The sequence below is a fragment of the Nitrospira sp. BLG_1 genome (assembly GCF_047338595.1).
Taxonomy (GTDB): domain Bacteria; phylum Nitrospirota; class Nitrospiria; order Nitrospirales; family Nitrospiraceae; genus Nitrospira_D.
Map to the genome: position 1 here is coordinate 1 of NZ_JBLFBO010000001.1, position 115,343 is coordinate 115,343.

At 55.9% G+C, this 115,343-nt stretch carries 105 protein-coding genes; 44 read left to right on the forward strand and 61 right to left on the reverse strand.

The window, feature by feature from the left end; genetic code table 11:
• Positions 1–119: 119 nt before the first annotated feature.
• A complete protein-coding gene (gltX, locus tag ACMTNU_RS00005) occupies positions 120–1,535 on the reverse strand; it encodes a glutamate--tRNA ligase (protein WP_413933144.1) in 1,416 nt (471 codons plus the stop codon).
• Positions 1,536–1,664: 129 nt separating this feature from the next.
• Between gltX and ACMTNU_RS00010 the strand changes: the two genes are divergently transcribed.
• Positions 1,665–2,369, forward strand: coding sequence for a ferredoxin--NADP reductase (locus tag ACMTNU_RS00010; RefSeq protein WP_413933145.1), 705 nt, complete (start codon positions 1,665–1,667; stop codon positions 2,367–2,369).
• Positions 2,370–2,452: 83 nt separating this feature from the next.
• On the opposite strand, the gene ACMTNU_RS00015 is transcribed toward ACMTNU_RS00010, so the two are convergent.
• Complete coding sequence (locus tag ACMTNU_RS00015; protein WP_413933146.1) at positions 2,453–2,869, reverse strand: 2Fe-2S iron-sulfur cluster-binding protein; 417 nt, start codon at positions 2,867–2,869, stop codon at positions 2,453–2,455.
• Between the two features lie 133 nt (positions 2,870–3,002).
• Here ACMTNU_RS00015 and ACMTNU_RS00020 point away from each other — a divergent pair, with 133 nt between their 5' ends.
• The 7 genes from ACMTNU_RS00020 to iscX all read left to right on the forward strand — a co-directional run bounded on the left by ACMTNU_RS00020 (position 3,003) and on the right by iscX (position 8,601).
• Positions 3,003–3,476: an RrF2 family transcriptional regulator gene (locus ACMTNU_RS00020; protein WP_413933147.1), complete on the forward strand. Its 474-nt coding sequence runs from the start codon at positions 3,003–3,005 to the stop codon at positions 3,474–3,476.
• Positions 3,473–4,690: an IscS subfamily cysteine desulfurase gene (locus ACMTNU_RS00025; RefSeq protein WP_413933148.1), complete on the forward strand. Its 1,218-nt coding sequence runs from the start codon at positions 3,473–3,475 to the stop codon at positions 4,688–4,690. The genes ACMTNU_RS00020 and ACMTNU_RS00025 overlap by 4 nt, the downstream gene beginning before the upstream one ends.
• Positions 4,691–4,772: 82 nt before the next feature.
• Positions 4,773–5,171 carry a Fe-S cluster assembly scaffold IscU gene (iscU, locus tag ACMTNU_RS00030; RefSeq protein WP_413933149.1) on the forward strand — a complete coding sequence of 133 codons (399 nt, stop codon included), beginning with the start codon at positions 4,773–4,775 and terminating at the stop codon, positions 5,169–5,171.
• 27 nt (positions 5,172–5,198) lie between these two features.
• A complete protein-coding gene (locus tag ACMTNU_RS00035; protein ID WP_413933150.1) occupies positions 5,199–5,555 on the forward strand; it encodes a HesB/IscA family protein in 357 nt (118 codons plus the stop codon).
• A gap of 54 nt (positions 5,556–5,609) precedes the next feature.
• Positions 5,610–6,326 (forward strand): Fe-S protein assembly co-chaperone HscB, encoded by a 717-nt coding sequence (hscB, locus tag ACMTNU_RS00040; protein ID WP_413933151.1) that lies wholly within the window; start codon positions 5,610–5,612, stop codon positions 6,324–6,326.
• A 155-nt stretch (positions 6,327–6,481) separates the two neighbouring features.
• Complete coding sequence (dnaK, locus tag ACMTNU_RS00045; protein WP_413933152.1) at positions 6,482–8,302, forward strand: molecular chaperone DnaK; 1,821 nt, start codon at positions 6,482–6,484, stop codon at positions 8,300–8,302.
• An 86-nt stretch (positions 8,303–8,388) separates the two neighbouring features.
• Positions 8,389–8,601: a Fe-S cluster assembly protein IscX gene (iscX, locus tag ACMTNU_RS00050; protein WP_413933153.1), complete on the forward strand. Its 213-nt coding sequence runs from the start codon at positions 8,389–8,391 to the stop codon at positions 8,599–8,601.
• 69 nt (positions 8,602–8,670) lie between these two features.
• Here iscX and ACMTNU_RS00055 read toward each other — a convergent pair whose 3' ends face one another.
• Positions 8,671–11,076: a penicillin-binding protein 1A gene (locus tag ACMTNU_RS00055; RefSeq protein ID WP_413933154.1), complete on the reverse strand. Its 2,406-nt coding sequence runs from the start codon at positions 11,074–11,076 to the stop codon at positions 8,671–8,673.
• 327 nt (positions 11,077–11,403) lie between these two features.
• Between ACMTNU_RS00055 and ACMTNU_RS00060 the strand changes: the two genes are divergently transcribed.
• The 7 genes from ACMTNU_RS00060 to ACMTNU_RS00090 all read left to right on the forward strand — a co-directional run bounded on the left by ACMTNU_RS00060 (position 11,404) and on the right by ACMTNU_RS00090 (position 16,986).
• Entirely contained in the window at positions 11,404–11,805 is a 402-nt protein-coding gene (locus ACMTNU_RS00060) for a response regulator (protein ID WP_413933155.1), read from the forward strand.
• Positions 11,806–12,058: 253 nt separating this feature from the next.
• Positions 12,059–13,915, forward strand: coding sequence for a translational GTPase TypA (gene typA / locus ACMTNU_RS00065; protein WP_413933156.1), 1,857 nt, complete (start codon positions 12,059–12,061; stop codon positions 13,913–13,915).
• A gap of 127 nt (positions 13,916–14,042) precedes the next feature.
• Complete coding sequence (locus ACMTNU_RS00070; protein ID WP_413933157.1) at positions 14,043–14,795, forward strand: hypothetical protein; 753 nt, start codon at positions 14,043–14,045, stop codon at positions 14,793–14,795.
• Between the two features lie 327 nt (positions 14,796–15,122).
• Positions 15,123–15,593, forward strand: a complete 471-nt coding sequence (locus ACMTNU_RS00075; protein WP_413933158.1) for a redoxin domain-containing protein — start codon at positions 15,123–15,125, stop codon at positions 15,591–15,593.
• Positions 15,594–15,667: 74 nt separating this feature from the next.
• Positions 15,668–16,000, forward strand: a complete 333-nt coding sequence (locus tag ACMTNU_RS00080) for a thioredoxin family protein (protein ID WP_413933159.1) — start codon at positions 15,668–15,670, stop codon at positions 15,998–16,000.
• A gap of 34 nt (positions 16,001–16,034) precedes the next feature.
• Positions 16,035–16,514 (forward strand): hypothetical protein, encoded by a 480-nt coding sequence (locus ACMTNU_RS00085; protein WP_413933160.1) that lies wholly within the window; start codon positions 16,035–16,037, stop codon positions 16,512–16,514.
• A 55-nt stretch (positions 16,515–16,569) separates the two neighbouring features.
• Positions 16,570–16,986, forward strand: a complete 417-nt coding sequence (locus tag ACMTNU_RS00090; protein WP_413933161.1) for a hypothetical protein — start codon at positions 16,570–16,572, stop codon at positions 16,984–16,986.
• A gap of 499 nt (positions 16,987–17,485) precedes the next feature.
• On the opposite strand, the gene ACMTNU_RS00095 is transcribed toward ACMTNU_RS00090, so the two are convergent.
• The 7 genes from ACMTNU_RS00095 to ACMTNU_RS00125 are packed head-to-tail and all read right to left on the reverse strand — an operon-like array spanning position 17,486 to position 24,547.
• Positions 17,486–17,728 carry a DUF2283 domain-containing protein gene (locus tag ACMTNU_RS00095; RefSeq protein WP_413933162.1) on the reverse strand — a complete coding sequence of 81 codons (243 nt, stop codon included), beginning with the start codon at positions 17,726–17,728 and terminating at the stop codon, positions 17,486–17,488.
• Positions 17,719–18,021, reverse strand: a complete 303-nt coding sequence (locus tag ACMTNU_RS00100; RefSeq protein ID WP_413933163.1) for a hypothetical protein — start codon at positions 18,019–18,021, stop codon at positions 17,719–17,721. The genes ACMTNU_RS00095 and ACMTNU_RS00100 overlap by 10 nt, the downstream gene beginning before the upstream one ends.
• A 36-nt stretch (positions 18,022–18,057) precedes the next feature.
• Positions 18,058–20,376, reverse strand: coding sequence for an EcoAI/FtnUII family type I restriction enzme subunit R (gene hsdR / locus ACMTNU_RS00105; protein WP_413933164.1), 2,319 nt, complete (start codon positions 20,374–20,376; stop codon positions 18,058–18,060).
• Complete coding sequence (locus ACMTNU_RS00110) at positions 20,373–20,822, reverse strand: type II toxin-antitoxin system death-on-curing family toxin (RefSeq protein WP_413933165.1); 450 nt, start codon at positions 20,820–20,822, stop codon at positions 20,373–20,375. The genes hsdR and ACMTNU_RS00110 overlap by 4 nt, the downstream gene beginning before the upstream one ends.
• On the reverse strand, positions 20,822–21,847 hold the full coding sequence (locus ACMTNU_RS00115; protein WP_413933166.1) for a DNA-binding protein: 1,026 nt from the start codon (positions 21,845–21,847) through the stop codon (positions 20,822–20,824). The genes ACMTNU_RS00110 and ACMTNU_RS00115 overlap by 1 nt, the downstream gene beginning before the upstream one ends.
• 10 nt (positions 21,848–21,857) lie before the next feature.
• On the reverse strand, positions 21,858–23,072 hold the full coding sequence (locus ACMTNU_RS00120; protein WP_413933167.1) for a restriction endonuclease subunit S: 1,215 nt from the start codon (positions 23,070–23,072) through the stop codon (positions 21,858–21,860).
• The gene (locus ACMTNU_RS00125; protein ID WP_413933168.1) at positions 23,069–24,547 is read right to left on the reverse strand and encodes a type I restriction-modification system subunit M; all 1,479 of its coding nucleotides are present in this window, start codon (positions 24,545–24,547) and stop codon (positions 23,069–23,071) included. The genes ACMTNU_RS00120 and ACMTNU_RS00125 overlap by 4 nt, the downstream gene beginning before the upstream one ends.
• A 190-nt stretch (positions 24,548–24,737) precedes the next feature.
• Here ACMTNU_RS00125 and ACMTNU_RS00130 point away from each other — a divergent pair, with 190 nt between their 5' ends.
• Together ACMTNU_RS00130 and ACMTNU_RS00135 are read left to right on the forward strand one after the other, a co-directional pair.
• On the forward strand, positions 24,738–24,968 hold the full coding sequence (locus ACMTNU_RS00130) for a ribbon-helix-helix protein, CopG family (protein ID WP_413933169.1): 231 nt from the start codon (positions 24,738–24,740) through the stop codon (positions 24,966–24,968).
• Positions 24,952–25,215 carry a type II toxin-antitoxin system RelE family toxin gene (locus ACMTNU_RS00135; RefSeq protein ID WP_413933170.1) on the forward strand — a complete coding sequence of 88 codons (264 nt, stop codon included), beginning with the start codon at positions 24,952–24,954 and terminating at the stop codon, positions 25,213–25,215. Before ACMTNU_RS00130 ends, ACMTNU_RS00135 begins: the two co-directional genes overlap by 17 nt.
• A 59-nt stretch (positions 25,216–25,274) precedes the next feature.
• Here the strand turns inward: ACMTNU_RS00135 and ACMTNU_RS00140 are convergent, their stop codons facing one another.
• The 4 genes from ACMTNU_RS00140 to ACMTNU_RS00155 form a co-directional block, all read right to left on the reverse strand.
• Entirely contained in the window at positions 25,275–26,027 is a 753-nt protein-coding gene (locus tag ACMTNU_RS00140; RefSeq protein ID WP_413933171.1) for a 6-carboxytetrahydropterin synthase, read from the reverse strand.
• 81 nt (positions 26,028–26,108) lie between these two features.
• A complete protein-coding gene (locus ACMTNU_RS00145) occupies positions 26,109–26,690 on the reverse strand; it encodes a DUF3501 family protein (protein ID WP_413933172.1) in 582 nt (193 codons plus the stop codon).
• Positions 26,691–26,729: 39 nt separating this feature from the next.
• Positions 26,730–28,010 (reverse strand): heterodisulfide reductase-related iron-sulfur binding cluster, encoded by a 1,281-nt coding sequence (locus tag ACMTNU_RS00150; protein ID WP_413933173.1) that lies wholly within the window; start codon positions 28,008–28,010, stop codon positions 26,730–26,732.
• Positions 28,011–28,109: 99 nt separating this feature from the next.
• Positions 28,110–28,535 carry a rubrerythrin family protein gene (locus ACMTNU_RS00155; RefSeq protein WP_413933174.1) on the reverse strand — a complete coding sequence of 142 codons (426 nt, stop codon included), beginning with the start codon at positions 28,533–28,535 and terminating at the stop codon, positions 28,110–28,112.
• Between the two features lie 242 nt (positions 28,536–28,777).
• Here ACMTNU_RS00155 and ACMTNU_RS00160 point away from each other — a divergent pair, with 242 nt between their 5' ends.
• A complete protein-coding gene (locus tag ACMTNU_RS00160; protein ID WP_413933175.1) occupies positions 28,778–29,269 on the forward strand; it encodes a hypothetical protein in 492 nt (163 codons plus the stop codon).
• Between the two features lie 140 nt (positions 29,270–29,409).
• A complete protein-coding gene (locus tag ACMTNU_RS00165) occupies positions 29,410–29,880 on the forward strand; it encodes a hypothetical protein (protein ID WP_413933176.1) in 471 nt (156 codons plus the stop codon).
• Between the two features lies 1 nt (position 29,881).
• Here ACMTNU_RS00165 and ACMTNU_RS00170 read toward each other — a convergent pair whose 3' ends face one another.
• The 8 genes from ACMTNU_RS00170 to ACMTNU_RS00205 all read right to left on the reverse strand — a co-directional run bounded on the left by ACMTNU_RS00170 (position 29,882) and on the right by ACMTNU_RS00205 (position 36,581).
• The gene (locus tag ACMTNU_RS00170) at positions 29,882–30,562 is read right to left on the reverse strand and encodes a MarR family transcriptional regulator (protein WP_413933177.1); all 681 of its coding nucleotides are present in this window, start codon (positions 30,560–30,562) and stop codon (positions 29,882–29,884) included.
• 136 nt (positions 30,563–30,698) lie between these two features.
• Positions 30,699–31,556, reverse strand: a complete 858-nt coding sequence (locus ACMTNU_RS00175; RefSeq protein WP_413933178.1) for a universal stress protein — start codon at positions 31,554–31,556, stop codon at positions 30,699–30,701.
• A gap of 40 nt (positions 31,557–31,596) precedes the next feature.
• Positions 31,597–32,844 (reverse strand): diphosphate--fructose-6-phosphate 1-phosphotransferase, encoded by a 1,248-nt coding sequence (gene pfp / locus ACMTNU_RS00180; RefSeq protein WP_413933179.1) that lies wholly within the window; start codon positions 32,842–32,844, stop codon positions 31,597–31,599.
• 186 nt (positions 32,845–33,030) lie between these two features.
• Positions 33,031–34,410 (reverse strand): hypothetical protein, encoded by a 1,380-nt coding sequence (locus ACMTNU_RS00185; RefSeq protein WP_413933180.1) that lies wholly within the window; start codon positions 34,408–34,410, stop codon positions 33,031–33,033.
• Positions 34,394–34,636, reverse strand: a complete 243-nt coding sequence (locus ACMTNU_RS00190; protein WP_413933181.1) for a DUF2934 domain-containing protein — start codon at positions 34,634–34,636, stop codon at positions 34,394–34,396. Before ACMTNU_RS00190 ends, ACMTNU_RS00185 begins: the two co-directional genes overlap by 17 nt.
• 14 nt (positions 34,637–34,650) lie before the next feature.
• Positions 34,651–35,622 carry a universal stress protein gene (locus ACMTNU_RS00195; RefSeq protein WP_413933182.1) on the reverse strand — a complete coding sequence of 324 codons (972 nt, stop codon included), beginning with the start codon at positions 35,620–35,622 and terminating at the stop codon, positions 34,651–34,653.
• Positions 35,619–36,050: a hypothetical protein gene (locus ACMTNU_RS00200; RefSeq protein WP_413933183.1), complete on the reverse strand. Its 432-nt coding sequence runs from the start codon at positions 36,048–36,050 to the stop codon at positions 35,619–35,621. The genes ACMTNU_RS00195 and ACMTNU_RS00200 overlap by 4 nt, the downstream gene beginning before the upstream one ends.
• 27 nt (positions 36,051–36,077) lie before the next feature.
• On the reverse strand, positions 36,078–36,581 hold the full coding sequence (locus tag ACMTNU_RS00205; protein ID WP_413933184.1) for a universal stress protein: 504 nt from the start codon (positions 36,579–36,581) through the stop codon (positions 36,078–36,080).
• 453 nt (positions 36,582–37,034) lie between these two features.
• Between ACMTNU_RS00205 and ACMTNU_RS00210 the strand changes: the two genes are divergently transcribed.
• From ACMTNU_RS00210 to ACMTNU_RS00235, 6 genes are all read left to right on the forward strand, one after another.
• Positions 37,035–37,991, forward strand: a complete 957-nt coding sequence (locus ACMTNU_RS00210; protein ID WP_413933185.1) for a magnesium transporter — start codon at positions 37,035–37,037, stop codon at positions 37,989–37,991.
• A 46-nt stretch (positions 37,992–38,037) separates the two neighbouring features.
• The gene (locus ACMTNU_RS00215) at positions 38,038–38,901 is read left to right on the forward strand and encodes a universal stress protein (protein ID WP_413933186.1); all 864 of its coding nucleotides are present in this window, start codon (positions 38,038–38,040) and stop codon (positions 38,899–38,901) included.
• 19 nt (positions 38,902–38,920) lie between these two features.
• Positions 38,921–39,085: an FmdB family zinc ribbon protein gene (locus ACMTNU_RS00220; protein ID WP_413933187.1), complete on the forward strand. Its 165-nt coding sequence runs from the start codon at positions 38,921–38,923 to the stop codon at positions 39,083–39,085.
• 4 nt (positions 39,086–39,089) lie between these two features.
• Positions 39,090–39,473 carry a c-type cytochrome gene (locus ACMTNU_RS00225; RefSeq protein ID WP_413933188.1) on the forward strand — a complete coding sequence of 128 codons (384 nt, stop codon included), beginning with the start codon at positions 39,090–39,092 and terminating at the stop codon, positions 39,471–39,473.
• A gap of 355 nt (positions 39,474–39,828) precedes the next feature.
• Complete coding sequence (locus ACMTNU_RS00230) at positions 39,829–41,256, forward strand: pentapeptide repeat-containing protein (RefSeq protein ID WP_413933189.1); 1,428 nt, start codon at positions 39,829–39,831, stop codon at positions 41,254–41,256.
• Positions 41,253–41,894: a dienelactone hydrolase family protein gene (locus ACMTNU_RS00235; protein WP_413933190.1), complete on the forward strand. Its 642-nt coding sequence runs from the start codon at positions 41,253–41,255 to the stop codon at positions 41,892–41,894. Before ACMTNU_RS00230 ends, ACMTNU_RS00235 begins: the two co-directional genes overlap by 4 nt.
• A gap of 16 nt (positions 41,895–41,910) precedes the next feature.
• On the opposite strand, the gene ACMTNU_RS00240 is transcribed toward ACMTNU_RS00235, so the two are convergent.
• The 5 genes from ACMTNU_RS00240 to ACMTNU_RS00260 all read right to left on the reverse strand — a co-directional run bounded on the left by ACMTNU_RS00240 (position 41,911) and on the right by ACMTNU_RS00260 (position 48,521).
• Complete coding sequence (locus tag ACMTNU_RS00240) at positions 41,911–42,207, reverse strand: type II toxin-antitoxin system RelE family toxin (RefSeq protein WP_413933191.1); 297 nt, start codon at positions 42,205–42,207, stop codon at positions 41,911–41,913.
• A complete protein-coding gene (locus ACMTNU_RS00245) occupies positions 42,204–42,482 on the reverse strand; it encodes a type II toxin-antitoxin system Phd/YefM family antitoxin (RefSeq protein ID WP_413933192.1) in 279 nt (92 codons plus the stop codon). The genes ACMTNU_RS00240 and ACMTNU_RS00245 overlap by 4 nt, the downstream gene beginning before the upstream one ends.
• A 330-nt stretch (positions 42,483–42,812) precedes the next feature.
• Entirely contained in the window at positions 42,813–46,421 is a 3,609-nt protein-coding gene (locus ACMTNU_RS00250) for an SNF2-related protein (protein ID WP_413933193.1), read from the reverse strand.
• 331 nt (positions 46,422–46,752) lie between these two features.
• Positions 46,753–47,295, reverse strand: a complete 543-nt coding sequence (locus ACMTNU_RS00255) for an adenylyl-sulfate kinase (RefSeq protein WP_413933194.1) — start codon at positions 47,293–47,295, stop codon at positions 46,753–46,755.
• 107 nt (positions 47,296–47,402) lie between these two features.
• Positions 47,403–48,521: a phosphotransferase family protein gene (locus ACMTNU_RS00260; RefSeq protein ID WP_413933195.1), complete on the reverse strand. Its 1,119-nt coding sequence runs from the start codon at positions 48,519–48,521 to the stop codon at positions 47,403–47,405.
• A gap of 255 nt (positions 48,522–48,776) precedes the next feature.
• Between ACMTNU_RS00260 and ACMTNU_RS00265 the strand changes: the two genes are divergently transcribed.
• Both ACMTNU_RS00265 and ACMTNU_RS00270 read left to right on the forward strand, forming a co-directional pair.
• Positions 48,777–49,331, forward strand: a complete 555-nt coding sequence (locus ACMTNU_RS00265) for a cold shock domain-containing protein (protein WP_413933196.1) — start codon at positions 48,777–48,779, stop codon at positions 49,329–49,331.
• A 1-nt stretch (position 49,332) separates the two neighbouring features.
• Complete coding sequence (locus ACMTNU_RS00270; RefSeq protein WP_413933197.1) at positions 49,333–51,756, forward strand: Lon protease family protein; 2,424 nt, start codon at positions 49,333–49,335, stop codon at positions 51,754–51,756.
• A gap of 204 nt (positions 51,757–51,960) precedes the next feature.
• On the opposite strand, the gene ACMTNU_RS00275 is transcribed toward ACMTNU_RS00270, so the two are convergent.
• The 3 genes from ACMTNU_RS00275 to ACMTNU_RS00285 form a co-directional block, all read right to left on the reverse strand.
• Positions 51,961–53,205: a vanadium-dependent haloperoxidase gene (locus ACMTNU_RS00275; protein WP_413933198.1), complete on the reverse strand. Its 1,245-nt coding sequence runs from the start codon at positions 53,203–53,205 to the stop codon at positions 51,961–51,963.
• A gap of 723 nt (positions 53,206–53,928) precedes the next feature.
• On the reverse strand, positions 53,929–54,558 hold the full coding sequence (locus tag ACMTNU_RS00280; protein WP_413933199.1) for a hypothetical protein: 630 nt from the start codon (positions 54,556–54,558) through the stop codon (positions 53,929–53,931).
• Between the two features lie 1,076 nt (positions 54,559–55,634).
• Positions 55,635–56,054, reverse strand: a complete 420-nt coding sequence (locus ACMTNU_RS00285; RefSeq protein WP_413933200.1) for a hypothetical protein — start codon at positions 56,052–56,054, stop codon at positions 55,635–55,637.
• 283 nt (positions 56,055–56,337) lie between these two features.
• Between ACMTNU_RS00285 and ACMTNU_RS00290 the strand changes: the two genes are divergently transcribed.
• From ACMTNU_RS00290 to ACMTNU_RS00300, 3 genes are all read left to right on the forward strand, one after another.
• A complete protein-coding gene (locus tag ACMTNU_RS00290; protein WP_413933201.1) occupies positions 56,338–57,603 on the forward strand; it encodes a hypothetical protein in 1,266 nt (421 codons plus the stop codon).
• Between the two features lie 45 nt (positions 57,604–57,648).
• Entirely contained in the window at positions 57,649–57,951 is a 303-nt protein-coding gene (locus ACMTNU_RS00295) for a hypothetical protein (RefSeq protein WP_413933202.1), read from the forward strand.
• Positions 57,952–58,117: 166 nt separating this feature from the next.
• Positions 58,118–58,807 carry a VIT family protein gene (locus tag ACMTNU_RS00300; RefSeq protein ID WP_413933203.1) on the forward strand — a complete coding sequence of 230 codons (690 nt, stop codon included), beginning with the start codon at positions 58,118–58,120 and terminating at the stop codon, positions 58,805–58,807.
• Between the two features lie 686 nt (positions 58,808–59,493).
• Here ACMTNU_RS00300 and ACMTNU_RS00305 read toward each other — a convergent pair.
• Complete coding sequence (locus tag ACMTNU_RS00305; protein ID WP_413933204.1) at positions 59,494–59,796, reverse strand: putative quinol monooxygenase; 303 nt, start codon at positions 59,794–59,796, stop codon at positions 59,494–59,496.
• 106 nt (positions 59,797–59,902) lie between these two features.
• On the opposite strand from ACMTNU_RS00305, the gene ACMTNU_RS00310 reads away from it, so the two are divergent.
• Positions 59,903–60,865 carry a GlxA family transcriptional regulator gene (locus ACMTNU_RS00310; RefSeq protein WP_413933205.1) on the forward strand — a complete coding sequence of 321 codons (963 nt, stop codon included), beginning with the start codon at positions 59,903–59,905 and terminating at the stop codon, positions 60,863–60,865.
• A 387-nt stretch (positions 60,866–61,252) separates the two neighbouring features.
• On the opposite strand, the gene ACMTNU_RS00315 is transcribed toward ACMTNU_RS00310, so the two are convergent.
• From ACMTNU_RS00315 to ACMTNU_RS00330, 4 genes are all read right to left on the reverse strand, one after another.
• Entirely contained in the window at positions 61,253–62,269 is a 1,017-nt protein-coding gene (locus ACMTNU_RS00315; protein ID WP_413933206.1) for an alcohol dehydrogenase, read from the reverse strand.
• Positions 62,270–62,341: 72 nt separating this feature from the next.
• Positions 62,342–63,283: a L,D-transpeptidase gene (locus tag ACMTNU_RS00320; RefSeq protein ID WP_413933207.1), complete on the reverse strand. Its 942-nt coding sequence runs from the start codon at positions 63,281–63,283 to the stop codon at positions 62,342–62,344.
• A gap of 7 nt (positions 63,284–63,290) precedes the next feature.
• Positions 63,291–63,725: a cyclic nucleotide-binding/CBS domain-containing protein gene (locus ACMTNU_RS00325; protein ID WP_413933208.1), complete on the reverse strand. Its 435-nt coding sequence runs from the start codon at positions 63,723–63,725 to the stop codon at positions 63,291–63,293.
• 7 nt (positions 63,726–63,732) lie between these two features.
• Positions 63,733–64,179, reverse strand: coding sequence for an HPP family protein (locus ACMTNU_RS00330; protein WP_413933209.1), 447 nt, complete (start codon positions 64,177–64,179; stop codon positions 63,733–63,735).
• Between the two features lie 270 nt (positions 64,180–64,449).
• On the opposite strand from ACMTNU_RS00330, the gene ACMTNU_RS00335 reads away from it, so the two are divergent.
• From ACMTNU_RS00335 to mgtA, 5 genes are all read left to right on the forward strand, one after another.
• Positions 64,450–65,355 carry a universal stress protein gene (locus ACMTNU_RS00335; RefSeq protein ID WP_413933210.1) on the forward strand — a complete coding sequence of 302 codons (906 nt, stop codon included), beginning with the start codon at positions 64,450–64,452 and terminating at the stop codon, positions 65,353–65,355.
• 176 nt (positions 65,356–65,531) lie between these two features.
• Positions 65,532–68,351: a cation-translocating P-type ATPase gene (locus tag ACMTNU_RS00340; protein ID WP_413933211.1), complete on the forward strand. Its 2,820-nt coding sequence runs from the start codon at positions 65,532–65,534 to the stop codon at positions 68,349–68,351.
• A complete protein-coding gene (locus ACMTNU_RS00345; protein WP_413933212.1) occupies positions 68,348–69,679 on the forward strand; it encodes an efflux RND transporter periplasmic adaptor subunit in 1,332 nt (443 codons plus the stop codon). Before ACMTNU_RS00340 ends, ACMTNU_RS00345 begins: the two co-directional genes overlap by 4 nt.
• Before the next feature lie 86 nt (positions 69,680–69,765).
• Complete coding sequence (locus ACMTNU_RS00350) at positions 69,766–70,998, forward strand: ABC transporter permease (protein ID WP_413933213.1); 1,233 nt, start codon at positions 69,766–69,768, stop codon at positions 70,996–70,998.
• The gene (mgtA, locus tag ACMTNU_RS00355) at positions 70,991–73,546 is read left to right on the forward strand and encodes a magnesium-translocating P-type ATPase (RefSeq protein ID WP_413933214.1); all 2,556 of its coding nucleotides are present in this window, start codon (positions 70,991–70,993) and stop codon (positions 73,544–73,546) included. Before ACMTNU_RS00350 ends, mgtA begins: the two co-directional genes overlap by 8 nt.
• 7 nt (positions 73,547–73,553) lie before the next feature.
• Here mgtA and ACMTNU_RS00360 read toward each other — a convergent pair whose 3' ends face one another.
• The 14 genes from ACMTNU_RS00360 to ACMTNU_RS00425 all read right to left on the reverse strand — a co-directional run bounded on the left by ACMTNU_RS00360 (position 73,554) and on the right by ACMTNU_RS00425 (position 93,355).
• Complete coding sequence (locus tag ACMTNU_RS00360; protein ID WP_413933215.1) at positions 73,554–75,722, reverse strand: glycogen debranching N-terminal domain-containing protein; 2,169 nt, start codon at positions 75,720–75,722, stop codon at positions 73,554–73,556.
• Positions 75,719–77,023, reverse strand: a complete 1,305-nt coding sequence (locus ACMTNU_RS00365) for an MFS transporter (RefSeq protein ID WP_413933216.1) — start codon at positions 77,021–77,023, stop codon at positions 75,719–75,721. The genes ACMTNU_RS00360 and ACMTNU_RS00365 overlap by 4 nt, the downstream gene beginning before the upstream one ends.
• The gene (locus ACMTNU_RS00370) at positions 77,023–78,231 is read right to left on the reverse strand and encodes a BON domain-containing protein (protein ID WP_413933217.1); all 1,209 of its coding nucleotides are present in this window, start codon (positions 78,229–78,231) and stop codon (positions 77,023–77,025) included. Before ACMTNU_RS00370 ends, ACMTNU_RS00365 begins: the two co-directional genes overlap by 1 nt.
• A 200-nt stretch (positions 78,232–78,431) precedes the next feature.
• On the reverse strand, positions 78,432–79,751 hold the full coding sequence (locus ACMTNU_RS00375) for an MFS transporter (protein ID WP_413933218.1): 1,320 nt from the start codon (positions 79,749–79,751) through the stop codon (positions 78,432–78,434).
• The gene (locus ACMTNU_RS00380) at positions 79,744–80,820 is read right to left on the reverse strand and encodes a glycosyltransferase family 4 protein (RefSeq protein WP_413933219.1); all 1,077 of its coding nucleotides are present in this window, start codon (positions 80,818–80,820) and stop codon (positions 79,744–79,746) included. Before ACMTNU_RS00380 ends, ACMTNU_RS00375 begins: the two co-directional genes overlap by 8 nt.
• A gap of 319 nt (positions 80,821–81,139) precedes the next feature.
• Positions 81,140–82,417: a hypothetical protein gene (locus ACMTNU_RS00385; RefSeq protein ID WP_413933220.1), complete on the reverse strand. Its 1,278-nt coding sequence runs from the start codon at positions 82,415–82,417 to the stop codon at positions 81,140–81,142.
• Between the two features lie 78 nt (positions 82,418–82,495).
• Positions 82,496–83,368, reverse strand: coding sequence for a hypothetical protein (locus tag ACMTNU_RS00390; RefSeq protein ID WP_413933221.1), 873 nt, complete (start codon positions 83,366–83,368; stop codon positions 82,496–82,498).
• Positions 83,369–84,152: 784 nt separating this feature from the next.
• Positions 84,153–84,305, reverse strand: a complete 153-nt coding sequence (locus ACMTNU_RS00395) for a DUF5989 family protein (RefSeq protein ID WP_413933222.1) — start codon at positions 84,303–84,305, stop codon at positions 84,153–84,155.
• A 24-nt stretch (positions 84,306–84,329) separates the two neighbouring features.
• Positions 84,330–84,734 (reverse strand): SxtJ family membrane protein, encoded by a 405-nt coding sequence (locus tag ACMTNU_RS00400; protein WP_413933223.1) that lies wholly within the window; start codon positions 84,732–84,734, stop codon positions 84,330–84,332.
• An 11-nt stretch (positions 84,735–84,745) separates the two neighbouring features.
• Entirely contained in the window at positions 84,746–86,590 is a 1,845-nt protein-coding gene (locus ACMTNU_RS00405; RefSeq protein WP_413933224.1) for a carbamoyltransferase, read from the reverse strand.
• A gap of 145 nt (positions 86,591–86,735) precedes the next feature.
• Positions 86,736–88,148: an SGNH/GDSL hydrolase family protein gene (locus ACMTNU_RS00410; protein ID WP_413933225.1), complete on the reverse strand. Its 1,413-nt coding sequence runs from the start codon at positions 88,146–88,148 to the stop codon at positions 86,736–86,738.
• A gap of 621 nt (positions 88,149–88,769) precedes the next feature.
• Positions 88,770–91,529 (reverse strand): cation-translocating P-type ATPase, encoded by a 2,760-nt coding sequence (locus ACMTNU_RS00415; RefSeq protein ID WP_413933226.1) that lies wholly within the window; start codon positions 91,527–91,529, stop codon positions 88,770–88,772.
• A 401-nt stretch (positions 91,530–91,930) separates the two neighbouring features.
• Positions 91,931–92,953 (reverse strand): sodium:calcium antiporter, encoded by a 1,023-nt coding sequence (locus tag ACMTNU_RS00420; protein ID WP_413933227.1) that lies wholly within the window; start codon positions 92,951–92,953, stop codon positions 91,931–91,933.
• A 108-nt stretch (positions 92,954–93,061) separates the two neighbouring features.
• Positions 93,062–93,355 carry a hypothetical protein gene (locus tag ACMTNU_RS00425; protein ID WP_086426428.1) on the reverse strand — a complete coding sequence of 98 codons (294 nt, stop codon included), beginning with the start codon at positions 93,353–93,355 and terminating at the stop codon, positions 93,062–93,064.
• A gap of 181 nt (positions 93,356–93,536) precedes the next feature.
• Between ACMTNU_RS00425 and ACMTNU_RS00430 the strand changes: the two genes are divergently transcribed.
• Positions 93,537–93,689: a hypothetical protein gene (locus ACMTNU_RS00430; protein WP_413933228.1), complete on the forward strand. Its 153-nt coding sequence runs from the start codon at positions 93,537–93,539 to the stop codon at positions 93,687–93,689.
• A gap of 110 nt (positions 93,690–93,799) precedes the next feature.
• A complete protein-coding gene (locus tag ACMTNU_RS00435) occupies positions 93,800–95,077 on the forward strand; it encodes a lipoprotein-releasing ABC transporter permease subunit (protein WP_413933229.1) in 1,278 nt (425 codons plus the stop codon).
• A gap of 178 nt (positions 95,078–95,255) precedes the next feature.
• On the opposite strand, the gene ACMTNU_RS00440 is transcribed toward ACMTNU_RS00435, so the two are convergent.
• Both ACMTNU_RS00440 and ACMTNU_RS00445 read right to left on the reverse strand, forming a co-directional pair.
• A complete protein-coding gene (locus tag ACMTNU_RS00440; RefSeq protein WP_413933230.1) occupies positions 95,256–95,834 on the reverse strand; it encodes a GNAT family N-acetyltransferase in 579 nt (192 codons plus the stop codon).
• 78 nt (positions 95,835–95,912) lie between these two features.
• Positions 95,913–96,506 (reverse strand): class I SAM-dependent methyltransferase, encoded by a 594-nt coding sequence (locus ACMTNU_RS00445; RefSeq protein WP_413933231.1) that lies wholly within the window; start codon positions 96,504–96,506, stop codon positions 95,913–95,915.
• A gap of 846 nt (positions 96,507–97,352) precedes the next feature.
• Between ACMTNU_RS00445 and ACMTNU_RS00450 the strand changes: the two genes are divergently transcribed.
• Together ACMTNU_RS00450 and ACMTNU_RS00455 are read left to right on the forward strand one after the other, a co-directional pair.
• Positions 97,353–97,823, forward strand: coding sequence for an N-acetyltransferase family protein (locus ACMTNU_RS00450; RefSeq protein ID WP_413933232.1), 471 nt, complete (start codon positions 97,353–97,355; stop codon positions 97,821–97,823).
• A gap of 100 nt (positions 97,824–97,923) precedes the next feature.
• On the forward strand, positions 97,924–98,319 hold the full coding sequence (locus ACMTNU_RS00455) for a hypothetical protein (RefSeq protein ID WP_413933233.1): 396 nt from the start codon (positions 97,924–97,926) through the stop codon (positions 98,317–98,319).
• A 173-nt stretch (positions 98,320–98,492) separates the two neighbouring features.
• On the opposite strand, the gene ACMTNU_RS00460 is transcribed toward ACMTNU_RS00455, so the two are convergent.
• Complete coding sequence (locus ACMTNU_RS00460) at positions 98,493–99,074, reverse strand: hypothetical protein (protein WP_413933234.1); 582 nt, start codon at positions 99,072–99,074, stop codon at positions 98,493–98,495.
• A gap of 94 nt (positions 99,075–99,168) precedes the next feature.
• Positions 99,169–99,450, reverse strand: coding sequence for a hypothetical protein (locus ACMTNU_RS00465; protein WP_413933235.1), 282 nt, complete (start codon positions 99,448–99,450; stop codon positions 99,169–99,171).
• 205 nt (positions 99,451–99,655) lie between these two features.
• Here ACMTNU_RS00465 and ACMTNU_RS00470 point away from each other — a divergent pair, with 205 nt between their 5' ends.
• Positions 99,656–100,570 carry an AEC family transporter gene (locus ACMTNU_RS00470; protein ID WP_413933236.1) on the forward strand — a complete coding sequence of 305 codons (915 nt, stop codon included), beginning with the start codon at positions 99,656–99,658 and terminating at the stop codon, positions 100,568–100,570.
• 11 nt (positions 100,571–100,581) lie between these two features.
• On the opposite strand, the gene ACMTNU_RS00475 is transcribed toward ACMTNU_RS00470, so the two are convergent.
• The gene (locus ACMTNU_RS00475) at positions 100,582–101,421 is read right to left on the reverse strand and encodes a cyclic nucleotide-binding/CBS domain-containing protein (protein WP_413933237.1); all 840 of its coding nucleotides are present in this window, start codon (positions 101,419–101,421) and stop codon (positions 100,582–100,584) included.
• Between the two features lie 519 nt (positions 101,422–101,940).
• Between ACMTNU_RS00475 and ACMTNU_RS00480 the strand changes: the two genes are divergently transcribed.
• Entirely contained in the window at positions 101,941–102,258 is a 318-nt protein-coding gene (locus ACMTNU_RS00480; protein WP_413933238.1) for a hypothetical protein, read from the forward strand.
• Positions 102,259–102,513: 255 nt separating this feature from the next.
• On the opposite strand, the gene ACMTNU_RS00485 is transcribed toward ACMTNU_RS00480, so the two are convergent.
• From ACMTNU_RS00485 to ACMTNU_RS00495, 3 genes are all read right to left on the reverse strand, one after another.
• Entirely contained in the window at positions 102,514–104,139 is a 1,626-nt protein-coding gene (locus ACMTNU_RS00485) for a GNAT family N-acetyltransferase (protein ID WP_413933239.1), read from the reverse strand.
• A gap of 20 nt (positions 104,140–104,159) precedes the next feature.
• The gene (locus ACMTNU_RS00490) at positions 104,160–105,341 is read right to left on the reverse strand and encodes a M20 metallopeptidase family protein (RefSeq protein ID WP_413933240.1); all 1,182 of its coding nucleotides are present in this window, start codon (positions 105,339–105,341) and stop codon (positions 104,160–104,162) included.
• Between the two features lie 61 nt (positions 105,342–105,402).
• A complete protein-coding gene (locus ACMTNU_RS00495; protein ID WP_413933241.1) occupies positions 105,403–105,888 on the reverse strand; it encodes a macro domain-containing protein in 486 nt (161 codons plus the stop codon).
• A 155-nt stretch (positions 105,889–106,043) separates the two neighbouring features.
• Here ACMTNU_RS00495 and ACMTNU_RS00500 point away from each other — a divergent pair, with 155 nt between their 5' ends.
• Positions 106,044–106,496, forward strand: coding sequence for a GNAT family N-acetyltransferase (locus ACMTNU_RS00500; protein ID WP_413933242.1), 453 nt, complete (start codon positions 106,044–106,046; stop codon positions 106,494–106,496).
• 50 nt (positions 106,497–106,546) lie between these two features.
• Here the strand turns inward: ACMTNU_RS00500 and ACMTNU_RS00505 are convergent, their stop codons facing one another.
• The 3 genes from ACMTNU_RS00505 to ACMTNU_RS00515 all read right to left on the reverse strand — a co-directional run bounded on the left by ACMTNU_RS00505 (position 106,547) and on the right by ACMTNU_RS00515 (position 112,592).
• The gene (locus ACMTNU_RS00505) at positions 106,547–107,791 is read right to left on the reverse strand and encodes an SUMF1/EgtB/PvdO family nonheme iron enzyme (RefSeq protein WP_413933243.1); all 1,245 of its coding nucleotides are present in this window, start codon (positions 107,789–107,791) and stop codon (positions 106,547–106,549) included.
• Between the two features lie 416 nt (positions 107,792–108,207).
• On the reverse strand, positions 108,208–111,381 hold the full coding sequence (locus ACMTNU_RS00510; RefSeq protein WP_413933244.1) for an efflux RND transporter permease subunit: 3,174 nt from the start codon (positions 111,379–111,381) through the stop codon (positions 108,208–108,210).
• Complete coding sequence (locus tag ACMTNU_RS00515) at positions 111,378–112,592, reverse strand: efflux RND transporter periplasmic adaptor subunit (protein ID WP_413933245.1); 1,215 nt, start codon at positions 112,590–112,592, stop codon at positions 111,378–111,380. Before ACMTNU_RS00515 ends, ACMTNU_RS00510 begins: the two co-directional genes overlap by 4 nt.
• 208 nt (positions 112,593–112,800) lie before the next feature.
• Between ACMTNU_RS00515 and ACMTNU_RS00520 the strand changes: the two genes are divergently transcribed.
• Complete coding sequence (locus tag ACMTNU_RS00520) at positions 112,801–113,748, forward strand: glutathione S-transferase family protein (RefSeq protein ID WP_413933246.1); 948 nt, start codon at positions 112,801–112,803, stop codon at positions 113,746–113,748.
• 621 nt (positions 113,749–114,369) lie between these two features.
• Here ACMTNU_RS00520 and ACMTNU_RS00525 read toward each other — a convergent pair.
• On the reverse strand, positions 114,370–115,221 hold the full coding sequence (locus tag ACMTNU_RS00525; RefSeq protein ID WP_413933247.1) for a universal stress protein: 852 nt from the start codon (positions 115,219–115,221) through the stop codon (positions 114,370–114,372).
• Positions 115,222–115,343: the final 122 nt, after the last annotated feature.

The following is a 115,343-nucleotide window of genomic DNA, read 5'->3' on the forward strand; positions in this document are numbered from 1 at the left end:
AGGTAGTCAGATCCAGAGACTGACGTCCTACCGCTAGACGATCCCCCAACCGACGTTCACAGTAATATATCGATCGCAATTTCGTCAAGATCGACGCAGGTTTGGCAGGGAGGAAATCATCAGCCTATCAAGGCACGCTCGACTCCTTTTCTCAGACGAAACAGCGTCCGCTCCCGTCCCAGCACTTCCATCACCTCAAAGAGGCCAGGGCTTGCCGTCCGTCCGGTCAATGCGACGCGAACCGGTTGGGCTAAAGCGCCCATTTTGACACCTTCTTCTTCGACTAGCTTCTTGAAGCTTTCTTCCCAGGTTTGTTTGGAAAAGCTGGGGAACGCCTCAAAGCGTGTCACCAGCTTCTGCAGCAACGGCGCCACCGCCGGCGTGAGAAATTTCTTGGCTGCCTCTTCCTCGAACGGAGCGACTTGCCCGAAATAAGGTTTCACCCATTCCACCATGTCGACCAACGTCTTCGCCCGTTCCTTGACCAACACCACCAGCTGTGCGAGCCATTCCTCCGATACCGCTTCGACCTCATGCTTCAACCCTGCTTGTTCCAACAACGGCACGAGCGCCTGAGCCACCGAGCTCGGTGGACTCGTTTTGATGTACTCGGCATTGATCCACACCAACTTGTCCGGATTGAATACCGCCGCCGACTTCTGGACGTGATCCCAGGAGAACTTTTCGATGAGTTCCTGCCGAGTAAAGAGCTCTTGATCGCCGTGAGACCACCCCAGTCGAACCAGGTAATTCACCATGGCATCGGGCAAGTACCCCATGTCCCTATAGGCCATAATCGACGTCGCCCCATGGCGTTTTGAGAGCCGCGTCTTGTCGGATCCCAGAATCATCGGGAGATGGCCGAAGCGCGGAACAGCAAACCCCAGCGCTTCAAAAATCGGAATCTGTCGCGGCGTGTTGGTCAGATGGTCATCCCCCCGCACGACGTGTGTGATGCGCATCAATGCATCGTCGACGACGACCGAAAAATTGTAGGTCGGATAGCCGTTGGACCGGAGAATAATCAGGTCGTCGGCCGCACTATTATCGAAGGTGATTGCGCCTTTGATGAGATCATCCACGATGATGTGCCCTTCCTGCGGCGCCTTGAAGCGAAGCGCGGCGTCGGCAGGCGGATTGGTGATCTGTAATCGGCGGCAGCGGCCGTCGTAGCGAGGCGATAAGCCTTTTACCTCGGCCTCCTTTCGCCGAGCCTCCAGCTCTTCCGCCTTGCACACACACCAGTACGCATGCCCCATCTCAAGTAATTTCATAGCATGGGCGCGATACAGATCCATCCGTTCCGTTTGGCGGAATGGCCCTTCATCCCAATCGAGCCCGACCCATTCCATCCCCTCAATAATGGCCTGAATGGACTCATCGGTCGACCGACTTTGATCGGTATCCTCGATCCGAAGAATGAACGTCCCCTGCTGTTGACGCGCAAACAGCCAATTGAATAGGGCCGTGCGCACTCCACCGATATGCAAAAAACCCGTCGGACTGGGAGCGAACCGGACACGAACCTCAGTCATGACAGCATTGTCCCTTCCTCATACCTACGAAACCGCCCATCTATACCACGCTGAGAAAATCCTTGTACACCGCCGAAACACTTCCATCTCACTACGGCTTCTGCTATGAGGATGCCGGAGGAGGTGGGAATGGCAGAACAGAGGCAACCTGCCACAGTACTGTCCGCAACAGATCTCACACCGCACGTGCGCCAGTTGGTGATCAAGCCCAAAGCTGCCAAGATTGCCTTCCAACCTGGACAATGGGTCTCTCTTCACCTCCCCGTAGGGCCCAAGCCGCCGCTCAATCGAGCCTACTCCATGGCCGATCCTTCCTCGCCCTATGGAGAGTTGACGCTGGTATTTGATCTCGTTCCCGATGGACTCGGTTCTCCTTACCTCTATCAGCTGAAATCAGGCGATGAACTGACCTTGTCCGGACCCTACGGGCGTTTCATTCTTCCTCAGGCGCTTGATCGGGAACTTATCCTGATCGGACGCTACACAGGCCTGGTTCCGATGCGATGCCTGTTGAAGCAGATGTTTTTTAAAAAAATTCATACTCCGGTCCTGTTGATCGCGGTGGCCCCCAGCGAAGAGGAGGTTCTGTTCCATCAGGAATGGCTCACGATGGCCGTACAGCAGCCATCCTTCCGTTATCTTCCGATTGTGGCCGAACAGAGCGAGTCCCAAGCCGTAGAGAAAACCCTGGCGATGCTGGGACCGCTGCTCACTGGTCAACCGAAAGTGATTCCCATGCTCTGCGGGACCAAAGCCTTCGTCCGTCCTATACGGGCCTATTTTATGGATCAAGGATACGACCGAAAGGAGATCAAGGCGGAGACCTATGACTAGGAGAATCTTCGGACTTCATCAGCATTGTCGGATTCAACCGAACTGATCGACCGATGAGTCCTAAAGAGCGTAGTCGCGCTTCTTCAGTGGCCCTCTCGCACGAGATTTTTATTCACAGCGGGAATTTCTACGACGATATCCGCCTTCCCATTCGGGACACATTGACAACCCAGTCGAGACTGAAGCGTCGTCATGGGAGCTTCATCCAGTTGATCATATTCGTCATCGGTACCTTCGTTACAGGTTTCCAAACCCTGCTTCACAATGACGTGACAGGTCGAACAGGCGCAAACCCCACCACAGACATGCTCCAAATCTATCCCCTGGCCCATGGCGATATCCAAAATGCTCCCTGGTAATCCTGTGACCCCGTAAGGAATCTTTTCTGGATCCACAGTAACTGTGGTCGATGTTCCGCTTGGTTGGATAAATGTGACGGAATAGGAAACCTTAGGAAGTTCGCAATCGGCTTTCTCAATGTAGGGGTTCGTCCCACCCATGTGCCTGTTCCTTTCTGAGCCGGATTAGATTGTTGTCACGTATTGACACGATTCAAATCTGCATGATAGCTTTAGTGCGACCATATTGATCGGAGATCATTATAGTCTCCGATCTTCCTGATCGGCAATAGACATGTTGAAGATTTCAAAAAAAGCTGACTACGCACTGATGGCCCTCCAGCACATTGCCTCTGTCCAGTTCGGCGATGTCACGCCCGGTCGCGTGGTGAATACGAAAGAGATCGCCGAGGAATATAACATTCCACTGGAACTGCTTGCGAAGGTCCTCCAGGTTCTCTCAAAAAACGGCCTGATCGAGAGTCACAACGGCCCGAAGGGTGGCTATCTCCTGGCACGGAGCGCTAGACAGATCACCATTGCACAGATTCTTGAAAGCATCGAGGGCCCGCTGGCCATTACCGACTGTTCACACGAAAAAGATGGCGACTACTGCATGCAGCGCGAACACTGCAACATCCGCACGCCGCTCTTGAAAATTCAAGACAGTATCTACCAGTTACTGAACAATATGACGTTGGGAGACATGATGGGGGGGACACCCTTGATTACCATTCAATCTCCCTCGGTACAAGGAGTCGAACGATGAAGCTTCCTATTTTCCTCGATAACCATTCCACCACTCCCATGGATCCACGAGTATTGGAGGCCATGCTGCCCTACTTCGTCGAAAAGTTCGGCAACGCGGCCAGTCGCAACCATGCGTTTGGCTGGGCGGCTGAAGAAGCCGTGGAAGAGGCTCGGAAACGGATCGCGAAACTGATCAAGGCTGATGCCAAGGAAATCGTCTTTACCAGCGGCGCCACCGAATCGGACAACCTCGCTCTAAAGGGCGTCCTGGAGATGTACAAGGAAAAAGGCACCCACATCATCACCTCGTCCACGGAACATCGGGCCGTACTCGATACAGCCAAGTCGCTTGAAGCTAAGGGCCTCGCGACCGTGACCTACTTGCCGGTGGATAAATACGGCATGGTGAATCCGCAAGACGTGCAGAGCGCCATCACCGACAAGACGATCCTAATCTCGGTCATGCTGGCGAATAACGAAATCGGCACGATTAATCCCATCGCGGAGATCGGCAAGATCGCCAAAGCAAAAGGCATCCTGTTTCATTGCGATGCCACGCAAGGAGTCGGGAAAATTCCCGTTGATGTTCAGGCCATGGGAATCGATCTCATGTCCTTCTCGGCCCATAAGATTTATGGCCCGAAGGGGATCGGGGCCCTCTACGTGAGAAAACGAAACCCGCGTGTGCGGATCGCACCTCAGATGGACGGCGGCGGGCATGAACGCGGCATGAGGTCCGGCACCTTACCGGTTCCGCTGATCGTCGGATTCGGGAAAGCCTGCGAACTTTGCGAACAGGAGATGACGGCAGAAACGGCTCGGCTGACCAAGATGCGCGACCGGCTGCAGACCGAGATCATGGCGGCCCTGGAGGAAAGCTATCTCAACGGCCATCCGACGAACCGGCTGCCTGGCAATCTCAACATTTCCTTCGCGTACGTCGAAGGCGAGTCCTTACTCATGGGCATGAAAGACATTGCGCTCTCATCCGGATCGGCCTGCACTTCGGCCACGCTGGAACCTTCCTACGTCTTGCGTGCGCTCGGGGTGGGAACCGAGCTCGCTCATTCGTCGATCCGTTTCGGCTTGGGCCGTTTCAACACCGATGACGAGATTGACTATACGATCAAGAAGGTTATTGAGATCGTCACGAAGTTGAGGGAGATGTCCCCGCTCTACGAGATGGCAAAGGAAGGCGTCGATCTGAAATCCGTTCAATGGGCCGCACATTAGCGACGTAACATGCACCTCGTGAAGCGTATCTCACAAACAACGAACACCGCTTCACGAACGATGAGATACCAGGGAGGTTCTTATGGCATACAGCGATAAAGTCGTCGATCATTTCAACAACCCTCGGAACATGGGTAGCTTCAAAAAGGATGAAGAAGGTGTAGGCACCGGCATGGTAGGGGCGCCGGAGTGCGGCGATGTGATGAAGCTGCAGATCAAGGTGCAGAACGATACGATCGTCGATGCCAAGTTCAAGACGTTCGGCTGCGGATCAGCCATCGCCAGCTCCAGCTTGGCCACCGAATGGCTGAAGGGCAAAACGATTGAAGAAGCGCAACAGATCAAGAACACGGACATCGTCCAGGAGCTCAATCTGCCGCCGGTCAAGATTCACTGTTCGGTTCTCGCGGAAGATGCGATCAAAGCCGCGTTAGCCGACTATCAGAAGAAATCCGACGGAGACGCGTCCGGCACCAAGTAACGGAGACATCTACGAAGGGAGTGCCCCATGGATACAACGAATGTCGAGACTCAGGCTCCGGTCATCACACTCACCGATGCTGCCGTGACTGAGGTCAAGCGATTGATCAACGTACAGGGGATCGAGGAAGGCGGCCTTCGTCTCGGCGTGAAGGGCGGCGGTTGCTCGGGCCTGAGCTACACGATCAATTTCGACGACAAGATCGGGCAGTATGACCAAGTGTATGACTTCAACGGAGTGAAGGTCATCATCGACGCCAAGAGCGCCATCTATCTCCAAGGCACCCAATTGGATTATCAAAAAGACCTGATGGGGGGAAACTTCAAGTTTCTCAACCCCAATGCCAATAAAACCTGTGGCTGCGGAGAGTCGTTCTCAGCCTGATTCTCAATGAGTTTTTGAACTGATTGGTACGGCGCACACCACGCCGAATTCCCCATGGATCAACATACACCGGAATCGCCACGACCGCGCGGCCTGCAGATGGCCCGGAGCATGTGCTGGCACTGCCAGTCTGCGGTGACAGGAGAGTACTTCTGCGAACGATGCGTCAAAGTCCAGCCGGTTTCAAAAGAGACCGACTATTTCACCTGTCTTGGGTTTCCTCGACGTCTCACACTGGACCCAAAGAAGCTTGAGGCCAAGTTCTACGAGTTGAGCCGGACATTCCATCCGGACTTTTATCAGACGAAAAGTCCGGCGGAACAAACGATCAGCCTCGGCAATGCCGCGGTCCTGAATACGGCCTATCGTACTCTCCGTGACCCTATTCAACGCGCGGAATACCTGTTGGGCCTCGAAGCCGGCTCCGTGAAAGACATCCGAACGTCTCCCCCAGCCGACCTGTTTGAAGAGATCTTGGAACTCCAAGATACGCTTGAAGAATACCGATCATCGGAACGTGATTCGCAAGACAGTCATAAGCTCCGTACTGCCCTTGAGGCCGAACAGCGAACACTGGAGCAACGCAAGCAGGAGATGGAAGCGCAACTGCAGCAGCTGTTTACGGAGTGGGACCAGTTGCAAGACCGTGGGGAAGCGACAAGCCAGACGCGTGTGGAACGGGACCGGCTCCTGAAACAGATACGTGACCTCCTCTCCAACCGAACGTACATCACCAGTATCGTCAACGATTTGGCCGCCACCATCGCCTGAGTAAACCATGTTGTCCATTCACGCCCTGCACAAAATGCTCAAAAAGGTTTCCAGCGAGGCCGCAGGGAGCGAGGGGCCCGAGGCGTACAGAGTGGGTACGTTGAGGGGCCAGAGCGACCGAGAACAAAGCTGGGGACCTTTTTCAGCATTTTGATATGGCACGGATCGTCGGCATCGACCTCGGCACAACTAATTCGCTGGTCGCCTACATGAAAGACGGCCAGCCCTGCGTCGTCCCTGACCGCAACGGCCGAACGATGGTGCCATCGGTTGTCGCCTTGACGGACAATGGATTGATTGTCGGCGATTCAGCCAAAGAACACTTGACGCGAAATCCCGAGCGGACGGTCTATTCCGTCAAACGTTTCATGGGCAAGGGTCTCGCCGATGTGCAAAGCGAACTAGCCTATTTCCCCTACACACTCACGGAGACCGGCGGCGTCATCCGGATTCAGCTCGGCGAAAAGCGTTATTCCCCCCCACAGATCTCCGCCATGATCCTCAAGGAATTGAAACGACGCGCGGAGGCCTCTCTGGGAGAAAGTATCGGCAAAGCGGTCATCACCGTTCCTGCCTACTTCAACGACAGCCAACGGCAGGCGACCAAGGATGCCGGGCTCATTGCTGGGCTGGAGGTCTTGCGCATCATCAACGAACCGACGGCCGCCTCACTGGCGTACGGACTTCAGAAGCGCACACAGGGCACCATTGCGGTCTATGACTTCGGCGGCGGCACGTTCGACATTTCAATCTTGAAACTGAAGGATGGGATCTTTGAGGTTTTGGCGACGAACGGCGATACGCATCTGGGAGGGGATGATCTCGACCGGCTGCTTGTCGACCTGTTTATCGGACAAATCCAAGAACGGCATGGGATCAACCTGAGCGAATACTCCGATCATATGCAGGCCGTTCGCCTGGAAGCAGAGCGAGCCAAAGTTCGCCTTTCTGATGATCTCAAAACCACGATCACCATTGAACTACCTGACGACAAAGGACACTTCACCAGAGAGCTGACACGCGATCAGCTTGAGTCACTGACGATACCTGTGATTGAACGGACGCTGGCTCCCTGCCGCATGGCCTTAAAGGACGCCGGACTCACCTCAAAGGATATCGACGAGGTGGTCTTGGTGGGTGGCTCCACCCGCATGCCGCTGGTCCGCCAACGCGTCGAGGCGCTATTTGGGAAGGCGCCGCATTGTCATTTGAATCCGGATGAAGTCGTCGCACTCGGCGCCGCCGTACAAGCCGATATTCTAAGCGGTGGGACGACGGACATGTTGCTGTTAGATGTGACGCCTCTGTCGCTCGGCATTGAAACGATGGGCGGGGTCATGAGCAGCTTGATCCGCCGAAACACGACCATTCCAGCAAGTGCCAAGGAACTGTTCACGACCTACGTCGACGGGCAAACCGGCGTCGATATTCATATCCTGCAAGGCGAGCGCGAGCTCGTCAAGGATAACCGGAGCCTGGCACGATTCCGGCTGAAAGTACCGCCACTTCCGGCCGGCGTCCCGCGCATCGAGGTGACCTTTCTGATCGATGCCAACGGCATCTTGAACGTCACGGCGACGGACATGCGAACCGGCCAGAGCCAGTCGATCGAAGTCAAACCTTCCTATGGGCTCGCGGATGCGGAGGTCGAGCGGATGATCGAAGACTCGTTTAAGTTTGCGGCCGACGATGTCAACGCTCGGAAGTTGATTGAAGCCCGGCTGGATGCCGAGGCCCTGCTGAAGACAACCAAGAAGTCGCTGGCGGAAGCGCGAGACCTGATCACGGCGGATGAAGCCGAGGGTATTCGGAACGCACTGTCTCAGCTGGCAACAGCGAAGGATGGCACGGATCCCCGTATCATCCGTGCGCGGATGGCAGAACTCGAACAGGCAGCAAAACAATTGAACGTGGTGATGCTGAACGATTCGCTCAAGAAAAGTCTGCAAGGGAAGAAAGTCACGGAAGTCACGTAAAAAGAACATATGGCGTATAGCTAATGGCTTATGGTTGGAACCACCCGGCTATAGACCATACGCCTTATGCGCGTAAGGAGTGCGCAATGGATCTGAAATGGCAGGACGCCGAGGACATCGCCATCCGGTTGGTGGAAGAACACCCTGAGACGGATCCGCTGACCCTACGTTTCACGGATATGCATGCCTGGATCGTGGCATTGCCTGATTTTAAGGATGACCCTAAGAAATCAAATGAAAAGATTTTAGAAACGATCCAGATGGCATGGCACGAGGAGTATCAAGACTCGAAATCGTAACACGACGAGACCGAACCGCTCTCCGAGATCCGCCTCTCTTTCATCACCTCCACCGTACACCTCTCAGTCCTACTGCTCGACGTCACCGGTCGGTTGTCCTTCAGGGATCTGATCCAGCTTATAGAAATCCGTTGGGTCGAGTCTGCGCTGGACCGCCTGAGTCGGTTCACTCCCCTTCGCGAAGAGTTCCACGGTTCCCTGTTGGCCTTCGCCATCCTGGTCGGCCTCCAAGAGGCCGGTCGAAGCGTCAACTTTGACAAAGGTGACCCCATCAGGGATCTCAAAGGGGACGACAGGAAGCTGCTTGAGGGCCTCTCTCATAAAGGCCATCCAAATCGGCAGGGCCGACCGAGCTCCGGTTTCGCTCTCTCCGAGCGACCGCCGGTCGTCGAATCCCACATACACACCGGTCACGAGGTTCGGGGTGCCACCGATAAACCACGCGTTGATGTAATCGTTCGTCGTACCGGTTTTCCCCGCGATCGGACGACCCAGCGTTTTGGCAGCTTGTCCGGTTCCTTTCTGGATAACGTCTTCCATCATATTCGTAATCAGGTAGGCCGTTTCTTTCGAGATGACCTCGTGCGGCTCGGGCTCGGTGGATTCAAGCGTTTGGCCCGTATTATCCTTGACGGTCTTAATCGCAAACGGTTCCACGCGGCTGCCCTGATTCAAGAACACGCCATACACCGACGTCAGCTCCATCAAGCTCAGGGACGACGTCCCAAGCCCCAGCGAGAGATCAGCCGGAAGCGAGCTCGTGACGCCGACGGCACGGGAGAACTCAATGACGTTTTTCACACCGACCTTATCCAATAACCGAACCGTCGCCAAATTATGCGACTGCGCCAAGGCCTCCCGGAGACTCACCATGCCGTGGAATTTTCGTCCATAGTTCTCGGGCTTCCAGGTCTTGGCCTCCTCTTCCTGCTCATAGACCACGGGCGCATCGAGGATCTGAGTGGCTGGGCTCAAACCCTGGCTCATGGCAGTGGCGTAAATGAGGGGTTTGAAGGCGGATCCTGGTTGCCGGTGTGCCTGTACGGCACGATTGTATTCGCTCCGGGCAAAGTCGTAGCCACCGACCATCGCGCGAATCGTCCCCGATTTTGGATCGATGGCGATCAACCCGCCTTCCACTATCGGGGTCTGCTCAAGTGTCAGCAGCACCCCCTCCTTCGTCAGGCGCTTCACTCCGACTTCAATGACGTCACCGGGCTTCAAGAGCTGCTTCACATTGGGATTCACAACAAAATCGACCGTCGGGTCAGGCCCTTTGAGCATCCGCTTCGCCCACGCCATATCGTCAAAGGCCAGCTTCCCGGTGAACGGCCCGACCTGAACGAGGTAATAATCCTTGGTAATCTTTAAGACGACCCCTTCCCCCACATACCCGGGTTTGAGCAACGGCTCTCCGGAGCCAAGATCTGAGGGTCGAAACGTGTCGAGATCCACCGTGCGTCGAGGCCCTCGCCATCCTTCCCGCTTATCGAGTTCTCGAACGCCGCTCAAGAACGCCGCTTCAGCCGCTCGCTGCATCTCCAAGTTCAAGGTGGTATGGATTTGAAGACCACCCTTGTACACCATCGACTCTCCGTACTTTGCCACGAGCAATTGCCGGACATATTCGACGAAGTACGGAGCAAGATGTTCGCTCACCGGTTGATGGAAATTCAGTGTGTCACGAACAGCAGCGTCCCGTTCCGCCGACGTGATAAACCCGACTTCCTCCATCCGTGCGAGCACATGCTCCTGCCGCTTTTTTGCCATATCGTACGCGGCAAACGGCGAAAACTTGCTCGGCTTCTGCGGGAGTCCTGCCAAGAAGGCCGATTCGGCCAGCGTCAGTGTTCTAATGTCCTTGTCGAAATAGGAGCGTGCCGCCGATCCGACGCCATAGGCCCCTTGCCCGAAGTAGATTTGATTCAGGTAGGTTTCAAGAATCTGCTCTTTACCCGACACCACCTCCATCTTGTAGGCCAGAATGACTTCGCGGATTTTGCGGCCATACGACCGTTCAGAGGAGAGAAAGAGCGACCGAGCCAATTGCTGCGTGATCGTACTGGCACCTTCGACCTTCTTTCCGCCATGCCGAATATTCGTCCAAGCCGCCCGCAACATGCCGATAAGGTCCAATCCCGGATGCTCGAAAAACCGGGCATCTTCCGTTGCGATCACAGCCTGCGTCAATGTTTTAGGAATTTCAGGAAGCGGGGTCAGAATGCGGCGCTCAATGAAAAACTGGCCGATCGGCTGACGGTCATCCGAATAGACGGTCGTGACCAAACTCGGTTGATAGTTTTGAAGAAGATCGAGCGAGGGAAGATCTTGGGCGAAATGCCAAATGACGCCCACTACCGTCGTGACGCCGACGATCATGGCAGCCACCAGGCCAAGCACGATCACTTGCCATCGGCGCAGGCGACGACGCGGCTGTTCCTGATTTCTTCCCATCAATCGACTGTCGTTCGGCATCGAGTCTGGAATCCTGTCGACGTGCGTCTGCGGTACGTCAGAACTTACAATGTGCCATGTGAAAACTCAAGCAAGACACAGATTGGTCGCCATCCACTCAAACCCTTGCGCCTGTTGATCTCGGCGGAAAAGAACATTTCGTTTCTGAAATGATTCGCTCCATAGTAGAAACATGCAATGCCCCCACGGAGGGAATGGGACTCGGTCCAGCCGCCGGCTCTATAGCCGCATGCGTCAAAACCAATTAAAAAAACGGCCCTGATTCGGCTGATCGTTCAGTATGCCAACACCTCAGAAAGCCGGATCGCTTAGGAACAGGCTCTTCCCATGATCGAACAGCCCGACATCAATCAGCCGATCCTCGTCGTCGAAGATGAAACGGATACCGCAGATCTCGTGAAGCTGATCCTGCAGGAAAAGGGCTATCAAGTCGTGCATGCCGCCGACGGTCAGGACGCGCTGAACAAGATCGCTTCGATGCCGCCTCCTTCGCTCGTGCTGTTGGATATCCAATTACCTCTTGTCGACGGCATCACTATTCTGGAAACGATCCGAGCGACCCCCGACTGGCAACACCTCCCGGTGGTCCTCCTGACGGCTGTCGTCGATCCGCGCTGTATCCGTCAGGCGGTGGCTATCAAGGTCCAGGATTACATCCTCAAACCATTTACGCGCGACGATCTGGTGAGATGTGTTGAGCGGACCCTGACACCACTGGCACGCCCATAACAAGGCCGTCTTCCTCCATCCCCATACAGCAGCATTCGGAATTCTTCTCACGCACGTCGGATCTACGCCGACTCCATATCGCTGCGCACTGAGAGATACACTCGTCCCCCCGGCCGGCTGATCCGGACTTGACCCCATCTGACACGTTCTTATCGACCGCTTGCTTGTATCGGAGTATCGTCTTCGAGTATACTGCCGAGTTTGCGCCTCACTACCGGGGCGTCATTTTTGTCATTAAGGAAGCACCGTCATCATGTCCACCGTACGCGCCCCTCAGGACCGTCGAAGCGATATCCGCAATATCGCCATCATCGCTCACGTCGATCACGGCAAAACAACCCTGGTCGACGCAGTGCTGCGCCAAACGCATGTCCATCGCAAGATCGATGATATGGGCGAACGCATTATGGATTCGATGGACCAGGAACGGGAGCGTGGAATTACGATCCGGGCCAAGAACGCCAGCGTCATCTACAACGGGGTGAAAATCAATATTGTCGATACGCCGGGCCATGCCGATTTCGGCGGGGAAGTGGAACGCACGCTCCGGATGGTGGACGGTGTGTTGATTTTGGTCGATGCCAAAGAAGGTCCCATGCCGCAAACGACCTTCGTGCTGAGGAAAGCGTTGGCGTTGGGGCACAAAGCCATTGTCGTCATCAACAAAATCGATCGGCCGGACGCAGTCATCGACGACGTGGTCAACCGCACCTTCGACCTGTTCGTCCATCTCGGGGCCACCGACGAGCAACTCGACTTTCCGATCGTCTACACATCGGCCATTAAAGGAATCGCCACGCTCGATGTCAACAAACCGGGAACGGATATCGTCCCATTGCTCGATACCGTACTGGAGAAAATCCCTGCCCCGGCGATTACCGTTGATGCCCCGCTCCAAATTCTTGTGCTGGCCCTTGTGCAAGATCCCTACAAAGGCAAGATGGGAATCGGCAAGATCCAGTCCGGTTCGATTGCCAGGCGACAGAATGTCATGGTGCTCGGCAAAAACGGCGCACAGATTCCAGGTAAGGTATCCGACCTCGCCGTCTATTCTGGCCTTGACCGGGCCGACACCGAACAGGCAGCGGCCGGCGAAATCGTTGCCGTCGCCGGGCTGGATGACGTGAGCATCGGCGACACCATTGCCGATGCCGACAAGCCGGTTGCCCTCCCGCGCGTCTCGATTGATGAGCCAACCGTACAAATGACCTTCTCCGTCAACAACAGTCCATTCGCCGGACGCGAAGGCAAGTTTCTCACCTCGCGCCACCTGCGCGAGCGCCTGTTCAAGGAACTGGAGACCAATGTCTCGCTCCGCGTCAATGAGACCGACAGCGCCGATCGCTTTCTTGTGGCAGGACGAGGCGAACTGCATCTCTCCGTCTTGATCGAACAGATGCGACGGGAAGGGTACGAACTGCAAGTTTCCCAACCGGAGGTCATTGTCCATCGCGAAGGCGACAAGGTCATGGAGCCGTACGAGGAACTGACCATCCAGGTGCCGGAGACCTACCAGGGAACCGTGATCGAAGAGCTCGGAAAACGCCGAGGCGAACTGCGGCATATGCGGCTCATTCACTCTGACGTCGGGACCAGTGAGATGCATTTGGAGTACCACATTCCGACCCGCGGTATCATGGGACTTAAAAACATCCTGTTGGCCAAGACCCGCGGGACCGTCATTCTGCACCATGTCTTCTCGGCCTACGAACCGGCGGAAGAGCGAGACCTTCTCGTGACCCCGCATGGCTCGCTCGTCGCGTACGAAGACGGGGCAAGTACAGGCTATGCCATCTTCATGACCCAGGAACGGGGTGCCATGTTCATCGGCCCCGGAGTCGAGGTGTACCGAGGGATGGTCGTCGGCCAAAACAGTCGCGACGAGGATCTGGATGTGAACGTGTGCAAGGAAAAGCATCTCTCCAACATGCGAGCCTCCGGGTCTGATGAAGCCTTGGTGCTGACCCCTCCGCGTGAGATGACTCTTGAGTTCGCATTGGAATATATTGGATCGGATGAACTGGTGGAGATCACGCCGCAAAACCTCCGCCTGCGTAAACGATTACTGAATCCGGACGACCGCCGAAAAGCGAAGAAGGCGGGGAAATAGTCCCGCCAAAGAGCTTATGGCCGATGGCGAATCGCTTATTGCTCAGGGCTTGAGGGATTAATTTTCTGCCATACGCTATATGCCATTTGCTATTTGCTCTTATTCGTAATGAGTTACGGATGCTGACATGAGAATTCGAAAGAAATCGCCCAAGCCCTCGGCTAAACGACCACCGCTCTACTTTATCGGATATCGAGGCACCGCTCCTGGTACCGATGAGGTCAAGGCACTCTATGACCGAGAGTACGGTGGACCGCTGGTGATTCAGCACGAAGCGGGATCGCCCGAGTCCTGGCAGGCCACTCACGGCCCATGGTCGGCCCATGTCGTCATGCCGCTTCCGACGGACCAGGTTGCCGCCGTGATGAAACAATTGACCTGGGAGCATGACCTCATGGGAGCGATTGCCCCATCCATTACCTCTCCTCGTGACATGCCGGATACCGTGCTCCTGGCGACGCGACTGGCTCGCTGCTTGACTCTGTTGTCACAAGGCACGGCCTATGATGTCATCACACAGGCTTATGTGAATCCCTCAGATTGGCAGCAACGCGTGCTCTCGGCCTTTCAGCTGGATGACCACGTCTCCATCGTGCATGACGACAACGCTCATCCCGACCGGGTCTGGTCCTATTCACTAGGGCTCAGCAAGTTCGGGATGGACGAGATCGAAATGTTTTCAGCGAAGGGACTCCCTGACAGTTCCACCAAGGACATTTTGTCCGCGTCGGGCAACGAATTGTTGCGCCTAGGCCAGCCGATGAAAGTAGGGGCCACACTCGATCTTCCTCTGCTCGGACGTACGGTTCGCGTTCGAAACTACCGGACGGCTGCACCGGCCGGCCGGATGTTGGGATTCCGAGAACTGCACACCTCGTAAGTTTGCCGATCACTCCACACGTTGCGAGTCCTCGTATGACGACCAGCCGACTGCGGGTCGTTAAAAGTTCAGACTTCCCACCCGCCCAACCCCGTTCCTCGTGCCAGGTCACAGCTCCCTGAGAGTCTTTCCCACCGCTTTATCCTGCGCGTCACGCTTCACGAGAGACGTGACACATATGTCATCACAACGCCCCATAGGCCTATCGGCCCGTTGACATCCCTTCAAAACACAGGTTACAAAGTTTATGGTCCGAGTGGGGTCCTACCTATCCGAGACCTCAGTACAGCTATCATCCATACAGATGTTCTAATAAGGAGGTTTGCGATGAGTGACGTGGCACCAGAAATCAAAGTGGGCGATACAGCACCGGATTTCAATCTGAAGGATCAAGACCAGAAGGACGTAAAGCTGAGCGACTATAAGGGCAAGAAGAACGTCGTTTTGTGCTTCTATCCGCTGGATTGGAGCCCGGTTTGCCAGGGCGAAAACAAGTGTCTGACCGACGATTTCCCGAAGTTCCAGTCCGCCAACGCCGAATTGTTCGGCATCAGCTGCGACAGCTTCTTCTCTCACAAAGCCTGGGCGGATTCACTGGATCTGAAGCACCGGCTGTTGTCGGACGTGCACCGGACAACCGCCAAGTCCTATGGTCTGTATTTTGAGCCGTTGAACTGCTCCAAGCGTGCGACTGTGATCGTGGATAAAAACGGTAAGGTTGCCTACGCGAAGGTGCAGGAAATCAAGACCGCGCGCGAAGATAAGGAAATTCTGGACGCGCTGGCGAAACTAAACTAACCATACAGGACTGAGTCACGAGGACTGAGCGGCTCCGAAGCTCAGTCCTCAGCACTCAAACCTCAACACTCGCTATGAGCGGAATCGTTGAAGACGTCAGCGACGCGAATTACAAAGAATTCACCGAGAGCGCCGGTGCAGTGGTGGCCTATGGTCTCGCCACCTGTGAGCCCTGCAAGGCCTACGATCCGATCCTGGAAGCGACCGCAGCAAAGTTCCCGACCATCAAGATCGGCAAGGCCAAGATGCATGTCCCAGGGCGCTGTCGAGAGATCAAAAAAACCCACACCTTTGAAACCTATCCCACCACCCATCTCTTTGCGCATGGTAAATTACTGCTGACGCGCGAAGGAGTCGTCGAGCCGGCCGAACTCGCCGCACTCATTTCTGACTACTTACTCAAGTAGCCCCGTGGCTGACCCGTGAGGAGGCGAGCAACGTATGAAGACCATGATGCTTGGTGTGCTGTCCGTCGTGATCCTAGCCCTTACGCTGTCGGCTGAGGCCCATACCGACGAGTATTTTGAATCCGTTCAGGCCCCGCACGGTGGGCAGTTACGGATGACTGGGCCGTATCATATGGAACTGCTGGCCAAGGATGGGGAACTGACAGTCTATGTCACGGACCATGCGGACAACGTTATCGGCGTCGATGGCGGGTTGGCGAAAGCGACGGTGGAAACGGGCCCGAATAGGACACAGGTGCATCTCCACCCGGTCGGAGGCAACATCCTCAAAGGAACCGGGACCTTTTCACTCACGCCGAGCACCGTGGTCATCGTGTTCATGAAACTGCCGAACCAGGACGGCTACGCCGCTCGGTTCATGCCCTTGAAACCCAAGGGTGAACAGGGCGAGAAGGCCCCATCCCATGCGGATGATGCAGGTCCACACCATCATCACCACTCACCAAAACATTGAGGGTGGACAAGGCTCAATGAATGGAGATCAGGCTGAGTTGTAAGGAGAACTGATCGTGAGACAGCTGCTTGTGAGCTTCTTCATACTGTGCGTCACGCTGCTGGGGGCGGTTCAAGTCGGTGCCCACTCAGCCAAACACGCCGAACCGGTAAAGTCTTTTCATGGTGGGCAATCGTTGGCTGCAGGGCCGTATCATCTCGAATTGGTCGCTAAAGACGGGGAACTCCTCCTGTATGTGACCGATCATTCGGACAAGCCCATTCCCACCGAGGGCGCGAAGGCAAAGGCTACGATTCAGCAAGGATTTGAGAAAACCAACAAGCAGGTAGAGCTCATACCAGCCGGTGAGAACACCCTAAAGGGCACCGGAACATTTGCACTCAGCCCGGAGACGGGAATCATCGTCTTCCTGAAATTGCCCCAACGGGACGCCCACGCCGCCCGCTTTACGCCGCTCAAGACAAAGAGCTGAGCCACAGGGTCCCCCAGTCTCAGCCATTTTCTGCTTTTGCTCGTTGAAACAGCCAGGTGTATAGGCTGCCTCATCCCTTGACCATACCGACGCCCCATTTGCGTTCATGATCTCCGCCTGATTGTGGTGAACGGTCACCACTTGAGCGAGGAGTGAGAGGAGAAGAGTTGACCTTCTGGTCACGCTAGACCCACTGGCAGTCAAAGCTTTTTAAACCAAGCAAGAAAATGAAAGTGAGCATATCCTATTGATACTATTACATCTCTCGTCCTAATAAATCTTATTTCCTGCATCAATGGAAAATAACACCTCCCAAGCAGCCACCACTGTTCGATGTTCAAATTATGATCCGCTTCCACTTCTCGTGCTCATGCAACGATAACTTCCTCCCGGACATGGTTAAGACGGACGATCTTTGGGCCATATCTTCTTCAAGTGGAGCTCTACTATAAGAAGGTGGTCTCGACTCACAATAAAAACAGTTAGGTAGTCACGAAGATTAGGCGGTTTTTTTGAGTCGCTGGCCTGCATGCAACACGGTAAACCCGATGACCTCATCACCCTCATAGCGAATGATCACATCGTCATCGGTCAGTTCACTATCCGTAGCATGACCAGGCTTCTTGTAATTGACGTACAGCGTATCGGCTTCGGCATCGTATGTCAGCCATACGGCATGCTGCGGCGCCCGATTAACGGCAGGAATGAGTTTTAAATACTCTTGAATATCGGCTATGGCCATAACTGCCTCCTCTTTTCCAGAGACCGGAGACGCCGAGTGAGAAATGCGGTAATAATAAAGCCATCCTCGGTGTGTTCACGATACACCACCACGAGATATTTTCCATTTTCCACTTCACGAACGGCTAACAATTCTCCTTCCCCTCCAAGCAGGATCCTCTGGGGATGTGACACGGTCTCCACGACCATAGAACGCAACGAGGCCAGCTCACAATGCTCTTCCTCGATGTGGGCCCATCGTTCATCCGTGAGCCGAATGGGAATACCGTTCTTAGAAACAGCGCAGTCGATCATACCACCCCAGTATCGTATTCGCTAATTGGCGACTCCTTACGGACCAACCGGTGGCTGATACAGATATCTCTGGAACCCAACGAAAACCTTTCCAATCTCTTCTGGCTGGCCTAGGTCGGCCACCGCATCGGCAATGGCGCCATGATACTTGAGTCGCAAGAGCGGCGAAAGCTTGTCCTGAGACAGCTCCTCCACCCCCACTCTGACGTATTGTGCGAGCACGAAGTCGAGAAACGCCTGCTGCTTGCTGTTGAAGTGCGTACTGATCTCCACCTTGGCTCTCGCAGCCCGTTCTTCTCGGGTGAGCGGGGCCATCGCATAGGCTACATGGGCGAGCACGTCGAACAGGTCGCTGTTCTCCGCATCGATGATGCGTTGCATCTCCGTCATCTGCTCGGCGCCGAATCCCTTCTCAGCCAAACCCTGTAGCAGCTTGGCTCGCGTCTCCGGCACGCTCCAGATGGTGCGGAGTTCCGCCTCATTGCGGAAAAACTCAGGCAGTTTGCCGAAGAGCAGTTCGAGGAACTGCTGTGCCGACATCGGCGTGCCGTCAGGATGCCAGAAGGTCGTCACCATCATGTGCTGAATGGTCCGGGCCTTGCCATCAGCCAGCTTCACCTTAATTCGCGTCCGCTTCACATACTCAGCAGTCTCTTCGCGGACACGATCGACCAACGGTGGTGATGGGACGACCGACTTCCGTTCCGCCTTAGGCTCCGGCTCAATCGGCTCGCCGTCCCACTCGGGATCGCTGAAGTGATGATGGGCCTTCACGAAATCATAGATCGTAAAGTAGTCCTTCCCGTCATAAAGCCGCGTCCCTCGCCCGATGATTTGTTTGAACTCGATCATGGAGTTGATCGGGCGCATGAGGACGATATTACGAATGTTGCGAGCATCCACACCGGTCGAGAGCTTTTGGGAGGTGGTCAGGATCGTCGGGATGGTCTTTTCGTTGTCCTGAAAGTCCCGAAGATATTGTTCCCCCAGTTCACCGTCGTTGGCCGTCACCCGCTGGCAATAGTTGGGGTCCGTGCTCGTCTTCATCTGGTTGATGAGGTCGCGCACAGCCAGGGCGTGATCCTGCGTGGCGCAGAAGACCAGCGTCTTCTCCTGCTGATTGATCTGGCTCATGAAGATCTCGACACGCTTCTTCTCGCGTTCCTTGATCTCGATAATCTTATTGAAGTCGCCCTCCTGGTAGCGCTTCTTCGCCTCGATCTCGCCTTCGATAAGCTGATCATCCGGTGTATAGACATACTCGTCGAGCGTTGTGGAGATCTGCTTGACCTTGAACGGCGTCAGGAAGCCGTCGTTGATGCCGTCCTTGAGGGAATAGACATAGACCGGCTCGCCGAAATAGGCGTAGGTGTCCACGTTGTCTTTGCGCTTGGGTGTGGCTGTCAGCCCGAGCTGCACGGCGGGAGCGAAGTAGTTGAGGATATCCCGCCAGTTGCTCTCATCATTAGCTCCGCCTCGATGGCACTCATCGATGACGATGAAGTCGAAGAAGTCCGGCGGATACTCCCCGAAATAGGGTGTCTCTCCTGGACCGCTCATGAAAGTCTGAAAAATGGTGAAGAACAGACTGCCGTTCTTTGGCACTTTGCCCTTCTTCCGAATATCATCCGGCTCAATCCGCACCAGCGCGTCCTCCAGAAAGGCGGAGAAGGCGTTGTAGGCCTGATTCGCCAGAATATTCCGGTCGGCCAGGAATAGAATACGTGGACGCCGTGTGGGCTCGCGACTCAAGTTCCAGCGGCTGTGAAAGAGCTTCCAGGCAATCTGAAAGGCGATGAAGGTCTTGCCAGTACCAGTGGCGAGAGTGAGCAGGATGCGCGGCTTATCCTCGGCCATAGCCTGCATCACGCGCTCAACCGCAATGTCCTGATAGTAGCGGCTGGGGTGTGACCCGCCCTTGTCCTCGAAGGGGACAGCGGAAAAGCGGTCTCGCCAGGCATCCTGTTTAGCAAAGGTCCGTTTCCAGAGGTCATCCGGACTGGGGTACTGTGGCCACTCGCCTTCCTGTCCCGTCTCCATGTCGATGCCGTAGAGCCCTTGCCCGTTGGTGGAATAGGTGAAGCGGACGGCAAGCTTCCCGGCATACTGTTTCGCCTGGGCGACACCTTCCGTCAGTTCCTCGTCCCAAGCCTTGGCTTCAATGACGGCGAGCTTGGTGTTGCGATAGACAAGTACATAATCGGCGATGAGCGGCTTCGCGCGCCGTCCCAAGCCCTCTATGCGACCGAGTGTGATGGGATATTCGCGGAGAATGCGGCTGCCCTCGACAACACCCCAACCAGCCGCCTTGAGAGCGGGATCGATGTGCTCGGCTCTGGTTTCGGCCTCGTTCATAGCGTGTCGTTCCCACCACTAATGGCGTGGAAAATTTTCAACTTCAACGCTTCATTGTCTTCATTGCCGCTGAGTACAGCATCCATCCATTCTCCAAGCAATTCCTTGGAGATGTTGCCGGCAGCCACGTGGTAGCTGATATTTTCGGACTCACGAATGAAGGCGTTGACGCTGCGCAGATACCCGTTCAAGAGGAGCATCTGGGCGCATAAAGTAATGGCGATACGTTTATTGCCATCCTCAAAACAATGAAACTTGCAGGCACAGAAAAACAAATGTGTGAGCTTGGCATCGAACGTAGGATAGTAGTCATCATTCTGGATATGCTGAAGCACCGCATCGAGCTTACCAATATCCAGTTGACCTAACGATCCGCCGCCGCTGACCTCCACGGTTTTTCCGTGAATCTCAATCGCTTGTTCGACAGTCACATACACCCAGGCCATTATTCTCGTTCTTTAAGACGCTTCATCACGTCCTTCGCCTCTTCCAGACGCTCGGCTAGCTCTTTGCTCTTCTCACCAAGAAACCGCTCAAACTCATCACGCTGGAGCGGAGTGACATACTCCTGAAGCTGCAGGTGCAAGGCGTCGCGGAATGCCAGATCGCGGCTAGCCATTTTATTCCGTACCTTTTCAATCAATGGCCTCCAGTGCGCTTGCTTTTCAAAAGTGGCGAAGAGGTCATCCACCTCCCAGGAGGTAAGTGTGCGCCCTTTAGTTTTGCAATTCTGAACGAGCACATCGGCAAAACCAGCTTCGTACGATGCAATGACATCCAGCACCTCCGAATAAAACGTGTCACGGACATTGGCGCGTTTATCCAGACGCAGCACTCGGCGATAAACCTGCGCTTTCTCACGAAAGATGCTCACGTAGATCTTGTCCGTGTAGAGGGCATACTTGAAATTCCCCATGTCAACGCAATCCTTCAGCGCATCCGTGAACTGCTTACGATAGTTCTCCTCAATGAACGCTGATTGGATAAAATCTTCATCACGCTGATTGATGTACTTCGTCCCGCCACCGGTACGCCGGTTGATCGTGTCGATGACGATGTCCAGAATGGCCTTGCGCAACAATCCTGCCCGCTCGGATTCCGTCATGAGCATGGCGAGATTGAGGAAGGCTCGAAAATCAAGCACTCCCAGCCGGACCGTCTTTGTGGTGATCCCGAAATGTGTTTCGGGATCACCTACCTCTTGAATCGATATCTTCAATGATTTCAGTCTGTTACCCGTCACCACCTCATACCCGTTTCTGGCCAGTTCTTCGGCATTCTGCTCCAAGTAATTTTCCACTGTGCGGAGCGTCACCTCGAAAAACGCCGCCACCTGCTCCTTGAGGACGACCGTCTTGCCCTCGAACGGGATACCACGGAGGCCCGCCGCCTTCTCAATTTCTGCGAGGGCATAGGGATTGTTCAGGATATTCTGTCGATCCACCGCCGAATTGGTTAGGTCTTTGCTCATAGGATGATTCCTACAATTCTCCGCTAAACGCCTGGTGCAGCAGCGACTTCCTCAACTCGCCCAGCGCAGCGAGCTTTTGCTGGTAGATGGATTCGAGGCGTTGGGTTTCTGCGGCAAGGGCGTCAATTGCTTCGACAGCAGCTTTCTGTCGCTCGATTGGTGGCAAATAGAAACGCAATTCGCCCAAATCAGTATTGCTCAAATTTGGCATCACCGCCCCACCTGCAAGTTTCTCCAGCCTCTGCTTGCAACCATTAGATCGAAGAAATCTGACGAGGTAGCGAGGATCGCATCGACTGGAAGGCTTGATAAAAAAACTCCCAGTTCCACATAACCAACCATCCTCAGCGTCGGTTACCAATGCACAACGTCCCATTTCACCTCGGCGCCCAATCACAATATCTCCCGTACGCATGATGTAGTTTGAAAGCTGCCGAGCAGTTGTTTTGGACACCGTTTTACGAGGATCGGGTTCAATTCCAGTCTCTGTGATGTGGGCTGGATTCACCAGCGGAATTCCATCTTCGACATAATCACTCTTATGGAGCAAAGAACCGAACGGACCAGTCAAGACTCCGCCTGTCGCTTCGCTTAGCGTTGTCTCCACCCACCCTTTCCCCCGCTGAGTGAAGACTGATTGCAGGTGGCTTTCAAAGAGGGCGCGGGCGTTGCGGAGGTTCTGTTCGGCGTTGGCCGTGGCGGTAGCGAGGGCGTCAAACGCTTCGTCGAGGATGCCGACGATGCGGCGCTGTTCGGGAAGCGCCGTTGGGTAACTGACTAAAAACCTATCAGCCAAGACCGAACGCGCAAGTTCAGTTTGACCTCCGCACCCCTCGCCAGCCTCTTTAATCGCATCTTCGATGACAACGAGCATGTAGCCAAAAAAGTCTATGTGAAACATCCCCGGCTTTGGACGGACGATGGTCACGTGAGAATCGACCGTGGTCGGCTCATCTGGCTCTTCACGGACCTGAGCAACACGACCAAGTGTGCCTGTGCCAGTTGAATTCACCAGCACGTCGCCAACACGAACAAATCGTTCCTTACTAACAATCTTGGCTTTGGCATCGTGCCGCCTCGATGGCTCGTAATTCACCGTGTGATCGCGGACACATTTCTGATTAAGGACGCAAACACCACCATCATTGAGATATTTTGGCGAGATGCCTCGGTTGAGGAAGTCGCAGACATCACCAAGCTTTTGTTGTTTCCAGCCTGTCCTCACAGAAGCCCTCTGATCGTTTTCAACACCTCCGCGCTCTCGGCGTCCAGCGCGGCGATCTCATCCATGATCTCCTGCGGGCTCCGGTGCGTGACGACTTCTCCACCGTTGGGATTCTTCACGGAGAGATCGAACGTCGTTTGGTCTATGGTCTTCGCATCCACGGTCCAAGACTTGGGCGAGTCGGCGAAGGTCTTTTGGAGTTTGATGAATTCTTTCAGATCATCATCGTTGAGCGGGTTGGTCTTGCCGAGGTTGCGGCCCGGGTCGAGCTGGTAGTACCAGATCTTTCCGGCCTGCCCTGAGCCTGGTCGAAGGGTGGGCGCACCCTTCTCGAAAAACAGCACCACCGTCTTCACGCCCGCGCCCTGGAAGGTGCCGCCGGGACAATCGAGCACGGTGTGTAGATTGCAGCTTTCCAGCAGCAACTTACGGAGACTCACGGAGGCGTTGTCGGTGTTGGAGAGAAACGTATTCTTAATGACGACGCCGCCGCGCCCGCCCGCCTTGAGGCTCTTGATGAAGTGCTGAAGAAAGAGAAACGCCGTCTCGCCGGTGCGAATAGGAAAGTTCTGCTGCACTTCCTTCCGCTCCTTGCCACCGAACGGCGGATTGGCCAGGACGACCTCATACCGGTCTTTCTCCTGAATGTCAGCCAGGTTTTCCGTGAGTGTGTTGGTGTGGATGATGTTCGGCGCCTCGATGCCGTGCAGGATCATATTCATGATCGCAATGACATAGGCGAGGGACTTCTTTTCCTTCCCGAAGAACGTCCTCTCTTGCAGCGTCTTGAGATCCTTCGTCGACAGATCGCCCTTGGCGGTCAGATAGTCGAATGCTTCGCACAAAAACCCTGCCGAGCCACAGGCGCCGTCATAGATGCGGTCGCCGATCCTTGGCTTCACCACCTGCACCATGGCTCGAATGAGCGGGCGCGGGGTGTAATACTCGCCGCCGTTGCGGCCGGCGTTGCCCATGTTCTTGATCTTCGCTTCATAGAGATGCGAGAGTTCGTGTTTCTCCTTCTGCGAGCGGAAGCGCAGCTCGTCGATGTGGTCGATGATCTCGCGCAGGTTGTAGCCGCTCGAAATCTTATTTTTAATCTCGCCAAAGATTTCGCCGATCTTGTACTCGATGGTGTTCGGCCCGCTGGCCTTCTGCTTGAAGCTATGCAGGTAGGGAAACAGCTTCAGATTAACGAACTCGGTGAGGTCACTGCCTGTGAGGGCGACATTGTGATCCAGCTGGCCATCCTTGCCCTTCGGCGCGGCCCAGCTTTCCCAGCGGTAGGGCTTATCGAGGATGAAGCTGTAGCGTTTCCCCTCCAGTCTGGCTTCGTCGGCCTTGTCCTGCTCCAGCGCGTCGAGATATTTCAGGAACAAGAGCCAGGAGGTCTGCTCGGTATAGTCCAGCTCCGTCGTGCAGCCAGCTTCCTTCCGGAGCACGTCATCGATGTTTCTAAAGGCTTGTTCGAACATGCGGGCATCTCCAGGCAACTGTAGAGAAATCAGCGAGAAAGCTTACTCGTTTTTCTTCAAAGAAACTATGCCCCTATTGGAACCCAGTGCTGCCCTTCGCCAGTTTCGAGATGAGAAGGGCAGGGAGGAGACCTGTAGCATTTTAACGTTATAATGTTACAATGTTTAATCGTCATACGGGAGGAGCGTCATGCCATCGGACACGCGCACAACAATCTATCTAAAGCCGAAAGTCTATCGAGCCCTCAAGGTCAAAGCCGCCACTACAGACCGGTCCGTCTCGGACTTGGTCAATGCCGCCGTGCTAGAGTCTCTACGAGAGGATGCCCTGGACCTGGAGGCGTTTGAACGCCGGGCAAAAGAACCGTCGCGTCCATTCGAGAAGCTGCTCGAGGAGTTGAAACGTGACGGGACCTTATAGCCTCGTCATCAAGCGATCCGCCGAAAAAGAGCTAAAGGCCGTCCCCTCAGGTGACCTCAAACGGGTGGTCGATCGCATTCAAAGCTTGGCCCAACAGCCTCGACCGTCGGGATGTGAAAAACTCTCAGGCGAGTCCGAACGCTATCGCATTCGGCAAGGTGACTATCGCATTGTCTACGGCATTGACGATACTGCCCATCGTGTCGAGATCGTGAAGGTCGGCCATCGACGCGAGGTCTACCGATAGATCTTCGAATCTATTCGTGGTTGCTGGTGTATTGAGACCCACATCGAAAGACTATCCGATCACCCGGCGTAGTCGTAAGCCAGGTCGCGGGAGGGAACCAATCGAATGTTGGTCAGAGTGCCTTGGGTGATGCGTGGAGCGAGTTCCTTCCAGATGTCTTGGCCTAGGTCTTCACCGGTCACGGACTTGCGCTGCAGGGCCACCGACAGGTCCTTATGATCGAATTTCGCGATTACTCTGTCCTTGACCAGCTGATCTAATGCCCCGATGTCGGTGACCATACCGGTCATCGGATCAATCGTGCCTCTCACCGTCACAAAACAATCCCACTCGCGCCCTTCATGCCCTGGTTGGACGGCATTAAAGGAGTAGCGCTTCGTAATCGTCGCCTTGTTCGGACGATCTCCGGTCGTCACCTCGGCATAGAGATCTTCATCCTCACAGAGCCGAAGGGTATGGAGAGCCCCGATATCTCGTTGAACCGCAAACTTGTCCCACAGCACATGTGCGAAATTTTCCGAGGTGGGAATGCGATCGTTGAAATAGGCCATATCGAGATTGAGATTCTTGTGGTCGAATTCCTCAATCACATCCAACATCACCCGCTTGAGGTCGAACAGATTGACGACCATGCCGTTCGTAGGGTCGATGTCACCAGAAACGCTCAGTTCAATCATGTAGTTATGCCCATGAGCCGGCGGATTGTAGCAACGGCCGAAGGCCGCTCGGTTCTTCGCCTCGTCCCATTCCGGTCGGATGTAGCGGTGGGCCGCGGCGAACTCGATCCGTTTGGTCAGTAACACAGGGGGCATAGTGTTTGAGTGCTGAGTTGTGAGCGCTGAGTCCTGAGACAACTAGATGACATCTGCCAAGGATTCAGCCGTCCGCTCGCCCTATTTGAGATCTGAAAGCCATTCTTCTCGCATGCTACCTGATACCGGCACTTCTTCACGATAGGCGCCGTGGCTGACTCGAATGCTAACAGACTTGGTGAGATTCGCGAAAGCGGCCTGCATCGAGACTGTCGGACGAAATCGGACGAAATGCACCGCGCTGATTTTCGTCTCGTGACTATGGCCCCCCTCGAACTCACCGAAAGCTTCTTCCCCATCGGCCACGATGGCCACCTTCTTCCCGCGATCCAGCCCCATAAATTCATCGAGTCGTTCTTTGATGTTTGCTTCGTCGGTAATTTCGATCAAGAGCGTCGCGCTCAATTCACCTGGTGCCGGGAGGATCGCATTGTACACGTCCAGCTCGTCCTGGACCTTCGCCGGGTCGAAAATCCGTTCGACACGGACCATTTCCTGAATCTGAAACTGGAGCGTGGCTCGATTCTCGAACACCAAGGTCACCCACGGGCCGACTGAGATCCGCCGCCGCTGCTTCAGCGCAATGATCTTTGCGCGAAAGGCTTCGCGCTGTTTCTCGTACTCTTCGTAGGGAATCAGGTCCGCTGATGTCAGTGTCTGCACGAATAAACTCTCTCTTCCTCAACTATTCTCGATGACCATTCACCCCTGAGAGGAAATCCCATAGGCATCCCGCACAATCTGGATCGGATGTCGCACGGTCTTCGCCGGCCTCTGCGCAGTGGCCCCGGCCTGTTCCAATTGTAAACCAGCTAATGGACAGTCGGAGGCGACGAGATCCGCGCTCGTCTGTTCGATGGCCCGCACGGCCTTGCCCGCGATCTTCATCGAAAGGGGGAAAAACTCCACCTTTGCCGACCAGGACCCGTCATGTCCTGAACACTGTTCGATGACTTCCACTTTCGCCCCGGCGCACTCCATCAGTTCTTTTGATTTGAATCCGATATTCTGATCCCGCAAATGGCAGGGCATCTGATAGGCAACCTTCCCCGGCTTCATTGTGAAGTCGGTCGCGAGCTGCCCCTCCTTTTTCATCTTCATGAGGTACTCACAGATATCAAATGTCTTCTCGGCCACCTGTTTGGTCTGCTCATCAGGCTGAAGTTCCGGATATTCCCGCTTTAACATCAAGCTACAACTCGCCGTGGGCACCACCACATCGTATCCCTTGAGCACCCATGGGTACAATGAGGCGACATTACTGCGCGCGGCCTGTTGAATGGCTTGGGTGTCTCCGATATCGAAGTTCGGCATCCCACAACAGCGTTGCTCCGGAACCACTACCTGAACCCCGTTTTTTTCGAGCACTTGCACCGTAGCCTTCCCGACATCCGTCACCTGCGCATTCACCAGGCAACTGGCAAACAGCGCCACTTTTCGAGTGGGCGGATCAGGCAAGACGGGCTTGGTTCGACGCCCGAACCAGCGCGAAAACGTCTCCGACGAGAAGTGCAGAACCTGGCGGTCTTGATGGATTCCGACGATCTGCTGCAACACACGACGGACCACATTGTTGCGCAATAAACCATTTGTGATCGAGGCCGTCGCGCTGCCCAGCTTCCCGATGGCATCCGTCATGATCAGCAAACGATCCCGCCAGCGAACTCCTCGCTCCGCCGCCAACCGCTTCTTCCACGCGACCATCAAATGTGGGAAGTCGATTTGGTAGTGATGCGGCGGCGTATAGGGACAATGGTTGAAACAGAGCTTGCAGTAGTAGCATTCATCGACTACTTGGTGATGGTCGTCCGGACTGAGCTTTGCAACATCGCCTTCGTACCGGTCGATGCGATCCAGCAATGTGTTGAAGGACGGACAGAGGTTAAAGCAGCGCCGGCAACCGTCACAGATCTCATAGATCCGCAACGTCTCTTTCTCCAGCTGCTTGGCGTCGATGGGCGAAATCAGGCTGATGCCCTTCATGATTCGTCTCTCGGAAAGCAATCAGCGGTCAGCTCCCGCCGACGGACTTTCGCCACATCGCCGAAAACTGACCGCTGAACGTGAGCTGACACTCAGGTATTAGCTTTTCAAACTATCCAGTCCCTTTTGGAATCGATTGGCATGAGACCGTTCAGCTTTCGCCAAGGTCTCAAACCATTCGGCCAACTCGGGGAACCCTTCGTCCCGTGCGGTCTTGGCCATTCCCGGATACATTTGCGTATATTCGTAGGTTTCGCCCTCGATGGCGGACTTGAGGTTCGCATCCGTGTTGCCGATCGGCACCCCCGTCGCCGGGTCTCCGACCTCCTTCAAGAAGTCCAGATGGCCGAAGGCATGGCCGGTTTCCGCCTCTGAGGTGTCCCGGAAGAGTCCGCCGACGTCCGGATAGCCCTCGATATCCGCCCGGCGAGCGAAGTAGAGATAGCGGCGATTGGCTTGCGACTCGCCGGCAAACGCATGCTTCAGATTGTCGTGACTCTTTGTCCCTTTTAAGCTCTTGCCCATATCATCCTCCTCGTTGTTCGAAGGCCCACCCTTCCCCCGCGAAGATTATCGTCGCTTGGAAACTGCCCGGTAAGATAGCGCAGCCATCCTCAGAGGTTCAAGAGGCTTTCCATCCTTCGCCGGCCGGCACCGCAGGCACCGGACAGACCTCTTCGCCGATCGAGTGAGTATTTACGCGGCTGAGTGGTATAATACGTCGTCATTGTCCCGGCGTATCACTCATCTTCCATGTGAGGCTCTTCGTGAAGATCCTTCTTCCTTACGGCTTCTCCCACGCGGTCGGTGCGTTGTCGCTGTTTGTCTTCTTGCTCTCCGGTTGTGCGCAAGACCAGTATCAACGGAGGGCGGATGTGATGAAAGATCACGTCGAAAACTTCTACAGCCACTTGAAGGCTAATCGGGTTGGGTCGGCTGTTCATGAAAACGAACAGATTGAACTCATGGCCGACCAGATGGCGGACACGGTCAAGAAGCGTGGTCGGATGGGAGGACTCGGGCAAGTCGAACGCGAGTTTGCGCTGATGAAAACGGCTCGAGAAACAAGCGCTCAAAATTGGATTGCGCTAGGACAATACTTCACGCTGAAGCAACAACCGGACAGAGCCCGCGCGTCCTATCAACGGGTCATCGATACCTATACCAACCCGACCGAACAGGCCTACCGAGAGCAGGCGGCTCGAGCGTTGAAAGATCTGGATATCGTCTCGGCGCCTTCACCCGATCCAACTCACTGATCACGCAGACAGGAACTGTGGCCGGAGAGCGCTTCTTGCCTGATCCCTCAGCCATGAGACTATCGACGCGACGTCGTGTATTCCTACTGGCTCTCTGCCTGGTATCAACAGGATGCGTTCATCGCATTCATGTAGCGCCAGTGCCGACAAGCGCGCCGTCCAACACCATCCCCCGAAGCCTCCAGGTCACGCTGAGCCCGCTCGCACTGGAAGGCCCGGACCACCGACCGGGCATCACGTTCCTGGACTGGCCCCACCAAGATCTGACGCAGGGAATCCTCGGCTACCTTCGGCAACGAGGCACCTTTTCATCAGTCTCGCAGGAATCAGGCGACCTTTCGCTCCATGTCGCCGCCAAGCTGGCGCTGAATTCTCGGCGAGGCCGCTATCACTACCGGGTAATCCTGGAAGCAGATATGCGTGACGCGTCACAGCTGATCAAGTCCTACCTCACGGAACAGACAGCCGTCGGATCATCAATCCGGTGGGTGACGGCTTCTGATCGTCGCCCGATTGAAGCCGCGTTGCAGTTGGCCTTGGAAGATTTGATGGGAAAGATTGAGACCGACCGGTTGCTTTACCTCAACCACGTGACGCAACCGCCATCCTAAGTCACACCACCTGGGCCGATTGGACCGGCTGTTCCACTTGACCAACATCCGGGCGCTGATCGCGACCGTCCTTGGAAGCCTCAACATATTCATGGCAATCGAGACGGAACGCCTGGTCTCCGAATGCGACGTTGTAAAAGCTACAATGGTGGGGCAGATCGGATTCTTTATCGGTGTTCGGCTGAAAATGTTCGCAGGACACACACATGCGCGCGATGGGGATTTCCCCTTGCAATTGAAGCGCCCGAATCAGTTTCACCAGCGTTCCGAGAAGTGACACCTGCTCCTGGGGCGAGAGATTCTCGGTAGCGGATGCCAGAATTTCCGGCCATCGGTTTTCCACATGGCCCGCTTTGGCTCCAAGGGCCGTTAAGTGCACCGTCACGACGCGATTGTCGACTTCCCTGCGTCGCCGACGAACGAACCGTTTCTGTTCCAGTGTTCTGATCACTTCGGAGGCGGTGGGTAACTTGACCGAGAGCTCTCGCGCAATCGTTGAGACGGTCGCCGAATGGTTCGGTCGAGACCGCAGAAACGTCAGCACCTGAATCTGTAAGGGACCAATCCCTTGTCGCCCCTTCCGTCTCCAGGTTCGGCTCTTCATCGCCAGACCGATTTTTGAAAGCCCCGTCACCAAACGATCAGGGAGCGAGTCCTGGTCGATCGTTGTTATCGCTGTCATAACTACCCCTCCTCTCCCTACTAGTTCGGCAATCGGCACTATTCGTTCGGCAATCAGCCGGAGGGTAGTCTATTGTCCTGCCTTCCTCCCCGTCAAGCATGTTTCACGCACCAGAGGCCATCCCCTACTTTTGTTTTTAGCGGACGACGAGCACACCACAGTGAGCATGTTGCACCACACGAGTGGATACGCTGCCGAGCAGGACACGACCGATCGCGCCCAAACCTTTTGCGCCGGTCACGATCAGGTCCGCCTTGTTTTTCTTGGCCACCGTCAGAATCTCATCAGCCGGCTTCCCCAGCCTCACGGCTTCACGTATCTGGAAGCCTGATTTCGCGAGTTTATCACCGGAGCGCTGTACCAACCCCTTCCCAACCTCTTTGACCTCCGGATACTTTAAAAAGGGCATGGCGTGCACGAGCGTGACGAGAACCGGCTCGCGGTCAGGACCATCGGGTGTCGGATTAATCGTACGCATCACAAACTTGACCGCCTTATCCGACGCAGCCGATCCATCGACCGCCAAGACCAGATGCCGGACAGGCCTCGGGGGCTCTTTCACCACCAGGACCGAACAAGGCGCATGGTGGATGGCATGATTCGAGATGCTGCCCAACATGAATCGATCCAAGGCATCCAACCCTCGGGACCCGATCGACAAGAGCCCAACGCCACGCTGCGCGTGCTTCATGATCGTGGCTGCCACTGCGCCGTGGTCGGTCGTCACCGTCCCGCTCAGGCCCAGCGTCGACAACAAGCTCTCCGACTCCTTTTTCGTCGCCTTCGCCGCTGTCTCCATCCTCTTGACTTCAGACTGAATATACCGTTCCGTCCCGACGATCACCGGTTGGATCATGAAGGGAGCCCGAAGACTCGCCGCATCGACGATATGCAGGACCCGAACGACCGGCTGCACCGCAAACGGGATTTCCGCCAACCATTCCATCGCCCATCGGCCATACTTCGATCCGTCAGTTGCCGCGAGAATCTTCATGGTAGATATCCTTTTCTTCAATCCAAACACATGCTGTTTGCTAGAGGGCTGCTTTGAACCGATCTCGAAACGCATCGATCGGCAGGTTCGCCAATGTGGCGTACCGACCCACAGCATCCTGGCTCCTCAGGTCATCTTCATTGAGTCGTATCATGTATTGTCTGGCGATGTGATAAGACTGGGACTCAATCTCGACCATCCGGACTCTGGTCCGTCCAGTGGACGGATCCACCATTTGCTTGAATGGGATGGGGATGAACCGCCCGTTCTGAATCGAGACCATGGCCGCTGTCCCACCGTCAAGCAGATATTGAGCCGCGCAATACCCCAAGTCCCGAGTGTATTCGATATCGTAGGGAATCGGATCGGCGCAACGGAGTTCATACCCGACATTCTTCGATACCACGGTGGTCGAGAGTCCCAGTGTACGAAGTTCCCTCCTCAGCTCCCGCCGTAAGACATCGCCGATATCGACCTCGGTCATCCGTAAATGGCCGTGCTCATCATGTTCCACATGTTCCAGACCGCCAAGTTCATGCGGATCAAGAATTTCGATCAGCCCTTCCGCCACCACCGCAACTCCATCAGTCCGCCCCTGTCCAAAGCGCTTGATCATGGCCCCGATCAACAGGTCGACCACTCGCTTCAGCTTCACCGGCCGCTCACGAAACTCTTCCGGAATAACCGTCACGGTGGCGCCTGCAGCCTTTCCAATCCCCAATGCCAGATGGCCGGCCTTACGTCCCATGGTCACGACCAGGTACCAGCGAGCGGTCGTACGGGCGTCCACCATGAGATTCTTCACGATCTCAACCCCGATGTGACGAGCCGTTTGAAAGCCAAACGTCGGGACACCATAGGGAAGATCCAAATCATTGTCGATCGTCTTCGGAACATGGACGACTTGCAGTCGCCCACCGGCTCGCTCCTCCAGCTTCATGGCGGAAAATGCGGTGTCATCCCCACCGATCGTAACCAGCCGCGTGATGCCGAGCCGAGTCAGGGAGGACAACACATTGTCGAGTTGCTCCGAACTTTTCGTCGGGTTTGCGCGAGCTGTACCCAGATACGACCCGCCTCGAAAGTGGATCCGACTGACCTCCTCGATCGAGAGCGGCCGGATCTGTCCGGTCCCGCCTTCCATGAGCCATTTGAATCCATCGATGATTCCCAACACGTCCGCCCCCCCAAGAATACTGCGGATCGTCGCTGCGCTGATCACACTGTTGATTCCTGGAGCAGGCCCGCCTCCGACAAGAATCCCCACTGTTGGGTGCTGCGTCGTCATCTGTTCCTCCCGACCGCTGTTTCTATGATCCCACCGAATCTCTTCAAGAGCCGCGGCATGGTTGTATACTCCATCCACTCGAGATGGCAAGCGCTGAGACCCCTGTCCCCACTGAACAATCCCAATGGATGAGTGCTTGAATAGAACGGGACAAGACGAAAAGGCCTCGCTAAGTAGTACGGCGGGTCAGTCTGTCTTTTCCTCAAACCCGACGTGAGCGCGCAGGCGGTTGTAGTCGAAAGCCGTCGTACCAAGACGCCGGCGGCCCGGATCATGCCGCTCCATGTCGTCGATCAACTCCCCCACCTTCCCCGTCATCAAGGGAGTCAAGGCAGCGTGCCGAGGCGTCTGCCCACCCAGCGCGACATGAGGCTGATCCGACCATTCCAAATAGGTTTTTTCTAGGAACTGATTGAGCATCGTCCTCTCTTCCTCAGCAGTCACCACCAGCCTCGGCCTTGTATCCGACATGAGCTCGGCCACCGAAAGCTGCCGAACCGGCGGCATCACGGTTTCACCCCGAAAATGCAACGAGAATCCCAGCGCAGCCGCGAGCCGATGTTTGAGAAGATCCAGCCGCTGCGGACTATCGCATTCCACGAGAAGTTGATACGCCGTCAGTGTCAGCCTGGCCACGAGTCTCCCACTTTCCCGTTGGCCCCACTGCTGGACAACTGGCCGCTTCACCGTAGCACCTTGTCGGTCGGCGGGATCGGGCTTTTCCGGAGACAAGTCGGTCATCCCGGACAGCACGTCTGTGAACGTTCGATGCTCGTGGTGATCATAGAGGGCAATCGCGTACAGATAGGACTGATCGTCAGCCGTGCGATATTCGACATGAACGGCGGCATCTATCAGGGCTGCAAGGCGCTGTTCGGCAAACGCCCAGAGGACCATGTAGCCGAATCGCTTGGTGAATTCTTTCCATTCCCCCAACGCAAAGGATCCGGTGCTCATCTCCATTTCGCGCCGCCAATCGGACGTCATGTCGAGCAACGCCTTGGCATCAGTGTGTGACATCGTGACCCCACAGCCGGCCCATACAGCCTGATCTGACTCCAGGGGAGCGTTCGGATCATGAATGATCCTGGTGAGCAACGGACGATCCATCGTGAGATCCTTGGTCCATTCACCGCCCGGCAGGACCACCTTTGTCCCATCAGCAAGCGATTGCAACGAAAGATCCTGGCCAGCTACCGGCGGAGAAGTCAATTGCAGGACATCGAGATAGGAATGTTTCAAGGGATCAAGCCACTGTCGCTCCTCTTCGGGGATATGTTCGGTGATCACGTCTCGCAACTGTTCGATGAGGGTCAGCTGTCCGTCTTCGGGATAGTAGTCGCAAAAGAGATAGAGGCTCGCCAGCTCTATTTCCTGCTCCAGCGGCGCGACAAGCCGTCCTGCGTCTCCCTCAACATATGGCTTCAGGACGCGCGCCAGCGCTCCCTCTCGCTGCACACGAAACTCCGGCCTGAGAGAGAGGCGATCGAGCCGGGTGAGAATCGCATCCAGCGTGTGCGGGCGCGGTACCCACAACCCCATTCCCTGGTCACTCACGCGATTCATGAATTTCTTCCATGACGATTTCTTCTGCCTCGAGCCAGTCTTGGAGAGCATTCCCATCCTGGCGGCCGCGCTGTTCCCAGAGCTCGTACGCTTTCCGCGAGATCCGCTCCCACATTCCCTCCGGCAATTCGATAGGGTTTTCCGTTCGCCTTATGGCAGGGGCTGGTCGGGCCTTCATTTTGGCGCTTGTTGTCTTTTTCCTGGTTGTCGTCTTGCGCGTTGGCATGACTCGCTCCTCAGCTATACGTTGTTTGGCATGGATGGCCTACCAAGGACAGGGCGATGACCTGGGTGAAACTTCGGGCTCCGGACCGTCAGGACCGGGCACGAGGCTTTCCGAAGAACGAACTCCGCGACGCTGCCGAATAACGCGTGGGACAAACCACGTCGACCATGAGTCCCCATCACGATCAAACCCACATCGGGGGCCACAGCCGCATTGAGGATCGAATCAGCCGGCAGCCCGCCGGAGATGACAAAGTCAGACGCCAGCCCGGACGAAGTCAGCGCTGCAGTGAGATCAGACAGCCGCCGGGTGATCGCTGTCCGATCCGCGTCACGCTTCGCCGGATGAGGCAAGGTGAAATCCAATCCGTACGAAACCGGCTCCAGGACATGGAGAATTCTGATGGAGGCCTTGGATCGTTGTGCAATCAGCGCCGCATACTCCAACGCGTCGAGCGAACAGTCGGAAAAATCAATCGGGACCAGGATCCGCTGAATGTCCGAGGGATTGTGCCGGGCTCCACCCGCTCTCTTTTCTACATACCGCTCGGCACGCACAGCCAGAACGGGGCAGGGTGCCGCCCGGATGATTCGTTCCGCCGTGCTTCCCAAAAGGACATGTGCCAATCCGGTTTTGCCTCTCGTGCCCACGACAATCAGATCCGGCTCTTCGCCCGTTGCGGCCGCAAGAACTTCTTCACTCGGGATGCCTGTCGCTATCTTCGTCTCAGCCGAAATCCCTCGATCGGCTGCCCGGGCTTTCAATTCGACTAACTCTTGCGTCGCCTGCTTCATCAGTTCGGCCAAGTATAGTCGATTGACAGGATTCTCCGGATCGAGCCCAGAGGGAAACTCCAACACATGCAGAACACTCAGCGAGGCACTCCACGATCGCGCGAGCGCAAACGCATAGGCCTCCGCAGTCGATGACCCCTGCGATCCGTCGGTCGCAAGGAGAATGCTCGATCTTCCCGCAGACAGGCTCACACAGCCTCCGCACTCAATAGCAGTAACTCTCCGCTCATCGTCGGGTGAATAGAGCAGCGGAAGACGTGCCGGCCTGGTCGCGTCATGTCAAATCGAATCGTCGCGCTCTGTTTCGGATCGAGATACACCCCTCCCACGCCACGGCCATAGACAATCACCCCGTCCTTCTCAACCTGTGTGGGAATGCCCTCAAACATGGTCGAGCTGAAATCGTGTCGCTCCGCGTCCTCATTCCGTACGGTGATCGCGGTAGGAAATCCCAAGCGCAAGGGACTCTGCTTCGTCACAAACCGAAAATCCTTGATCGTCACGTCCACCACCTGTTCGGATTGCGCCACCAGGGCTGTACCATACATCCAGGCCAGAGAGGCCATGGTGAGAACCATCCCCAATCGTCTCCACTGCATCCCGGTCTTTCCAAGGATCATACCCCCCTCCATCTCGTTACGTCGTTGCTATCGTGACGACCGTCGTTGCGAAGCAGAAACCGGAAGCGGTACCGTCAAGACGGGGCAACCTGCCGTACGAACGACCTTCTCCGCCGTACTGCCGAAGAAAATCTTATCCACATTCCCGACCCGTCCGCCGTAGCTTCCGATCACGACCAGATCAACATTCCCTGTCCGCGCAACTTTGGCGATTTCGGCAAACGGCACACCCTCTACAATCTGACGTTCGATCTTGACGTCCGCGGCTACCTTCGACTCCAACAATTGCCTGACGTTTAAACGAGCATGATGGCGCAGCCGGCGGCGCTGTGGAGCGGCATCGGACGGAACCGCCAGTAACCCCAGGCGATGAAATGCGGCAAGCGTACTTGTGTCGATCACGTGCAGCACGAGTACCGCCGCACCACATAACCTCGCCATCTGACAGGCCACCCGAAAAGCTTCCTCGGAACAGGGGGAAAAATCCACTGGAACCAGGATGGTCTTAAAGAGATCCGTCTCCTGCCGCATGAACGATCCTCCTGGTGTGGAAAGTTGAGCAAGGGCGATGCCACATCAGTACGCCGACAGCTCACGGCTGACAGCTTGGGAAAACCGTGTGTTTGCTTTTCATGTCCCTGCGATTGGCTATCAGCCATCTTCGCTACATCCAGGAACAGGGGCTCTCTGCCACAGTGGTCATTCACTCTCTGTAGCAGAAGGGGGCAACACAGGTGAAAGGTTAGAAGTAAAAGGTAATAGCGACGCAGTCTGAACAATACTTTTCACCTTTCACATTTCACTTCTCACTGTTCTCAATGGCATCGGACTTGCTGAACACCTTAGTACGTGGGGAGGGACCAGACATGACGCGCACGCAGTGGCTCCTGCTTGGAGCGGTCGGCTTAGGCCTCGCGATCGTGATGTATTTCGTTTTTTTCTGCCCGGCGGATTGTCAGTAACGATCGACTCGGAGGCAGTGGGATGGCAACGGCTGCAGACCTGATGACCCCGGACATTCCTCGGAGCGACAGGCATCGCACCGTCGGCGAAACTATTGCGGGGCTTCGGGGCCACACATGGGACGAAGTGGGCCATGTTTATCTGGTCGACGATCAAGCCGTCCTCACGGGTCAAGTCCCGATCGAACGATTGCTTCAGGCCAAGGAACAGGCCACGCTGGCCGAACTGGAAGGATTGCCGCCGATCGAGGTGCTCCCGGGAGATGGAGCTGAGACGGTGGCGCTGCGCGCGGTTCAACGTCATGACGCCGATGTCGCTGTCATCGACGCTCGACGGCGGCTGCTCGGCGCCATTCCGATCGGACGGCTCTTGGCCTTGCTGCATGAGGAGCATGTGGACAACTTTCTGCGCATGGGCGGTATCAGTAGAATGGACCATCTCCATCTGTCCCTGACCGCCCAGCAGACGCTGACCCAGGTGCGCGCACGTCTACCCTGGTTGATGCTCGGCCTCGCAGGAGGATTCTTAGCCAGCGGCGTGGCCTCGGCGTTTGAAACCTCACTGAAAAACGAAGTGGCGCTCGCATTCTTTCTGCCCCTCGTCGTGTACATGGCGGATGCCGTCGGAACTCAAACCGAAACCGTCCTGGTTCGTCGATTGGCCTATGGAGAGGTTGAGCTGTGGGCGCAATTGGTCAAAGAAACGTTCATCGGCGTATCCATCGGAACGATCGTCGCAGTTGTCGCTGCCGCCGGACTGTGGATCTGGAACGGACATCCGACGTTGGCAATGGTTGTCGGTGCCTCATTAGGGGTGACGGCCGTCGTGGCCACTGTCATGGCCAGTCTTCTTCCGCTGGGGCTGGTGCGTCTCGGAGCAGATCCGGCTTTGGCCAGCGGACCGGTAGCAACGGTCGTACAAGATATTCTGAGCGTGGGGATCTATCTGATGATCGCGACGGCCTTACTGCCACGGTGATGCATGCTGAAACGAAGCGGTACATCCATAGTTGGAAGGTGGTGCTATGAAGATATTACTCGCAGTCGACGGGTCTGACCATTCGTATGAGGCAGTCCGATCTCTCAAGTACCTGACTCGGGCTGAGGAGCTGCATCTTGTACATGTCCTCGACGTCCCAAGTCCGGCCTATCCCATGATGATGCCGGAAGTGGCACAGGAACTGTACGAGACGGTCGAGCGAAACATGCGCGACGACGGAACTCGTCTGTTGGATCGCACCGCGTCCTTGCTCCCGTTGGATGTCGGGCCGGTCACCAAGCATTTGGTCGTCGGATCGCCGGCGGAGCAACTCGTAGCCTTGGCTGAACAATTCAAGGTGGGACTGATTCTCTTGGGTACTCGGGGCCTTGGACCGATCAAGGAACGCCTTGTCGGAAGCGTTTCCCATCGAGTCCTGACGTTCGCGCCGGGCGCGAAACTGATTCTTCCCGGTCCCTTGAAAAAGCTGCATCACATGTTATTGCCCTTACAAGGAACCTATGACGCAGACCAGGCCCTCTCCTTCCTTCAACAGAAACCATTTCGTGAGTTGCCTACGGTGACCCTCTTCACCGTCCTGCCCCATACCAGGCCCCCCTGGCCGGTCGATGCGGTTTCGGCTGAGCACATGGAAACCCATTCTCTCCGCAAGGCGAAGGATTTTCTCGACGAGACGGCAGACAAACTCCGCCTCTCAGGCTATCAAACCCGCGTGGTGACGACGTTGGGCACTCCAGTGGATGGAATTCTTCAGGAGGCCAAGGCCTTGAATCCGGACCTGATTCTCGTGGGATCCCGAGGCCGCCGCGGCGTGACCCGCATGGTCCTTGGCAGCGTGTCCCACGCACTGTTACACCAGGGCACCTATCCACTGATGATTTTTGGCTGAAGATCACAAGAGGTGTACGATGCCGATGTACGACTATAAGTGCCTCGATTGCGGGAAAGAATCGTTGATCGTGGTAACATTGAAAGAACATGCAGCCGGAGGGATTGTCTGTCCGGCTTGCGGGAGCAAGAAACTGCAGCAACTCTTTAGCCCGTTCATTGCTCACACAACAAAGAAAAGCTAAAACTATGCCCACGACTCGACGGCAGATTCTATGGCACCGATTCTTTTCCGCAGGGCTCGTGAGCCTCTGTATTCTGAACAGTCTGGCTATACCCTCCTCCTACGCGCAAGACTATCCTCCCGACCGTGAGCGTGGAAAAGCCGTGTTTGAACACTATTGTCAGAACTGTCACGGCAAGACCGGCCGGGGTGATGGCCCAGGGGCCGTTGCGCTGAAAGTCCCACCGGCAAATTTTCAGCGGTTCCAGTCGTTCCTGAAATCCGATGAAGAACTACTGCGGACTATCGAGCATGGCGTCGTCTTCAGCCCGATGCATTCGTGGCGAGGCCAGCTCACCGACGGGGAAATGCAGGACGTCGTGGCGTACATCCGTGTGTTGTCGCAATAGGGACCATGTCATCATCAATACGGAGAGCGGATTCGTTTCGAGTTGAACGTTGCTGGTTTCGTGTTTCACGTCTCGAGTGTAGAGAGACTGATACTGGAAACTTGAAACACGGAACTCAACACTCCTGAGAACACAGCAAACCTTCTCGTCAGTCATATCCGCTGCTTTGAGGGGTATGGTCGTCTCATTTTCCTGACCTTTGATTGGTACCCACCAGACCATTGCTCAACCCGTAAGCAGGATGGGGCATGGGCAGTCCGTTGTGTGACGAGCAACTCGGGTGTGCTGACTCTGTCAAGGGTGCCTGGATGCGAGAGACCGTGGACCGTATACCAAACACATGAAGGAGACACGAATGAAGAGACCCTCCGTGCCACTCACGATCGTGAGAATGATCCTCCTCATCGGACTCACCACCACAGAGGTCTGGGCCGCTGACCCACCGGCCCCCAATACGGCGGCACCGGCAGGTCCGCTCTGCAACAGCCCGTACAAGAAAAAGCCCATCTCGGCAAAAGCGTTGCAAGAGCTCGTGCGATCGCATGAGCGATGGGTGGAATATCGTGGCAACCCGAATGCCAAGCGGATGGAACTCTGCCAAGCAGATCTCAGCCGGGCCGCACTCACGGGGACGAATCTTGAACGGGCCGATCTGGAAGGCACCGTCTTGCGGCAGGCAAATCTGACTCAGGCCACCCTGGCTCAAGCCAGTCTGGCTGGAACTGACCTCACCAAAGCCATCCTCAAAGACAGTAACCTCTCCGGAGCCGATCTGCGTCGTGCCCGACTCACGGGCGCCAATCTCTCTCGTGCCGTAGGGGACGAGGCTGCCCTGTTTGACGCCGTCCTCGTCGGCGCCAAATTGAATGAGGCTGCCTTTGAACGGGCTCAATTTGAGGGTGCCGACCTCAACTCTTCCGACATGACCGACGGCAATTTCGCCGAAGCGTATTTTTATGGAGCGACACTGAAAGGTGCGGCTCTCGTGAATGCTGATCTGACAAGCACCGACCTCCGCCGCACCATCCTCTCCAACGCAAACCTCCATCGTGCAAACCTTCAAGGTGCGCTGCTGGATCGTGCGCAACTGGACCAGGCGAAACTGGTCGAAGCAGATTTGGAAAGCGCGTACCTGGACGAGGCAAATTTGCGTGGAGCGAATCTGAAAGCCGCGATTCTGCGGGGTGCAGATCTACGGTACGCGAACCTATTGGGTGCTGGCCTTCCGGAAGCCGATCTGGAAGGGGCCAACCTCGAGGAAGCCACTCTCACCAAGGCAAATTTGAACTTGGCCAAACTCAGGATGGCGATTCTCTATCACGCGACACTCGATGAGGCTAATTGCCTGGACGCCACCCTCACCCGCGCGGTCCTGATCGGAGCCAAGGGCTGGCACACCAACTTCATGAACGGCGACCTCAGCGAAATCTACGCGCCGAAATCCTCCTTCCGGCAGGGTCAGTTCAACCGGACCAATCTGGAATCGGCTAATTTCGTCGGCGCGGATCTTCGAGAGTCGAATTTCAACCACTCCAACTTGACCCAAGCCAATCTACAGGACACGAATCTCCAAGACGCCACGTTCGTCTCAGCCAATTTGACGGGTGCTCGGCTCGATTCAGCCGATTTGCGCCGCGCAATCTTCAAAGGGGCCACACTCTCGTCGGTCATCGGTCTCACACAAGCCCAACTCAATGGTGCCTGTGTCGACGACCAAACCAAATTGCCCCCTGGCCTGAATCGTCCTGCGCCCTGCAGTGCGCTTAAGAAAGAGGGGCGATGACGGCACAGCATGACCACAACGTCAGAATCAAAGAAGGGAAAGTCGCCTTAGATGGTGTCTTCGGACTCCCGGCTGATCCTCGCGGCGTGGTTGTCTTTGCACATGGAAGCGGCAGCGGGCGATTGAGTCCTCGTAACACCTTCGTCGCCCGCCATCTCCAGCAAGCAGGGCTTGCCACAGTATTGCCGGACCTCTTGACCGAGGAGGAAGCGGATGACCGGCGCAAGGTGTTCGATATCGATCTCCTGGCGGATCGGCTCCTGCTTGCGAAATGCTGGGTGGAGACAGAGGCGCGAACGAGAGGTCTACCGATTGGCTATTTCGGAGCCAGCACCGGGGCCGGAGCCGCGCTTCAAGCTGCCGCGCGAGAACCGTCGAACCTCAAGGCTATCGTGTCACGAGGCGGGCGACCGGATCTGGCGGAACCCTATCTTCCGTCGGTCACTGCTCCAACATTGCTGATCGTTGGAGGCTACGATGAACCGGTGATTGAGATGAATCAGGCGGCGTACGACCTACTGATCTGTGAGAAAAAGTTGATCATCGTTCCCGGCGCGACACACCTCTTTGAAGAACCAGGCACATTGGAACAGGTGGCGGAACAGGCAGCAAGATGGTTCGCACGATATCTGTCATGACGCGGAGGAGGGGATTTTAATTCCTTCCAGGCTCTGACAGAAGAAGTGTTCTCAGTTCTTCGTACACGTTCCGCCGTGGCCCCACAAATACGACGTCGATGCAGGACTCGTCATCGTTGAGTCGATAGATAATTCTGTACGTCCGAATACGATAGGCCCGCAACCCCGCTAATTCGAACTGAAGCGCATGTCCGGCAAGTGGGGATACGAGAAGTTCCTTGATACCCTGTTTAATCTCACCTTTGACTTGAGGATGAAATTTTCGGATTCGCTCAGCTGCTTCCTTAGAATAGCGTACCCGGTACCCTTTCATGGAGTGTCACGGCCAAACACCGCCTCGTGAGAAACCCACTGGCCTTTCTCCGCTTGCCTCAACGACCGGCGAAGTCCTCGCATCGCCTTCTGATCGCTTAAAATCTCAATGGTCTCCATCAACCCCTCGAATTGGTCCATGCTCAGCAGTACCGCTGAAGGAACGCCGTCGCGCGTGATCGCAACGATCTCCTGCTTGTGCTTCATGCGGCGGATTAAATCCAACAGCTTATTCTTGGCTTCACTGACAGAGACAAACTCATCGACCTGCGGCATACTATCCTCCTATGGGCTACATTAATGGCTATTATAATGGCTTGCCTAAATACTGACAAGTGAGCTTGGAGATAAGTCGGGGACAAATGGTTTGCTAATCTCCTCGAAGAGCCTGGCACACGGGAACAGGTGTCGGAACATACGGGGAAATGGCTTGGGCAGTATCTGATTTGAGGACTAAGTAGGGAGCGGTAACTTTATCATATCGATCCTCATTTTTTGATCCGCCAACACCTTGGGGGTTAGCTGCACCGGAACCGTGGCCAGTACCTTAGACTGGATGTGACATGGTCACGAACGCTTTGACCCGCACAGCCATAGTTCTCGGAATCAGGCACTCGGCGAGAGCAGGAAATCGATATCGGCCTTTGTCAGTACGCCCTGCCCCGAGCCTCGCACCGCGCCGGCCATCACGGCGTTGTACAACTCGAGCTTCCGTTGCTTCAGGGCCATCATCTTCTCCTCGATGCTATGTCGCATGAGAATTCGCTCGATCGTGACGGTCCGCAGTTGCCCGATACGATGCGCACGATCGGAGGCCTGCCGCTCCACCGCAGGATTCCACCAAGGGTCCAGATGAAACACATACGTTGCACGGGTCAGATTCAACCCTTGCCCTCCCGCTTTCAGGCTCAAGAGAAAGACATCGGGCTGGTCACCGGTCTGAAAGGCCTTCACACGGGCTTTGCGCGCAGCCGGTGCCGTGGAACCGTCCAATCGGTGATACGGCAATCCATGCTCCACACAGGCTTCCTGCACCAGATCCAGAAAGCTAGTGAACTGTGAAAACACCAGCGCACTGTGCCCCTCTTCCCGCAACACGTGTAATCGTTCCACGAGAAAGCTCAGCTTGGGGGAGCGCTCTTCCGGCTGTTTTGTGAGGAGTCGTGGCGACAGGCAGATTTGCCGAAGCTTGAGGATGGCCGTGAGGGCGATGAACTGCGCCTGCCCGGAGGTCTTGCTGCGATAGGCCTCATCGATCGTGGAGCGCACTTGTTCGACCGTCTGTTGATAGAGCGCCTTTTGGCGCTCGGTCAACTCCAGAAACACCTCATGCTCGATTTTTGGAGGTAAATCCTGAAGAATCTCCGCCTTGGTCCTCCGCAGAACAAAGGGCCTCGTCCGGCGCAACACCCGGTCAAGCGCGGGACCTGAGAGCCGTTTCATATCCGTCTTGAATCGATCACTCTCGCCCAAGAGCCCCGGCACACAGAGGTCGATGACCGAGAAATACTCGCCGAGATGGTTTTCCAGTGGGGTGCCGGTCAGCGCGACTTTGAAGCGGCCCTGGAGTCGTCGGACTGCGCCGGTCGTATCCGCCTGGATATTCTTTACCGCCTGGGCCTCATCAAAGACGATCACATGGAACGGGATCTGCTCCAGGGCATCGATGTCCCGACGGACCAGCCCATAAGTCGTGAGCACGATCTCACCGTCCCCGGCCTCGAATGTCCGCTCACTCCCGCTATACACATGGACGGTAAACTCGGGCGCGAACCGGGCCAGTTCTTGCTCCCAATTGAAGAGAAGGCTCGTCGGCACCACGACCAGGTGAGGGCCTTTCACCCCGCGCGCGGCCTTGAGGCGTCCTTCCCTGATCGCAGCCAAGAGACAGATGGTTTGGATGGTCTTGCCCAGCCCCATATCGTCCGCCAAACAGGCGCCGAATCGATGGGCATAGAGGAACGCCAACCAGGCATACCCGTCTTGCTGGTAGGGACGCAGCATTGCGTGAAGCCCCTTCGGCAACGGCGGCTTCTCAATCCGCACAAAACCCAGCAAGCCCGCCAGCACTGCCTCATCTTCGGCCGGTAACGACACGTGGATTCCCTGCTCGCGCAGCGCGAGCCAATCGAGGATCTGCAACCGAGGCACCCGTACGACCTGCGCCGATTCTCGATTCGCCTGAGCATCCCCGGTCAAGTCGAGGATGGCTCGTAGCCGTTCCATGCTAGGGCCGTCCAAAACTCGTAGCCCCCCCTCACTCGCAATGAGTCCGCCACGCTGCAGAACTGTCCTCCATTCCTGCTCGTCAATGGCCCTCCCATCACAACGGATCTCCGGCCTGATCTCGAACCAGTCGATTCCGGTCTCCTGTCGATCCTGATGCCTGACGTGAACGGAGCAGTCCCACCGGATGGATCTGAGCGGTTTCTCCTCGTACAACAGTGTGATCCCGACCGTTGTCAGCTTTTCCAAGAGAACCGGCAATCGTGGGAACAGGACACGCGAATCGATCACCATCGCATCATACGAGGACATGCCGCGAAACGCTTCCGGACCGAAGATCTCGAACGGCACCTGATAGAGCCATCCCTCACGAGACTTGTCGATGGTCTGCAAACCCCACCGCCCTGCCTCGATCTGCAACCGTACATCCGGCCTGGCATAGACAGCCAAGTGCTGTTTCAGCCATCGTGCGGCCTCCAGCCGAATACTCCGCACCCAATCGGTCTGATCCAACGCCGCCTTGATACGCCGGTCTCGTTCCTTCACCTCACCGACCGTCAGCAAGCTGAAGAACAATTCGTAGAGCACGGCCTTGCGTTTCTGTGTTCGCAACGGCGTTGACACGGCGCGCCCCTGTTCCAACGCCCGGATGAAGGAAAAGGTCGCCGCACTTGGAGAGCACCACCTCTCACCTTGCCGGCATTGTGCCTGGAGCATCCATGCAGTCGTTGGGGCACCAGCCTCATCAAGCAACGGCCTGAGCGTTAACGCGTAGTCCCGTTCCTCGCCTCCTGATCCGGCAACAGACAAGCGAACCGGCGTTTCATGCCCATCTACCCGAAAGAGCATATCGTGGAGGGTATTGTCGGCCTGCTTGCGGCTCAGATCGATCTGTGAGGAGTGGAACTCCTCTCGTGAAAGAGTGAATTCCAGCGCATGGGGCTGCCCATGCCATCGCCGATGGTCTTCGCTAGCCGGTAGAGTGATCGCACAGGGCGCTTCATCCAGTCCGCTACGATCATATGGAAAATCGAACCGCCGGAAACCGTTGCGCAGTGACAGAAAGGGGGCCCACCCACCTTCTTCCTCCAAAAGAAGCAAGCGCTGGCCGTTTACGTCCACGACGAAACGACGAAACCGGACAATCCGGTCGAGCACGGTGCCGTCCGCCATACACACCGCGCGAATCCTCACGCCTTCATCGGAAAGAGCCAGCTCCGTCCTACTTTGGCACGCGACCGTCGGAGCCCATTGAAGGATAAGCGAGTCCCGGCCGAATTTGAGCACAATAGGGAACCGCCGCTTGGCTAAGCCAAGGTAGCGCAACAGAGGATCATCTCCGTAGGTCGAAAACCAGGACGAATGAAGCAACGGGCGCAGTTCGGGCGGTACATCAGGAGCCCACCCCGCAGGCAGTCTCACACCATTGCGGTAGATGGAGAGCTGCGGGGAGAGCTGGCTTGCATCGATCACGATTTCATAGCCCGACTCCACCGCGTTGCCCTTGCTCGGGAAGCCCGCCTTGGTGGGTTCCCCGAACAAGTCGGTTCGGAGTGCGGCCAGATGGGCCTGTTCTCGATCGGACAATTGGAACGTCTCGGGCACAAGGAGATGCTTGGTGGTGAAACAGGCGCACAGGACATGTTTGCACGGACAATCGAACTCCCAGGCGGGGCAGTCACAAAAGGCAGAGAGAAACCCGTCGTCCAGGGAAAACACGACTTCGTACAAGATGGTGCCCTGCACATGGGCCGTGAGTGTCGCGCCATCCTTGCTCCAGACATAACACTGAAGTCGTTGCTGCCGGTAGTAGTCATACCCTCGCACCACCGACGCTTTCGGGGCCATCGTATACACCTCATTGACGGCAAGAGTCCGAAATGCGGCAAGCAGAGCCGTCGCGGCAGGGGCCTGGGCAATGGAGCTCCCCGTTTCTTGAGCAGGAGGACTCTGTGTTTTCCTAAAACGGGATGCAGGCTTCTTTTGCATGGGGCGTCACTATAACGGGCGGGAAAGATCCCCATCAAGTCACAAACCCACGCCATTTATGACGGTTTGCGACCCATCAACCGGCCTGCGCTGAGCTTGCCGAAGCGCTCAGGGTCCCGAGCACCTCGTGAAACGTCTCGGCTAACGGTTTCAAGTTTCATATTTCACGTCTCAGGGTTTTGGCTTCTGCACAACTTGAAACGTTGAACATGAAACCTGGAACTCAGAATCGAAGAGCGAGCGGCGAGCATTGTCGTAGCGGCCGGTCAGCGGTTGCAGGAGAAGCGTTCATGAATCATGTCGTCCAGGGCGGAGCGCATGGGAGTAGCGGTCAGCGAGGCACCTCCTCTTTGAATTGCTTATTCACAACTTCCAACAGGGTTCTCACTGCGGCTGTCGCTGAGAGTTGCGTCGTATCGATCCTGGCTTCCGGATGAAGCGGCGCTTCATAGGGGTCTTGGAGCCCTGGAACGGTCGATGATTCACCTCGCTGACCTCGCTGATAGGTCCCCTTGTAGTCACGTTGCATCGCGAGTCCTAACGGACACTCTACTGCCACCTCGATGAATCGAGGGATGAGGCTTCGAGCGAAATCACGGTACGCACGCTTACTTGCCGTGGCGTCGAAGATGACCGTGACGCCATGTGCCACCAATCTCGCTCCCATGAGGGCCAGGGCGCGGTAGAAGAGATCCCGCTCCGCCAGCGAATAGGTCGCGGTCGGCGTGAGGATGCGTCTGACTGCATCGGACTCGAGGACTTCGACGGACAACTTCAACTGTTCAAGCTGAGGTCGAAGCGCTGCGGCAATGGTGCTCTTGCCCGACGCAGGCAAACCCGTAAGCCAGATAGCAAACGCTTGTGGACGAGTCATAAATCGTGCTGAGCTTCCAGCAAACAGCTATCAGCGTTCAGCATGTGCGAGGATCACATTCTCTCTGAATTCCCTCTCCCAACTGTACGCTGAGAGCTGACAGCGTATCAAACACCGCAATACTCATTCACCCGCTCCGGCTCAAAGCGCGGCACGTCGAGCACGTTTTCAATGAAACGAAAGAGACTCCGCCTGGTGTCGATCGACAGGTTTGGATACCAGAGCGGGCTGGCCACGACCAAGCCGCGAAAGGCAAAGAACGGTGCGGCTGTTTCTGTCACTTCCTTGTCGCCGCTCGCTTCCAGATAGGTCTCCCAAAACAAACGGAACAGGACTTCGAACGACCCGTACAGCTTCCCGCGCCGGATCAGGGAGTTGAGCAGATAGTTGATCGTCATGGCCGTGATGTCGTCGGCCGGCTCGCCCCATTCTCCTCGCGACCGGTCCAACACCGCAAAATCCGTCCCGCGACGGAACAAGACATTGTACGGATGGAAGTCTCCGTGCACCTGTGCAAGCCGGTTGGCCTTGTCACGGAGACGCCACCGCCACCGGTTGCACGCTTCCTCCACCGTTCGTAGCAGATCAGCGGTGATAAAGCCAAAGCGTGTGGGATAGCTGTCGGTCAACCCCATGATGCATTCGCCATGACCGATCAATTCACGCAGCCGACGCTTATAGAGATCCGCGTCTCGACGCTTTTTGGCATGGATCTGTGCCAGGTACCGCGCCAGCGCGACCACGCGTTGTCGATCCAGCTTACGGAGCCCCCCACCATTCGCCAATCGCTCAAGATCCGCATGATAGCTTGCGCCATCAGTCCATTCGTTCAGCACGAAGAATTCTTGGGCTTCGGCAAGAGAACAAAGCTCCTGCTTGGCATTGAACGCACCAACATCCAGCGCCTTGACATGTCGTGGAAGCCGTCCATAGGAGTCATAGTCCCAGAGCATCGCCTGGGCGCGATCCGCCATATGCTCATGCCCGAATGGACCGGGCTTCATCGTTTCAAGCACAGCTGACTGAACCCGTCGTCCGATTTGGAAGGTCAATTTGACCGGCGTGCCATACCCATACCGCTTCTGGGATCCCTTGGAACTCTCCTTGCCGATGATTCCATAGGACAAGAGTCGCGTCTCCGAACCAAAACGGGTCTGTAGGTAGCGTTCCATGGTTTGCTTGCGCAACGCAGACATGCATCCACTCTCACGCAAATCGCGTTCCATGGGCACATCTCCCATTATCGCCTACGCCTCACTCTTTACCCTTCACCCATTTCAAAGAACTGTTGCATTGCGCAACACCGGCCAGAGTGGTCCTGTGGACAAATACCCCAATACAAGTCAGCTGGGCCGACTCGGATCATAAAACATCCACACATTGCTGATTGACCGACACTCTCGAGTCATTGCTCCCTCGGCATATCGTTTGCGACCTCCGGTCGGTAAGAGGAACTGAACTGTTACGATGTGGAGGCACGAATGGAACTAGAAATTCACAGCCGCAATGTCGCGATGACCCCTCGCTGGAAGACCGAGATCGAGTCCCGCATGGAAGATCTCCAACGCGGGCACGACGATGTGATTCACGGTCGAGTCACCTTGACCAAGAATCGGCACCACAAAAAACTTGTGAACGTGGCGGAAGCGCTCATTGTAGTCACATTGCCCGGTCGTCACACCCTGACGGCTCGCAAGGAAGACAAGACCTTCGAGGAAGCCATCAGATCTGCCTTTCAGGCTGCCAACATTGAACTCCACAAGTATCGAGAAAAACGCGCGAAGACCGAAATACGCCTGCCTCCCGCGCCGTCTCATCAGGGCGTCGTGTCGAAGCTGTTCTCCAATGAGCGCTACGGCTTCATCCTCCAGGAAGGAGGCGGTGAGGTCTACTTCCACGCAAATGCCTTACAGGGACTCACCTTTGAGCAACTGGAAGATGGAGCCGACGTGGTATTCGGCCTCGAGGAGGGCTTCAAAGGTCCGCAAGCCACGGTCGTCGCGCTTCCGCAACCGATCGCGGCCAAGGTGTCCTAGGATGAACATCGAAAAATTCAAAGTCCCTGTCTCCATGCTGGCCCCAACGATCGATCCCGGGCAGCTCGGATTCGAGGATACGGGCGAGCTTGAACCGCTGACGGAGATCATTGGACAGGAGCGGGCCGTGGAGGCGTTGGAATTCGGGCTCAATATGAAGAGTCCCGGATTCAATCTCTACGTCTCCGGCCCTGTCGGGACAGGAAAAGCCACCGTCATTCGGCAGATGGTCAAGACCATGGCACGGACCGCTCCCGCTCCTGCTGACTGGTGTTATGTCAACAACTTCCAAGATTCCTCTCGACCAACCTGTCTTGCGCTGCCCGCCGGCCAGGGCGCGTCATTCAAACGAGAGATGTCCGGATTCATCGAGGGACTGCGACGTGACATCCCCTTGGCATTCGAGAGCAAGAAATATCTCGATGCCAAGGCCAAGCTGCATGATGACATCGATACCAAGAAAAAGGCCCTCTTCCACGAATTAACGGAACACAGCCGAACACAAGGATTCGGCTTTGAGGAAACTTCGGTCGGTTTCGGGATTGCGCCGCTTAAGGACGGCCATTCCATGACGGATGCCGACATGGAGGCGATGACCGAGGAAGAGCAGCGAGACTTGACCGAACGGCGCAAGACGCTTGAAGGGGAAATCCGCGAATTCCATATCCGCATCCATGGTCTTGAGAAGGAAGCCGAGCACCAACAACGCCATCTGGACCGCCAACTGGCCACGAATGTCCTGGAAGGCCGTTATGAAACCATGCGGCGGGCGTACCAAGATATTGCGCCCATCACAACATTCTTGGAACATGTTCGAGACGACATCGTACATCACTACAAGGACTTCCTGCCGCGGGAAGGGCCCGCCATTGCCATCCCCGGTTTGGAATTCAAGCGACCCGACATGTCGCGTTTCCTTGTCAATCTGATCGTCCAACGCGACCCAAGGGAAGGGGCTCCCGTCATCGACGAAGCACACCCGACCTACACCAATCTCATCGGCAAGATCGAGCGGCGGGCCCATATGGGCGTCATGTACACCGACTTCACGGAAATTCGTGCAGGAGCTGTGCTGCAAGCCAACGGCGGCTACCTGATCGTGAACGCCGTGGACATGCTGCGCCAGCCGTTTTCGTGGGACGCGCTCAAGCGGGTGATCAAGACCAATGAGGTGAAGATCGAGGATCCCGGTGAATTCTACGGGTTCTCCACGGCGGGACTGAGACCGGAGCCGATCCCCGTGAATGTGAAAGTCATCATGGTTGGGCCGCCCATGCTGTACCACCTGCTGCAAACCTACGAAGAAGACTTCGAGAAGCTGTTCAAAGTGAAGGCGGATTTCGACACTGAAGTCGTGAGAAGCGAACGGGAGGACCGACAATATGCCCGATTCATTGCGAGGCTCTGTCGAGAAGAAGGACTGCCACACTTCGGAGCGGATGCCGTCGCTGAAATCCTGCGGCAAGGCCTTCGCTTTGCCGATCGTCGCGATCGACTCTCGCTCCGGCTCAGTCTCGTCAGCGACCTCATCCGTGAAGCGGGGTATTGGGCGAAGAAAGAAGGCCATGCGTTTGTGACGCGAGCAGATGTCGATGCCGCCGTCACCCATAAACGTCATCGCTCGAACTTGGCGGAACATTGGATCCAAGATGAAATTAAAGAAGGCACACTGATGATCGATCTCGACGGTGACGTGGTCGGTCAGGTCAACGGGCTGTCGGTTCATGAGTTCGGCGACTACGCGTTCGGCCGCCCGACGAGGATCACCGCTCGTACCTACGTCGGCACCAAAGGCGTGATCGATATTCAGCGGGAGGCGGAACTGGCGGGAATGATCCATAGCAAGGGGGTCCTGACGCTGGCCGGATATCTCGCCGGTAAATTTTCAGGGGCCCATCCCTTTGCCTTGAGCGCTTCGTTGACGTTTGAACAGACCTACTCTGAAGTGGAAGGTGACAGCGCCGCCGTAGCCGAGCTCATCGCCATTCTCTCCAGCCTCGCCGATCTACCGATCCATCAGTGGCTGGCCGTCACCGGCTCCGTCAATCAATTAGGTGAAATACAGCCGATCGGCGGGGTGAACGAAAAGATCGAGGGGTTCTTCGAATCCTGTTCACGCAAAGGGTTGACCGGCACGCAAGGTGTCATCATCCCCGCTCGCAACACCAAGCATTTGGCCCTTCGCCGCGATGTAGTGGAAGCCGTCGAGTCCGGTCACTTTGCCGTGTATGCCGTGAACACCATTGAAGAAGCACTGGAGTTACTCACCGGCATCGCTGCCGGTGAGCGGGGACTCGATGGGGCCTACCCACCCGACAGTGTGTTTGGCCGAGCCGCGCTGCGATTAGAAGAGATGGCACAGGCTGTGGCGGAGTGGGGCGAAGGGGAAGAAAAGCCGAGCGGGCACATCATCACAGAGCCGTAGCAGTCTGCAGAAAAACTCGGTTTCTGCTTCGCGCACCGTTGCAGGATGAGAGAAAAGACTGTGGCATGCTACACCTCAGAATGCTCAAAACGGCTTCCAGCAAGGCCGCAGCGAGCGAAGGGGTGAGGCGTACGCTCCGGTACGTTGAGCTTCTGAGTGATGCGAGAACGCGGCTGGAGGACTTTTTCAGCATTCTGCTAGGCGCTATTTGTATGTCAGTCGGTACTTTTCAATCGCCAGCTGAGCAATCCGCCTCCCCATATCAGTTCCGACCGTGCCGGAATTCCGATAATGAACGCCATCGTAGATCCGTGCATTCGCCACTTCCTGCATGAACTCGTCCACATTCGTCCAGCTGCGGATCGCATCACCCGCTGCATGGCTGCTCGTGGTGAGCATCGGTGTTGGCTCCTGACCGATCTCTGCCTTTAACACCGTCCCTACGGCACCGGAGGTGATGCAGTGTGCACAGGGATATTCCGGATGCATGGGAGTCTCAATGAACGGCACCCAGGACTCATCCCGTTCGGTCGTATCGTTCCCATCGATGTCGCCGTTACGAATGGCTGTGAGGGGGCGCCAGAAACCGTAGTGATATTTGGCATCAAACACCGCAATCAAGCCGTCATCCGACGCTTGCGTCACTGCGGCAAACAAGCGTGCATTCCGCGTGATGTCTCTTCCTGGAGTATTCGCAACTGAACGCACGATGGCATGATAGATTGGCGGCATGACCTCTTCCCAGAAACGGGCAATTTCTGTCTGCTCCGCAGTCCGCTGTTGACTCCGCTTTCCACCCAGCGCTTTCACCTCATTATAGTCACGCGCCCATACTTCACTGCCCAAGTCCGGAGGTGGCCCCGGACGAAATTGCGACGGGTTCGTCATCAACCAGGGTGTGCGATGCCTCCACTGTGGCGCTTCCGGTATCACCGTAGGCACATAGGTTCCTGCGCTCGTATGTGGACGATAGGACTCCCCTGCCGCAGCCCCATCATTCGCACGCCTCGCCAGAACGGCCGCGACTGCCTTTTCAGCGACAGCGACACCATTGGACTTGGCTGGACCATCGGCGATTGTAGTCAGAACAGCCTGATAGGCGTGATCGATGATTGCCTGTTGAGACGGAATCAGTTTCGCCAACATGGCACGATTCGCCGCTGCGACCGCTGCTTCCAATGATGCCCCAGGAGTCGGCTCCAGTTTCACATCACTGACGGGATACCGCCGTGTGATGGCATTCACCGCTTCATAGACCGAGGCTTGGACCATTGCTAATACGCGCTCCGCAGGCAACGGTCCCAAACCAGCCTTCACCACGATCTCACCGGCCCTCTCGTTCCATTCAGTGACGGCATCCGCTCTCGCATCCGACAGTGCCGATGCCGTGAGGAGTAGTGCGATGAGACTTACTCGCAATCTCTGTGAACAGACGATTGTTAGCTGCATAGTTCTTCCCTCTTGAATGATGACTTGTTCCCTCATCAAGCATGTGTTGATCGCGGCGTATCACCGTAATTGAGCAACTATCGTGCTTAGACTGCCGAAATTATCCGCCTGACGATTCTCTACATCCGCGGTTCTTGGCAATGACCAGGACCACTGATCGAAGATGTGGGGAGAATATCCTCAGAGCCGTCTGTCCAGATAGACAATTTGGACGAGCTATGAAGGACCTACCGTAGTGACACAGCAGTCAGGCTATCGTGAAGACCACGGAATTGCTATTTCGTACCAGAAACGAAGGTTCGAGAGAATCTGCGCCTTTGATTCTCTCCCTCCGTACTGGATGTAACGATCGAAAAAGATGCCGTAGGGCTTGCGAAAGGAGGGAAAGGGGAAAAGAATCAACGCAGCCATCTCCTGACAGAAGCCTCCAAAATCCCGGATCGGATGTCTATTCACTCATACCATCTTGGTCTGAGAAGGGTGTTTGCCCCCTTCTCAGACCATTTCCTCTCCTTGAGCACTACTCGCCAGGTTGTTGACGCTGTCCGATCCACGAGCAGAAATCTACCGTGTGAGGACGTGAAAGGAGGTGTCATGGTCCATAGCATGACCAAGTCAGCTCCACGGCAACCCTGCAGCATGAGGAGAGGCAAGCGAGTTTGTGCATCGCTTTATCGATGCACAAACTACCTATTTGATCCTGCAGGCTCATGATTTGCCGATCTATTTTGATATTTTCAATCCTGCTTGTTTCATCGCATAGGCCAGCGCGCCGGTGGCTGGAGAATCCGAGTCACCCTTCCCATAGGCTCCGACCAACAATGCCGCGGCATGTGCGGCATGCTCTTGTGTCTGCTTGATACCGGTCCCATGTACTGATTCATGGGCGTGTCCCTCTACCATTGATGCATGCATGATCGCATATTCTACGGCTTCCTGAACTGCTACCGGCGCATTGCCGGCTTTCAACGCCTCGTAGGCTTCTTCCATGTAGAGCAACGCACCATGCCCGTCCCCAGGATTTCCAACCTTTTCGTTGAAATGCGGTTGGAGTTTTTCGGCATACTCGGATGAGTCGGCATACTCAGGGGACTCTTTCCCTCCGAGCACATTGAGTACCCGCTGCATATGAACCCGAATCGATCCGCTGCTTTTGCGAGCCGGTCCCAAGGCTTTTTCAGTCTGGTCAATCGCCAGTTTCAGTTGGTCATGTGCTTTCTGCAGGCTCGCTTTTGCCTTTTCGTTGATGCCTTCCGTCGACGCAACGGCCGGACCCACCATCCACCCGAGAGCCAGCATAGCCACCGTCCCCACTATCACTCCACGCGTTTCTCGTCCAATCAATACAATCATCACACTGTTCCCTTCGACCTGCTCTTAGTGAATAGAGTGCTTCCGATATGCAGGTCTTTTATCAGAACCTCCCTCATTCCCAACTTGACGTTCACGATCGCTGTCCTTCCATAACCTGCCCGCTTTTGAAACTCGAACCGGCAGGTCGGCGCATACCGCAGAGCACCTCACATGCGTGCGCCAACCAAGTGACCCCACTGACCGGGCTACACAATTGCCATCAGCAATCCGGCAGCTTGGTGAAGGCTCCTGGCATCTCCACTATTCCGCACCAAACGCGTTATACATGACCCCAAACAAGGTGCTTACCGCGAGCATAGATAGAATGATGATGGTCATAACCGTATTCCTACCTTTCCTTTTCTTTGAACGAATCGTTTCGCATACCATGTTTCCCAGACACGAAGACACGATCAGACAGGATGGAGAGCTTTCCAAAAGTCTTTCGCCTCTGACGTGTTTGTGAAGCCGCTGGAACAGCACTGTCAGGATATCTCCTCAACTCGGCAACAATACGGGAAGCCCTGGTAGCCTTATCTCTTCTATGCTTGAAGGTGTCGTCAAAATGATTGTGTGGGACACTCTCCGCCCCCTGTGTTCCTCTACATTCTCAACTTTCCTTACCTTCACCTGTGTACCCGCTATAACCACCTGGCCTACTCCCATGACGACGTACGGAAAGCAGACCATCGAAAGATCCAGTATGTTGTGCACGTGTGACACCTTCCTTTGTTTGTTAGTATTGCATAACCAAATATAACGCCCCCGAATGAAGAGACCATGAATGCCATGTGAAGATCTCTTCATCTATATCTTTGGACACACGAGCATCTGATCCGGTGATTGCACAGGCCGAAATCCGGGACAACGCTGTCCGAAAAATGTGTGAGTGATTGGAAGTCAGAAGTTGGAGCGGTATAGAGCTGCGAGAAATAGCTACATTGATAGCTTTGAGTTGGCGATACCAGACCCAGGTCTGAGGACGGGCAGAGTGCCCCCCTCAGTACCTAAGACCATGGAGAGGTGGAGCCAGCCTGAAGGTCCAAGTCTGAATCCTGGTTGCGATCGCCCTCTATTCAGTGATGCATAAACTGATCACGCTTACAACTTTCTTCCGCCAACAGTCGCTGACCTGCCGTTGCGTCGGTGGGGATACGTGTCATACAGGCGTCCAGCGAATCACCTTGCGTACCGGCGGATGCACGATTACCACTTTTCGCCACGGCAACCCCGACCACAGCTTGGTGAAGCTTTTCATTGTCCTGACAGCTTTGCTCGGCCACCATCTGGGCCCCTTCGCTGGCATCATTCGCAATTCGGGCCAAGCACGCCTTCACAAAATCCGATGGCCCAGCGGGGGCTACGTCAGGAGGAGCCGATGAGATCAATGGCCCTGTTGCGGTTGGTTCCACGACGACCTGTTCAGACGCACAGCCTCCGATGACCAACAGGCAAACAATCCCGCGAAGCAACGTTTCCGTCGGCATCCCATGCATAATTAGTGTTCCTCCCTTAACTAAGTTGGACCAGCCCTGTATAGCGAAGTCGCCTGCTTGGAGCAAGTCATATTCTGGCCCTATGGCGAGACTTGTTGCCCTGAGTTCCCTGTCACCACGTTTCCTTGATCCATTCGTACAAGGCTGGAGAGAGACACGAGTTGAGAGAGTGGGAAGCCGTCCAGTATGATGACTGCTATCTCTCCGCAACAGATCAATCAGAGTATATAGTGGCGCACACGTTGAGACACTCAACACGAGAGCGGGTCGAACGGAGCCATCAATGCAGTGGGTGAAGAGAACCTTGATCGGACTCGTCGTGCTAGGCGGCCTCACGTACCTGTACTATACCGAAGTAAAACCCGTCGTCATCTTCGGCTTGCGTGAAGATTATGCCCATGCCATCCCCCATCAAAAAGTTCCCGACGGTCTCGTGAGCTTGAAGGCGGAGGCCTGCGGAGTCTGCCATGTCGACATCTACAACGAATGGAAAACCAGCATCCATGCTCAGGCCTATACGGATCCCTTTTTCCAAGCCTATTGGACGAAGGATAAACACATCTGGGTCTGCCTGAACTGTCACACCCCGCTGGAAAACCAGCAACCGACCCTGATCAAGGACATTCCGCGAGATCGAGTCGAACGTGCCGTCCAAGAGCCCAATCCGCACTACGACAACCTGTACCAACAGGAAGGCGTGACCTGCGCGGCCTGTCATGTACGGGATGGGGTCATCATGGGGCCGTACGAAGACGCCAAGGCCCCCCATCCGACAAAACATGACCCGATGTTTCGTACCGCACAACTCTGTCAGCGCTGTCACAGCGTCGTGGGAGGACCGGCACAGTTTTATAACGGCGGGCCTTGCGGTACCTATCCCGAATATGAAGATGGACACTGGAAGAAAGAACGCGGGTTCATCTGCCAGAGCTGCCATATGCCGGAAATCGAACGACCAGTGGCAATAGGCGGCCCCGTTCGCCAAGGCCGTCAGCATCTCTGGCGTGGCGGACATGATCCCGCCATGGTGAAGCGGGCGATCGACGTGAAGATCATGGCTGACCCGGCCGAACCGAAGCCCGGCGACAAGGTGCGAGTAATTCTAACCCTGGTCAACGCAGGTGCAGGGCACAAACTCCCGACGGGGGACCCTGATCGCCACTTCACGGTCGAATTTGCAGTGGAGGATCAGAACGGCAAGGTGTTGGAGCAACAGTCGGACACGATGGGACGCTGGATCCTCTGGCAACCAGCCATCGTTGAGTTGCACGACAATCGGCTCATGCCGCTGGCCGGTCGAGACTATATATTTGAGTATCGAGTGCCGAAGGAAAGTTCCGGACTCAAGTTAATCACGAAAGTTCGGTACCACATCCAAACCGAGGGGCAGCATCAGATGCTCATCGACAAGTACGGCCTTACGGCGAAGGACCCGTATAACTTTCTTGTCTATGAACGAGCAGCATCTTTGACCGGCAATCTCACAGAAGCCTTCAATCGGACTCCAGACCAGACACGCCTTGCCTGCGCAGCACCCAGTCGTGGTTGAAGACATCCTGTCCAGAAAAGTCGTTCGCTCAAGAGAGGCTGAATCATGACAAACCGTGCTCGATTCATCGCAATTCTATTCATGACCGCCAACATCATTTCTATGACACCAGCCTATTCTGGTCCAGAAATTAGCGGCATTCCAAGAGCACCGGTGGACAAAGCCAAGATGGAACAGGCGAGACTCTCTGCCCAACTCTGTGGCCCAGGATGGACCCTGTCCGACGACCGTGAACATACGCCGGCGAGTTTCCTGTGCGTTCCTGTCAAGCCGAGAGTACAATGCCCGCCGAATACACAGTTGTATGAAACAGACTGCTCAATCGGCTGCACTCCAAAGTCAGACTAACCACGCATGTGTATGAGTCCACCGACTGTTGGTCGTGTTCCCCTGAAGTCGGACCACCGTGGCAGTATGAAGGCATCCGACTCCTCCCTAGGACCGGCTCCACTCATGAGGCGACTGAGCCAAATTTCTGAGGTTGGGTCAACTGACTAACTCCGGACTACTTGCGATGTCCCACTTTGAAACACACACTGTGCGCCGTATTGGATGGCTCCGTGCCTCTGTGCTAGGCGCAAATGACGGTATTGTGTCCTCGGCCAGTCTTGTCGTAGGCGTTGCCGCAGCAGGCGCAAGCTCAACGAGTATTATGACAGCGGGCATAGCCGGTCTGGTGGCCGGATCCATGGCGATGGCTGCCGGCGAGTATGTTTCCGTGAGTTCACAGGCCGATGCCGAGCGCGCAGATCTCGAACGAGAGCGTAACGAGTTATCGTCAGATCCTGAACAGGAGCACAAGGAAATGACTGCCATCTACGTGGCACGTGGGCTCGATGCGGAACTCGCATCCAAAGTCGCAACACAGTTAATGACCCATGATGCACTCGGTGCCCATAGCCGTGATGAGCTCGGCATATCCGACACCATGACCGCACGGCCAGTGCAAGCCGCCTTGGCATCAGCTGTCACGTTTTCTATTGGTGCCACCCTCCCGCTCCTGATCGTCCTGTTGGTACCAACCTCGGCGCTTATGTGGGCTGTCTCCGGAAGTTCTCTTCTATTCCTGGCTCTTTTAGGATCTCTCGCTGCACGGGTCGGCGGCGCGTCCGCAATGATTGCTGCCACGCGAGTTACCGTTTGGGGCGCCTTGGCAATGGCCGTGACCGCTGGAGTTGGAGCGCTGTTTGGGGTTCCTGCCTGACCCCAACTATTCCTGATCGCTGAACCGTGGGTAAAGCTAAGGCTAGCAAAGTGGTGGTCTATTCGGAGCCAAGAGACGAAAGCACTCGTTCAGCCCCTCCTTGGTGGCCCACGCAGTGCCTGACGCCATCCCTGAATCGCTCGGCCTGTGCCGATCAGTTGAAGTGGCATCACCGTCAGGGATCAGTCTATGCTCTAAGCACAACGTGATTGATAATAGAGGTATCCGACCTTCAATGATACGACCTGCGATTTACAGAATTCAGAGAGCCCTGCCTCAGGCAATGTAACCCCACAAGAAACCACAACTCAGGGACACTGGCACGGATGGTGCTGATGGGGTCAGTTTGTCCTGCCCTGGTAGCAGCGTGGTAGCAAATGCAGATGAAGAGAGCAGGAGATTTCAATTGTCGATGAACCAAGTGACCATAGGTCCCCAGAGTTCCTCTTCGTTTCATCCTCAATCTCTTACAGAAGAATTGGAACAAGACGAAAACGTACTTATGCCAGATCGTGGAAAATAGCTCTCAGTGATCAGAAAATAAACTGCGGGGATCAATCTTTGCCCAGGCTTTTGTCCGCGACGGCCAACGGCTTCCCGTCGGCCGTCGCTTATGACAAGTCGGCAGATAGTTTACTCACATCCGCCAAGCTTTTCACCAACAAGCTCTATTCTTTTGCTCAACCTCAGCTCATGACCTTCGCGGCAAGCACCTCAACCGGTTCGATCCTTGGTGTTTCGGCGAGTAGTTCAGATGCCTGGGCCGTCAGTGCTGCCGCGACTGGGCCAGCCAAATGCGCCTTACGGCCTGCTTCATCGGCAAAGGCAGTAAAAAATCCAAACATTCCAGGCCCCAAGCGCAGTGCGAACCATATCGGTGTAGCTGGTTCTTGATTCGCCAGTGCAAGCCCGCTTTCAACAAAGCGAGCGACATCCACTTCTTTCCCTGGCTTAGCCCGCAAATGTACTAACAGTCCGACATGTACCATACTCAACCATCCTTTCTTAAATTGACCAACATTCAAGCCTGAAGCTTAGTGATTGAGGCCAAATTTCACGAGTGGCAGGAATGACAATTATGATATAGTTATCGCCATGCGTATTTACGTTCTTGCTCTCAATCAAGTCTTTGATACCGGCCTCTCAGCTTTTCTCGACACCTTCAGCACGGCGAATAACCTCACGAAGTCTTTGGGGGCTTCCTCCACACGTTTCAATGTGACGATCGTTGGAGTCCGTCCTCAAGTACACACCAGGCATGGGTTGTCAGTACCTGTACGTCTAGCGAGGCGACTTACCCACCCGGATGTTGTGCTTGTACCAGCGTTAGGTGCTCACCTGCCTGAAACCCTCCGGGTTGCTCTTGAACAGCAAGAGATCACTGACGCACAGATGCTTCTGCGTGAATGGTCGGCCAGCGGCACGTTGGTGGGCTCGGCCTGCACTGGCACGTTTATACTTGCGGGTACGTCTTTGCTGAACGGTCAGAGTGCAACGACCTCCTGGTGGCTTGCCCCATTCTTTCGTGAACGGTATCCGCATGTCGTACTCGACGACTCCAGGATGCTCGTGAGTTCATCGCGTTTCGTTACCGCTGGGGCGTCGCTGGCGCATCTTGATCTCGCGTTGTGGCTAATCCGTCGCAGAAGCCCATCACTGGCGGCACTGACGGCCCGCTACCTCGTAATCGATTCGTGTCCATCTCAGGCGGCTTTCATGATTCCAGACCACCTTGCGCACTCGGACCCACTCGTCGAACGGTTCGAACGTTGGGCGCGTCGCCACCTCGCTAGTGGCTTTTCGCTTAGCGGGGCGGCCCGCGCAGTTGTGACAAGTGAACGGACCCTCGCCCGTCGCATGCATTCCGTGCTTGGAAAGTCCCCACTCGCGTACTTTCAGGACCTCCGCGTCGAGCGGGCAGTACATCTACTACAAACGAGCAGCGCCAGTATTGACCAGATTGCTATCCAGGTGGGATACGCGGATGGGGTAACACTTCGCACACTCATCCGGCGAAAGATTGGACGCGGTGTACGCGACCTACGTCCACGCCGCTAAGGGAAATGAGCCGAAGCATAACGGGTCTACTTCATCCTTTTGCCCAGTAGTTGAGCCCTTGTTTTGTGGGCTAGCAAAATTAAACAGCCAGGATAAACGCTCGCCTCTGGCAACCTAGTCGGGGAGGAGACATTCTCTTCCTTGCCGTTCCTTCCCCTCCATTCCTTGAGCAGTTACTGAATACGAAGCGACCCCTTATCCTCAGTAAGAGTAGCCAGCGCTTAGTTTTCGCTCACTCATTCGAGTTTGAGTTCCTCCCAGGTCCATTGCGAGAGGAAACACTCCATTGGCTGGTCATGAGGGGGAGGTAAATTGCATAATCCGGAGCCTCTAATACACTGCAATAACCTGCGATTTCTTAGTTCGCAGGTCATACGCCCGAGGACCTCACTCCATTGTTAGCACCACTCGGCAGCGAGCCTTTCCGCTCAGCATCCGGTCGTAGGCTGCCGCTGCCTGTTCCAACGGGAACGTCTCCACCATCGGGCGGATGCCTGTCAGGGCACAAAAGTTGAGCGCATCCTCTGAGTCACGAGCCGTGCCTGACGGCCATCCTTGAATCGTTCGACGTGCGCCGATCAGTTGAAGCGGTGTGACCGTCATAGGATCAGTCGATGCCCCAAGAACAATGAGCTTGCCGCCGACTCCCAAGCCATCGATCATGTCCGACATGGCTTTCCCGCTCGGCGCCGTCGCCAAAATCACAGCGGCTCCACCGAGACTCGCCAGCTCCTTCGCCGGATCAGTCGTTTCGGCATCGAGATAGCGCTCAGCACCGAGTTTGAGAGCCAGCGCCGATCTCTCCTGACCACGCCCGATGGCGACGGTATGAAAACCCATCTTATTGGCAAACTGCACCCCGAGATGGCCGAGCCCGCCCAGTCCCTGAATAGCCACCAGATCGCCCGCCTTGGCTCCGCTGTGACGCAGGCTGTTAAACGTGGTAATCCCGGCACAGAGAATCGGTGCCGCGTCCGTTGCCGTCAACACATCGGGAATAGCCGCCAGCGCTTCCGTACGCGCGATGAGGTACTCCGCATACCCACCATCTTCATGAAAGCCGGTCACGAGGAACCTCTGACATCCGAAAAAATCACCGCGATGACAATGGGCACAGTGGCCACAATGCCCGCCGTGCCACCCCACCCCGACACGCTGGCCTTTTTCCCAGGCAATCACCCCGGCACCGACGGCATCGATCACGCCCGCCACCTCATGGCCCGTGACACGCGGATACTGAAGTCCCGGCCAATGGCCTTCTTTGACGAACATGTCGCTATGGCATATCCCACAAGCCTGGACTTTCACACGGACCGTATTGGGCTTGGGTTCCGGCACCGGCCCGTGGGCGATCTTGAACGGACCTCCAGGGGAGGTGATCTGCACGGATGTCATGACTGTCATCAACGCCTCCTTCGCTGGCAGAATATCGACACTGTTCTCAGGTGGCACCAGAACACTTTCAATACCCTTGGCTTACCGCTGACTCGGTGCCTTGCCGAGGATGTGAACTCTTGGTCCATTTGTCAGGGCGATGAGTCGGTCATCCTCGACTTCGCCGCCTAAGACCCATTCGAAGAGTCGCTTCGCGTCATTCAGTTCCGGGGATTTGGGATAACCATACTGCTCCTTCTGCATCGGTTCGTCATAGAGACCGATGCAGCCATGGGATGCGGGATAGCCGGGCAGGTCGCGACCGTGAATCCAGTAGGAGACGCCGTCGCGATTGATATGAAACCTGAGCGCGTAGTTCATTGGATAGGGACGGTCCGTTCCTTCAACGGTATAGCGACAGGATTGATGGGCGCGGTGCGCGGCAGTGAGACGAAATTCCCCTGTCGGCGTTTCATCATGGCCGTTCCCTGAGGCGATCGGTACTGCAAATCGCAGAACCCCGTACTCGTAGGCACCCAGAAATTGCTCGGAGAGATTGACCAGGATGCACCGTCTCTCCTGCTCCGCCGCGAAATACAGCAACGGCAGCGGCGAGAAATACTCCACGTCCTGGATCTGCTTCGGGACCTTGATGGATACCCCAGCGTGGACATGGCGCCGGTCGCTTCGGTTGAACCGCGCGACAACGATCCACTGTTCATCAAAGAGAGTCTCCAACGATTCACCGACACGGAGTGTTCGGCACTCCCACTGGATAGTCGCATCGCTGGGATAACTGATACCACAGGCGCCACGCGGCTTTATCGTTGGTTCCGAATAAACAATAATGGGAATAAGGACGATGCCCGTAAGCAGGGCACTCCAAACCAACCGCGACACTGTCATGGACATGATGAACGTACGCACGACAGACTGTTCAAAAAGTTTCACCAGCAAGGCCGCAGCGAGCGAAGAGGTGAGGCGTACGCTTCGGTACGTTGAGCCTCTGAGCAACGCGAGAACGCCGCTGGTGGACTTTTTCAACAGTCTGCTACGACCAATATTGCGACGCCTTCATGTAGCCGAATAGCAGATCCCGTCTGGCTAAAATCCCCACTAACTTATTGTTCCGGACCACCGGCACACGGGTCAGATAGCGGTCTTGGAACAGATCGGCCACCTGAGCAAGCGTCTGATCCTCCGTCACGGCGACGGGATGAGCCGACATGATCTCTGTTGCAAGGATCTTCCGAAGGTCACGCCCTTCAACCATCGCTTGCAAGAGGTCATATTCCGTGACGATCCCCACCAATGTGCCGTCCTCTTCCACAACGGGCAGACTTCCGTAGTTACGATGGGTCATCAGATGGGCGATCGTCGATGCGTCGGTGCGCGAGGTGCATCGTGTGACGGCATCCTGCATCAACTGTCCGACCGTCACGGTCTTCGGATCGGTCGCCTTCATGAAAAATTCGGTTTGTCTCATAAGCTCCTCACAGTTGTCGTTTGCCGCCTGTGGCCAGATAGGCCCGCAAGAGATCGCGTCGCGCAATGATTCCAACCAATTTCTCTTTGGCATTGACGACAGGGACGCGAATCAGATCGCTTGCCCGCAGCACGTGCACCAAGGTTCCAAGCGTCGTTTCCGGCCTGACAGAGTAAGGGTTGGCCGTCATGATATCTTTTGCCGAGACAGTTGCGAGCGGATGCCCGTCATCGACGGCTCCCAGTAGATCATGTTCGCTGACAATGCCGGTCAGCTTCCGGCCGTTTTCCACGACCGGCACGGCCCCGAACCCCTCGATCGTCAACGACGCGATGACGTCCCCTTTCGTCTTCAGACGGACATATTGCACGTCCTTCTCCATGACCTGACTGACGGTCATTGAGTCGAAGTCTTTGACTTTGATCTTCACCTTAGCCTGCTTCTTCTTTTTCATTGCCCCTCCTCTCTCTATATGGAAGCGCTCTGTGATCTCACCTTCTGAGCGATGCATTCATACTGACGCGAATCACCACAGTAGGAAAACCGTTCCTGCTGCAAAACGCCTCAATAGGCTCCTCTGTCAAAACACTGTTTCTCTCCATAACTCCCTGGTAATGGGCCAATTCTTCTTCCGTCGCATCCCCTGCTACAGGCACATCCGATGCAGATCTGATACCCGAAACGGCTTCTCCAGAATTACAGCCTGCACGGAAGGGGGCCAGTTATGCGTATCTTATGCGCGGTCGATGGGTCGGAACACTCGCAGTGGGGGGTCCAGGCACTTGAAGCGTTTGCCGGTCACGAACCTGACCAGGTGGTGCTCCTACACATCATCGATCAACCGTCGCTCCAGGCCGCCGTGAACAAAAACCCCGTCGCACGGAAACGTGCCCTTGCCGCGATGGAGAAGGCCGGGACCACCCTGTTGCGCGATGCCGTGCGAGCGGCTCGACTTGCCCTGGACCAGGCAGCAACCAGGCCACGAACAAAACTCCAGACGATCCTCGCGCATGGTCCGATCGCGCATACCATTTCGCGAACGGCCCGGAGACTGAAGGCTGACCTCATCCTCATGGGATCGCGCGGCCTGAGCGACATTCAAGGATTCTTGCTCGGAAGTGTCTCTCGCCAAGTGGCCGCGACAGCGCCTTGCCCCCTGTTGGTCGTGAAACAACCCCTGACCGCCCTGCTCCGCGTGGCCATCGCCGTGGACGACTCCAAACCGTCACGCGCCGCCGCTCGGTTTCTTCGATCCCGTATCTTGCCGGAATCCTCCATGGTTACGATCCTGACCTCGATGGAAAGTCCCGTGACGGACTTCGCGGCACGCTATCTCTCTGAATCGCAACTGGCCGAATTGAAACGGCCTGTCATGGAACGAGCCACCAGGTTGGTCAACGGCCTACGGGATGAGTTCATCAAGGATGGTTTTTCGGTCGTCACTCAGGTCCAGATGGACCATGTAATCGACACCATCGTGAAACATGTCGAGGCAAGCCATGACCAGCTGCTGGTGATCGGTTCCCGTGAGTTGACGAAGAGCGAGCGACTCTATCTCGGCAGTGTGTCCGAAAGCCTGCTGAGGCACGCCCCCTGTTCAGTGCTGATCGTGAGAGGCGCCCGTGCCTGACCTCAACGGGATGTTGAAAAAGGCTGCCAGCTTTGTTCTCGCATCACTCGGACCCTCAACGTACCCCAGAGGGTACGCCTCGGGCCCTCACTTGCTGCGGCCTCGCCGATCAGCCTTTTTGACCATCCCGCACGTTAGACACTTCGCGATGTGTTCCTCATTGCATGATTAAGGGTATGGGAATGAGTTCCCCCTGCACATACGACGACATTCACCGGCTTTCGGCCGAGGACGTGCTCACGCGACTGGAAAGCCGCGACAACGGCCTCTCCCAGAACGAAGCAGAGCGACGATTGGGGCAATACGGACGAAATATCCTCAGTCAGCCAGACCATTTCCCGCTTCTTCGCGGGCTCGTTCGTCATTTCACCCATTTCCTGGCAATTCTATTGTGGATCGCCGCCGCGCTCTCCTTTGCAGCAGACTTCATGAGGCCGGGTGAGGGGATGGCCACATTGGGGTGGGCGATACTCAGTGTCATTGTCATTAACGCCGGATTTGCCTTCTTTCAGGAATATAAGGCCGAGCGAGCCCTCCAAGCTCTCCACCTTCTCTTGCCGGACAAGGCATGGGTGACGAGAGGTGGGCAACCGGTCGAAGTGTCCAGACGTGAGATCGTGCCGGGCGACATCCTGATCGTGGAAGAAGGCGAGCGGGTACCGGCTGATGCGCGCCTCATCGAGGCAGTCGGCATGCGAGTGGACAACGCCGCCTTAACGGGTGAATCGAGGCCACAACGACGGACAGCCGAGGCGACAGCGGATGGACACTGGCTCGATCTACCGAACCTTGTCTTTGCCGGCACCACCATCCTGTCTGGACATGGTCGCGCCGTCGTCTTTGCTACGGGGATGCATTCGGAGTTCGGGAAAATTGCCGCCCTCACCACTGTGGTCGAAACCGGACTCAGCCCACTCCAGAAAGAGATCATCACGGTCACTCGAATTGTTGCCGCGATTTCGCTGGCGATGGGGCTCATATTTTTTGTGGTCGGCCTCTGGACAGGACTCGGCTTCTGGATCAGCGCCATCTTCGGCATTGGGATTATCGTGGCAAACGTCCCGGAGGGACTCCTCCCGACCGTCACCCTCGCCCTTGCCCTGAGCAGTCAACGTATGGCCAAACGCAACGCATTGGTCAAGCACTTGCCGTCCGTTGAGACCCTCGGATGTACCACCGTGATTTGCACGGATAAAACAGGGACGTTGACGGAGAATCACATGACGGTCGATCGATTCTTCGTCGATGGGCTGGTGATCGAGGCGCGAGAGGGGTGTTTCTTCACCAGAGGCCGAATGATCAGCACAGCCGACGCTGAGCAATGGCGTCCCTTCTTCGATGCACTGCTCCATTGCCACAACGCTAGGCGCGTCCGGAAGTCAGATGGGCACGTCGCCGTCACCGGCGATCCCACGGAAGTCGCTCTCGTAGAATTTGCCATCGCACATGGGTTGGCCCACCAACCGCCCTTACGACGTATGGGAGAGCTGGCCTTCGACGCCGACCGAAAGCGGATGAGTACCCTACACTGGGCAGAAGGACAGCTCGTGGCGTTCACCAAAGGTGCTCCAGAATCGGTGCTGGCACACTGCTCGCACCTCCGAGTCCATGACCGCACGCCACCGATGACCTCCGACGACCGCACACGCATCCTGAATCAGAGCCGCCTCTTCGCCGAACAAGCCTACCGGGTGCTGGCCGTGGCTATGAGAGATGTCACCCATCAACCCGAGCACATTGAGGTGGAGACGATTGAAACCGATCTCACGTTTCTCGGTCTGGTCGCCATGATGGACCCCCCGCATCGTGAGGTGCCTGGCGCGATCGCCACCTGCCGACAAGCCGGCGTTCGAGCCATCATGATCACCGGCGACCATCCGCTCACGGCGCTGGCCGTCGCTCGCAAGATCGGTCTCGTGCCGGATCAGGTCACTGCCCCCCCGATGCCGATATTTGTCCCCGTGATTGAGGGGGCACAGCTCGACCACATGAACAATGAAACTCTCCACCGACTGCTGACACCGTCCCATCCTAACGAACCGGACCCGGTCTTTGCCCGCATGGCCCCTCGCCATAAGATGCGGGTCGTGTCCACACTCAAAGAGATGGGCAACGTCGTCGCGGTGACCGGTGATGGAGTCAATGACGCCCCGGCGATGAAAACGGCCGACATCGGGGTGGCCATGGGAATTGCCGGAACGGATGTCGCGAAAGAAATCGCGGACATTATTCTCCTCGATGACAACTTCGCGACCATCGTGAACGCGATCGAGGAAGGTCGGGCGGTCTACGAGAACATTCGCAAGTTCACGACCTATATCCTCTCGAGTAATGTGCCGGAAATTATCCCCTTCCTGGGATATGGTTTTCTTGGGGCACCGTTGGCTCTGACGATTCCACAAGTATTGGCGGTCGATCTAGGAACCGATATGATCCCCGCTCTGGGGCTCGCCAATGAGCAGCCCCGTCCTGACGTCATGGACATTCCTCCTCGCTCAAGGTCTGAACGACTTCTCAACCTCCCCCTCCTGGTGCGGGCCTATTTCTTCCTCGGCATCATCGAAGCAGCCGTAGCCATGGGGGGATTCTTCCTCTATCTCTATAGCCACGGTTGGACCTGGGGATCACACCTGGATTGGTCATCTCCATTGTATCGAGAAGCGACGACCGTCACATTCGCAGGGATCGTCCTGGCCCAAGTTGCAAACGTGTTTGCCTGCCGATCCGATCATCTCTCGGTGGCCCGCCTCGGCTGGTTCAGCAACCCATTTATCGTCTGGGGCATCGTCACGGAGCTGACCATTCTTGCACTCATCACCTTCACACCGATTGGAAACGAGATCTTTGGAACCAGTCCTTTGCCTCTCTGGATTTTGGGGCCACTTGTTCTCGGGTCTCTCCTTCTCTTGCTGGCCGAGGAGGGTCGGAAGCTCCTCGTGAACCGTCGTCATCGCAGCGCAAATCCCGCAACAACCCAGATCGTGAGTCCATCATGACCACTGATCCACAAAAGCCCACTCGCCATGTCCCTGTGGATGAAGTCATCTCTCACCACGAGGCCTCGACGCCGGAGCGGCTACGTTCCGAGCCAGGAGCTGAACAGAAATCTGTGCTTACGATTGTCACGTTTCCCAGTCGACCGAGTCGATCCCGCCTCCCGTTGCTGATCGGCATCATGTTCATCCTGCTCATGGGGGGAGGAGGAGTATGGTACTGGTTGGCCTCCGGCACCCCTCCTATTCACTACAAGACACTCCCGGTCGAGCGTGGACCGATCACGGCGATCGCGACCGCAACCGGCACAATCAATCCGGTCGTCTCCGTGCAGGTCGGTAGCCAAATCTCCGGGAAAGTTGCGCAACTCTTCGCCGATTTTAACTCCAAGGTGACAAAAGGACAGGTCTTGGCCCAGATCGATCAAAAACCGTTCAAGGCCCGTTTGAGCCAAGCGCGTGCTGCCGTCAAAAGCGCAAGGGGAAATCTCTCCCGAGCCAACGTCTTGGCGATTCAGCGCAAGCGAGAGTTCGATCGTATGGCGGCGCTGCGACCGCAGGCGTTCGTCTCACAAGCGGACACGGATCTCGCCGAGACCAACTACCGGGATGCCGCAGCCAACGTGGAGGTTCTGCAAGCGCAACTGGATCAGGCTCAGGCGGCACTCGCCTCAGCGGAATTGGATCTTGGCTATACGACAATCTACTCACCGGTGGACGGCATCGTGGTGTCTCGAAACGTGGATGTCGGCCAAACCCTGGCGGCGGCCTTCCAGACGCCGATTCTCTTCTTGATCGCCCAAGACCTCACCCATATGCAGGTGAACGCCAACGTCAGTGAATCCGACATCGGTGGTGTCAAAGAAGGAACAGAGGCGAATTTCCGAGTGGACGCCTATCCCAAACAATTCTTCGATGGCGTGGTGACGCAGGTCCGCAACGCGCCCATCAATATTCAGAACGTCGTGACCTATGACGTGGTCATCACTGTACGCAACCCTGAATTGAAGTTGAAACCGGGCATGACAGCAAACGTTACCATCGTAACCGCACGGAAAGAGAATCCGCTCCGTGTCCCGAACGGTGCTCTGCGATTCAGGATGCCCAACGTACCGACCGACAGGAAAGTCAGCCGCGTCTGGGTGTTGGACCCCCATCACCAACCTCGCCAAGTGGATGTCTCGACGGGCATCGCCGACTCTCTCTATACGGAAATCGTGTCTGACACTTTGCGCGAAGGAGATCCTGTTATTCTGGGGGTTGAAACAGATGAAGAACAGTCCAAAAAACAATTGCCTCCCGGTTTTGAACCAAGTCGCGGGTTGAGATGAAGGGAGGCAAGAAGCAATCAGCTGTCAGCCTCGGAGCGGATCATGATTACTGAAGACTGAAAGCTGAGCGCTACGAGCTACTCACCATGTCATTCTTTTGGCTCACCCTTCTATCAGCTTTTCGTATTCTCAGGCGTAACCCGTTGAGAGCCGGCTTGACGATGCTGGGCATTGTCATTGGAATCGGCGCGGTTGTCGCCATGATCAGTCTTGGCCAGGGGGCGACGGCTTCGGTACAGGCAGAGATCTCGAGCCTGGGCACCAATGTGCTGATCGTCATCCCGGGAGCCACGACGGTCGGCGGCGTCCGGGGTGGGCTTGGATCGTTTTCGACCCTGACGGTCGACGATGCGGGAGACATCGAGAAGAAGATCGCCGGCGTGACGACGGCGATGTACGGGACACGCTCGATCCTCCAAGTGATCAGGGAGAACAAGAACTGGAGTACGGTCGTCTTCGGCACCACTTCCGTCTTTCCGGATATCCGAAACTGGCCTCTTGCACAGGGAAACTTCTTCACACAATCAGATCTTGATTCTGCCGCCAAGGTCGCAGTCTTGGGAACAACCGTCGTCCAGAATCTATTTGAGCCGGGAGAGGAAGTCGTAGGAAGTGAGATCCGTATCAGAAATGTTCCGCTCCGGATCATTGGGGTCCTGGCATCAAAGGGCCAATCCATCACAGGGCAGGATCAAGATGATTTCGTTGTCCTTCCCTTCTCGACCGCGGAACGCAGGGTGTTCGGGACAAAGTTTCTGGGAACCGTCGGAATTATTTTAGTGGCAACCGCCACCCGCGACGACATTCCCCCCGCAGCCGACGACATCAAGGAGCTGTTGCGGACGAGACATCGTCTGCACCCATCAGAAGAAGATGACTTTACGATCCGGACCATGGAGGATATCGCAAGAACCGTCGCCGGCACGAGCAGAACGATGATGGTGATGCTGATGAGTATTGCGTCGATCTCTCTGATTGTGGGAGGAATCGGCATCATGAACATCCTCCTGGTTTCCGTCACGGAACGGACGCGGGAGATCGGCTTGCGGATGGCGGTGGGCGCAAAGCGCGCACACATCCTGCTGCAATTCCTCATGGAAGCTCTCATCATGACCGCGATCGGAGGAATGCTCGGCGTTGGGACAGGAATCGGGATCGCCCGGCTGCTCACCACCGTGATTGGATGGCCGACCATCATCAACATCCAAGCAGTGCTCGCCGCGTTTCTGTTCTCGCTCGTCGTTGGACTGTTTTTTGGCCTGTATCCGGCCAATAAGGCATCGAAGCTGAACCCTATTGAAGCGCTGCGCTATGAATAGCCGTGAGACGGCTTTCTGGAGTCTACCCGCAGATGAACTCCTCAGCCGCCTTAAATCAAGACCTGAGGGCCTTCATACCGATGAGGCACAAGAACGCCAAGCACGATACGCCTCTACCCGGATCAAGCCACACCAGGATATTCGCCCCCTGCTTACCCTACTCTCACAATTTCGAAGCCCGATCATCCTCATCCTACTGTTTGCGGCCATTGTGTCTTTGTTCCTCGGTGACCGAACTGACGCACTTATCATCCTCGCCATCATTCTGATCAGTGCGCTCCTCGGATTTTGGCAAGAGTACGGCGCGGCAAAGGCGGTCGCTGCATTGCTCTCACTCGTTCGGGTCAAAATCGAGGTCTGGCGGGACAAACAACTCGTCGAAGCGCCGATTGAAGAGATCGTCCCCGGCGACATCATCAACCTCTCGGCCGGATCCAGCATTCCAGGCGATGGCCTGGTGATTGAATCGAAAGACCTCTTCGTCGACGAAGCGATGTTGACCGGCGAAACTTTTCCTGCCGAGAAGTCTGTATCGATTGTTGCTACCGCAGCCGTATTGAGCCAGCGAACAAACTGTATTTTCATGGGCACGCACGTGGTCAGCGGTCACGCCAAAGCTGTGATCGTGCACGTCGGAAAGGAAACAGAGTTTGGCCGCATCGCCTCTCACATGATGCTTCGATCTGTGAAGACAGAATTTGAACGTGGTATCAGGCGGTTTGGATATTTATTGCTTGAAGTCACGCTCCTCCTCGTATTCGCCATCTTCGCCATCAACGTATATCTCCACCGGCCGGTGCTCGATTCGTTTCTGTTTTCCATGGCTCTCGCCGTCGGTCTCACCCCCCAACTCCTTCCGGCCATCATCAGCGTGAATCTTGCTCATGGTGCAAAACGCATGGCCCAACAGAAAGTGATCGTCAAACGCCTCGCGTCCATCGAAAACTTCGGAAGCATGAACGTCCTGTGCTCGGACAAGACCGGCACGCTCACCGAGGGCACGATGCGCTTTCATGCAGCCCTGAGCCTCGACGGCGCTGCCAGTGAGCGCGTCCTGTTTCATGGATTCCTCAATGCCGCTTACGAAACCGGATTCATCAACCCGCTCGATGAAGCAATCCGAACACAGTGCGTCCGCGACCTGTCCGGCTACCGAAAGCTGGATGAAGTTCCCTATGACTTTCTCCGAAAACGTCTTTCAATTCTTGTGGCCGCCCCCACCACGCACCTGCTGATTACCAAAGGGGCCGTGGAGCCCATGCTGGCCATATGCAGCCACGCGGAACTGCCGGATGGATCAATGGTCCCCATAGAACCTCACCTTGAGCAAATCCGACTGCAATTTCAGGACATGAATCGCCAGGGTCTCCGTACGTTGGGGTTGGCGATTCGTGATATGGGCGGGGCCCCACACATCGGCAAGGAACAGGAAGTGGATATGACGTTTCTCGGGCTCTTGGTTTTTGCTGATCCGGTGAAGCCCGGCATCGCTCAGACGATTGCGACCTTACGGCAACTGGGCGTGTCGCTCAAAATCATCACGGGCGATCACCATCTCGTAGCCACCCATGTCAGCCAACAGGTGGGCATGGACCACCAGCGGCTCTTGACCGGGCCAGACCTTCGCCTGATGACCGATGAAGCGCTGAGTCAGCGGGTTAAGGACATTGATGTGTTCGCGGAAGTGGAACCGAATCAGAAGGATCGCATCATTCTGGCCTTGAAGCGATCCGGCAACGTGGTCGGCTATATCGGCGACGGGATCAACGATGCCCCTGCGCTCCATTCGGCAGACGTAGGGATCTCCGTGGAAAGCGCCGTGGATGTGGCAAAAGACGCGTCAGACATTGTGCTCCTCGATAAGAACTTATCGGTTCTGATCCAGGGCGTTCGTGAAGGGCGCACAACGTTTTCCAACACGTTGAAATACGTCTTCATGGCTACCAGCGCCAACTTCGGTAATATGTTCAGTATGGCCGGCGCCTCACTGTTTTTGTCGTTTCTCCCACTGCTGCCGAAGCAAATTCTTCTCACAAATCTGCTCACCGATATTCCTGAGATGACGATCGCGACCGATACGGTTGACCCTGAGCTGATCGCCGAACCACGGCGCTGGGATATCGTCTTCATCCGAAGGTTCATGCTGACATTCGGACTCGTCAGTTCGGTGTTTGACTACCTGACCTTCGTCGCGCTCTTATGGATTCTCGACGCCTCACCGGAGCAGTTCCGGACAGGCTGGTTCATCGAATCCGTCATTTCCGCCTCGGCTATTGTGCTGGTTATTCGCACCAGACGACCATTCTTCTCCAGTACACCAGGACGCACCCTCACCCTCGTCACGCTCGCCGTGGCTGCCGTCACGTTACTGCTCCCCCTGCTCCCAATTGCTGCACCGCTCGGACTGGCCCCGATGCCGCTGTCATTTCTCGTACTGTTAGGAACAATCCTGGTCGGCTACGTCGTAACCGCCGAACTCGCGAAGCGACGCTTTTACGCCGCGCATGAGATTCGATGCAAGGGAAGGAGCGCCATAGGCAGGGTCTGATTGAGACCTATACGATGAGCAGGACCTCCACATCTCCGGTTCGACGGACCACTCTTAACGCCACTTCGTTCTCATGGCGATCGAGCACGAGATCAAGACGTGCGGTCCCGACTGAGAGGTTCCGCAGTTCGACTCGCTCGAGAAATGGTGGCAAGGTGGGGCGCACAAACTGTACCAGGCGTCGAGTCCCATCGATCTGCAATCCAAGGCAAGCCTGCAATGCTTGAAACCCGGCACCGGCTGCCCAAGCCTGTGGAGCACAGGCCACCGGATAGCGTGTGGGACTTTCACCCGGACGACGATGGAACCCACAAAAGAGCTCCGGCATTCGATGGAGATCAAGAAAGAGACTGGCGTCGAAGAGTCCGGTAAGAATCCTCATGGCCCCTTCTTTATATCCATAGGCCGCCATGCCGGCGGCAATGATCGCATTGTCGTGCGGCCACACCGACCCGTTATGGTAGGACATCGGGTTATACCGTCGTTCTGATGCCGCCAGTGTTCTGATCCCCCACCCGCTGAACATCTCATCCGTCAGAAGTGTATGGGCCGTGCGCAGACCACGCTCTTGGCCGGCAATCCCACCATAGAGACAATGCCCCGCATTCGAAGTACGCACACGGCAGGGACGCCCTCGCCCATCCACCGCCAAGGCATAGGTGCCAAGTTGTTCGCACCAGAACGCGCGCTCAAACCGTTCCCGCAAAGCCTCGGCTTCCTTCATTAGCCGATCGCCATGATCGCTGTCTCCTAACACGCGCGCGATCTGCGCCCCAGCGTGCTTGGCTCGATACACGTAAGCCTGGACCTCGCACAAGGCAATCGGTCCCTTCGCTGCGATTCCATCTGCATGGAAGACGGAATCATGCGAATCCTTCCATCCTTGATGCACAAGGCCAGTAGCCGACTGTCTGGCATAGGAGGTGAAGCCTATGCCGGCGGGATCGCCATACTGATCGATCCACTCCAGCGCCAGCTTGAGATGTGGCCAGAGTGTACGGAGAAAGGCTCGATCGCCGGTGCGTTCGTAGTAGGCGCCGGCGAGAACGAGAAAGAGCGGCGTGGAGTCGACACTGCCATAGTACTTCCCAAAAGGGATCTCCCCTAATGCGGCCATCTCTCCTTGGCGGGTCTCATGCAAAATCTTTCCCGGTTCTGCATCCTGCTCCGGTCGAACCTCCGTCGCCTGGGTCGCAGCCAGAAACCCTAACACTCCACGAGCAAACAGAGGATTCATCCACAACATCTGGAGCGCGGTGATGATGCCATCGCGACCGAATGGGACGCTGAACCAAGGGACTCCCGCATAGGGATAGAGCCCCTGTGGAGTGTCGGAGATTAACATGTGGAGATCCGCCAACGATCGATTCAACCAGTGGTTGAACTGTTCATTGGCCGTATAAACATGCGCATCATGGGACGTGGCGCCCTTGAGAGCACGATTGGCATGCTGGGAAGCACGCTCGTAGTTCAGCTTCTTTCGGTCCCGCAGCTCTCCGATTTCACAAGAGAGCGCCATCTCCCAGGTGAGATCTGCATGAGGCCGGAGAGACGACTCGATGATAAAGCCGTTGGATGTGACTCGCTTTGGTGTCGGAGTGCATTGAACAGAAGTTCGACGGATGACTCCATCTAGTCCCTTGTAACCAAATACGAGTCCGTTTTTTGACCGAACCGTCTTAAGCCGTACCCCGCGCCGTTCTCGCTTTCGGCCTCTCGCTTCGAAGAGATCGGCAAAATCCGCATCTAGCGCGACCGTAATCGCAAGCGGGATGCTCTGACTTCCATAATTCCGAACACGGAGACGTTCGTACCACGTTCCCTCCCAGAGAAACCGTGTGCGGCACAGATGGACGGTGCCACGCTGGACGACTTTCTGCCCATTATGCATCAGATCCGGATTGGTAAGATCAACCGTGAAGAGCGTATTGTCCTCCTTCACGGTCGCGCTCAGGAGCATCGGCCGCTGACCTTGCACCAACAGTTCGGACTGCGAGAGGAACCGCGTCCCTTCATGATACAGACCCTGTGGACCGGGAAGCACCTGGTGCATATCCCCGTATCGATCGAATACGGCAAAGGTCTCTCCATGTTTCAGGACTTCCGTTCGGCCCTCAGCCAGCGACGATGAGGCAAGGATATAGTACTGTTCGTTCCATCGAATGATATCGTTCATGAACGGTTCCCTTCATACTCGGCACTTGCTCGGCTCATCCGTGTGGCGACCAACGCCGTGACCATTAAGACAAGTCCGATTCCGAGGACGCCGGTTTCGGGGCCATGCTGTTCCGTGATCCACCCAAACGCCGAGATTCCACCGATGGCGGCGGTCATGGCACCTGTCCCGTAGAGTCCTAAGACCCGTCCGATCATATGGCTCGGCGCCAGTTCCTGAATGATTCCCCAGGCGATCGGTGTAAATACTCCCATCCCACACCCGATCAGTCCCATAAAAACTCCGGCAACATACGGATCAATCGTCCAGGTCAAACCGCTCAGGGCGAGACCACTCAACACACTCGCGGCCATGATCAGTCGCATACGATCCTTGACCATCCAATCGGTCACCCATAGGAGCGCGATCGACGTCACAAGCAATCCTATACCCAGGGTGGACCATAAGTACCCGACCTCGACCGGTCCCAGTCCAAGCATCTTTCTGGCAAAGACCGGGAACAGTGCGGTCAACGCACTGGTACCGAACGTATACAGGGCAGCGGTACCGGTCAAGAACAATAATGCCGGTTTGGTGACTACACCATAACGAAATCCCTCGACCAGATCTTGCAGCAACGTCGATCGCGCCCCAGGCGAGGGACTCGTCGCCACCGTGTTTTTGAAACGGACAAAGGCGAGACATGCCGCTGAAATCAAGTAGGTGACGGCATTGATACAGAGCACCTCTTGCGATCCATACGCGGCGATACCGATGCCGCTGATCGCGGGGCCGAAGATAATCCCCAAGCTCGTAGTGCCCTGCAAAAGCGCATTGGCAGCCGTGAACTGTGTTTTGGGGACGAAGGCCGGTACTGCGGCCGTCAGGGCAGGGCCAAAGACCGCCGTGGACACTGCATGGAGAAACACCAGCACATACAACACCGAGACCGTAAAGGATTCCACGGAAATGAGGCAGGGGATCAACCCGATTAACAGCGCACGGAGAATATCGCTCGTGATCAGCAGGACTTTCTTCGGGAGGCGGTCGACGTACACACCGATGATGGGGCCGAGAACGATCGGAGGAATTGTCTGCAGCAGCCCGATGATGGACGTCTTGAGCGGTGACCCGGTGACGGCGTAGACAAACCACAAGAGGGCCAAGCGGCAGACTCCGTCACCGATCTGTGAAATGAGCTGTCCCCACCACACCAACCCGAAGTCCCAAGTCAGAAGGAGGGGGCGATTGTCGACCGAGAGCTGACGGGCATGCGCCATTCCAGAGGAAGAGTCTGCCAGGGGGCCTGAGGAACCCTGCATCAGCTCTCACCCTCTAGACGAATTTTTTCTGTATTCACGGCCCGAACGCCCGGCACCTGCCGAGCCGCCTCAGCAGCTTCGAGAGCAATCACCTGAAAACGAACCGTGCCATTGAGCTGCACGATACCTTCTTCCGTCTTGACATCGAAGTTTGCCGATTTCAAGGTCGCACTTTTTGCAAAGCGTTCCTTAATGAGAAGCGTGAGGATTTCATCCTGCTTCTTGAGCAAAGTTTTCGCCAGATCTTTTTCCACGATCAGCTTGTTCGTAACGGTCTTCACCCCACTGACCGCCTGCGCAACTTCTGTCGCGGCAGCCTTATCTTCTTCATTCGAAACCCGCCCGCTCAGTGTGACCACCTGTTTGTCATCCTCAACCTCGATCTCATAATGGAACAGCCGCAAATCTCCCATGAGCGCGAGTTTAACGCATAGGATCAGCGACCCCATCGGCTTCTTTGCAGCTGTCTCCTTTTCTTTGAGATCGATATCAGCAGGAGGAGGCAGGTCGGCCTTGAGCGCCGGTGCCGGTTGTCCTTGCGATTTGGTCTCTGCTGACGGCTTGGGAGCAGCGCCATGCCCCTCTGTCACCGCTGAAGAGGAGGGACGTGCAGGAATCTTTTCCAAGGTACCTTCCTTACGATCCGTCGCGCCTTCAGCCTTGGTCGGCATCGTAGGCGAAGATGCCGGCTTGGTCTCTGCTGGAGACTTATGCGGCGTGGGTTGAGAGTCGGAAGAAGCCGGTGACGGCTGCTGCCGTACTGCCGGTTTTTCAGGCACAATCTCCTTGTGCTCGGCCGCTGCCTCACCCTTCACGGCAGGGACAGTTGGTGGTTGTGACGAGCTCAAGGCCGGTTTCTCAGACACGCCTTCCTTGCGATCCGTCGCGGCTTCAGCCTTGGTCGGCATCGTAGGCGAAGATGCCGGCTTGGTCTCTGTTGGCGACTTGTGCGGCGTGGGTTGAGAGTCGGAAGAAGCCGGTGACGGCTGCTGCCGTACTACTGGTTTTTCAGGCACAATCTCCTTGTGCTCGGCCGCTGCCTCACCTTTTACAGCAGGGACAGCTGGTGGTTGTGACGAGCTCGAGGCCGACTTCTCTTTTTCCGGCATGCCCTCCTTGTCACGTCCGTCGGACGCTTGCGAGCCTGTTCCTATCGGCCAGCACATGAGCAGACTGAGAACAATCGCCCGTTGAAACTTCATGGCCATAACGCAAGCCTCCCCCTGGGACCTATCCCCGTGAATATATCTTCTGTGGAGTGTAGCGAGGCATTGTAACCCGCTCTCGAGGTTCTGTCATCTGCGCGGAGCTCAGAGCCCCCCCTGATTCTCAGGGGGGGGCTGCCGGCATGTCAGACCTCAAACTGGGCGAGTATCTGCAACGGTGTGACGAACGGCGCAGCAGTCTGCTACGCGGCAAAGGAGCCGCGCGAAGGAACGACCAGGGTCTGTGCGTGCGACTTGTAGAAGCTGAACAACCACGCGCTCGCAGCAGTCATGAGGAGAATAAGACTAATACCTCCAAGGCACGTCGCCGGACCAATCGTATCAGCCGCCCATCCAAAACCAGCCATTCCGGCCATCGATGCGGCCATACCCCCCGTTGCGAAGCTCGTAAAGACTCGACCGAGGAGATGCGTCGGCGTCAACTCCTGAAGCATGGTCCACACCAGCGGGGTAAACATGGCTGTGCTGCCTCCGATCACTGCGATCAGCGCCCCCGCAGCGACTGGAGCATCGAGAAACCCGAGCGCCGCGACGGCAAGCCCACCGATGGCTAACGCGCCGGACATAAACCGCAAACGCCACGAGACATCTCCCTGCGTGACCGACGTCAGACTGAGAGACGCCAGCAACATCCCCACGCCGAGAGCCGACCACAACCAACCAAGTTGGACCGGCCCCACACCCAGAACCTCCTTGGCAAACACAGGCAATAGAAAAATGAAAGCACTGATGCCGACGCTATACAGCGTGGCCGTCAACATCAGCATCAAGACCGTCTTCTGCTCAACAAACACGAACCGGAAACCTGCCAGCAAGTCACTGGTAATACCGCCCGTCAACCCATTGCCGGCTACGCGGTTACGATTAAGCGTTTCATGGACCTGAATGGGAAACAAACACAACGCCGAGAAGAAAAACGTCGCTGCATCGACATACAGGACGTTTTGTGCCCCGATGAGAGCAATCCCCAGTCCGCTCACGGCTGGACCGACGAGCAATCCCACGTTCGTCGTGGTTTGCATGAGTGCGTTGGCCGCCACCAACCGATCCTTTGCGACGATCAATGGAACAGCGGAGGTCAAGGCCGGCCCGAAGACCGTTGAAAAGATCGCTGTGGCAAATACCAACACATAGAGCCGATCAAGCGTCAGGGCCTCCATTGCGTAGAGCAATGGGATCAGGAGAACCATCAAGGTCCGAAGAAGGTCCACACCGATCATGACCGGTTTTTTCCGGACGCGATCTAAATACACGCCGATCAACGGCCCAAACAGCAAGGGAGGAAGCGTCTGTAGCAGCCCCACTACCGTCATCTTGAGTGCCGACCCGGTCATCTCATAGACAAACCAGAGCAATGCCACCTTATTGAGACTATCGCCGATTTGAGAGATCGTCTGACCGGCGAACAGAAATCCGAAATTTCTCGTTTTGACTAACTCCCACCCATGGCCACGACGAGCAGGAGAGTGAGTCTCTTGTGAGTCAATGACTGCATCAGACATGTCGGCCCCCTCCGTTCGCTTTATGCGCGGCAGCTTGCACGGCTACGCCTTCAAGAATTCGTTCGTACAACGCGACATAGTCACGCGCCATCCGGTCGGCAGTAAACCGTTCGTCGAACGCCGCTCGACAACGTCGGCGCTCTAGGAGAGGTACCTGTCCCACCGCCTCGACCATCTCATCCACGGTTTCACACACGAAGCCGGTTGACCCATGATCGATGATTTCTGGAATGGATCCTCGTCGATACGCCAACACCGGCGTTCCGCAGGCAAGCGCTTCGATCAGCACCAGACCGAAGGGTTCTGGCCAATCATAAGGACAGACCAACGCCATGGCGTTTCCAACAAAGTCGTTCTTTTCAGCATCGGATATCTCTCCGACAAACTCGATCAGCGGGTGATTGAGCAACGGTTCGACGGCGGCCTCATAGTACACACGATCCGCAGGGTCGACTTTGGCTGCCATTTTCAATGGAATACCGGCCCGCTTCGCGATTTCAATCGCCTGATCCGGGCGCTTTTCAGGGGAAATCCGGCCAAGAAACGCCAGATACCCCTCACTCTTCGGATGGAAGCTGTAAAGATTGCGTGGCAGTCCATGGTGGATGGTCCCGGCCCAGTTGGCCCAAGGGAGCGGCCGACGTTGAGAGGCCGAAATGGAGACCAGCGGCATTTCGCTAAACTCACGAAAAATCGGCTCCAACTCCGGGAGATCCAGACGACCATGCAAAGTGGTCACCATGGGGACGGCATTCCGACGTGCAACCGGAAACCCAAGAAAATCGAGATGGGAGTGTACGATGTCGAAGTTCCCGCTCACGCCAAGTGCTCGCTCCTGCTGCATAATCAGCGGAGCATCTCGATTGAATATTCCGGTGTTCAACCGAAGCGCCTGCGGGCAAATCGCCTCAAGCTTGGCAGTTGTTTCTGAATCGCCGCTAGCAAACAGTGTCACATCATGCCCCATTGCGACCAACTCTTCCGTAATGTACGACACAATTCGCTCCGTCCCACCATACAGTTTGGGCGGAACGCTTTCCCACAGCGGTGACACCTGCGCGATTCTCATGTCTTGTCCTTTCTTACACTGATCATCGACTGGATAACTGAGTCATCCGTCAATGTGTGAGGTGAATAGAGACCGGGTTGATTGTCCGAAATAGAAGTTCGATCTGTTGTGTATTCATGAACCGCACATCATCCGCTGCTTCCCCTGACCCATGAAGGTCATGTTACTCAGCACCTCTTTACAGACTCAACGGACAAAAGTTCATGAGCTCAGCGCCAATATGTCCACTCTGGGATTACTTGACTCCTCGTCGGTCCCATGGTTGGTCACATGACGATCTCCGTGAGACGTCAACGTGACGGTCACGACGAGCATCGACTTAGTGATTCAGTCGAGCCTCTTTGATGATCTTGTCCCCTTTGATTTGCTCCAAGAAAAGATCCGGGGGGACCGGGGGGGGAATGATCTGTACCTCTTGCCAGCCTTCGTTCAAGGATCCTTTATGCCCTTTCATCCCATTCACCCACTGATCGATACTCTCTTGACTCGTCCCTTCGCTGAAGGTAACCCAAAAGAGAAACGGTTGCGCCTGCGCGTTCTGACGGCTATCGGCGACGGGCATGAGTTGATGTTTTCTGGCAACATCAGCCTCACGCGCCACCACACGTTCCGGATTCTGCTCAACAGCTTTCGCGACATGCGCGATCGCCATTTGCAATTTGGCCGTCAGTGTTCGGTTGTGCTCCTCCAGACCGGCGATTTGCTTGGATAAACGTTCGTTGTCTGCGGCGAGACCGTGAATCGCTGTTTCAAACTGCTCTTGATCCACTACCCCTCTGCCGACAGGAAGCTGGACCGGACGATCTGCCTCACGCTCAGTGCTCTCCTGCCTCTTCTCTATCTCTTCCTTCACCATCACGACACTGGATGCCACAGATTCCTGCGTAGACGAAAGTCTGGCCATGGTTTGGTGGAGCAACGTCATTCCTTTCTCTTGAGACTGGAGCGCGTCTCCCACCTTCGTTTGCATCAACCTCAACTCACGGAGTTGCTTCGCCAACTGTTCTACTTCGGCGATGGAGGCCGTACGAAGCGCTTCCGCCTGCGCAGTCGGCGCCACAATATGCTCTGGTGCGATCCAGATCATGACACGGTCAGCCACGAGGCCGATGACGGCAGTCGCCAAGAGCACTTGCGTAAAGGCTACCGTTCGGATTCCATACGCCATCGTGGACGCCGGACGCCGGACCATCCATCTGTCCGCAACGTCGGCGAGGAGGGTCCAGGTTCGATTCCAGAAACTTGGGGCCGGAATGAACACCGCCCTGAGCGACCCGCCCTGCACCGTATTTTGGACGCAGAGCTCGACCGTATCAGCTGAAAACTGCACCCGAGCCGTCCGAAACCCAGACTCGGGAGCGACCAGCCCACCCAGCAACTGCCCGTCTTCGGTCCGAAGCTGTACCGTTTCAATATGATCGACACCGTGCACATGCAGTGTCGCCTCGATCTCCGCTCCTTTCAGTTCACCCACGCGTCGCTCATTGACATACACCTGTATAGGATCCAACAGGCCACGAACTGAGTGGCTCGGTCGTTCGCTCCTCAAGTCAAGGAGTTGCGATCGATAGAGTTCCAGATCCTCTTCCTGAACCATATATCCTCCTCCGCTCCTCTTTACTATTTGACGTATTCACGGGGACACGACAACCGTGGGACAGCAGAGCCTCAGTCTTTACGGCCGCACCTGCAACTCCAAACGCGGTTTTTCACCAGACGACTCGCTGGATCCCAATCCCCAGGCCGTCTGCATGCAGTCCAAACAGAGTGCCAAATGCCAAATCCGATAATCGCACCCGTATCCCTGAGAGAACATCTCGCTCCATTGAGAGCGTGATAAACAGGGATAGTGATCCGGTTCGCTCTTTCGATAATGCCCCTGTGCCACGCGGATCAGCCGCTCGGCCTCGCTGTTGAACCGCTGCCGCTGGCGCTGCCGCTGGTTCTCCAGTTCCACCAGCTCCGTTTTCGTCAAACCCATCTCATCCACCGTGCGCTGCCAGCCGCTCTCACGCCACCGACGAAAGTTCTTATAGATGCGTTGGCTCTCAAGCCCATTGAGCCCGGTGACGGCGATGACATCCCCTGCACCCCATCCATAGGAGTGATGGTACAACGCAATCAAGGCATCTCGGCTGACCACCGCCCGTGCGACCAATCCATCGAGAAATCGCCCAAGCGGTTTCAGCAGATCCGGGTGATAGCAAAACGGTTCCGGTTTGCTATGCTGTTTCGCGACCAACGAATCGAACAGGAATAAAGGCCGGCACGGGACTTCCGTTCGTCCACAGACGAGAAAACGTTCCAAATATTCAGATCCCCACCGTAGCGCAAATTTCTCATGTTCGATGTCGTCGTTCCACTGACCGGTTTCTCTCAAGAATCGCTTTGTATAACCCGCAGCCCGATCCAACAAAATCGGCAAGGCCTGCGCCACAACCTGATCGAACTCATCCGACGTCGCAACCACCTCTTCCAGGCGGCTCACCGTTGCTGTCCGATCAGCAATTATGTGGCTCTTCCTGAGCGTATTTTGCATCGTCGCCATGCCTATTGTGCCTGCGGTGACACGCGGGGAGCATTGGACAAATATGTGTTCTGAGCGTTGGTTTTGTCCGTTGTTCCCAACATCCTCATTCTGGTACAAAACTACCGTTTACTATTCTTTCGATTGAAGCTTTCCCACCATACGGTAATTCATCCCTTCAGTTTTCTGCAATCCCTCCCTTTTTTCGACTACGAAGGAGCACTTCGGAATCCGACTGACCAATCATCCCACTGCTCCCCATGTCTGAACCATGGACACTGGCCCCTGCGTGGTCCGCTTTAAAAGTGGTTGGGCGTGAACGCCATTCTCTGATTTCAGGAAGTCAGAGTGCGATGGAACCGATAAGGTTGCAGTATGTGTGTCGTAGCGAGTAGCGATGGCGCAGAACTGCTTGGGCCTAGCTTAAAATATCTCGATCAAGTGCCGTGTGCTCTGTACAGAGCCTTTATCCTCTTCGCATGTGGTTATTCTGTTTGATTTGGGTAGGGTGGCGATGGCCTTGCCCACTTGTTGCAGAAGCTGGATCACTCGTTCAGCGGCCCCAAAAACGTTGTCGGAGACGATCGTGTCAGCGTTATTAATGCAGAGCTGCAGGGTATCGGCTCCGTTAAGGTCATGTGCCTGGCGTGAGATAAAAACTCCTGGGATCGCCAGGCACATCGCGGGTGGCGTAGATTGTCAGGCTCTCCTCGACCTGTGAGGTGGCCGATCATAACTGTATGGCTCTGTGAATCCAGATAAAGTAATTGGTGACAGACCCTAACAAACATGGTCTCAATCTGGTCTAAAACAACGTGTAAATGAAAGGCGCGACTGCTGACCCCTGTGTGAGGACAATCAGTGTCCCCAGCACCAACAGCACCATAAAGATCGGTAACAACCAGAACTTCTTCCGTTCCCTCATGAATGCCCACAACTCGGTCAGGAATTCACCCATACCTGCTCCTTTTGTTGGAGAGTCTTAAAATTGGTTGCGCATATGTTGACGTGGCCGAGGAGCTCTCACGACTCGATAGGTTATGACCTTCTTATCCAGAACGCGATGCATCGGATCCTTGCCCATAAATCGCATCACCAGCCCCATGGGGGTAATGAGCCCGTAGTAGACGATTCCCAAGATAATCTTCGTATTGATCGCCCCCAGAACATGGCCGATCTTCATCCAACCCCGATGCACCGGCTTCAGGCTTTGCGGTACAGTCCCACCCAGGATAATGAGTAGGCCTCCGAGAACCATCGCCCACAAGCGCAGTGACTCCCCCCGAAACACGACAGGCCACAGCCCGATCACTGCAAATGCGCCACCAACCAGAAGGCCGAACTGGCCTAACTCCTTGTCGGTGGCTTGATGATTCGGTCGATCCATTGTGCCGTCTCCTAATCCAGCTCGAATTCTTTTTGCCAGTTCGTATCGTTCTCCAACGGCTTTTGTTGAGTTTTATACAAAACACAGTTTTCCAGTACGAGCACGTCCATCTCCGTTCGCATGAAGCATCGATAGGCATCCTCCGGTGTGGACACAATCGGCTCTCCACGAACGTTGAAGGATGTATTAACCAACACGGGATAGCCAGTGTGCGCTTCAAAGGCCTTGAGCAGCCAATAGTACCGAGGATTGGTCTCCTCGTGGACCGTTTGAATCCTAGCGGAGTAGTCCAGATGGGTGACGGCGGGAATGTCGGAGCGCGGAACGTTCAACAGATCGATTCCCCAGAGACCGGTCTGTTCGGCAGGCCGCGGCAACCGTCGCTTTTCCTGCACCGGCGCCACCAGCAGCATATAGGGACTATCCGTGTTCATCTGAAAATAATCAGACACCCGTTCCCGCAAGACCGAAGGAGCAAAGGGTCGGAAGGACTCACGGTACTTGATCTTCAGGTTCATCACGGACTGCATCTTTGTATTGCGAGCATCACCAAGGATGCTTCGACCGCCCAACGCCCGTGGCCCAAACTCCATCCGACCTTGCAACCACCCCACCACTTTCCCCTCCGCCAGATCCTTTGCTACCTGGTCAAAAAGGTGATCGTCATCCAGTAATTCATACGGCGCCTCAACCTTCGTAAGAAACTGCTCGATTTCGGCATTCGTATGTCGCGGCCCCAGATAACTCCCCTTCATCCGGTCAACGCCCGTCGTGAGCCTTGGCTGACCATCGTACCGGTGCCAGGCCGTCAACGCCGCACCGACCGCCCCACCCGCATCCCCAGCCGCAGGTTGAATCCAGATCCCCTTGAACGGACCCTCGCGTAAGATCCGCCCATTCCCTACGCAATTGAGCGCCACTCCGCCGGCCATGCAGAGATAGTCGACCCCGGTTTCACTGTGCAGGGTCCTGGTCACACGGAGCATCACTTCTTCCGTGACTTCTTGGATCGAACGGGCCAGGTCCATCTCCCGTTGGGTCAACTTACTTTCAGGCTTTCGCGGGGGCCCGCCAAACACCTCATCGAACTTGCCACCCGTCATGGTCAATCCGGTGCAGTAGTTGAAATAGTCCATATTCAACCGGAATGTCCCATCGGGTTTGAGGTCAAGCACATGGTCATAGATCGCCTTGACATATTTCGGTTCGCCATAGGGGGCCAAGCCCATCACCTTATATTCGCCGGAATTGACCTTGAACCCGGTGTAGTATGTGAAAGCTGAATAGAGGAGCCCCAGGGAATGAGGGAACGGAATTTCCCACAGCGGTGTGAGTGAGTTGCCTTCACCAAGCCAAGCCGACGTCGTGGCCCACTCCCCGACTCCATCCATGCAGAGCACGACTGCCTTGTCGTAGGGCGACGGATAGAACGCTGAGGCCGCATGCGACTCATGGTGCTCGCCGAACAACAACGGTGGGAGTTCGGACTTTTTCATCTCTGGACCCAGGGCAATGCATTCCTTGGCCAGCAGATTCCGGAGAAACAACTTTTCTTTCAGCCACACCGGCATGGCCGCGACAAATGACTGCAGGCCCTTCGGGGCAAAGACCAAGTAGGTTTCGAGCAACCGCTCAAATTTCACGAGCGGCTTATCATAAAAGACGATATACCGGAGATCGCGCAGCGTAATTCCACCCTCCTTCATACAGTAGGCCACTGCGTGAGAAGGGAAACCCGGATCGTGCTTCTTTCGGGTAAACCGCTCTTCCTGGGCCGCAGCAACAATCTCGCCGTCGCGAATCAGGCACGCCGCGCTATCATGATAAAATGCTGATACTCCAAGGATATTGCTCATACCCCCTCCTATTCCCGATCCATCGATCTTCCAAGCTCGTTCAGCTCCGCATGAGGATGACATGACTCAAGACATGCCTAGAACCGTTCTCCAAGCACAGGAGATCTTTTCCGGCTGCGGCGTCGCCTCTCCGCTGTCATATTATCTATGTCCGACCACCGAATGGCTTGTCTATCGCCTCACGAACAGCATCGACCAGACATTCCGCGACCGCTGCGTTACCTTGTGGTGAGTAATGATTACCCGGTGCGAACCGCACAGAGAGAGGAACCTCCAGCAAACAAGGTGTGGGGTCTAAGTGTGGAAACCCAGCCTCTTGCAGCACTCGCTTGGCCAGGAACGAGTATGAACTCCCTTGGTTAAAGTTATTCAAACTAGGGAAATATATGATAAGAGGAACGGCCCCCCTGGAAATGACCGACTCTGCAAACCTCTTCAATATCGCTGCATTGAGCGACACAAGAACCTTATCAGAAATGTCTGCCGTCAAGACCGACGCGGAAGAACCCAGGCTCATGAACAGTCGAGCGAGGTAGGAAACATGATGCCAACGTTGCTCCCAGTCACTTGCCTGATAGGCTCTGTCATATTCCACGAAGGGAAGTTCAGAGATTGAACCTCGTGAAAAGAATTGTTCCATGTCATGATGACACTCATTAATGATCGTCAGTTTTCCGCCCTGTAGAGCGAAACGAGGTTTCGACACAAGCCCCGCCCAGCTAGGAGCATGCAGGAGAGGATAGACTGTCATGGTGCGGAAGAGATCATTATCGATGAAACCGAGAATCACCACGTTCGGGTTCGACCGAGCAATATCTTTCTCGTACCGTAGAAGCATCTGACCTAGGCCGTATCCAGGAACTCCATAGTTCAGCACCTGTATTTTTTTACCAAGCAGTTGATCTAAGTGATATCCCCATGTCTCCTCATATCTCACCTCATCGCCGAAGGTGAAGGAGTCACCGATGATGGAAATTTTCGTCTTCCCGTCGACTGTGGGAAGCGAACCCTCATCATATGAAACACGAACTCCCTCCGCATTAATCCTATAAGGAACCCCCACCCTGAAGCCAGACCGGTTCGGTCCGACAGTCCAACCCAATCGGTCATCATGGAGCATAAGGGAATACTCGCGGTCTTCACTCTCAAGAATCTGCCGCGTGCGCTGTTTAGCCTGTTCCCAATTCCTTGGCTTCAAGACCACGCCCATAAATGCTTCGCCATCCAAGTAGCTCTGAGAACTAGCTCGAACGATAACCTCGCCCATTAGCACAAGAAGCAGCACGGTAACGAGGTTGGTCATCACAACCAAGTTGACACGACACGAGGGCAATTGTTTGTTGAACAGATAGCGGTGAACAATAACCCAGCAAGCAATGAAGAAGGCGACGATGGCACAGAGAAACGCCGTGCCTGACCCTCTTGAGAGAAATACTGCGAACGGTCTCTCGCCTCTCAGATTCATGGCCATTGCCATAATCACAAGAGACGACTCAAAGACGAAAAGAGAAGCGAGGAGAATCACCTCCTCTTTCTCAGAATGAGCGGATCGCACCATATATCCCCCCTAGACAGGCGTAGTTCCCAAATAAATTACGAACGGGGATCGTCCTGTTACGCAGGGCCCAACTTTCACCCCGCCTTCACAGCGGGGGAACTCCCGCTGGATTAAAATTGAGTACGATGGACTGCGAATGGTGGCTAAGCTTGGACAGGAGGATGAAAGATCGTTGTTGCGAAGACCTGAGAATGAAGTGAAGGTTGATATTCCTTGCGGGGGGGACACGGAAGGCCCCTCGCCTCTGGATCAAGCACCATCGCTGGAAGCGAGAATCCTTCAGAGAGAGAGGCCCTCGAAATATCGCAGGTGCTTTGATCGAGCATCGAGATTGGTGCTCCAAGCACCTGCACGAGCACACAAACAGAGAGTAGGAGCACTACGCACACCAAACTCTTTGTCCTGGCCATGCGATAGAGTGCCATGACGTTTCTCAGACTCATATCAAACTCATCGTACCACATACCAATGCTTACGTCTTCGGGCAAGCGAGTCTCGATCAACCTATTCGTTCAGACACCATCAGCGCACAAGCAGCTCAAATTGCTCAAGGAGTTAGGAGACAAAACCCGCCGATGATGCTGCAGCTCTATTAGACAGCCACACCATATGATCAACATTCTAGCCCTTCACCCCTCGCCGCCGTCCCAGCCATTTCACCGCTTCGACGATGACCAAAGGAAGCAGCGCCATGGCCGCCATTAGTTCCCAGTCTTCAATCGGGAGCGGCGAGACCTTGAAGATAGGCTCCATGAACGGAATCGTCAGAATGCCGACTTGTAAGGCAACCGATACCCCCACCGCCCAGAGGAGCGCACGGTTGCTTGTCACCCCCACGTGGAATAACGACCAGCGGTCGCTCCGGCAATTGAAGGCATGCACTAACTGAGCAGCAACCATCACGGTAAACGTCACCGTTCGAGCCTGGTCGATCGGCTGCTGCCAGATAAACAAACTCAGCGAGAACGCGCTCAGAGCGATCACCGCCAACAGCAGCCCTTCTCCGGCGATGGCCCACAGCCTGCCACTTTCGAGTAGGCGCGCCTCTGTCTTCCGCGGCGGCTGTTGCATCAGATCCGGCGCTTTCGGATCGACCGCCAGGGCGAGCGCTGGGAAACCATCCGTCACGAGATTCATCCATAGAATGTGAATCGGCAGGAGCGGAAGCGGCAAGCCGAACAGGGTCGCAAACAGCATGACGAGCACCTCGCTCATATTGCACGACAACAGAAAATGCACCGTCTTTCTGATGTTGTCGAAGATACCCCGCCCCTCCTCGACCGCGGCGGCGATCGAGGCAAAATTGTCGTCCGTCACGACCATGTCCGAGGCTTCTTTGGTCACATCGGTTCCGGCAAGACCCATCGCCACACCGATATCCGAGGCCTTAATCGCCGGCGCGTCATTGACCCCATCACCGGTCATGGCGACAATCGCCCCGTTTCGCTTCCAGGCCTGGACAACCCGGAGCTTATGCTCGGCAGACACCCGGGCATACACCGTCACGCGCTCGACCTGCTGCATCAATTGCTCGTCGGTGAGACCATCAAGCTCAGCACCGGACAAGGCCATGTCGTCATTGCGTTGCAAGCCGAGCTCGCGAGCGATCGCGACTGCGGTCTCCTTGTGATCACCGGTGATCATGGCGGTTCTGATGCCGGCTTGCCGGCAGAGACGCACTGCCTCTGTTGCTTCAGACCGCAAGGGATCTTTCATCGCGAGGAGCCCGAGAAAAATCAGATCGCGCTCAACGTCTTCATCCGCAAGCACCTGCGAGCCGAGAGGCCTATAGGCGACGCCCAGGACCCGGAGAGCGTGCTGAGCCAACGACGCATTGGCGTCGCTGATCTGTTGCCGATGTGTCTCATCAAGTGCCTCGGTCCGTCCTTCGCGCGTGATACGCGCGGCACAGCGTGTTAGTAAGACATCGGGTGCTCCTTTGCTGTACGCCTGACGGCCTTGCTCTGTTCGGCGGACGATCGTCATCATCTTCCGCTCGGCATCAAACGGGATTTCCCTCTCCAATGATCCTTGGCCCTCCAATTCAGCCTTCGTGAGACCGGCCTTTGCGGCGGCCACGAGCAACGCCCCTTCTGTCGGATCACCGATGATCCGCCAGGTCCCGTTCTCTTGTTGCAACGTCGCGCCGTTACACAGCACCGCCGCTTCCAACAACTGCCGCAGCCCAGACGGCAGGCGTGAGGGGTCTTCGAAAGTCGTTTCACGTTTCACGTTTAACGTTTCACGAATGTGTCCCACCGGTTCATACCCCTCGCCGGTGACCTCGAATGTTTCGCTACCGACCACTAACTTCGTCACCGTCATTTCATTTTTCGTCAATGTACCGGTCTTGTCTGTGCAGATCACGGTGGCGGAACCGAGTGTCTCGACGGCAGGAAGTTTACGAATCAGCGCATGTCGCTTAGCCATCCGCGTGACACCCAACGCCAGTGTAATCGTCACGACCGCGGGAAGTCCCTCCGGCACAGCTGCCACCGCCAGGCTGACCGAGACGAGAAACATCTCCACCAGCGGTTCTCCCCGGAGGGAGCCGAGCACGAAGACGATTGCGACAACCGTGAGCGCAAGCCACAGAAGTGTCGAGCCGAATTGTTCCAATCGTCGCTGCAACGGCGTTTCAGTACGCTCCGCCTCAGCGGCCTTCTGAATCAGAGCGGCGATCCGACCCAGCTCCGTACCCAGACCGGTCGCCACCACCAGTCCACGAGCCTTACCGGAGACGGCCACGGTGCCCATGAAGACCATGTTGCGCTGATCGGCCAAGGGAACATCGGTTGCCTCAAGCCGCTCTGCCTGTTTCTGCACAGGTGTCGATTCGCCGGTGAGGGAGGCCTCTTGCGCTTGGAAATTCGTCGTGTAAACCAAACGTGCATCGGCTGGAATCCGGTCCCCGGCTTCGAGAACAACCACGTCTCCCCTGACCAATTCTCGAGCCGGGATGGACCGCAGTGCGCCCTCGCGGATGACACGGGCCAGGGACACCGACATCTTGCGCAGTGCTGCCAGCGATCGCTCGGCTCGAAATTCCTGCACAAACCCCAGCACCCCATTGAAAAACACAATGGCGAGAATCGCCGCTGCATCGATCCAGTCTTCCAACAAGCCGGAGACTATGGCAGCCCCGATCAGCACCCACACGATCAGACTGGCGAATTGGGAAAGAAAAAGTTTCAGCAAGGAGGGAGGTGGAGCTTCGGGTAACTCGTTGGGGCCGTCTTGTGCCAACCGGCGTGCCGCAGCATCGATCGGCACGCCACAATTGAGGTCCGCCTGGAGTTCCTCAGCCAGTGCTTCTGCCGACCGGGCATACCAGGCTCTCGCGTTCACTCTCCCATTCGTTACCTGCGATGTCTTATCCATACGTCTCGTCCCCCTCAATTCTCAGCAGGGTGCATGCCAAGCGGAATGCATGCTAGGAGGCATCTGTCTGCTGTTCGCTGTAGCGTAATGCCACGTGAGCGGAGCATCATGGTGGCCAAATGCAACAGGAAGAATGAGAGGTGCAAAGAGGGGTTATCGGTATGTCTTCTGAAATTTTATCGCCAAACACACGCTCTGGTAGGTCATTGTTCGCCTCTCGCACCTTCGATCCTGAATTGCAGGTTTCACATTCAACGTTTCAAGTTGCCCAGCAATCAAAAACCTCAGACCTGAAACAGGAGACTCGAAACTTGAAACGGTTGGCCCCCTATGTTTCATGCCTCACACGATTGAAAGCGACACGAGAATGCAGCTGACAGGTCTTCTCATCAACCTGCTCATCATCCGTTAAAGAGCAGCCAGAGGCCCAGGATATAGACAATGATCATCAGCAAGCTATCCGGCTCGATCAGTCTAAACCGTCGTTCCGCGCGGTAGATGATCCCCATTAACCCAATGTTCATCATGACGATCGACCACAGGGCTGTGAGTGCATGAGTGGAACTGACGGTACTCAAAAGTCCTCCCTGTTGATAGGCGAGATCAGCAAAGAAAAACGCTGCCATATTGAAGGCGTTGCTGCCGAAGAGATTACCGACGGCCAGATCGAACGCACCCAATCGTATCGCCGAAATCGAGACGACCAGTTCCGGCAATGAGGTCGTAATCGCCACCAGTGAGGTCCCGATAAAGGTCGCCGTGATGCCGCTTTCTTCTGCGATCCGCCCAGCAGACCAGGCTAAGATGGGGGCGGCGATCAACAGTGCCAGGGTACCGATGGAGAATCCCCACAGGGCCCGGCGAAGTTCGTTGCGGCGACTTCCCTCCATGCTGGGCTGCCCGGGATCAGCAATGGACTTGACGACGACTTGATGTTCGAGCTGACGACGGGTCATATCCTCTTGGCGAAAGACCAATCTCATGCCAAGAACATAGAGAGTCAGAAGCGCCAAACTCTCAATACCCACGCCGAGACGGACGACATCGATTCGTAACAGCACAAAAAACGCCGCGAGACCCGTCAACACCATGGCGAGTGCCGCCGTCAGCGTATGTCCAAAAGCCGCCTGTTGCCACACGCGCTTGTGACGATAGAGAAGATCGATAAGCCCCAGTGTCAACATGTTGCTCATGCCGGCGCCAAAAAGGTTGCCGGCTGCAAGATCCGGGGCGTCCATCCACCCTGCGCTCATGGTCGTGAATACTTCCGGCAAAGACGTCGCACCCGCCATCAGGACCGCACCGATCCACACCCGACCCAAACCGGTCAATTCGGCGATTCGATCTCCATGGTGGGAGAGTCTGGTTCCTACGAGAACGATTGCTGCTGCGGTGACGGCAAAGACGAATCCCGGAATGATCACGGCGAGTTCTCCGGAGGGGTCAAAGCGGCAGGACAGACCCCACAGTCGGGCAAGCTCTACCCGGCAAGGCGTGAAGGCCCGATTACAATGGTGCGAGCGGCTGGGTGCCTACCATTGATCTTTGAAAAAGAGGAAGTATCCGATCGCGACCGCAATCGCTTGAAGCAGGATAAACCAGCGCAGGAGTCCCCAATGGGTGCCTGCACGGCTCTCCACCATTCTCATGCTCGCCATCATCGAAGGTTGTGAGAGAATGAAGGATGCCACCAGTTCTCGAGCATCTTCTCGGCTGAGGTTTCGCTCAAGCTGAACCTGTTCAATTGCTTTATTGCGGTTACCCTCTAACAGCGCTTCCAGAGCCTTCTTGGGAAGATCAACCTCCCATTGAATTTCGTTCGCCATAATGGGAGGAGTCTACCAGAAAAGACTTCTTCCCGTCTCCATAGATTTCCACCCGATATTCAGTGAGCCTCATGAATCGACTGCCTCCCGATTATCTCTTGAGGACATCCTATATCTAGGGGTGTACGACCCAACCCCATAGGCCGCACCCTCGATGAGAAGATCGAAAAGGAGGACGACCATGAGTACCGTCACTGCAGAGATCCCTTTACACGAACAGGTTCAATCCTTTGTCCGTACACCGCGAAAAATGCTGATCAGCGGTCGATGGCATGATGCTGCATCTGGAAACTATTTGCTGCATAATTTTGGTTTTTCGGTTAGTTGTGCTTAGTCCCCTATTATGGCAATCTCCTGACTTATGCCTGGGCTATAGATGGTCTTCATGGATCAAACCCCTGCCCGTGATGGAATCCTCTTCCCTCACCTCTGACCGGAGCACTCGTGACCCTGCCCTATGAAATCTTCATCGGCCTGCGCTACTTGCGCGCCAAGCGCCGCAATCGGACGATTTCGCTGAACACGTTCGTATCGGTGGCCGGCATCACACTGGGAGTGGCGGCACTGATCGGTGCGGTCGGCATCATGACCGGCTTTCAGGAGGATATTCAGAGCAAGATTCTCGGCACGACGGCCCATATCATCGTCCAAGAGCGGATGAAAGAACACATGAGCGACTATGACCGCCTCACCGAGAAGATCCAGACGGTACCGGAGGTTGTCGCTGCCACACCGTTCGTGTTCCGCCAAGTGTTGCTCACCTCACAAAGCGGGGTCCAAGGCATCATCTTGCGTGGGATCGATCCAAAACGAGAAGCCACTGTCACCGACCTTGCCAGAAACATCACGGCGGGACGCTTGCTCGACCTCCTCACTCCGGTGAAAGCGATGCAGGCTCCGAACGATGCCTCTCACGGCGAACTGCGCACCGTTGAACGGCCAGGCATTATTCTTGGCAAGGAGCTGGCACTTAAATTAGGGGTGGGCGTGGGCGATACGATCACCGTCGTCTCTCCCACCGGACCGATCAGTGCGATGGGCATGGTGCCAAAAATGCGAACATTCGCCGTGGTGGGCCTGTGCTCTTCGGGAATGTACAACTACGATTCTTCGCTTGCTTACATCGAGATTGGAGAGGCGCAGCACTTGTTCAACCTGGGTGCGAGTGTCACCGGGATCGAGATCAAGGTGGCGGATGTGTTCCGTGCCGGAGACATCGCCTCCCAGATCGAACAGGAGCTGGGATTCAGCCACGCGGCCAGAGACTGGATGCAGACAAATCGAAACACTTTCTCGTCCCTGAAGCTGCAGAAGACGATCATGTTTTTGCTCCTTATCCTCATCACGATCGTCGCTTCATTCAACATTGTGAGCATGTTGACGATGATCGTGACGGAGAAACAAAAAGAAATCGCCATTCTCAAGACGATGGGCGCGACCAAGCGCAGCATCCGGCGGATTTTCATGCTGAATGGGCTGATCATCGGCGTCGCGGGGACGGCCGTCGGCATTCCGTTGGGCTATGCCTTTCTGTGGCTGGTGCAAACGTTTTGGACCTTCGACCAGACCGTCTACGAAATCTCGACCATTCCGGTTCATGTGCTGGCGGAAGACGTGCTTCTGGTAGCCGGCTCTGCCATCCTGATCAGCTTCTTGGCGACGATCTATCCGGCCAATCAAGCCGCAAAACTCGAACCAGTCGCCGCTTTGCGGTATGAATAGATTCACGGGATCGAGGATTAGGGACCGAGGGCTGAGTCCTATTCCTCATCACTGAACCTGATCTCCATCAATCATTTCCGATGGGGTCCGAAGAACTGCCCATCTTGAAGGGGATCACTCTGACAATTCAGCACGGCGAGCCGCTGTGTCGCAAATCCGACTCGCACGCATTGTACTGTCAGGCGTCATTAGCTTCCCATTGCTCACGCGTGATGTGATACAAGCAATGCGTGCGCAGCGGACTGCTCACCGGAACTTTCGGGTGTTCAAAGGACTCGCCCGTGTGACGCATACCGATTCGGACCATCACAGCACATGACCTGCTATTGTCCACAGCCGTGAATGCCACGATTTCTGGAAAGTGGAGTTGTGTGAAGCCAACGCGAAGTCCGGCACATGCCGCTTCGGTCGCGTAGCCGTTGCCCCAATGTCGTGCAGCCAATCGCCAGCTGATCTCGATACCGGGCGAAAACGGCAACTCCGGTGCCGTCCGATGCAGACCCACGAAGCCGAGAAACTCCCGTCCATTTTTCGTTTCTACAGCCCACAAACCCCAGCCACGTTCAGCAATCAGACCTTCACAACGAGAGGCCAAGGCATCGCTTTCTGCACGGCTCAGCAGCGCGGGAAAGAACTCCATGACCGTTGGGTCGGCATTTAAGGCAGCGAATGGTTCTCGATCAGCTGCGCGCCACTGCCGCAGTCGAAGGCGAGCTGTATCGATCTCGGCAGGCTTTACCACCTGTGCTACGTTCACTCACAAGGCCTAACGCCGACGGTTAGCGGCGAGTGGCCGTATGGCGAACCTGCGCTCACAGGTAAGATGGGCTTCGTCTCACCACACCGGGCCACCGATCTTTTCGGCTTCATAGTAATTATTTTCACCTTCATCGACATGCGTGCGGATCATGCGAAAGCCTAGGTGCTGGAGAGCCCGCGTGTACGCGATTCGACCAAGTGACCAGCATTCGAGACCGGTGGTGACATCCTGCCAGGTTCCGGTTTCGACGGGCGCGGTGAAGAGAAACCGCCCGCGTGGCTCGAGAATCTCCGAGATCCGATGAAGGAGGGCCAACTGCTCGTCCTCCCGAAGAAAGGACACGAGACCGATCGAGAGGACCGCCTCGAACGTCCGCCCAAAATAGTTACTCTCCAGAGCCGACGCGCATTGCGTGGGAATTGTGGGGAAACGCAATCGAAATTGTCTCAGCAATGTGGGTGAGGTATCGATCGCCCATACCGCGAGGCCAGCCTCCACGAGGACCTGCGTAATGGGATACCCTCCACCGCAGGCGATTTCGACGACAGGAGTCCCAAACGGGAGCGATCGTGCCCAACGCTCCACGAGCTCGACTCCGACACGGGATTGATCTCGATCGTCAAGATACTTCAGTGCTTGCATTTCGTAGAAACGGCCCACATCGATCATACGGCAACTTCCTCCAATAAGGAATCATGGGTCAAACTGAGAGTCCCCCCGGCTAGTTACCAGTACTCTCACCCACGCGATTCGGAAATGAGACTTTCAAGATCAGGCATCCCACATCCGTTTGAATGGGCCATGAGGCTCAGCAGGAGAGCAACTTGCGTAATGGCCGGTCTCCAGCCGGAGCCACATGCGTCGTCATACAGATGTCCGCCCACAATAAAATTTTCTCTGGATAGGGATGTGGTTTCCCTCCAACGCGTGACGTAAACGTCGGCTCCATGAGTGGCAGCTGCCTATATCATGGAGAAGAGACTTATCCAATGGATGATATCCAGATGCTGCACCGGCAACACAAGCTACTCTCTTCGGTGTACACACACAAGTCTAGATCGGAGATCCGAAGCACGACAGGAATAAGATGAGGCCTGTGTCGAATAGCCTCAACTGTATCGAAGTGAAACAGTGCTGCGCACGATCGGGCTATTGATGGCCGATTTGTCTGTGAATAAGGCCTGATTTCAATCCGGCCCATCGGGTGACTCTATTCGGTTGATGCAGTGAGAAAAAAGTGAGCCGAGGCTCTCTTCCGTCATGGTCTGGAGCGAAATCCTCAAGAAGTGGTGGGAAATAGGGAAACAGCTTCAGCACGAAAGCCCGCAAGGGGAACACCCGGACTTCTGCTGTAATTCGCAACATCTCAATGAACACAGCACGGTGAAACTCATAGGAGAAATGATCCGAGTACAAGAATAAGAACTGCGAGCACAGGGCGATCTCGAACTGTGCAGCAAGGTTTCATCGTTGACGAGTCCAAACGTACGCAGTAGCCTTGCACCTTTAGACCATATGATGCTTCACATCACTCGTGCAGACACACATGATGCGGAGGCCATTGCCACAATGGTCGGCGAACTCTTGCATGACATCATGGCAGCGGTAAACGACAAGAGCTTTGGCTTTGATCATGCCGACACGGTTGATCGCGCTCGTGCGTGGATGAAGGAAGGCCTGTACACCGTGTTACTTGCGCAACTGGACTCCAAGCCGGTTGGATTCCTTTCTCTGTATGAAAGCTACGCACTGTATACCGAAGGCATGTATGGGACGATCCCGGAGTTCTATGTCCGGTCAGCATACCGTTCTCAGAGGGTCGGCTCAGCATTGCTGATAGAAGCCAAGGCGATCGGTCATCAACGAGAGTGGACACGTCTCGAAGTGACTACACCGCCGTTGCCGCAATTTGATCGAACCCTGAGCTTCTACCAACAGAATGGGTTCATCATCTCAGGCGGACGCAAGCTAAAGCTGAATTTGTGATGGAGCCGGTCATTCAACACTGAAAACGGTCATCTGATACGAAACACTTCCGAAACCTTGGTAGTCGTATATGCTTGGGAGACATCGGGTTGACTGGCCCATGCAGATCCTGCGCGCAGCGGTGTTCTACTTTCTCTTGGTGTTCGGGGCGGGGTTCCTGCTGGGAATTGGACGAGTCCTTCTCATCGTTCCGATGCTTGGTGAGAGAACGGCAGAACTGCTGGAAATGCCATTGATGCTCGGCGTCATCGTCGCCGCAGCCAGATGGGTAGTCCGTCGCAGGTTTGATACTCGGCAATTTTCTGCGCTGTGCGTCGGCTTCATTGCCCTGGGCCTTGTCTTGGTAGCCGATCTGGCCGTAGGAATATGGCTACGCGGGATATCGGCAGCCGAGGTGTTCCTGAACCGAGATCCTGTGTCAGGCGCTGCCTACTACGCGGCGCTCCTGCTCTTTGCAGTTATGCCGGCGATTCTTGCTCGCCGCCGGCATGCCTAATTGGATATTGAGAAGTCCTCCCGCTTTGCTCTCGTATCGCTCCGAGTGGGTGAAGCGTCATTCGCTTTCGAGATTCGAGCAACGAGGTACGACGGTGCGGTCTTGCCTGCGGAACGGCGCGTCTTGGATTTCGTCGGCTTAGTCACGCCATGCACCGGAATTGATGCGGTCTCTCAGAACAGCGGATGGTGAGGAGCCGATGCAAAAGGGGCTGCCGCCGGCACCTCGCCGGCATTCCCCAGGAATCGCCAGGTCTCACCATCTTTGACCAAATAGTGGACCTCGCGGAACCAGCTGTCGAGTGTCACTCTCTTTCCGCTCTGCTGATCGGTGCCGTACAACCCCCCCGTGCAGGTCACCTCTACTCGTAGGTTCCCCTCCACGTTCAGTATCTTGATGTCGGAAAACAAATGTAGGGACTCGAGGGCCTTGTAGTGCTCGAACACTTCGCTCCACACCCGCCGAACGTCCGCTTGTTTCAACCCATGATAGTCGTAAGATGGAGCGTAAAACTGCATCAGCCTATCGAGATCTTCCTTTTGTAGGCCCGCTTCTGCATGCTCAAATGCTGCAACAACCCCTTTCACCGCCGGATGATGCAGCAAACCCTTATGCCCACTGATCTTCTTGCCTTCCACGAGCAACACCGTCTCCGGCAACACCTGCACCTTCGCCTCCACCCGAGCCGGAACGAGCGCACAGGAGATGATCACACCCAAGACAAGCAAGGCCAATGCACTTCGTTCACGTATCATGTTGCCCCCATGAGAACATCCCACCATCTCATTACGGCACGTCGTGTTTCGGAAGGTTGGTTTCACAGCAGGCCGGTTAGGCTCTTGCACCGAGTTACGAACCCCATATCATGAAATAGGCAATACCAGCCGCTACAACCAAAACTCCTACTATCCATCCGATGAATCTCCGTTTGGCCGTGGCGAGCACCTGATCGATCTTCTTCTTAAGAGCCGGCTGTGTGCCGATGTACGTGACCACCAGCTCTTTGGCCTCCGCCATCCCGATACCCCGCTCCTTTCGCACGAGGTTGATTGCCCCGACCACATTACCCTGCCACAGAGCCTCGATCGTAGCTTTAGAAAGACGTACGGAACGATCTGGTTTGCTTGCCATATCAGGTATATCGATGGAACAAGGGAGCCATCACAGTCACCTAACCATGGTGCCAGGGTCTCTACTCTGATCCTGGTCCCTCTTCTATTACCTTCTTCTAAGTCTAAAGCGCTGAAGAATCAAGCATTCAGAAATACCTATCCACGTAGACATTGCATCTCTCATTGAGAGCACGGCATCATGGCCTGCTCGTTCGTCGACCGCTATGCCACTGTCGCTTCATGTCTTCATCCTCACATTTGTCGTCGGAATCTTGCTTCGATCCCGTGGCATCCTAACCAAGATGCATGCTGAACGGTTGGCCACGTTTGTGTTCTCGGTCAGTCTGCCGGCGACGATTCTCGTTTCGCTTGATCCTGTCGCCCTGACTTCGACAGCGTGGAAACTCCCTCTAGCTGCCTGCCTTATTACCCTCCCGATGATCTTCTGCTCCTGGGGGCTGGCCCGCCTCCTGTCGCTTCCACGCGAGACACAAGGTGGGTTCGTCTTGGTCACAAGCTCCATCAACTCTGTCTACTTTGCCTTTCCCGTCGTACTGGCCACATTCGGTGAAGAGGGTCTGACATACGCCGTGCTCTTCGATCTCGGCCAAACGACGCTGACCCTGACTGTTCTCTATGGTCTCGCGGTGTGGCACAGCACTGAAACTGCCACCCGCAGATCAGATGCAATCCGTCTCCTGTCATCACCGCCGTTATGGGCCCTGGCGTGCATCCTTACCATCAAATTGTCAGGGCAACATCTCCCACTCAGGCTCATTGAGCTACTCACGCCATTGCACTTCACGACGACGCCACTTGCCAGTCTGGTGCTCGGTCTCTCAATCAGTTTCTCCACGATCCGGCGAACAGCTCGTCTGGCGACAGTGGGTGTGGCGACGAGGATCGGCGGCGGGCTACTGCTCGGATCGATCGCCGTGTGGGTATTAGGGCTGACCGGAGTGGAACGAGCGGTCGTGCTCTTGATCGCCGCGATGCCCTCGGCGGTCAGCGCGCTGATCATTGCGGCTGAAGCACAGCTCGATGAGGAACTGGTGGCCTCGATCGTTGCCCTTTCCATGTGCCTCGGTGTGCTGATGCTCCCCTGGCTCCCCCGACTGACCGCGATGCTGTTGGAATGAGCTTCTCTTGCCTACGACGGCTTACTGAGAAACCTGGGACGATCTCGAACGGAGACCATTTTCACGAGATCCCGCACGGAGAGCACCCCGACGATCTTTCCGCTTTCCGTCACGGTCAAGTGTCGCACGCCCTGTTCGGCCATCGCCTTACTCGCGTCACGGACCGTGCGATTGACATCAATGCTGAGCAGAGGCGAGCTCATCACAGCGCTGATGTGCGTATGCGCTCCTGCACGATTGACTGCAAGTCCTTTCCGGACCAGATCGCACTCGGTCACAATGCCGACGATCTCGCCCGCCTCCATGGTCAACAAGGATCCAAGCCGCTTCTCGCGCATCAACTGAGCCGCAGTGAGAAGGGCCGCGTCGCTCGGAATCGTCGCAAGTGTGGTTGCCATCAGGATGCTCAACGGGCGATAGACCTGATCAAGATCATTGACTGGGCCACTCTCCGCATCCACGAACGATCGAACCAGGTCCCTCACAGAAACGATCCCGACAATTTCTCCAGCCTCCGCCACACAGAGGTGACGGATATGATTGGTTTCCATCACATGACTGGCATCCAACATGGTGCGGTCCCCCGTGATCGTCACGATTGGACTGACCATCACCTGATTCGCCGTCGTCACCATGGGGTCTAATCCCGCAGCCAGAACTTTCCGCACGAGATCCGTCTCCGTCAGAATGCCAACCGGCCCTCGGGTGGGATCATCCGACTCGACCAATAGACAGCCAATCCGCTTGACGCTCATTCGTTCAGCGACAGCCGTCACCGTCGTCTTCGGTGAGACGACCTCCAAGTAGCGATGCATAAACTCCTTCACCAACCCGCCCCCATGCTCACCCATCTCAACTCCTTGTCTCACGATGAGGTTGTTCGCTCCCTGACGATCGTTGTCAGGAATCCCTGATGACGACTATACCCGATTACTGATCACCCTATTAAGGAATACGCCCTTGCTCAATGACAACATCTCCACATCCTTCAGGAACAGACATCACCCTGTCAAACCCATGCCCCGTGTTTCATTCAGCGCTCCATGAACAACGATGTTGCATCTCTTGCAGAGGATGTTTGTTCGTTTGAAGCATCTCGAAGAAAGGCCGGACCGTTTCGAAGCGACTCTTCGTGCTACGGTGAACTACTAGAGTCGTTTGCCTTCACCTCCTTCACTTGGAACGGCTTCCGCCAGATCCGGCCAGCCTAGCCGCTTGAACAGCTCTTAGAGTCATAACCTGTTATATTTACGTACGAATCCACCCATTCATCGAAGTGGTCCAACCAGCCTCTCCGTCTATGCCTCTCATGGCACCCAACTTGCTCCATCGCCTTGATACGAAGGACTTGCACTCTGAAGGCCAAGCACATGGGACAGCCGATACCCCCTATCACTGCGCGAATTGAATGGTGTCGACAACGATCGAGACAAGCTGGTAGCGAGCCGGAGGCAGATAGCTGGCAAGCCGAAGCGGATGGGCTTCGAGATGCCGTGATGAGTCGAGACCACAGCGAAGACTATCGGCTCTGTTCTCCGGAAATTCGTGAGCGATACTTGCTGGGCCTCCAAGACGGGATCGCCATGCTGCAAACGACACGTGTGCGGCAGGCGAATCATGCTGCGGCTCCTGGAATTCCACAAGCAGATTCACGGATAGCGCTCAATACACGATCGGGAGGTAGATGATGAATTGCCAACGATGCAACGGGTTCGCAGTCTATGACGATAGCGTCGTCGTACAAACCGGTTCGTCCTCGGAGGTTCATGCCTGGCGTTGTGTCAACTGTGGAATGATCGTCGACGAGGTCATTCACCGGAATCAGCAAGTCCTTCCGCGGCGAAAGGGATCGGGCGGATCCAAACTCCGCCAATATGGGAATGAGGCTGCCTGACAAACATCCCTCCAACGGAGGTGTCCTCACCCTCAACGCAACTGCGAAACTAGGGCAATACGCTCTCGGTTTCACTTCGCTCCTGGTCCCGCTTCCACTCGCCGGAGCGCAGAAGCTTGTCTCCAAGTCCAACGGCTAAGTTGCGGTAGATAATCACGCCGATGTCGGGACGACGTCGAATGAGGTCCTCCAGATCTCGTCGAGGGAGTTCGGCAACCTCTATCTCACTCACTGCCATCGCCGTGGCAGAGTGAGGTCTGGCCGACAGCAGAGAGACTTCACCGCAGGTCTCCCCGGTGTGAATGGTACCGATAATGGCCGGAGACGGTCCGCCGCTGATGGCAACCTGCCCCTGAAGCACCACGTAGAGCCGGTCGGTGGGATCACGCTCGGCAAAGAGTCGCTCACCGCTTCGCATGTTTTTCACCGTGCACACTCCGGCCAACCTGATCGCCTGTTCGGTATTCATTCCATGAAACAACGGGACTTCTTTGATCGCCCGGGCCATACGAGGCGCGATGACGCATGTCGAAAATCCGCGCATCACGACATCGGCCACGGCTTGAACGGGCTCGGTCAGACCAAGTGGCCCCAAGTCTTGTAGTTTGTTCAGCCGCACCATTTTCACGATGTCGAGCCGTTCGACCTGATAAAACACCATGGCCGGTACATAGGCGACCGGAAGAAAATTCAGCTCCAGCAACGTTCGCTGCATGCGCGGCGCATAGGCACTGACATCGATTTCAATGTACTCGATGCCCATCTCCTCCTGACACTTCCGCTCCAGTTCGCCCAGGAGAAAGCGCACTACATCATCAGCCAACGCAATGAGTTCGAACACTCGTACGGTGTGCTCAACCGGGTCCATGGTATAGCCGACTGCTCCGACGACCTGAGTCCCGGAGCGAGCCAGAAAGTAGTTGGTCTGGCGGGCTTGCAACTTGAAGAAGCCGTAGTCCAATCGCATGGGCCCAAAGATTTCACGATTCCTTACTCGCCCCCGTTCAATACGTAGCAGAGCCGGATAGCCCTCGGCTTGCAACTGTTCCAGTCGGTAATCGCCGCCGGACGGATAGGAAGCGGAGTCTTCATCCACAATGAAATCCGGTGTGAGCGGCGGCTGGCTCATCACAAGATTGGCCAAGGCATACGCCTCGGGGATAATGCGCGGATTATTGCGGCGCAAGGTAAGGGCGTCTCCGAAATATCGAGCCAACAAGGCAAAGCTCTCGCGATGACGAAAGAAGTGCTTGAGCGGGAGAAAACCCATGGCAATGAATCTCTGTGCAAGGCTGATCCGTTGCGCATAGGGATGTACCGTCCGTGCGACGACAAGTCCGACATGCAGACGGTTCTTGATGGCCTCAAGCCGCTTGTCCATGAGCAGCTTTCCGACCTGCATCCGGCGATAGTCGGGATGGACGGCAAGACGGCCGAACTCTCCGACCAGATCGGAATGCGCTCCGAAATCGAACAAGACGGACGCGGTGCCGACAACACGTCCCGACTCTGTGTCTTCGGCCACGAGAATCAACGCGTCGTCCGTAAAGACCGAACGCTTCAGCCAGAGCTCGTCGTAGAGTTCCCGATGCGGATAATCGGTGCCGTAGACTGCGAGAAAAATCTCGCGGATCCGGCCGACATCTTCTTCGCGGGCCTCTCGAACTCTGATCATGCGCGCCCCTTTACAGCGGATCAGGAGGATGCCAGGTGCTGACGAAGCTGCCGGCCGGCAATTCTGGCGAGGGCCCGATAATAGGCGGCCCCTACAGCCAGCGCTTCTTCATCGAAGTCGAACTTGCTGGAATGGGCTGGATAACCTTCACGACCAGGAACTTGGCTGCCGAATCTGACGTAGGCACCTGGAATTTTTTCCAGGTAATAGCTGAAATCTTCAGCCCCCATATTCGCCGTCTTCAGCGGCAACACATTTGTCTCCCCCACTGTCTCGATTGCGGCGCTCCGCGCGAGGACCGCCATCACCGCATCGTTGACGAGAGGTGGCGTGCCTTCGGTCACCAGGACATGGATCTTCGCCCCGTGTAATTGGGCGATCGATTCGGCGATACGACGCACGGAGTTGAGCAACTGTCGGCGGACAGCCGGATCTTGCGCCCTCACCGTCCCTTCCAACTTGGCCTGTCCCGCGATCACATTCGGTGCCGTCCCTGCATGAAATTGGCCGACCGAAACAACCGAGGGGCGGGCCGGATCGACCTCACGTGAGACGATCGTCTGCAACGCCATGATCATGAGGCTCCCCACCACCACGGCATCGATGCTCTCATGTGGCCTTGCGCCATGTGCCCCCTGCCCGATGATCTCAATCGCAAAGTTATCCGACGACGCATTGACCGGTCCCTCACTCACCACGATAGTGCCTGGGCGGTAATGCCGATCCAGATGTCCACCGAAGATCAGGCCGGCGCCGGCAAGCACGCCTTCCTTAATCATCGCGATCGCACCGGTCCCTTGTTCTTCCGCCGGCTGAAAAATCAGCCGCACCGGTGCCGGCAAATCGTTCTCCTGTGAAAGGAGCGCCGCGGCGCCGAGCAACATTGTCGTGTGCCCGTCATGGCCACAGGCATGCATCACATCGCCATGCACTGAGGCGAACTCGAGTCCGGTTTCCTCCTGAATGGGGAGCGCATCCATGTCGGCCCGCAGTACGACGCAGGGCACTCCGGAACCCCCGGGAATGTCGGCGACGACCCCATGGCCCGCGATGTTCGTGCGGTGATGAATGCCAAGGTCGTGAAGGAACCTGCTGATGACTGCGGCCGTCCGAGATTCCTGTCTACTCAGCTCAGGATACCGGTGGAGTTCTCGTCGCAGAGCGACCAATCTGTCGTACAGAGCTGGTGCAATCAAAGCCATGAGAGTTCTCTCCGCGCGCAGCGCCCAGTCGGTCGGAGGTCGTCACCTGGCTGGGAGATCCTCATCCTTCCTTCGCCTGCACACTCGGTTGATAGATTGCGTACACATAGACTGGGATGGACAGATGGCCGAGATGTTTTTCAAGCAACGGTTTGACGTCCTTCCAATCAAGCCCACCCACTCCTGTCGCAAGACGAGGCAAAGCGAGGCTCTTGACCTTCTCACTTTCCACCAGCTTCGAGAGGGCTTTGAGACAATGATTGACGTTTTCGATGGTCGCTTTTCCTGGATTAGACCCATGGCTGGGGGCCGGTTCTTGGGTAAACAGGCTCACTATTCTCGTGCCACCTGCACCGGCCCAGGCCCACAATTCACCGGTCTTGGGCGTAAATGTTTGGCAATAATGCCTGAAATCCTTATACATGGCAGGCCACTGTTGCCTCAGGGACAACGCCAAACCGTTCGCGAACCCGTCGTTCGGTGCCACACCGTGCGCTACCATTTCGGCCTTCGATCGTAAAATGTCTCCCGCCACTTCCTTGAGCATAGAACCTCCCATGATGATATGAACCTCGACAGCATGGCACAGCCAGGTCTACAGCTTCATGCTGTAGATGCCTCTTGACCGACCAAACACCCTTGCCAATCCCACTTCATTCCGTTATGAACATCGAATCTTGTTCCCTAGCCAGAGGCCACGCCGTGGTGCACATTCGACCAGCGACCGAAGCAGATTTTCCCGCAATCCTCCGGGTGCAACAGTCCGCCTTCGGCGAATATGCCTCGGTCCATACCGTGAGCGGCTGGACGACGGAAACCCCGGAGAGCCTCAAAGCGGACGCTCGGGAGAAACAGATCTTCGTGGCAGTCGAAGAGGGGACAATCGTCGGCTCCGTACGGTTCTGGACGGTGGCCGGCGTGTGCGTCATCCGTCTGCTCTCTGTGAATCCCAGCCATCAGCACCGAGGAGTCGGCAAAGCCCTGATACGCGAGATCGAGCGGGTTGTGACCGATGCCCATAAGCTCTACGCCTGCACCATGTTGCGCACAGCTCGCAATATTCAGTTCTTTCTGAACCTTGGGTACAAGGCCGAGACCATCCTGCCCAATCACTACGATCATCTCGATCTCATTTGCTTCGCGAAATATCGCTGAGCCGCTTCTGCGACGACTCATTCGAGTGCCACGAACTCTCCGCCGAACGGTTACGGCGTTTTTGCACACCGAAACCCATAGCCGAACTGCCGGTTCATCGGTTGCGCATTGAACCGATGGGCAGACCGCAGAAAGTCCGACACGTACAGCCAGGAGCCTCCGCGTACGACCTTCTCATCGCCTTTTGCCGGGCCGATGGGGTTCTTCTCCGGACCTTTCTTATAAGAATCGAGCCCGTACCAATCAAACACCCACTCCCAGGCATTCCCGGCCATGTCATAGATGCCGTAAGGGCTCTTCCCTGCCTCGAACGATCCGACCGGGGACAAAGCCAGATGGTCATCCCAATCCTTTCGTCCATAATTGGCGTGGAGTCTGGTCGGGGCTTCGTTGCCCCAGGGATAAATCCGTCCATCGGTTCCCCTTGCGGCCTTTTCCCATTCCGCTTCAGTCGGCAGACGCTTACCGGCCCATTTGCAGTAGTTGACCGCATCCTCCCAACTGACATTGACGACCGGACGCCTCATATGTTGCGGTTGATTCATGATGCTCCAGTCCGGCGGCTCCTCCATTTCCGTGGCTTCCAAATACCTGGCGTATTGCCCAACCGTCACTTCATACTTGTCGATCCGGAACGCATTGAGATAGATCTGCCGCACCGGCTTTTCATCATCTCCAAGAGTGCTACCCCGAGTGAACGTCCCCGCCGGCACCAGCACCATCTGCAGATCGAGGTTCTCAGCCTCTCCTGTTCCTCCGGACGCCCCGGCAGAGACCTGTTTCTTCGCCCCAGACAGAGACCGCGGAAGTTTGGCCTGAAGCTGTTGGTGAAGGACCTGCTGTTCAGTGGTCAGGCCCATTTCATGCGCGCTTTCGAGCGTCTCCTGGGCTTGCTTCATCTTTCCAGCGGCCACCAACGCTTTCGCTTCGTGCAGAAGCCTCCAAGCCGTTGTTTCCTCTCGTAACCGCCAGACCTTCGCTTTGGTCTTGGGCAAATAGGATGTTGTTCGCCCGGACTTGGCATCCAAATCCAGTGCGGTCTCGTAATGTTCCTCTGCGCAGATCCAAGCCTCCAGGGCCCGGCAGGCTTCGGCGAGGTTGAAATGTGCCTGAATGTTGGACGGATCTTTCTGAATGCCAGTCTCCAACAACGTCCGTGCCTCTGCATACTGTTTGTTTTTCAATAGGTTCTCTCCCTTGGAAAATTCCTGATCCCCGGCTCCGGCTGCATACACGACAGCTCCCGAAGCGATGAAGAGGCAGAACACCGCCTTACTCGCCAACACGTGTCTCATAAACGCCCCCCTCCCCGTTCTAACTGATTGCCCTGTGGATTCGGCCTCGCCTGCCAGCAACGGTGTTCGGCCTGGACCGGCGTGGCAGGCTTGCCATCTAACAACTACAAGATTGATGCCTAACACCACAGTCATCTGACCTCGGATCAATTCAGTGGATTTTTGCCCCAGATCTTTGGCCGCCCTTCAGTTCTCTTGGATGTGACACGTGAAAGATGCTACAGCTCATCGCGCTCATGAAAGCTTTTCTTCTCTCTCCTCAAGCGACGCGTGGACCGGCATTTTGAGAGCGGCATGGCGCATGTCGACCTATCCAAAGAGCAGAGAATGCCAGCACAAACGTCTACGCTCGGTAGCCCCACCGATGATCAGTGCATCATGCCGCCGTAGAAATGTCGGTCCACGCGCCGCCCCTCTCACACCCATTCCGGCGCCTCTTCTTTCCCGACGTCCCGCCCCGCAAACAGGCTGTACAACGCGGGCAGGACCACCAGCGTCAACGCCGTTGAGGTGAAGAGTCCGCCGATCACGACGCTGGCGAGCGGCCGCTGCACCTCAGCTCCGATCCCTTGCGCCAACGCCAGCGGTAGAAGACCGAGTAACGTGGTCATCATCGTCATCACGACCGGACGGAGACGCAGGCTGCAACCGGCTAGGATCGCGTCGTCGATCGTTCGTCCCTCGTGACGCAGCTGGTTGATATAGGAGACCAATACGATCCCGTTCCCGACAGCCAGTCCAAACAGCTCGATGAAACCGATCGAAGCCGGCACACTCAGATACTGTCCGCTGAGCCACAGCGACACGACCCCGCCGATCAACGCGAAGGGAAGATTCAGAATGATCAAGGTTGCGTATCGCCAAGAATGGAATGCCCAGTATAGGAGAAAAAAGACGAGCCCCAGCGTAACAGGCACGACGATCATCAACCGAGCGTTGGCCCGTTCCATATTTTCGAACGCACCGCCCCAGACAATGCTGTACCCTTCCGGCAAGCGGAGCTGGGCAGCGAGCTTCGCCCGCCCTTCATCTACGACACCACCGATATCCCGGCCCACGACGTTGAAGCCGATGTAGATGCGGCGTCTGACCTGCTCGCGACTGATACGAGCTGGGCCTTCGCGCATCTCAATTTTAGCCAGATCACTCATGGGAATGAGTGCACCCGAGGCGGATTTCACGCGGATTTCTCCGATGGCTGCCACACTATTCCGGTACGGTTCCGGAAATCTCAGCGTGAGTTCAAACCGCCGCTCGCCTTCATAGACCTGCGTCGCCATTCTCCCGCCGATCGCGGTCGTGATGATCTCTTGCACGTCAGCGACGTTGATGCCGAAACGGGCGATCTTTTGCCGATCAATGTCGATGATCACATAGGGTTGCCCGGCGACTTGTTCGACCTTGATATCCTTCACGCCATTGATCTGCTGCATCAAGGCCGCAATCTCTTGCGCCTTGTCCCGGAGCACATCGAGGTCGTCCCCGAACAACTTGATGGCGCATTGGGTTCTGATGCCGGAGATCAACTCATCCACTCGTTCCTGAATCGGCTGGCTCATGAGGACGGAGATGCCGGGGATTTCGGTCAGCTTTTTCCGAATCGCGTCCGTCAATCCTGATTGAGTGGTCGCTGTTGTCCATGTGCGTCGGTCGTGCAGAGACACGATCGGATCGCTCTCATAGAGATCTTCTGGATGGTAGGGAATTTCCGCTCGTCCGATTCGACTCACCGCCATCTTCACTTCAGGAAACTCCAACATGGCCTTTTGGGTCTGCTTCTCCAACTCGATGGACTCAGCCAGCGAGACACTCGGCAGCTTCACAACTTGGGGCGTTAGGGCTCCTTCCTCAAGAAGCGGAATGAACTCCCGCCCAACGAAGGGAACAAGGCCGAGGCTACACAGCACGACCACCGTCGACCCAGCCAGGACGAAACGTCGGTGCCGGAGTGTCCATTGCAACACCGGTACATAGCGTTGTTTCATCCAGACAGTCAGACCGGTTTCCCGTGGATGATCGCGACCGAGAAACAGAGACGCTAGCACCGGTGACAGCGTCAACGTCACCAAGATTGAGGCCACTAGTGCAATCACCAGTGTGTAGGCCAGCGGCGCAAACATCTTGCCTTCCATACCCTGCAACGTCATGAGCGGGAGGAAGACGACGCTGATGATGAGAATGCCAAAGAGGATCGGCCGCCCCACTTCCTTGGTCGCATGGAGAATCACGCTGAGCCGGCTTTCCTCCGAAGCATCGGTGTGTTGTGCGAGATGTCGATAGGCGTTTTCTACGACGACCAGTGACCCGTCGGCAATTTCGCCGATGGCGATCGCCAGTCCCCCGAGCGTCATCAAGTTGGCCGAGAGCCCAAACCGTTCCATGGCAATAAAGGTGACGAGGGGCGTGACGATCAACGTAACCGTCACAATGATGGCGCTGCGGACATGGCCCAGAAAGAAAAAAAAGACGAACATGACCAACACAATCCCCTCTATTAACGCATCACGGACCGTATTGATGGCGGCATTCACCAGTTCGATGCGGTCATAGAACGGGATCAGTTTTGTCCCTGCGGGGAGCATATGGCCCTGCTGCAGATCCGCCACCTTTGTCTTGATCGCCTCAACCACCTGACGAGCATTGCCTCCACGAAGCATGAGCACCGTTCCGATCACGACCTCCCGTTCCCCATTGAGAACAACTGCGCCATGGCGAACGGCATGGCCGATGCGGACCTCTGCAACATCCCGTACGAACACCGGCGTACCAGCGACTTCTTTGACGATGATGGATTCGATGTCACCCACTGTTCTGATCAGCCCGAGCCCTCGAACGATTGAGCGTTCGGCATGCCGCTCCAGGACATTGCCCCCGGCATTGGCGTTATTCTTCACCGCAGCTTCGTAGATCTGGTGGAGCGTGAGGTCGAACTTGCGAAGCTTGGCTGGATCGACCACGACCTGATACTGTTTGACGAACCCGCCCATCCCGTTTACATCGATCACACCAGGGACACTCTTCAGCTGGGGGCGCAGCACCCATTCCTGCAATGTGCGCTGATCGGTCAACTCCGTCTGGTCGACCATCGCATCGGTCGCGGCATGAGGCCCTGTGCTGAGCTGCCTGTCCTGAGCTTGTTGAGGGGTTGAGGGGCCTTCAACATAATAGTGAAAGACTTCGCCCAGCCCGGTAGTGACGGGAGCCATCACCGGTTCAAGTCCCTCCGGGAGTCGCTCCTTAGCCGCCATGATCCGCTCAAGGACCAACTGCCGCGCAAAATAGACATCCACGTGATCGTTGAACACGACGGTGATTTGAGAGAGGGCAAACTTGGAAAGAGACCGAATCTCCGCCAGCCCAGGCAACCCGGTTAGCTGGAGTTCAAGTGGGTAGGTGATGAAACGCTCAACCTCAACCGGCGAGAGACCCGCCGCTTCGGTCAGCACCTGCACCTGAATGTTCGTCACGTCGGGATAGGCATCAATCGGGATCGACTCGAAGGCAATCACGCCGACGATGGACATCAGGCCAGCCAGACCAATCACCAATATTCGCTGCCGCAACGAGAATTCGAGAAGCGAAACAATCATGGCGTGGGCTCGATCTTGTGCCGTTCGATTTCAGACTTGAGAGCGAAAGAGCCCTTCGTCACGACCTGCTCACCGGCCTTCACCCCTTCCAGCACCCTGACCACCTCTCCCTCTTCATTGCCCAACTTGACCGTTCGAGCCTCGAACGTGCCGGCCTCCTGCTGAATGAACACCATCTTGCCTGCGGGTCCGTCTTGAACAGCCTCAAGCGGGACACTCAGCGCATCAGGACTCGACGTGACGTACACACTGATGACGGCAAACATTTCCGGCTTCAACAGTCTCTCGGGGTTTGACACGGTGACGCGCAGGCTCATCGTGCGGGTTGCCGGATCAAGGACATCTCCGACATAGGTGATGGTTCCACCGAAGATCGCATGAGGATAGGCCGCAAGAACCACGTTGACATTCTGGTCCTTACGGATGAATCGGATATCCTTTTCGGGCACGTTACCAATCACCCATACGTCGGTAAGGTTGGCCACAGTAAACAGTTTTTGATCCGTTTCGACCACTTCTCCCTTCGTGATGTTTCGTGTGATGACCCGCCCGTCGAACGGCGCGCGCAACGGCATGTCGGCTTTGATCGTATGCTCACGATCCAGCCTCTCGATTTCTTCTTGAGGCACACCAAGCAGCTCCAGCCGGTTCCTCGTCTCACGGGATTCGGCCCTGGCGGCTTTCATGGCTGCCTCACGCCGCTGTAATTCGGCAAGGCTGACGGCCTTGTTCTCATACAACTCCCTGGCTCGCCCATGGGAGCGTTCGGCCTCCTCAAGCCTGGCCTCAGCTTTGAGATGTTCACCCTCCGCCATACCGAGATCGACGCTGTGGAGCAGCGCCAAACGCGTACCTTTTTTCACATCCTGCCCGACATCGACATGTACCTTGACCACCCGGCCACGAATCAAGGCCGTGACCTCGGCTAATTCGTTTTGGTTGGCTTGGACGGTGGCGGGAAATTCACGATGCGAAAGGATCTCCCCCTGTGCCACCGGCGACAACTCCAACTGCATGCGGGATAGCTCTTCCGCGGTCAGATGCAACAGCCGTGATGCGGCAGACGGCGGGTTCTGCGCGACAGGAGTGGTATCGGTCGCTCTGTTCTCACAACCCGCCCCTCCCGAGAGGAGGAGACAGATCACCAGACTGCGAGAACAGGCTCGTACAAGATGTCGGGCGTTGTCTAGCGGCACTGGGCTGTTACCCATGAATGATCACTGCCTCTCCCATCAGTCTCTTCGCACGGGGCGTGCCCCCCAATCACGCGATTTTCCTGGTGCATGGCTCTGTTTTCGTCGCCTATTGCCACGGTACGAAGATGGCGCTGTAGCAAAATGCAACAACTCCTATTGAAACCGTTTGTGCGCTATTGATCGGCGAGTGTGAGATACTGACTCCGAAAGGGATCAACTCTGCATGGAAGTCCAACCCCAATTCCCAAGTGAACAATCGCCCACGGGAGAATTTCGACGCCAGGCAGATTCGTTCCGCAACTGGGTCACAGCCGATGGCGGCTCCGGCTATCCAGCCGCTGCGGGTCGATATCATCTTTATGTGTCATGGGCCTGCCCCTGGGCCCATCGGACGATCATCGTTCGCAAGCTGAAGCAGCTCGAGTCCGTGATCGGAATGACCGTCGTGGATCCGATTCGTGATGAGCGAGGATGGGCATTTCGTGAAGGTCCTGGGCACTCCCCGGATCCCATCAATGGATTTTCATTTCTGAGTGAGGCCTATAAAGCGACCGACCCGCACTACATCGGACGTTTTACGGTCCCGGTATTGTGGGACTCTGTCACCAAACGCATTGTCACCAATTCCGACGATGACCTAATGAGGATCTTCAACGGTGAATTCAACCGGTTCACCCAAAGTCCGATCGACTTGTATCCGGACGGGCTCCGACAAGAGATCGACGAACTGAACAGCTTTATCTACGAGAATGTAAACAATGGTGTGTATCGAGCGGGATTCGCCACATCACAGCACGCCTACGAACGAGCGGCACGGCGACTGTTTACCGCACTGGATCAACTCGATGCACGTCTCGCCTCTCGCCGCTATCTCTTCGGGCCTGAATTTGTGGAGACCGACTGGCGGCTCTTCGTCACGCTGATTCGGTTTGATGCGGTCTATCACGGACATTTCAAGTGCAATGTCCGACGAATTCTCGACTACCCAAACCTCTTCGGATATCTCAAAGACCTCTACCAAACAGACGGCATCGCCGAGACCGTGAATTTCGACCATATCAAGCGGCACTACTACATCACGCACGACGACATTAATCCGACCCGCATCGTTCCGATCGGCCCCGATCAGGACCTTACCGCTGCCCATGGGCGGGAACGTTTAACCGGTTAGTTTCTCACCTGCTAAAATCCTCATGACACTTCAGTGATCGGCTGCCATCAAAGGCTGCCATGTGTGCAAGAGACTAGACAGCTCTGAGGAAATTCTCCTCATCACCCCATGCCACCTCAACTCCCTGGGTCCATCTCTTCTATCTTTACGTGATTTTCAGACGCGCATAAGAGTTGCTGTATCGTCATACGGGCGAATGGGGTTCTGTGTGTGGTGGGATCGGTTTGCAACAGAGTGATGACTGTGAAATCAACAGCCAAACAGGATCGCGGATATCATATGCGTTTGAGGGGGGTCTTGGATTTTATTTATTAAAAAGGAGGAGTTATGGATAGCAGTCTCTTGATGTTCATCGTCGTCATGCTCGTCCTCTTTTTCGGAGGTCTGATCGTCTACAAGAAAGGGGCATAGCTGGTCACATCCTGGTTATCTCAGGGGAAGTGTCCAACACTTTGTGCAGCCGTCTTGGGACGGCGGGTGCGGTGTTCCTTTTTCGGGGAGTGGCTAGGTGTAGAGACGATCTTGGGTCGGCTGAAATCCGAAGACCGATGATGTGTGCGTTCCGGTACGAAACGCGCACATCATCTCAGTGTGTTGGTGTGCACGAACGGCCTGTCCAGCTTATCTGACGACCAGGACTGAGCAAGCTGGTTGCTGGACGAGTTTCAACGAGACACTGCCCTGAAGAAAGCGCGCGACGGCACTCCGCCCTTTTGCACCTGTCACAATCAAATCCGGCTGTTCGAGATTCACGATCTTCATAATTTCTTCCGCCGCCGGTCCGACCCGGGGGAATTGCCTGACCCGGTACCCGACCTTTTCGAGTTTGGCGGCCTCCTGAGCCAGCAACTGTTCTCCCGCCTCTTTCACCGCCGTATACCGCAAAAACGGCATGACATGCACCAAGAGAATCACAAGAGGCTTGCCGTCGGCCGTAGCCGTGAATCGTTTGAGCAGAAACTGAAGTGCCTTCCCTGATGAGGCAGATCCGTCTGTTGCAAACAAGATCCGTCGAGGAGTGTGCGGCGGCTCCTTGACGATCAGGACCGGAGTCGTGGCATGGAGCGTCACGGCGGTCGACACACTCCCCAACATGAACCGGTCAATGGCGTCCAAGCCTCGACTCCCCACCACGATCATCGCGGTATTTCCCGCATGCTTCAACAACGCCTGTGCGATCGGTCCTTGTTCCACACGGACGGAACCGGTCAATCTCAACTCAGTCATCCGTTTCTTCGTGCCGAGTTCCACCTGCTGTGCTCGGCTTTCCAACAGATGAATCGCCTCCCCGATATCAGGTTCATACCCGCTGACGGATGGATAGGTGAGAGCCGGTACCCGGGCAGAATTGAGATCGACGGAATGGATCGCCGTCACCCGAGGGGCAGACCGAAAGGGAATCTTCCCCACCCAATCCAGCGCCCATTCGGAATATTTCGACCCATCGATCCCCACCACAACCTTCATTGTCATGTCACTCCTCCAGACAATAGGACATGCTGCTTCGTCATGCAGACATCACCGACGGCAGTTGGCACTCTTTGAAAATCCCTCCACCGAATGATCGCCTTCCGCGTTTCCTTATTGGCCATCGC

Excerpts from the sequence above, each read along its gene's own strand:
- ACMTNU_RS00200 (WP_413933183.1), bottom strand. The coding sequence starts at position 36,050 with ATGATCCTTGGAAAGACCGGGATGCAGTGGAGACGATTGGGGATGGTT.
- ACMTNU_RS00490 (WP_413933240.1), bottom strand. The coding sequence starts at position 105,341 with ATGGCTTTGATTGCACCAGCTCTGTACGACAGATTGGTCGCTCTGCGA.
- ACMTNU_RS00410 (WP_413933225.1), bottom strand. The coding sequence starts at position 88,148 with ATGGTGCGATCCGCTCATTCTGAGAAAGAGGAGGTGATTCTCCTCGCT.
- ACMTNU_RS00075 (WP_413933158.1), top strand. The coding sequence starts at position 15,123 with ATGAGTGACGTGGCACCAGAAATCAAAGTGGGCGATACAGCACCGGAT.
- ACMTNU_RS00070 (WP_413933157.1), top strand. The coding sequence starts at position 14,043 with ATGAGAATTCGAAAGAAATCGCCCAAGCCCTCGGCTAAACGACCACCG.
- ACMTNU_RS00255 (WP_413933194.1), bottom strand. The coding sequence starts at position 47,295 with ATGACTCGTCCACAAGCGTTTGCTATCTGGCTTACGGGTTTGCCTGCG.
- ACMTNU_RS00175 (WP_413933178.1), bottom strand. The coding sequence starts at position 31,556 with ATGAAGATTCTCGCGGCAACTGACGGATCGAAGTATGGCCGATGGGCG.
- mgtA (WP_413933214.1), top strand. The coding sequence starts at position 70,991 with ATGAATAGCCGTGAGACGGCTTTCTGGAGTCTACCCGCAGATGAACTC.
- ACMTNU_RS00275 (WP_413933198.1), bottom strand. The coding sequence starts at position 53,205 with ATGCAGCTAACAATCGTCTGTTCACAGAGATTGCGAGTAAGTCTCATC.
- ACMTNU_RS00215 (WP_413933186.1), top strand. The coding sequence starts at position 38,038 with ATGAAGATATTACTCGCAGTCGACGGGTCTGACCATTCGTATGAGGCA.
- ACMTNU_RS00515 (WP_413933245.1), bottom strand. The coding sequence starts at position 112,592 with ATGGGTAACAGCCCAGTGCCGCTAGACAACGCCCGACATCTTGTACGA.
- ACMTNU_RS00010 (WP_413933145.1), top strand. The coding sequence starts at position 1,665 with ATGGCAGAACAGAGGCAACCTGCCACAGTACTGTCCGCAACAGATCTC.
- ACMTNU_RS00330 (WP_413933209.1), bottom strand. The coding sequence starts at position 64,179 with ATGAAAAAGAAGAAGCAGGCTAAGGTGAAGATCAAAGTCAAAGACTTC.
- ACMTNU_RS00495 (WP_413933241.1), bottom strand. The coding sequence starts at position 105,888 with ATGCTCAAGGAAGTGGCGGGAGACATTTTACGATCGAAGGCCGAAATG.
- gltX (WP_413933144.1), bottom strand. The coding sequence starts at position 1,535 with ATGACTGAGGTTCGTGTCCGGTTCGCTCCCAGTCCGACGGGTTTTTTG.
- ACMTNU_RS00150 (WP_413933173.1), bottom strand. The coding sequence starts at position 28,010 with ATGAAGGGCATCAGCCTGATTTCGCCCATCGACGCCAAGCAGCTGGAG.
- ACMTNU_RS00395 (WP_413933222.1), bottom strand. The coding sequence starts at position 84,305 with ATGGGTGAATTCCTGACCGAGTTGTGGGCATTCATGAGGGAACGGAAG.
- ACMTNU_RS00400 (WP_413933223.1), bottom strand. The coding sequence starts at position 84,734 with ATGGATCGACCGAATCATCAAGCCACCGACAAGGAGTTAGGCCAGTTC.
- ACMTNU_RS00130 (WP_413933169.1), top strand. The coding sequence starts at position 24,738 with ATGCCATCGGACACGCGCACAACAATCTATCTAAAGCCGAAAGTCTAT.
- ACMTNU_RS00450 (WP_413933232.1), top strand. The coding sequence starts at position 97,353 with ATGATGCTTCACATCACTCGTGCAGACACACATGATGCGGAGGCCATT.
- ACMTNU_RS00405 (WP_413933224.1), bottom strand. The coding sequence starts at position 86,590 with ATGAGCAATATCCTTGGAGTATCAGCATTTTATCATGATAGCGCGGCG.
- ACMTNU_RS00465 (WP_413933235.1), bottom strand. The coding sequence starts at position 99,450 with ATGGCAAGCAAACCAGATCGTTCCGTACGTCTTTCTAAAGCTACGATC.
- ACMTNU_RS00315 (WP_413933206.1), bottom strand. The coding sequence starts at position 62,269 with ATGACAGTCATGACATCCGTGCAGATCACCTCCCCTGGAGGTCCGTTC.
- ACMTNU_RS00480 (WP_413933238.1), top strand. The coding sequence starts at position 101,941 with ATGGGACAGCCGATACCCCCTATCACTGCGCGAATTGAATGGTGTCGA.
- pfp (WP_413933179.1), bottom strand. The coding sequence starts at position 32,844 with ATGACGACGCAGCACCCAACAGTGGGGATTCTTGTCGGAGGCGGGCCT.
- ACMTNU_RS00080 (WP_413933159.1), top strand. The coding sequence starts at position 15,668 with ATGAGCGGAATCGTTGAAGACGTCAGCGACGCGAATTACAAAGAATTC.
- ACMTNU_RS00365 (WP_413933216.1), bottom strand. The coding sequence starts at position 77,023 with ATGCAGGGTTCCTCAGGCCCCCTGGCAGACTCTTCCTCTGGAATGGCG.
- ACMTNU_RS00340 (WP_413933211.1), top strand. The coding sequence starts at position 65,532 with ATGGGAATGAGTTCCCCCTGCACATACGACGACATTCACCGGCTTTCG.
- ACMTNU_RS00025 (WP_413933148.1), top strand. The coding sequence starts at position 3,473 with ATGAAGCTTCCTATTTTCCTCGATAACCATTCCACCACTCCCATGGAT.
- ACMTNU_RS00485 (WP_413933239.1), bottom strand. The coding sequence starts at position 104,139 with ATGATCAGAGTTCGAGAGGCCCGCGAAGAAGATGTCGGCCGGATCCGC.
- ACMTNU_RS00250 (WP_413933193.1), bottom strand. The coding sequence starts at position 46,421 with ATGCAAAAGAAGCCTGCATCCCGTTTTAGGAAAACACAGAGTCCTCCT.
- ACMTNU_RS00015 (WP_413933146.1), bottom strand. The coding sequence starts at position 2,869 with ATGGGTGGGACGAACCCCTACATTGAGAAAGCCGATTGCGAACTTCCT.
- ACMTNU_RS00095 (WP_413933162.1), bottom strand. The coding sequence starts at position 17,728 with ATGGCCATAGCCGATATTCAAGAGTATTTAAAACTCATTCCTGCCGTT.
- ACMTNU_RS00115 (WP_413933166.1), bottom strand. The coding sequence starts at position 21,847 with ATGAGCAAAGACCTAACCAATTCGGCGGTGGATCGACAGAATATCCTG.
- ACMTNU_RS00155 (WP_413933174.1), bottom strand. The coding sequence starts at position 28,535 with ATGGGCAAGAGCTTAAAAGGGACAAAGAGTCACGACAATCTGAAGCAT.
- ACMTNU_RS00345 (WP_413933212.1), top strand. The coding sequence starts at position 68,348 with ATGACCACTGATCCACAAAAGCCCACTCGCCATGTCCCTGTGGATGAA.
- ACMTNU_RS00470 (WP_413933236.1), top strand. The coding sequence starts at position 99,656 with ATGCCACTGTCGCTTCATGTCTTCATCCTCACATTTGTCGTCGGAATC.
- dnaK (WP_413933152.1), top strand. The coding sequence starts at position 6,482 with ATGGCACGGATCGTCGGCATCGACCTCGGCACAACTAATTCGCTGGTC.
- ACMTNU_RS00225 (WP_413933188.1), top strand. The coding sequence starts at position 39,090 with ATGCCCACGACTCGACGGCAGATTCTATGGCACCGATTCTTTTCCGCA.
- ACMTNU_RS00510 (WP_413933244.1), bottom strand. The coding sequence starts at position 111,381 with ATGATTGTTTCGCTTCTCGAATTCTCGTTGCGGCAGCGAATATTGGTG.
- ACMTNU_RS00460 (WP_413933234.1), bottom strand. The coding sequence starts at position 99,074 with ATGATACGTGAACGAAGTGCATTGGCCTTGCTTGTCTTGGGTGTGATC.
- ACMTNU_RS00360 (WP_413933215.1), bottom strand. The coding sequence starts at position 75,722 with ATGAACGATATCATTCGATGGAACGAACAGTACTATATCCTTGCCTCA.
- ACMTNU_RS00295 (WP_413933202.1), top strand. The coding sequence starts at position 57,649 with ATGACAAACCGTGCTCGATTCATCGCAATTCTATTCATGACCGCCAAC.
- hscB (WP_413933151.1), top strand. The coding sequence starts at position 5,610 with ATGGATCAACATACACCGGAATCGCCACGACCGCGCGGCCTGCAGATG.
- ACMTNU_RS00415 (WP_413933226.1), bottom strand. The coding sequence starts at position 91,529 with ATGGATAAGACATCGCAGGTAACGAATGGGAGAGTGAACGCGAGAGCC.
- ACMTNU_RS00280 (WP_413933199.1), bottom strand. The coding sequence starts at position 54,558 with ATGATTGTATTGATTGGACGAGAAACGCGTGGAGTGATAGTGGGGACG.
- ACMTNU_RS00305 (WP_413933204.1), bottom strand. The coding sequence starts at position 59,796 with ATGGTACATGTCGGACTGTTAGTACATTTGCGGGCTAAGCCAGGGAAA.
- ACMTNU_RS00520 (WP_413933246.1), top strand. The coding sequence starts at position 112,801 with ATGGAAGTCCAACCCCAATTCCCAAGTGAACAATCGCCCACGGGAGAA.
- ACMTNU_RS00265 (WP_413933196.1), top strand. The coding sequence starts at position 48,777 with ATGGAACTAGAAATTCACAGCCGCAATGTCGCGATGACCCCTCGCTGG.
- ACMTNU_RS00125 (WP_413933168.1), bottom strand. The coding sequence starts at position 24,547 with ATGTTCGAACAAGCCTTTAGAAACATCGATGACGTGCTCCGGAAGGAA.
- ACMTNU_RS00525 (WP_413933247.1), bottom strand. The coding sequence starts at position 115,221 with ATGACAATGAAGGTTGTGGTGGGGATCGATGGGTCGAAATATTCCGAA.
- ACMTNU_RS00445 (WP_413933231.1), bottom strand. The coding sequence starts at position 96,506 with ATGATCGATGTGGGCCGTTTCTACGAAATGCAAGCACTGAAGTATCTT.
- ACMTNU_RS00385 (WP_413933220.1), bottom strand. The coding sequence starts at position 82,417 with ATGGTTCAGGAAGAGGATCTGGAACTCTATCGATCGCAACTCCTTGAC.
- ACMTNU_RS00390 (WP_413933221.1), bottom strand. The coding sequence starts at position 83,368 with ATGGCGACGATGCAAAATACGCTCAGGAAGAGCCACATAATTGCTGAT.
- ACMTNU_RS00110 (WP_413933165.1), bottom strand. The coding sequence starts at position 20,822 with ATGGCCTGGGTGTATGTGACTGTCGAACAAGCGATTGAGATTCACGGA.
- ACMTNU_RS00375 (WP_413933218.1), bottom strand. The coding sequence starts at position 79,751 with ATGTCTGATGCAGTCATTGACTCACAAGAGACTCACTCTCCTGCTCGT.
- ACMTNU_RS00425 (WP_086426428.1), bottom strand. The coding sequence starts at position 93,355 with ATGGCGAACGAAATTCAATGGGAGGTTGATCTTCCCAAGAAGGCTCTG.
- ACMTNU_RS00430 (WP_413933228.1), top strand. The coding sequence starts at position 93,537 with ATGAGTACCGTCACTGCAGAGATCCCTTTACACGAACAGGTTCAATCC.
- ACMTNU_RS00085 (WP_413933160.1), top strand. The coding sequence starts at position 16,035 with ATGAAGACCATGATGCTTGGTGTGCTGTCCGTCGTGATCCTAGCCCTT.
- ACMTNU_RS00235 (WP_413933190.1), top strand. The coding sequence starts at position 41,253 with ATGACGGCACAGCATGACCACAACGTCAGAATCAAAGAAGGGAAAGTC.
- ACMTNU_RS00370 (WP_413933217.1), bottom strand. The coding sequence starts at position 78,231 with ATGGCCATGAAGTTTCAACGGGCGATTGTTCTCAGTCTGCTCATGTGC.
- ACMTNU_RS00290 (WP_413933201.1), top strand. The coding sequence starts at position 56,338 with ATGCAGTGGGTGAAGAGAACCTTGATCGGACTCGTCGTGCTAGGCGGC.
- ACMTNU_RS00380 (WP_413933219.1), bottom strand. The coding sequence starts at position 80,820 with ATGAGAATCGCGCAGGTGTCACCGCTGTGGGAAAGCGTTCCGCCCAAA.
- ACMTNU_RS00060 (WP_413933155.1), top strand. The coding sequence starts at position 11,404 with ATGATCGAACAGCCCGACATCAATCAGCCGATCCTCGTCGTCGAAGAT.
- ACMTNU_RS00205 (WP_413933184.1), bottom strand. The coding sequence starts at position 36,581 with ATGCGGCAGGAGACGGATCTCTTTAAGACCATCCTGGTTCCAGTGGAT.
- ACMTNU_RS00270 (WP_413933197.1), top strand. The coding sequence starts at position 49,333 with ATGAACATCGAAAAATTCAAAGTCCCTGTCTCCATGCTGGCCCCAACG.
- ACMTNU_RS00310 (WP_413933205.1), top strand. The coding sequence starts at position 59,903 with ATGCGTATTTACGTTCTTGCTCTCAATCAAGTCTTTGATACCGGCCTC.
- ACMTNU_RS00020 (WP_413933147.1), top strand. The coding sequence starts at position 3,003 with ATGTTGAAGATTTCAAAAAAAGCTGACTACGCACTGATGGCCCTCCAG.
- ACMTNU_RS00220 (WP_413933187.1), top strand. The coding sequence starts at position 38,921 with ATGCCGATGTACGACTATAAGTGCCTCGATTGCGGGAAAGAATCGTTG.
- ACMTNU_RS00140 (WP_413933171.1), bottom strand. The coding sequence starts at position 26,027 with ATGCCCCCTGTGTTACTGACCAAACGGATCGAGTTCGCCGCGGCCCAC.
- ACMTNU_RS00100 (WP_413933163.1), bottom strand. The coding sequence starts at position 18,021 with ATGATCGACTGCGCTGTTTCTAAGAACGGTATTCCCATTCGGCTCACG.
- ACMTNU_RS00190 (WP_413933181.1), bottom strand. The coding sequence starts at position 34,636 with ATGCCAACGCGCAAGACGACAACCAGGAAAAAGACAACAAGCGCCAAA.
- ACMTNU_RS00455 (WP_413933233.1), top strand. The coding sequence starts at position 97,924 with ATGCAGATCCTGCGCGCAGCGGTGTTCTACTTTCTCTTGGTGTTCGGG.
- ACMTNU_RS00170 (WP_413933177.1), bottom strand. The coding sequence starts at position 30,562 with ATGACAGCGATAACAACGATCGACCAGGACTCGCTCCCTGATCGTTTG.
- typA (WP_413933156.1), top strand. The coding sequence starts at position 12,059 with ATGTCCACCGTACGCGCCCCTCAGGACCGTCGAAGCGATATCCGCAAT.
- ACMTNU_RS00210 (WP_413933185.1), top strand. The coding sequence starts at position 37,035 with ATGGCAACGGCTGCAGACCTGATGACCCCGGACATTCCTCGGAGCGAC.
- ACMTNU_RS00260 (WP_413933195.1), bottom strand. The coding sequence starts at position 48,521 with ATGGAACGCGATTTGCGTGAGAGTGGATGCATGTCTGCGTTGCGCAAG.
- hsdR (WP_413933164.1), bottom strand. The coding sequence starts at position 20,376 with ATGAACGAGGCCGAAACCAGAGCCGAGCACATCGATCCCGCTCTCAAG.
- iscU (WP_413933149.1), top strand. The coding sequence starts at position 4,773 with ATGGCATACAGCGATAAAGTCGTCGATCATTTCAACAACCCTCGGAAC.
- ACMTNU_RS00230 (WP_413933189.1), top strand. The coding sequence starts at position 39,829 with ATGAAGAGACCCTCCGTGCCACTCACGATCGTGAGAATGATCCTCCTC.
- ACMTNU_RS00245 (WP_413933192.1), bottom strand. The coding sequence starts at position 42,482 with ATGCCGCAGGTCGATGAGTTTGTCTCTGTCAGTGAAGCCAAGAATAAG.
- ACMTNU_RS00055 (WP_413933154.1), bottom strand. The coding sequence starts at position 11,076 with ATGCCGAACGACAGTCGATTGATGGGAAGAAATCAGGAACAGCCGCGT.
- ACMTNU_RS00035 (WP_413933150.1), top strand. The coding sequence starts at position 5,199 with ATGGATACAACGAATGTCGAGACTCAGGCTCCGGTCATCACACTCACC.
- ACMTNU_RS00285 (WP_413933200.1), bottom strand. The coding sequence starts at position 56,054 with ATGCATGGGATGCCGACGGAAACGTTGCTTCGCGGGATTGTTTGCCTG.
- ACMTNU_RS00475 (WP_413933237.1), bottom strand. The coding sequence starts at position 101,421 with ATGGGTGAGCATGGGGGCGGGTTGGTGAAGGAGTTTATGCATCGCTAC.
- ACMTNU_RS00240 (WP_413933191.1), bottom strand. The coding sequence starts at position 42,207 with ATGAAAGGGTACCGGGTACGCTATTCTAAGGAAGCAGCTGAGCGAATC.
- ACMTNU_RS00185 (WP_413933180.1), bottom strand. The coding sequence starts at position 34,410 with ATGAATCGCGTGAGTGACCAGGGAATGGGGTTGTGGGTACCGCGCCCG.
- ACMTNU_RS00505 (WP_413933243.1), bottom strand. The coding sequence starts at position 107,791 with ATGAGACACGTGTTGGCGAGTAAGGCGGTGTTCTGCCTCTTCATCGCT.
- ACMTNU_RS00325 (WP_413933208.1), bottom strand. The coding sequence starts at position 63,725 with ATGAGACAAACCGAATTTTTCATGAAGGCGACCGATCCGAAGACCGTG.
- ACMTNU_RS00300 (WP_413933203.1), top strand. The coding sequence starts at position 58,118 with ATGTCCCACTTTGAAACACACACTGTGCGCCGTATTGGATGGCTCCGT.
- ACMTNU_RS00335 (WP_413933210.1), top strand. The coding sequence starts at position 64,450 with ATGCGTATCTTATGCGCGGTCGATGGGTCGGAACACTCGCAGTGGGGG.
- iscX (WP_413933153.1), top strand. The coding sequence starts at position 8,389 with ATGGATCTGAAATGGCAGGACGCCGAGGACATCGCCATCCGGTTGGTG.
- ACMTNU_RS00350 (WP_413933213.1), top strand. The coding sequence starts at position 69,766 with ATGTCATTCTTTTGGCTCACCCTTCTATCAGCTTTTCGTATTCTCAGG.